The organism is Phaeobacter sp. CECT 5382, from assembly GCF_001457775.1.
In the GTDB taxonomy this organism is placed as follows: Bacteria; Pseudomonadota; Alphaproteobacteria; order Rhodobacterales; family Rhodobacteraceae; genus Pseudophaeobacter.
This window is the reverse complement of record NZ_CYSG01000004.1, coordinates 112,738-226,080: the sequence shown is the minus strand read 5'-3', so window position 1 is coordinate 226,080 and position 113,343 is coordinate 112,738. Positions and strand designations below refer to the sequence as shown.

The 113,343-nt window shown below is 57.4% G+C and carries 112 protein-coding genes, 2 tRNA genes, 1 other RNA gene and 1 pseudogene (2 of these 116 cut by a window edge); 63 read left to right on the top strand and 53 right to left on the bottom strand.

The genetic code is table 11. The annotated features are described in order from the left end of the window. From PH5382_RS06500 to PH5382_RS06470, 7 genes are all read right to left on the bottom strand, one after another. On the bottom strand, positions 1-538 hold the 5' portion of the coding sequence (locus PH5382_RS06500) for an NUDIX domain-containing protein (RefSeq protein ID WP_058333543.1). The gene continues 587 nt to the left of window position 1, outside the view; only the first 538 of its 1,125 coding nucleotides appear in the window; its start codon is at positions 536-538; its stop codon lies beyond the left edge, outside the window. Between the two features lie 27 nt (positions 539-565). Further along, positions 566-1,006 carry a TrgA family protein gene (locus tag PH5382_RS06495; protein WP_058333542.1) on the bottom strand — a complete coding sequence of 147 codons (441 nt, stop codon included), beginning with the start codon at positions 1,004-1,006 and terminating at the stop codon, positions 566-568. A gap of 18 nt (positions 1,007-1,024) precedes the next feature. Beyond that, complete coding sequence (locus PH5382_RS06490) at positions 1,025-2,239, bottom strand: SAM-dependent methyltransferase (protein ID WP_058333541.1); 1,215 nt, start codon at positions 2,237-2,239, stop codon at positions 1,025-1,027. 238 nt (positions 2,240-2,477) lie between these two features. Beyond that, a complete protein-coding gene (locus PH5382_RS06485) occupies positions 2,478-3,701 on the bottom strand; it encodes an aminotransferase class V-fold PLP-dependent enzyme (RefSeq protein WP_058333540.1) in 1,224 nt (407 codons plus the stop codon). A gap of 247 nt (positions 3,702-3,948) precedes the next feature. Beyond that, positions 3,949-5,580, bottom strand: a complete 1,632-nt coding sequence (locus PH5382_RS06480) for a BCCT family transporter (protein WP_058333539.1) — start codon at positions 5,578-5,580, stop codon at positions 3,949-3,951. A gap of 477 nt (positions 5,581-6,057) precedes the next feature. Next, positions 6,058-7,053, bottom strand: coding sequence for an acryloyl-CoA reductase (gene acuI / locus PH5382_RS06475; RefSeq protein ID WP_058333538.1), 996 nt, complete (start codon positions 7,051-7,053; stop codon positions 6,058-6,060). Positions 7,054-7,066: 13 nt separating this feature from the next. After that, positions 7,067-8,170 (bottom strand): dimethylsulfoniopropionate demethylase, encoded by a 1,104-nt coding sequence (locus PH5382_RS06470; RefSeq protein ID WP_058333537.1) that lies wholly within the window; start codon positions 8,168-8,170, stop codon positions 7,067-7,069. A gap of 299 nt (positions 8,171-8,469) precedes the next feature. Between PH5382_RS06470 and PH5382_RS06465 the strand changes: the two genes are divergently transcribed. From PH5382_RS06465 to PH5382_RS06445, 6 genes are all read left to right on the top strand, one after another. Continuing rightward, the gene (locus PH5382_RS06465; protein ID WP_058333536.1) at positions 8,470-9,198 is read left to right on the top strand and encodes a FadR/GntR family transcriptional regulator; all 729 of its coding nucleotides are present in this window, start codon (positions 8,470-8,472) and stop codon (positions 9,196-9,198) included. A 153-nt stretch (positions 9,199-9,351) separates the two neighbouring features. Beyond that, positions 9,352-9,702: a transfer-messenger RNA gene (ssrA, locus tag PH5382_RS19410) on the top strand. A gap of 265 nt (positions 9,703-9,967) precedes the next feature. Continuing rightward, positions 9,968-10,393, top strand: coding sequence for an ester cyclase (locus PH5382_RS06460; protein WP_082645579.1), 426 nt, complete (start codon positions 9,968-9,970; stop codon positions 10,391-10,393). Between the two features lie 179 nt (positions 10,394-10,572). Next, positions 10,573-11,403 carry a chromate resistance protein ChrB domain-containing protein gene (locus tag PH5382_RS06455; RefSeq protein WP_058333534.1) on the top strand — a complete coding sequence of 277 codons (831 nt, stop codon included), beginning with the start codon at positions 10,573-10,575 and terminating at the stop codon, positions 11,401-11,403. Continuing rightward, positions 11,400-12,668: a chromate efflux transporter gene (chrA, locus tag PH5382_RS06450; protein ID WP_058333533.1), complete on the top strand. Its 1,269-nt coding sequence runs from the start codon at positions 11,400-11,402 to the stop codon at positions 12,666-12,668. The genes PH5382_RS06455 and chrA overlap by 4 nt, the downstream gene beginning before the upstream one ends. Before the next feature lie 112 nt (positions 12,669-12,780). Continuing rightward, positions 12,781-13,254 carry an SspB family protein gene (locus tag PH5382_RS06445; RefSeq protein WP_058333532.1) on the top strand — a complete coding sequence of 158 codons (474 nt, stop codon included), beginning with the start codon at positions 12,781-12,783 and terminating at the stop codon, positions 13,252-13,254. A 210-nt stretch (positions 13,255-13,464) separates the two neighbouring features. Here PH5382_RS06445 and PH5382_RS06440 read toward each other — a convergent pair whose 3' ends face one another. After that, on the bottom strand, positions 13,465-13,989 hold the full coding sequence (locus tag PH5382_RS06440; protein WP_231751808.1) for a hypothetical protein: 525 nt from the start codon (positions 13,987-13,989) through the stop codon (positions 13,465-13,467). Positions 13,990-14,309: 320 nt separating this feature from the next. On the opposite strand from PH5382_RS06440, the gene fumC reads away from it, so the two are divergent. The 3 genes from fumC to PH5382_RS06425 are packed head-to-tail and all read left to right on the top strand — an operon-like array spanning position 14,310 to position 16,131. Next, entirely contained in the window at positions 14,310-15,704 is a 1,395-nt protein-coding gene (gene fumC / locus PH5382_RS06435; RefSeq protein WP_058333531.1) for a class II fumarate hydratase, read from the top strand. Then, positions 15,704-15,892 carry a DUF4169 family protein gene (locus PH5382_RS06430; protein ID WP_058333530.1) on the top strand — a complete coding sequence of 63 codons (189 nt, stop codon included), beginning with the start codon at positions 15,704-15,706 and terminating at the stop codon, positions 15,890-15,892. The genes fumC and PH5382_RS06430 overlap by 1 nt, the downstream gene beginning before the upstream one ends. Further along, positions 15,892-16,131 (top strand): ribbon-helix-helix domain-containing protein, encoded by a 240-nt coding sequence (locus PH5382_RS06425; RefSeq protein ID WP_058333529.1) that lies wholly within the window; start codon positions 15,892-15,894, stop codon positions 16,129-16,131. The genes PH5382_RS06430 and PH5382_RS06425 overlap by 1 nt, the downstream gene beginning before the upstream one ends. 6 nt (positions 16,132-16,137) lie before the next feature. On the opposite strand, the gene PH5382_RS06420 is transcribed toward PH5382_RS06425, so the two are convergent. From PH5382_RS06420 to PH5382_RS06410, 3 genes are all read right to left on the bottom strand, one after another. Then, entirely contained in the window at positions 16,138-17,526 is a 1,389-nt protein-coding gene (locus PH5382_RS06420) for a cytochrome P450 (RefSeq protein WP_058333528.1), read from the bottom strand. Beyond that, entirely contained in the window at positions 17,523-18,833 is a 1,311-nt protein-coding gene (locus PH5382_RS06415) for a hypothetical protein (protein ID WP_058333527.1), read from the bottom strand. The genes PH5382_RS06420 and PH5382_RS06415 overlap by 4 nt, the downstream gene beginning before the upstream one ends. A gap of 232 nt (positions 18,834-19,065) precedes the next feature. Then, entirely contained in the window at positions 19,066-19,818 is a 753-nt protein-coding gene (locus PH5382_RS06410; protein ID WP_058333526.1) for a cytochrome c biogenesis CcdA family protein, read from the bottom strand. A gap of 129 nt (positions 19,819-19,947) precedes the next feature. Between PH5382_RS06410 and PH5382_RS06405 the strand changes: the two genes are divergently transcribed. Continuing rightward, complete coding sequence (locus PH5382_RS06405) at positions 19,948-20,205, top strand: sulfurtransferase TusA family protein (protein WP_058333525.1); 258 nt, start codon at positions 19,948-19,950, stop codon at positions 20,203-20,205. A 35-nt stretch (positions 20,206-20,240) separates the two neighbouring features. Here PH5382_RS06405 and PH5382_RS20285 read toward each other — a convergent pair whose 3' ends face one another. The 9 genes and pseudogenes from PH5382_RS20285 to purC all read right to left on the bottom strand — a co-directional run bounded on the left by PH5382_RS20285 (position 20,241) and on the right by purC (position 30,199). Continuing rightward, positions 20,241-20,423, bottom strand: coding sequence for an HAD family hydrolase (locus tag PH5382_RS20285; protein ID WP_197410004.1), 183 nt, complete (start codon positions 20,421-20,423; stop codon positions 20,241-20,243). Continuing rightward, positions 20,396-20,896 (bottom strand): annotated as a pseudogene (locus PH5382_RS19710) (HAD family hydrolase); the annotation flags it as partial. The gene PH5382_RS20285 and the pseudogene PH5382_RS19710, both read right to left, overlap by 28 nt. Continuing rightward, positions 20,893-21,294: a nuclear transport factor 2 family protein gene (locus tag PH5382_RS06395; RefSeq protein ID WP_058333523.1), complete on the bottom strand. Its 402-nt coding sequence runs from the start codon at positions 21,292-21,294 to the stop codon at positions 20,893-20,895. The pseudogene PH5382_RS19710 and the gene PH5382_RS06395, both read right to left, overlap by 4 nt. Positions 21,295-21,382: 88 nt before the next feature. Beyond that, entirely contained in the window at positions 21,383-24,454 is a 3,072-nt protein-coding gene (locus PH5382_RS06390; RefSeq protein WP_058333522.1) for an Rne/Rng family ribonuclease, read from the bottom strand. Between the two features lie 813 nt (positions 24,455-25,267). Continuing rightward, a complete protein-coding gene (locus PH5382_RS06385; RefSeq protein WP_058333521.1) occupies positions 25,268-26,605 on the bottom strand; it encodes a sigma-54-dependent transcriptional regulator in 1,338 nt (445 codons plus the stop codon). A 27-nt stretch (positions 26,606-26,632) separates the two neighbouring features. After that, on the bottom strand, positions 26,633-28,405 hold the full coding sequence (locus PH5382_RS06380; RefSeq protein WP_058333520.1) for a sensor histidine kinase: 1,773 nt from the start codon (positions 28,403-28,405) through the stop codon (positions 26,633-26,635). Positions 28,406-28,441: 36 nt separating this feature from the next. Continuing rightward, positions 28,442-29,110 carry a phosphoribosylformylglycinamidine synthase subunit PurQ gene (gene purQ / locus PH5382_RS06375; protein WP_058333519.1) on the bottom strand — a complete coding sequence of 223 codons (669 nt, stop codon included), beginning with the start codon at positions 29,108-29,110 and terminating at the stop codon, positions 28,442-28,444. Next, complete coding sequence (gene purS / locus PH5382_RS06370) at positions 29,110-29,340, bottom strand: phosphoribosylformylglycinamidine synthase subunit PurS (protein ID WP_058333518.1); 231 nt, start codon at positions 29,338-29,340, stop codon at positions 29,110-29,112. The genes purQ and purS overlap by 1 nt, the downstream gene beginning before the upstream one ends. 97 nt (positions 29,341-29,437) lie before the next feature. After that, on the bottom strand, positions 29,438-30,199 hold the full coding sequence (purC, locus tag PH5382_RS06365; RefSeq protein ID WP_058333517.1) for a phosphoribosylaminoimidazolesuccinocarboxamide synthase: 762 nt from the start codon (positions 30,197-30,199) through the stop codon (positions 29,438-29,440). A gap of 242 nt (positions 30,200-30,441) precedes the next feature. Between purC and PH5382_RS06360 the strand changes: the two genes are divergently transcribed. The 3 genes from PH5382_RS06360 to bmt all read left to right on the top strand — a co-directional run bounded on the left by PH5382_RS06360 (position 30,442) and on the right by bmt (position 34,133). Next, entirely contained in the window at positions 30,442-30,756 is a 315-nt protein-coding gene (locus PH5382_RS06360) for a DUF1476 domain-containing protein (RefSeq protein ID WP_058333516.1), read from the top strand. A 291-nt stretch (positions 30,757-31,047) separates the two neighbouring features. Beyond that, the gene (locus tag PH5382_RS06355) at positions 31,048-33,027 is read left to right on the top strand and encodes a phosphatidylglycerol lysyltransferase domain-containing protein (RefSeq protein WP_082645576.1); all 1,980 of its coding nucleotides are present in this window, start codon (positions 31,048-31,050) and stop codon (positions 33,025-33,027) included. An 83-nt stretch (positions 33,028-33,110) separates the two neighbouring features. After that, positions 33,111-34,133 carry a betaine--homocysteine S-methyltransferase gene (gene bmt, locus PH5382_RS06350; RefSeq protein WP_058333515.1) on the top strand — a complete coding sequence of 341 codons (1,023 nt, stop codon included), beginning with the start codon at positions 33,111-33,113 and terminating at the stop codon, positions 34,131-34,133. A 91-nt stretch (positions 34,134-34,224) separates the two neighbouring features. On the opposite strand, the gene PH5382_RS06345 is transcribed toward bmt, so the two are convergent. Next, positions 34,225-35,304, bottom strand: coding sequence for a PA0069 family radical SAM protein (locus PH5382_RS06345; protein ID WP_058333642.1), 1,080 nt, complete (start codon positions 35,302-35,304; stop codon positions 34,225-34,227). A 222-nt stretch (positions 35,305-35,526) separates the two neighbouring features. Here PH5382_RS06345 and PH5382_RS06340 point away from each other — a divergent pair, with 222 nt between their 5' ends. After that, positions 35,527-36,225 carry a corrinoid protein gene (locus PH5382_RS06340; RefSeq protein WP_058333514.1) on the top strand — a complete coding sequence of 233 codons (699 nt, stop codon included), beginning with the start codon at positions 35,527-35,529 and terminating at the stop codon, positions 36,223-36,225. 1 nt (position 36,226) lies between these two features. Continuing rightward, positions 36,227-36,946 (top strand): DUF1638 domain-containing protein, encoded by a 720-nt coding sequence (locus tag PH5382_RS06335; protein ID WP_058333513.1) that lies wholly within the window; start codon positions 36,227-36,229, stop codon positions 36,944-36,946. Positions 36,947-36,973: 27 nt separating this feature from the next. Here PH5382_RS06335 and PH5382_RS06330 read toward each other — a convergent pair whose 3' ends face one another. Beyond that, on the bottom strand, positions 36,974-37,603 hold the full coding sequence (locus PH5382_RS06330) for a glutathione S-transferase family protein (protein ID WP_058333512.1): 630 nt from the start codon (positions 37,601-37,603) through the stop codon (positions 36,974-36,976). Between the two features lie 96 nt (positions 37,604-37,699). On the opposite strand from PH5382_RS06330, the gene PH5382_RS06325 reads away from it, so the two are divergent. Further along, positions 37,700-38,425 (top strand): helix-turn-helix transcriptional regulator, encoded by a 726-nt coding sequence (locus PH5382_RS06325; RefSeq protein ID WP_058333511.1) that lies wholly within the window; start codon positions 37,700-37,702, stop codon positions 38,423-38,425. Positions 38,426-38,430: 5 nt separating this feature from the next. Here PH5382_RS06325 and PH5382_RS06320 read toward each other — a convergent pair whose 3' ends face one another. Further along, entirely contained in the window at positions 38,431-38,841 is a 411-nt protein-coding gene (locus PH5382_RS06320) for a SufE family protein (protein WP_058333510.1), read from the bottom strand. A 139-nt stretch (positions 38,842-38,980) separates the two neighbouring features. Here PH5382_RS06320 and PH5382_RS06315 point away from each other — a divergent pair, with 139 nt between their 5' ends. Next, positions 38,981-39,496, top strand: coding sequence for a hypothetical protein (locus tag PH5382_RS06315; RefSeq protein WP_058333641.1), 516 nt, complete (start codon positions 38,981-38,983; stop codon positions 39,494-39,496). Between the two features lie 184 nt (positions 39,497-39,680). On the opposite strand, the gene rnd is transcribed toward PH5382_RS06315, so the two are convergent. From rnd to PH5382_RS06295, 4 genes are all read right to left on the bottom strand, one after another. Continuing rightward, on the bottom strand, positions 39,681-40,838 hold the full coding sequence (gene rnd / locus PH5382_RS06310) for a ribonuclease D (protein ID WP_058333509.1): 1,158 nt from the start codon (positions 40,836-40,838) through the stop codon (positions 39,681-39,683). 81 nt (positions 40,839-40,919) lie between these two features. Beyond that, positions 40,920-41,522, bottom strand: a complete 603-nt coding sequence (purN, locus tag PH5382_RS06305; RefSeq protein ID WP_082645575.1) for a phosphoribosylglycinamide formyltransferase — start codon at positions 41,520-41,522, stop codon at positions 40,920-40,922. Next, positions 41,519-42,565, bottom strand: a complete 1,047-nt coding sequence (purM, locus tag PH5382_RS06300; protein ID WP_058333508.1) for a phosphoribosylformylglycinamidine cyclo-ligase — start codon at positions 42,563-42,565, stop codon at positions 41,519-41,521. The genes purN and purM overlap by 4 nt, the downstream gene beginning before the upstream one ends. A 105-nt stretch (positions 42,566-42,670) precedes the next feature. Continuing rightward, entirely contained in the window at positions 42,671-43,639 is a 969-nt protein-coding gene (locus tag PH5382_RS06295) for an MBL fold metallo-hydrolase (protein WP_058333507.1), read from the bottom strand. A 116-nt stretch (positions 43,640-43,755) separates the two neighbouring features. Between PH5382_RS06295 and PH5382_RS06290 the strand changes: the two genes are divergently transcribed. Further along, the gene (locus PH5382_RS06290) at positions 43,756-44,691 is read left to right on the top strand and encodes a LysR family transcriptional regulator (RefSeq protein ID WP_058333506.1); all 936 of its coding nucleotides are present in this window, start codon (positions 43,756-43,758) and stop codon (positions 44,689-44,691) included. Between the two features lie 35 nt (positions 44,692-44,726). Further along, a tRNA-Ile gene (locus PH5382_RS06285) sits at positions 44,727-44,802 on the top strand. Between the two features lie 134 nt (positions 44,803-44,936). Here the strand turns inward: PH5382_RS06285 and PH5382_RS19955 are convergent. The 3 genes from PH5382_RS19955 to PH5382_RS06270 form a co-directional block, all read right to left on the bottom strand. Beyond that, positions 44,937-45,287 carry a hypothetical protein gene (locus PH5382_RS19955; protein ID WP_058333505.1) on the bottom strand — a complete coding sequence of 117 codons (351 nt, stop codon included), beginning with the start codon at positions 45,285-45,287 and terminating at the stop codon, positions 44,937-44,939. Between the two features lie 382 nt (positions 45,288-45,669). Further along, positions 45,670-46,272 carry an acyl-homoserine-lactone synthase gene (locus tag PH5382_RS06275; RefSeq protein WP_058333504.1) on the bottom strand — a complete coding sequence of 201 codons (603 nt, stop codon included), beginning with the start codon at positions 46,270-46,272 and terminating at the stop codon, positions 45,670-45,672. A gap of 327 nt (positions 46,273-46,599) precedes the next feature. Beyond that, on the bottom strand, positions 46,600-48,378 hold the full coding sequence (locus tag PH5382_RS06270) for an ATP-binding protein (protein ID WP_058333503.1): 1,779 nt from the start codon (positions 48,376-48,378) through the stop codon (positions 46,600-46,602). An 874-nt stretch (positions 48,379-49,252) separates the two neighbouring features. Between PH5382_RS06270 and PH5382_RS06260 the strand changes: the two genes are divergently transcribed. The 3 genes from PH5382_RS06260 (at position 49,253) to PH5382_RS06245 (ending at position 54,110) form a co-directional block, all read left to right on the top strand. After that, entirely contained in the window at positions 49,253-52,039 is a 2,787-nt protein-coding gene (locus tag PH5382_RS06260) for a bifunctional aconitate hydratase 2/2-methylisocitrate dehydratase (protein WP_058333501.1), read from the top strand. Positions 52,040-52,877: 838 nt separating this feature from the next. After that, the gene (locus PH5382_RS06250) at positions 52,878-53,186 is read left to right on the top strand and encodes a transcriptional regulator (protein WP_058333499.1); all 309 of its coding nucleotides are present in this window, start codon (positions 52,878-52,880) and stop codon (positions 53,184-53,186) included. A gap of 195 nt (positions 53,187-53,381) precedes the next feature. After that, complete coding sequence (locus PH5382_RS06245) at positions 53,382-54,110, top strand: hypothetical protein (RefSeq protein ID WP_058333498.1); 729 nt, start codon at positions 53,382-53,384, stop codon at positions 54,108-54,110. Here PH5382_RS06245 and PH5382_RS19705 read toward each other — a convergent pair. Then, a complete protein-coding gene (locus PH5382_RS19705) occupies positions 54,048-54,815 on the bottom strand; it encodes a hypothetical protein (RefSeq protein WP_156414846.1) in 768 nt (255 codons plus the stop codon). The two genes, PH5382_RS06245 and PH5382_RS19705, sit on opposite strands and share 63 nt — an antisense overlap. A 179-nt stretch (positions 54,816-54,994) precedes the next feature. On the opposite strand from PH5382_RS19705, the gene PH5382_RS06240 reads away from it, so the two are divergent. The 7 genes from PH5382_RS06240 (at position 54,995) to PH5382_RS06210 (ending at position 57,804) form a co-directional block, all read left to right on the top strand. Beyond that, positions 54,995-55,489 carry a type IV secretory system conjugative DNA transfer family protein gene (locus tag PH5382_RS06240; RefSeq protein ID WP_058333497.1) on the top strand — a complete coding sequence of 165 codons (495 nt, stop codon included), beginning with the start codon at positions 54,995-54,997 and terminating at the stop codon, positions 55,487-55,489. 102 nt (positions 55,490-55,591) lie between these two features. Beyond that, the gene (locus PH5382_RS06235) at positions 55,592-56,098 is read left to right on the top strand and encodes a hypothetical protein (RefSeq protein WP_058333496.1); all 507 of its coding nucleotides are present in this window, start codon (positions 55,592-55,594) and stop codon (positions 56,096-56,098) included. 80 nt (positions 56,099-56,178) lie between these two features. Then, entirely contained in the window at positions 56,179-56,427 is a 249-nt protein-coding gene (locus tag PH5382_RS06230; protein ID WP_058333495.1) for a hypothetical protein, read from the top strand. Between the two features lie 27 nt (positions 56,428-56,454). Beyond that, positions 56,455-56,715: a hypothetical protein gene (locus PH5382_RS06225; RefSeq protein WP_156414845.1), complete on the top strand. Its 261-nt coding sequence runs from the start codon at positions 56,455-56,457 to the stop codon at positions 56,713-56,715. 47 nt (positions 56,716-56,762) lie between these two features. Continuing rightward, a complete protein-coding gene (locus PH5382_RS06220) occupies positions 56,763-57,008 on the top strand; it encodes a hypothetical protein (RefSeq protein ID WP_058333493.1) in 246 nt (81 codons plus the stop codon). Between the two features lie 77 nt (positions 57,009-57,085). After that, positions 57,086-57,535, top strand: coding sequence for a DNA cytosine methyltransferase (locus tag PH5382_RS06215; protein WP_058333492.1), 450 nt, complete (start codon positions 57,086-57,088; stop codon positions 57,533-57,535). Further along, the gene (locus PH5382_RS06210) at positions 57,532-57,804 is read left to right on the top strand and encodes a hypothetical protein (protein WP_058333491.1); all 273 of its coding nucleotides are present in this window, start codon (positions 57,532-57,534) and stop codon (positions 57,802-57,804) included. Before PH5382_RS06215 ends, PH5382_RS06210 begins: the two co-directional genes overlap by 4 nt. A 300-nt stretch (positions 57,805-58,104) precedes the next feature. On the opposite strand, the gene PH5382_RS06205 is transcribed toward PH5382_RS06210, so the two are convergent. Further along, positions 58,105-58,191: transfer RNA gene (locus PH5382_RS06205), tRNA-Leu, on the bottom strand. 170 nt (positions 58,192-58,361) lie between these two features. Further along, positions 58,362-58,919: a tetratricopeptide repeat protein gene (locus PH5382_RS06200; protein ID WP_058333490.1), complete on the bottom strand. Its 558-nt coding sequence runs from the start codon at positions 58,917-58,919 to the stop codon at positions 58,362-58,364. Between PH5382_RS06200 and PH5382_RS19950 the strand changes: the two genes are divergently transcribed. Then, complete coding sequence (locus PH5382_RS19950; protein ID WP_197410014.1) at positions 58,858-59,244, top strand: hypothetical protein; 387 nt, start codon at positions 58,858-58,860, stop codon at positions 59,242-59,244. The two genes, PH5382_RS06200 and PH5382_RS19950, sit on opposite strands and share 62 nt — an antisense overlap. A 59-nt stretch (positions 59,245-59,303) precedes the next feature. On the opposite strand, the gene PH5382_RS06190 is transcribed toward PH5382_RS19950, so the two are convergent. Continuing rightward, positions 59,304-59,774, bottom strand: a complete 471-nt coding sequence (locus PH5382_RS06190; protein WP_058333488.1) for an Lrp/AsnC family transcriptional regulator — start codon at positions 59,772-59,774, stop codon at positions 59,304-59,306. A 126-nt stretch (positions 59,775-59,900) separates the two neighbouring features. On the opposite strand from PH5382_RS06190, the gene putA reads away from it, so the two are divergent. Genes putA through PH5382_RS06175 form a run of 3 tightly spaced genes read left to right on the top strand, consistent with a single transcriptional unit; the run spans position 59,901 to position 64,539 of the window. Then, positions 59,901-63,308, top strand: coding sequence for a bifunctional proline dehydrogenase/L-glutamate gamma-semialdehyde dehydrogenase PutA (gene putA / locus PH5382_RS06185; RefSeq protein ID WP_058333487.1), 3,408 nt, complete (start codon positions 59,901-59,903; stop codon positions 63,306-63,308). A gap of 57 nt (positions 63,309-63,365) precedes the next feature. After that, positions 63,366-64,151, top strand: a complete 786-nt coding sequence (locus PH5382_RS06180) for a rhomboid family intramembrane serine protease (protein WP_058333486.1) — start codon at positions 63,366-63,368, stop codon at positions 64,149-64,151. Positions 64,152-64,161: 10 nt separating this feature from the next. Then, on the top strand, positions 64,162-64,539 hold the full coding sequence (locus PH5382_RS06175) for a GFA family protein (RefSeq protein ID WP_058333485.1): 378 nt from the start codon (positions 64,162-64,164) through the stop codon (positions 64,537-64,539). An 86-nt stretch (positions 64,540-64,625) separates the two neighbouring features. Here PH5382_RS06175 and PH5382_RS06170 read toward each other — a convergent pair whose 3' ends face one another. Then, the gene (locus PH5382_RS06170) at positions 64,626-65,411 is read right to left on the bottom strand and encodes an inositol monophosphatase family protein (RefSeq protein WP_058333484.1); all 786 of its coding nucleotides are present in this window, start codon (positions 65,409-65,411) and stop codon (positions 64,626-64,628) included. A 263-nt stretch (positions 65,412-65,674) separates the two neighbouring features. Between PH5382_RS06170 and PH5382_RS06165 the strand changes: the two genes are divergently transcribed. Next, a complete protein-coding gene (locus PH5382_RS06165) occupies positions 65,675-66,715 on the top strand; it encodes an NADP-dependent oxidoreductase (protein ID WP_058333483.1) in 1,041 nt (346 codons plus the stop codon). Between the two features lie 70 nt (positions 66,716-66,785). On the opposite strand, the gene PH5382_RS06160 is transcribed toward PH5382_RS06165, so the two are convergent. From PH5382_RS06160 to PH5382_RS06145, 4 genes are read right to left on the bottom strand one after another with little or no spacing between them, the layout of a single operon-like run. Beyond that, the gene (locus PH5382_RS06160; RefSeq protein ID WP_058333482.1) at positions 66,786-67,589 is read right to left on the bottom strand and encodes an SDR family NAD(P)-dependent oxidoreductase; all 804 of its coding nucleotides are present in this window, start codon (positions 67,587-67,589) and stop codon (positions 66,786-66,788) included. Further along, entirely contained in the window at positions 67,586-68,515 is a 930-nt protein-coding gene (locus tag PH5382_RS06155; RefSeq protein WP_058333481.1) for an SDR family oxidoreductase, read from the bottom strand. The genes PH5382_RS06160 and PH5382_RS06155 overlap by 4 nt, the downstream gene beginning before the upstream one ends. Beyond that, a complete protein-coding gene (locus PH5382_RS06150) occupies positions 68,512-69,414 on the bottom strand; it encodes a bile acid:sodium symporter family protein (protein ID WP_058333480.1) in 903 nt (300 codons plus the stop codon). Before PH5382_RS06150 ends, PH5382_RS06155 begins: the two co-directional genes overlap by 4 nt. After that, positions 69,411-70,757, bottom strand: coding sequence for a flavin-containing monooxygenase (locus tag PH5382_RS06145; RefSeq protein ID WP_058333479.1), 1,347 nt, complete (start codon positions 70,755-70,757; stop codon positions 69,411-69,413). Before PH5382_RS06145 ends, PH5382_RS06150 begins: the two co-directional genes overlap by 4 nt. A gap of 69 nt (positions 70,758-70,826) precedes the next feature. On the opposite strand from PH5382_RS06145, the gene PH5382_RS06140 reads away from it, so the two are divergent. Together PH5382_RS06140 and PH5382_RS19945 are read left to right on the top strand one after the other, a co-directional pair. Further along, a complete protein-coding gene (locus tag PH5382_RS06140; protein ID WP_058333478.1) occupies positions 70,827-71,513 on the top strand; it encodes a TetR/AcrR family transcriptional regulator in 687 nt (228 codons plus the stop codon). A 140-nt stretch (positions 71,514-71,653) separates the two neighbouring features. Beyond that, complete coding sequence (locus PH5382_RS19945) at positions 71,654-71,830, top strand: hypothetical protein (protein WP_058333477.1); 177 nt, start codon at positions 71,654-71,656, stop codon at positions 71,828-71,830. A 222-nt stretch (positions 71,831-72,052) separates the two neighbouring features. On the opposite strand, the gene PH5382_RS06130 is transcribed toward PH5382_RS19945, so the two are convergent. After that, positions 72,053-72,958, bottom strand: a complete 906-nt coding sequence (locus tag PH5382_RS06130; RefSeq protein ID WP_058333476.1) for a LysR family transcriptional regulator — start codon at positions 72,956-72,958, stop codon at positions 72,053-72,055. A gap of 125 nt (positions 72,959-73,083) precedes the next feature. Between PH5382_RS06130 and metF the strand changes: the two genes are divergently transcribed. After that, positions 73,084-73,950 (top strand): methylenetetrahydrofolate reductase [NAD(P)H], encoded by an 867-nt coding sequence (gene metF, locus PH5382_RS06125; RefSeq protein ID WP_058333475.1) that lies wholly within the window; start codon positions 73,084-73,086, stop codon positions 73,948-73,950. 118 nt (positions 73,951-74,068) lie between these two features. After that, complete coding sequence (locus PH5382_RS06120; RefSeq protein ID WP_058333474.1) at positions 74,069-74,560, top strand: PaaI family thioesterase; 492 nt, start codon at positions 74,069-74,071, stop codon at positions 74,558-74,560. 129 nt (positions 74,561-74,689) lie between these two features. Here PH5382_RS06120 and PH5382_RS06115 read toward each other — a convergent pair whose 3' ends face one another. From PH5382_RS06115 to PH5382_RS06105, 3 genes are read right to left on the bottom strand one after another with little or no spacing between them, the layout of a single operon-like run. Next, entirely contained in the window at positions 74,690-75,772 is a 1,083-nt protein-coding gene (locus PH5382_RS06115; RefSeq protein WP_058333473.1) for a DUF2235 domain-containing protein, read from the bottom strand. Next, positions 75,753-78,047 (bottom strand): xanthine dehydrogenase family protein molybdopterin-binding subunit, encoded by a 2,295-nt coding sequence (locus PH5382_RS06110; RefSeq protein ID WP_058333472.1) that lies wholly within the window; start codon positions 78,045-78,047, stop codon positions 75,753-75,755. Before PH5382_RS06110 ends, PH5382_RS06115 begins: the two co-directional genes overlap by 20 nt. A 49-nt stretch (positions 78,048-78,096) precedes the next feature. Then, complete coding sequence (locus tag PH5382_RS06105) at positions 78,097-79,248, bottom strand: type III PLP-dependent enzyme (protein ID WP_058333471.1); 1,152 nt, start codon at positions 79,246-79,248, stop codon at positions 78,097-78,099. A gap of 107 nt (positions 79,249-79,355) precedes the next feature. Between PH5382_RS06105 and PH5382_RS06100 the strand changes: the two genes are divergently transcribed. The 15 genes from PH5382_RS06100 to PH5382_RS06030 all read left to right on the top strand — a co-directional run bounded on the left by PH5382_RS06100 (position 79,356) and on the right by PH5382_RS06030 (position 95,433). Then, a complete protein-coding gene (locus tag PH5382_RS06100) occupies positions 79,356-79,790 on the top strand; it encodes an Lrp/AsnC family transcriptional regulator (RefSeq protein ID WP_058333470.1) in 435 nt (144 codons plus the stop codon). A 156-nt stretch (positions 79,791-79,946) separates the two neighbouring features. Further along, positions 79,947-83,117: a valine--tRNA ligase gene (locus PH5382_RS06095; protein WP_058333469.1), complete on the top strand. Its 3,171-nt coding sequence runs from the start codon at positions 79,947-79,949 to the stop codon at positions 83,115-83,117. 227 nt (positions 83,118-83,344) lie between these two features. Then, positions 83,345-83,638, top strand: a complete 294-nt coding sequence (locus tag PH5382_RS06090; protein ID WP_058333468.1) for a DUF1330 domain-containing protein — start codon at positions 83,345-83,347, stop codon at positions 83,636-83,638. A 114-nt stretch (positions 83,639-83,752) separates the two neighbouring features. Further along, positions 83,753-84,214 (top strand): tellurite resistance TerB family protein, encoded by a 462-nt coding sequence (locus tag PH5382_RS06085; RefSeq protein ID WP_058333467.1) that lies wholly within the window; start codon positions 83,753-83,755, stop codon positions 84,212-84,214. A gap of 2 nt (positions 84,215-84,216) precedes the next feature. Then, positions 84,217-84,657 carry a tellurite resistance TerB family protein gene (locus tag PH5382_RS06080; protein ID WP_058333466.1) on the top strand — a complete coding sequence of 147 codons (441 nt, stop codon included), beginning with the start codon at positions 84,217-84,219 and terminating at the stop codon, positions 84,655-84,657. Then, complete coding sequence (locus tag PH5382_RS06075) at positions 84,654-85,421, top strand: phosphate/phosphite/phosphonate ABC transporter substrate-binding protein (RefSeq protein WP_058333465.1); 768 nt, start codon at positions 84,654-84,656, stop codon at positions 85,419-85,421. Before PH5382_RS06080 ends, PH5382_RS06075 begins: the two co-directional genes overlap by 4 nt. A gap of 138 nt (positions 85,422-85,559) precedes the next feature. Next, positions 85,560-86,339, top strand: coding sequence for an ABC transporter ATP-binding protein (locus tag PH5382_RS06070; RefSeq protein ID WP_058333464.1), 780 nt, complete (start codon positions 85,560-85,562; stop codon positions 86,337-86,339). A 101-nt stretch (positions 86,340-86,440) separates the two neighbouring features. Further along, entirely contained in the window at positions 86,441-87,151 is a 711-nt protein-coding gene (locus tag PH5382_RS06065) for a transporter substrate-binding domain-containing protein (protein ID WP_058333463.1), read from the top strand. A 114-nt stretch (positions 87,152-87,265) separates the two neighbouring features. Further along, positions 87,266-88,147, top strand: a complete 882-nt coding sequence (locus tag PH5382_RS06060) for an ABC transporter permease (RefSeq protein WP_082645586.1) — start codon at positions 87,266-87,268, stop codon at positions 88,145-88,147. Then, positions 88,144-88,950 carry an ABC transporter permease gene (locus tag PH5382_RS06055; RefSeq protein ID WP_058333461.1) on the top strand — a complete coding sequence of 269 codons (807 nt, stop codon included), beginning with the start codon at positions 88,144-88,146 and terminating at the stop codon, positions 88,948-88,950. The genes PH5382_RS06060 and PH5382_RS06055 overlap by 4 nt, the downstream gene beginning before the upstream one ends. A gap of 157 nt (positions 88,951-89,107) precedes the next feature. Then, positions 89,108-90,427 carry a glutamine synthetase family protein gene (locus PH5382_RS06050; protein ID WP_058333639.1) on the top strand — a complete coding sequence of 440 codons (1,320 nt, stop codon included), beginning with the start codon at positions 89,108-89,110 and terminating at the stop codon, positions 90,425-90,427. Positions 90,428-90,487: 60 nt separating this feature from the next. Next, positions 90,488-91,168, top strand: coding sequence for a type 1 glutamine amidotransferase (locus PH5382_RS06045; protein WP_058333460.1), 681 nt, complete (start codon positions 90,488-90,490; stop codon positions 91,166-91,168). Then, entirely contained in the window at positions 91,168-92,526 is a 1,359-nt protein-coding gene (locus PH5382_RS06040) for a glutamine synthetase family protein (protein WP_058333459.1), read from the top strand. The genes PH5382_RS06045 and PH5382_RS06040 overlap by 1 nt, the downstream gene beginning before the upstream one ends. 117 nt (positions 92,527-92,643) lie before the next feature. After that, positions 92,644-93,954 (top strand): NAD(P)/FAD-dependent oxidoreductase, encoded by a 1,311-nt coding sequence (locus PH5382_RS06035; protein WP_058333458.1) that lies wholly within the window; start codon positions 92,644-92,646, stop codon positions 93,952-93,954. A gap of 240 nt (positions 93,955-94,194) precedes the next feature. Then, on the top strand, positions 94,195-95,433 hold the full coding sequence (locus PH5382_RS06030; protein ID WP_058333457.1) for a DegT/DnrJ/EryC1/StrS family aminotransferase: 1,239 nt from the start codon (positions 94,195-94,197) through the stop codon (positions 95,431-95,433). 313 nt (positions 95,434-95,746) lie between these two features. On the opposite strand, the gene phaR is transcribed toward PH5382_RS06030, so the two are convergent. After that, complete coding sequence (phaR, locus tag PH5382_RS06025) at positions 95,747-96,322, bottom strand: polyhydroxyalkanoate synthesis repressor PhaR (RefSeq protein ID WP_058333456.1); 576 nt, start codon at positions 96,320-96,322, stop codon at positions 95,747-95,749. Positions 96,323-96,517: 195 nt separating this feature from the next. Between phaR and PH5382_RS06020 the strand changes: the two genes are divergently transcribed. Continuing rightward, positions 96,518-97,387, top strand: a complete 870-nt coding sequence (locus PH5382_RS06020) for an NAD-dependent epimerase/dehydratase family protein (protein WP_058333455.1) — start codon at positions 96,518-96,520, stop codon at positions 97,385-97,387. Positions 97,388-97,525: 138 nt separating this feature from the next. Here the strand turns inward: PH5382_RS06020 and PH5382_RS06015 are convergent, their stop codons facing one another. Beyond that, complete coding sequence (locus PH5382_RS06015) at positions 97,526-97,969, bottom strand: phasin, PhaP (protein WP_058333638.1); 444 nt, start codon at positions 97,967-97,969, stop codon at positions 97,526-97,528. A gap of 142 nt (positions 97,970-98,111) precedes the next feature. Next, positions 98,112-99,917 (bottom strand): PHA/PHB synthase family protein, encoded by a 1,806-nt coding sequence (locus PH5382_RS06010; RefSeq protein ID WP_058333454.1) that lies wholly within the window; start codon positions 99,915-99,917, stop codon positions 98,112-98,114. 142 nt (positions 99,918-100,059) lie between these two features. On the opposite strand from PH5382_RS06010, the gene phaZ reads away from it, so the two are divergent. Next, positions 100,060-101,349, top strand: coding sequence for a polyhydroxyalkanoate depolymerase (gene phaZ / locus PH5382_RS06005; RefSeq protein WP_058333453.1), 1,290 nt, complete (start codon positions 100,060-100,062; stop codon positions 101,347-101,349). A gap of 5 nt (positions 101,350-101,354) precedes the next feature. Next, positions 101,355-101,930 carry a DUF6151 family protein gene (locus PH5382_RS06000; protein ID WP_058333452.1) on the top strand — a complete coding sequence of 192 codons (576 nt, stop codon included), beginning with the start codon at positions 101,355-101,357 and terminating at the stop codon, positions 101,928-101,930. A gap of 90 nt (positions 101,931-102,020) precedes the next feature. Here PH5382_RS06000 and PH5382_RS05995 read toward each other — a convergent pair whose 3' ends face one another. The 3 genes from PH5382_RS05995 to PH5382_RS05985 all read right to left on the bottom strand — a co-directional run bounded on the left by PH5382_RS05995 (position 102,021) and on the right by PH5382_RS05985 (position 104,212). Then, positions 102,021-102,761, bottom strand: a complete 741-nt coding sequence (locus PH5382_RS05995; RefSeq protein WP_058333451.1) for an alpha/beta fold hydrolase — start codon at positions 102,759-102,761, stop codon at positions 102,021-102,023. A 239-nt stretch (positions 102,762-103,000) separates the two neighbouring features. Next, positions 103,001-103,426 carry a VOC family protein gene (locus tag PH5382_RS05990; protein ID WP_058333450.1) on the bottom strand — a complete coding sequence of 142 codons (426 nt, stop codon included), beginning with the start codon at positions 103,424-103,426 and terminating at the stop codon, positions 103,001-103,003. 36 nt (positions 103,427-103,462) lie between these two features. After that, a complete protein-coding gene (locus PH5382_RS05985; protein WP_058333637.1) occupies positions 103,463-104,212 on the bottom strand; it encodes an alpha/beta hydrolase in 750 nt (249 codons plus the stop codon). A gap of 299 nt (positions 104,213-104,511) precedes the next feature. On the opposite strand from PH5382_RS05985, the gene PH5382_RS05980 reads away from it, so the two are divergent. From PH5382_RS05980 to PH5382_RS05955, 6 genes are all read left to right on the top strand, one after another. Then, positions 104,512-105,408, top strand: a complete 897-nt coding sequence (locus PH5382_RS05980) for a lipoprotein N-acyltransferase Lnb domain-containing protein (protein WP_231751807.1) — start codon at positions 104,512-104,514, stop codon at positions 105,406-105,408. A 170-nt stretch (positions 105,409-105,578) separates the two neighbouring features. Then, positions 105,579-107,525: a threonine--tRNA ligase gene (gene thrS / locus PH5382_RS05975; RefSeq protein ID WP_058333448.1), complete on the top strand. Its 1,947-nt coding sequence runs from the start codon at positions 105,579-105,581 to the stop codon at positions 107,523-107,525. Positions 107,526-107,745: 220 nt separating this feature from the next. Further along, the gene (locus PH5382_RS05970; RefSeq protein WP_058333447.1) at positions 107,746-108,051 is read left to right on the top strand and encodes a BufA1 family periplasmic bufferin-type metallophore; all 306 of its coding nucleotides are present in this window, start codon (positions 107,746-107,748) and stop codon (positions 108,049-108,051) included. 151 nt (positions 108,052-108,202) lie between these two features. Then, entirely contained in the window at positions 108,203-109,075 is an 873-nt protein-coding gene (locus PH5382_RS05965) for an MNIO family bufferin maturase (RefSeq protein ID WP_058333446.1), read from the top strand. Next, a complete protein-coding gene (locus PH5382_RS05960) occupies positions 109,072-109,872 on the top strand; it encodes an HvfC/BufC N-terminal domain-containing protein (RefSeq protein ID WP_082645574.1) in 801 nt (266 codons plus the stop codon). The genes PH5382_RS05965 and PH5382_RS05960 overlap by 4 nt, the downstream gene beginning before the upstream one ends. Positions 109,873-109,876: 4 nt before the next feature. Next, positions 109,877-110,440 (top strand): DoxX family protein, encoded by a 564-nt coding sequence (locus PH5382_RS05955; protein WP_058333445.1) that lies wholly within the window; start codon positions 109,877-109,879, stop codon positions 110,438-110,440. A 147-nt stretch (positions 110,441-110,587) separates the two neighbouring features. Here the strand turns inward: PH5382_RS05955 and PH5382_RS05950 are convergent, their stop codons facing one another. Continuing rightward, positions 110,588-110,956: a hypothetical protein gene (locus tag PH5382_RS05950; protein ID WP_058333444.1), complete on the bottom strand. Its 369-nt coding sequence runs from the start codon at positions 110,954-110,956 to the stop codon at positions 110,588-110,590. 41 nt (positions 110,957-110,997) lie between these two features. After that, positions 110,998-111,315: an ArsC/Spx/MgsR family protein gene (locus PH5382_RS05945; protein ID WP_058333443.1), complete on the bottom strand. Its 318-nt coding sequence runs from the start codon at positions 111,313-111,315 to the stop codon at positions 110,998-111,000. Between the two features lie 220 nt (positions 111,316-111,535). On the opposite strand from PH5382_RS05945, the gene PH5382_RS05940 reads away from it, so the two are divergent. Then, the gene (locus PH5382_RS05940; RefSeq protein WP_058333442.1) at positions 111,536-111,742 is read left to right on the top strand and encodes a cold-shock protein; all 207 of its coding nucleotides are present in this window, start codon (positions 111,536-111,538) and stop codon (positions 111,740-111,742) included. Between the two features lie 228 nt (positions 111,743-111,970). On the opposite strand, the gene PH5382_RS05935 is transcribed toward PH5382_RS05940, so the two are convergent. Together PH5382_RS05935 and PH5382_RS05930 are read right to left on the bottom strand one after the other, a co-directional pair. Then, complete coding sequence (locus PH5382_RS05935) at positions 111,971-112,462, bottom strand: dihydrofolate reductase (RefSeq protein ID WP_058333441.1); 492 nt, start codon at positions 112,460-112,462, stop codon at positions 111,971-111,973. Positions 112,463-112,546: 84 nt separating this feature from the next. Continuing rightward, positions 112,547-113,343, bottom strand: the 3' portion of a protein-coding gene (locus tag PH5382_RS05930; protein WP_058333440.1) for a thymidylate synthase. It continues 37 nt past the right edge of the window; only the last 797 of its 834 coding nucleotides appear in the window; its start codon lies off the right edge, out of view — the gene reads right to left on this strand; its stop codon occupies positions 112,547-112,549.

Here is a 113,343-nt window from a genome sequence, read left to right as displayed (position 1 = left end):
CATCGCGGCTCAGATCGTGATCGGGGTCCGCCTCATGGGCCTGTGCGGCCAGCCACGACGCCGCGCGTCGGCGCACGGATGGGAAACTGCGCGCCACTTGCGCAGCACTCATTCGCCCCCGATAGGACATGACCTCGGCTGCAGCGCGCAGCGTCAGCGGCCCCCAAGCCGTGATCCAGGCCTGCAGATCCCAGCGGGATTCAAGCGGCCACAGACCGGGTTCGGGAAAATAGACCTCTGCCGCCGCCTGCGAACCATCCTGCAGCTGCACAGTGATTGGCTTTAGCGCGTAGTCAAATCCGCCCTCGTAGAAGTTCAACGCTGCCAGATCATCCTCCGACAGGCCCCGCACCAGAACACCTTGAGCGATAGCGCCCGCCCGAGCTTCGATTGCCGGGAAAGGCTGATCCTTGACCCCAAAGACGCCGTGTTCCGGCAGGCTCGCTTCTTGGACGTCAAGATCATCACCGCCCCGACCCAGCACACGCTCCAACAGCGGCACATAGCGTAGCGTGCCGTAAAAAAAGAGATCAATCACGTGTCTTAACCTATTGTTTAATTTTGATTATGGCCAGCGGCGATGGGCGTTCTCTACCAGCAGTCCGGCCAGAACACCCCCAATGACAAAAGGGATGAGAACAGACGGGACTGCAATCACAAAAAAGAAATCCAGAGAGATTTTGAAGATCGCCAACAGGGCTTCGAACGGGCCATCATAGCGGTGCCGCATCGCCAGACGAAACATCTCCCAGGCGCCCTGAATGAACAAAGCCCACAACACCATGACGGCGGCCCCTGTCAGGCCATTATTGATCGCCGGCACCAGACCGCCCCCCACCCGGCGCCCCATGTAGATCCAACCGGTTGCGGCCCCCAAGGCCATGTTAATGTGGGTAAAATAGCCGAAATCAGTGCCTTCGGGCATCAGCGGCATCACCAGACCGGACAAAACAAAGGCAAGCAATGCCAGGCAGAAAGCAGCAGTCAGACGGGCACCGGTGGGCATTGCGACGGGTTTCCTTGCTCAGGACGCCGAAGACCGCGCCACTGTGATTTGCGTTACATCGCAATTTCCCGTTTTAAAGGCCGCAGCACAAGAGGTGAGATAAAAGTTCCACATTTTCTGGAAACGTTCGTCAAAGCCCAGATCGCTAATCTGCCCCCAGCGACTGTTGAAAGCCTCGTGCCAACGGCGCAGGGTTACGTCATAGCTGTCGCCAAACTCAATCGATCGCACCACCTGAAGCCCCGCCTGTTCGATCTCATTTTGCAATACCTGTGGCGATGGCAGCATACCACCGGGAAAGATGTATTTCTGAATGAAATCAACTCCCTTCTGGTAGACCTCCCATCGTCTGTCAGCAACGGTGATAATCTGCAAGGTTGCCTGGCCGCCCGGGCGCAACCTGTCGCGAACGCAGTTGAAATAGGTCGGCCAGTATTTCTGCCCAACGGCTTCGAACATCTCGATTGAGGCAATGCCGTCGAATTGGCCACCACAATCACGATAGTCCTGAATGCGAAACTCGACCTGCTCTGAAAGCCCTGCTTTTTCAATGCGGTCGCAAGCGTAGTCATATTGTTCTTGGCTCAACGTTAGGCCAGTAACGCGCAACCCGCGTTCGCGGGCCGCATATTCCGCGAAGCCACCCCAGCCACAGCCGATTTCCAGCACGTGATCCCCGGGCTTGGCGCCCATTTGATCCACCATCGAGGCATATTTTGCCCGCTGCGCCTGCTCCAGACTTTCATGTCCGGTTTGGAACAGCGCACTGGAGTAGGTCATGCTGTCGTCCAGCCACAACCCATAGAAATCATTTCCCAAATCATAGTGATAAGAGATGTTCTTTTTGGCCTGTGTTCGGTGATTGCGCTGCATCCAGAACCGGAACCGTTCGTAAGCCCGAGCCAACGCCTGTCCCGGAAAGCCATCATAGACCGTCTCAGCCCCCATATGGATCAGATCCATAAAGGCCTGCAGATCCGACGTGCTCCAATCGCCTTCGAGATAAGCATCGGAAAAGCCCAGATCTCCCTCTCGGATAAGACGCGAAAAACAGTCCGGGTTGTGAATATGCAGGTCAGCAACCGGGCCAGGATTACGCCCGGCCACGCGAAATATACGGCTATCCGGCAGAAAGATATCCAACTGCCCGACCTCCATCGCCCGGAGTTTTTCGAACACCGGTGCAAAGTATCGCGGCAGATCGGCCTGACCGCGGGTTGACGTTAAAACCATCAGCTTCCCCCGTCTTTCTCCGTCTTTCCTGACACCAAACAGGCTAGATGCCCCTCGGCTTTCAGGCAAGAACGCAGTTCAGGGCGGCGATTTCATGGCGAAATTTGCCGCCCCCCAAGGTGGGATTTACTCTTCTGAAAAGCAATTGAAAATTCAGAATAATGACCCGTTAACAGTGTGTTAACGGGTTACTCTAATCCAAACTAGACGGAGAGACCGGCGCTGTTCAGACCTTGGCCTACAGAACCAAATCCAGCGCCTTGATAAGCTGTTCGACTTCTTCTTGAGAGGTGTAATGCGTGAAACTCAGACGCAAAACACCCTCATCCGGTTTGATCCCCAGCGCTGTCAGGGCCCGTACCGCATAGAAATCACCACCGCCGGCCATGATGCCATGCTCTGCCAGTTGCGCCGCCACAGGAGCGGCAGCCCGGTTCAGTGCCAAGGCCACGGTCGGCGCCCGCAAAGCGGCATCACTTGGGCCGATCAGGCGCAGATCATTGCGCGCCTTCATCGCGTCAAGCAGAGGCTGCAACAGCTCCACCTCATGGGCGCGCATCAGATCATGCACAAAAGACGCTTTGGCTGCCGCCCCTTCGCTTGGGCCGCCGTGATGATCCGAAAGCGCCTCGATATAGTCCGCCATACCGGCGCTGGCGGCGACCTGGGCGTGATCGGGTCCGGCCGGGGTAAACCGTTTATACAGGCAGTCTGCATTGAAATAGTGTGCCTGATTGGGCAACAGCTCTCCCAATTCGCGTCGCATCACCATGAGGCCCTGGTGCGGCCCATAGGTTTTATAGGCGGAAAACAAATAGATATCCGGCCCAAGTTCACCCACATTGGGCACCCCATGAGGGGCGTAGGAAACACCGTCCACACAGACAAAGGCCCCGGCGGCATGGGACAGGGCCGTGATCTCCGTGACCGGGTTGATCTCTCCGACCACGTTGGAACAATGCGGAAAACAAACTAGGCGGACTTTCTCGTCCAACAACGACTCAAGCTTAGCCGGATCCAGATGACCAGTCTGTGGATCAATCTGCCATTCGCGCACCTCGATGCCTTCGTCGGCCAGACGACGCCAAGGACCTGTGTTGGCCTCGTGATCCTGGTTGGTGACTACAATCGCCTCGCCAGGTTTCAGAAACTGACGAAAGGCCTGGGCCAGTACATAGGTATTTTGCGTGGTCGACGGCCCGAAGCTCAGCTCGTCCGTCTCGATCCCCATCATCGCCGCAAGGCGCTGCCGGGCCTCGTCCATCTCAGCACCTGCCAGGCGCGAGGCCTCGTAGGGTGCATAGGGCTGCACTTTGCGCTGGGTATAATAGCGCGTCAGTCGATCAATCACCTGGCTGCAAGTATAGGATCCACCAGCATTTTCAAAGAAGGCCTGCCCCTGTAGCGACGGCTCCTGAAAGGCAGGAAACTGCCCGCGTACAAACTCAATATCAAGCGCCATTGCTCTCTCCTGAAATGCTTTTGCAAAATGGATGCCGATCTTGCACCGCAAGGTCAAGCCGGATGGCAAGTAAGATCAAGCCGGATGGCAAGGCTTCGGTCGCGCCGGGAAATCTTCCAACAGGGTTAGATGTAAAAAAACGGCCCCGGACATCTCTGCCCGGGGCCACATTTGTTTCAACAGGTTTCAGCTCTGCACTTCACCTGCTTGGTTCAACAGAGCCAGTCATTTAGCGCAAATAGCTGACCTAATGGACCGCGCCGACCTTTTTGCGGCGTTCCCGCATCAGGCCGATCAGGATCGACAGGCACATCAGCACCAGCACAATCGCAAAAGGGAAACCTGTGGCAATGGCCGCGGCCTGCAATGCCCCGAGACCACCGCCCAGCAACAGTACAATGGCGATGGCCCCTTCCAGAATGCACCAGAACACCCGTTGTGCCGTGGGGGCATCGGTCTTGCCACCGGCGGTAATCGTATCGATCACCAAGGATCCCGAATCCGACGAGGTAACAAAGAAGACCACCACAAGGATGATGCCAATAAAGGATAGGATTCCTGTCATCGGGAAGGCTTCGAACATCTTGAACATCTTGAGTTCAAGTGCTGCATCGGTCAGCGCCTGACCGCTGTCCCCCATGACCATATCAAGGGCAGCACCACCAAAGACACTCATCCACAGGGCGCCAACCACGGTCGGGATCAGCAAAACGCAGGTGACAAATTCACGGATGGTACGACCACGTGAAATCCGTGCAATGAACATGCCAACAAAGGGTGACCAGCTGATCCACCAGGCCCAGTAGAACGTGGTCCAGCCCTGCAGGAAATTGGTATCTTCGCGACCGACCCAGTTGGACAGTTCTGGCAGGTAGATGACATAATCCGCCAGGTTGGTGAAAAACCCGGTCAGGATCGCGAGGGTTGGCCCGACAATGATGACCAGCACCAGCAGGCCGGCAGCCAGGATCATGTTGGCTTCTGACAGGCGTTTCACGCCCTTGTCGAGCCCTGCCACCACAGAGACCAGCGCAAAGGCTGTGATCAGAATGATCAGCAGAACCTTCATGCCATCGGTCACTGGCACGTCAAACAAATAGTTCAATCCGGCCAGAGCCTGTGTTGCGCCCAGACCAAGCGACGTCGCAAGGCCAAAGATCGTCGCAAAGACCGCGATCACATCGATGATATGCCCCAGCGGGCCCCAGGTTGCTTTGCCAAAGAGCGGGTAGAACACCGAACGCATGGTGAGCGGCAAGCCTTGATTGTAGCTAAAGAACGCCAGCGCCAGGCCAACAATTGCATAGATCGCCCAGGGATGCAGACCCCAGTGAAAGATCGTTGCAGCCATGGCCATTTCACGCGCCTTCTCTGCATCTGCGGCAGCAGCCCCCAAGGGTGCCCAGTCGCTGCGCAGCCCGTCTTCACCAAGTGCTGTTCCACCTAGTGACGACCCGTAATGCGAGATCGGCTCTGCGACCCCCCAGAACACCAATCCGATCCCCATTCCTGCTGCAAACAGCATTGAAAACCAGCCAAGGTAGCTATAGTCAGGGCGCGCTTTGTCGCCACCAAGGCGGATGGAGCCGAAAGGCGAAACCACCAGAAACAGCGAGAACAGGACAAAGATATTGCAGGCGATCATGAACACCCAGTCAAACTGACTGGTCAGAGCCGGGCGCAGCCAGCCAAAGAACTCGGCTGCCTGATCCTGAAACACCAGTGAGAAAAAGACAAAAGCAATGATGGTCAGCGCCGAAACGGCAAAGACTGGATTGTGAACGTCGAGCCCCAGGATCTGAACGTTATCCTGTCCTGGCTCATACTCCGTAGCTGCTGGGGTTTCCCCTCCGGCCCGGGCTTGGTCTTCTTGTGACATATTTCCTCTCCGCTAGACACGTATTGGTGCTGATGAAGAAGGAAAAGGCGCGCAGACATCGCAGAAGAGACCAGCAAAGGGACAAAATCGGCATGAAAATCGCCACGGACCCAGTGCGCGCCGCAGGCTTAAATCGAAGCGCCGTATTTTCAATACAACTGAGTCGGCAGGCCACTGCCCTAAAACAAAGGGTTCTGAAATCCATAAACTTATTGATTATACAAACAATTTATTAAATAACCATTCAAGAAAAATGATAACCATCACGACTATCCGCAAACATCTGTAAAAGCTATTCTGCCAGAGTTTCCTGCACAAACTCATGTGCGGGCATCCTTCGCGGATGTCACTTTCGCACGTCAGGAAAAACAAGTCGGGACAAACAAGTCGGGACAAACAAGTCGGGACAAACAAAATGGCCGCCCGAATGGGCGGCCAATTCCAGTTTCGAGACCATGGCCTCGATGATCACGAATTTCAGGCGTTCACATCGACAACAACGCGCCCCTTGACCTGCCCCTGCAAAATCTCGGCTCCCAGTTTGGGCAGATCAGACAACACAGCGGGCTGCACCATGGCCTCCAGTTTTTCCATGGGCAGATCCGTCGCCAGACGCTGCCAGGCGCGCAGGCGATTGTCATAGGGCTGCATCACGGAATCGATCCCCAGCAGGTTCACACCGCGCAGCAAAAACGGGATGACAGTGGCAGGCAAATCCGCTCCACCGGCGAGACCGACAGCCGCGACAGAGGCACCATATTTCATCTGGCCCAGCACCCGCGCCAGCATAGCGCCGCCAACTGCATCAATGCAGCCTGCCCAGTTTTCACTTTCCAGAGGTCGCTTGACGGTCTCGTTCAGCTCTTCACGGGCCACGATCTGTGTCGCGCCAAGACTGCGCAGGTAGTCTTCGGTCTCGGGGCGCCCGGTCACGGCTGCGACCTCATAACCCAGATTGGCGAGAATGGCCGTTGCGACCGATCCCACGCCCCCTGCAGCCCCTGTGACCAGAACAGGCCCGTGGTTCTTCTGCATCCCGTGATCTTCAAGCGCCATCACCGACAGCATCGCCGTCAGCCCCGCCGTGCCCACGGCCATGGCTTGGCGACTGTCGAGCCCCGCAGGCAGCGGCACCAGCCAGTCCGCCTTGACGCGCGCTTTTTGGCTGTAGCCGCCCCAATGGGCCTCGCCAACGCGCCAGCCGGTCAGCACCACTTTGTCACCAGGCTTGTAGCGCGCATCATCGCTGGCCTCGACAGTACCGGCAAAATCAATACCGGGGATATGCGGGTACTTGCGCACCAAGCCGCCGCCTTTGGGGCTCAGGCACAGCCCGTCCTTGTAGTTCACGGTCGAATACTCCACCGCAACGGTGACTTCGGCCTCGGGCAGCCGATCGAGGCTGATCTGCTCTACTGCTGCTGTCGCCAGCCCGCTGTCTTCGTCCTTGTTCACAATCAATGCGTTGAACATTTTCGTCTCTCCTTCAAATCCAAAACTTGTCACGTACAGTCGCCGCACGCATTCCATCGGGGGTTTCAACTTCCAGCTTTGCACCAGAATCCCAGTGGGTCATGCGCACCATGCCAATGGCTACATTTGTCCGGAAATCCGGTGACCAAGCCGCCGAAGACACCCGCCCGACCCGTTTACCTGCTGCGTAGAGCGGCCAGAATTCCGTACAGGCTGGCACCGGATCACCAGCAATCTCGATCGCCCGGATCTGTTGAACCGGCCCCTCTTTGGCCACGCGCAACAAAGCGTCACGCCCAATGCAACCAATCGCGGTATGAGTGTCGCAAAACCGCCCCAACCCACATTCATGCGGGGTGTTATCATCGGTCATGTCATTGCCATAGCTCAGCAATCCACCCTCAATGCGCTCAATCAGGTTGGGGCACCCTGCCCGCACTTCCAGATCCTGACCTGCCTCAAACAACTTGTTCCACAGGGGCATGCCGATTTCACTGTCTTCCACATAGATCTCAAACCCGCCCTGTTTGGAATATCCAGACCGGGCAATCACCAGATCGCGGCCCTGGAACTGGAAAGTTCCAAACTTGAAGAACCGGATAGATCGAATACGATCCCCAAAGACCCGTTCCAAAAGCTCTTCTGACTTTGGCCCCTGTATCGCCAAGGGAGATACATCGGGCTCATCCACCAGCACATCCAGACGCCAACCGTTGGCAATACCTTTGACCCAATACAGCAGGTCGCTATCGGCGATTGAAATCCACCAGCGGTCCTCTGCCAGCTTCACCGCAACAGGGTCATTCAACATCCCACCAGTTTCATCGACGATAGGTACATAATAGCACTGCCCCGGCAACATCCCTCGCAGATCGCGCGGGGTCAGCATCTGCATCAGACGCCCGGCATCCGGCCCCCGCAGTTCCACCTGACGCTCGCAAGAAACATCCCAGACCTGTACGTGTTTCTTAAGGTGAAGATAGTCGGCCTCGACGCTCTCGAAGACCGTCGGCAACAACATGTGATTATAGACGGTATAGGCCTTAACTGCAGCTGTTTCGACCCCCTCAGAGAAAGGGGTTCTGCGCAGACGCCGCGATGGTGAAATCAATGCCATTCTTCATCCTCCTGGCAACGGGGAACTCAATAATTGGGCCAGATTGACATCGCATCCGCCCTGTTAGCTTAGCATAGAGAACGCGAGATCGACCTGTTGGAACTGGGCACAAGGGCTGACAGGCCCAAAGCAATCAGCACTGCCGATTGCCATGCCTCTCTGGCTCTCTCTCCATCCTGCAATGGCTTTCATAGTTTCCTCCGGGTAGACCCATAACCGACTCACCGCTTGCAATTTAAATGTCAGACTTTTAAATGTCAGACAAATAAAAAGTGCAGCTCGCACAGCCAGGACCCAAAATGAAGATTGATCCAAACAGTTCAGCAGATCTCTCAGCGCAGATTGCAAAGGCCATCAAAGACGCCATCATAAATGGCGACCTGATTGTCGATCAGCGCCTGCCCTCGGAATCCGAACTGGCCGATCAGTTCCAGGTGTCGCGCCCCACGGTGCGTGAAGCATTGAAACGCCTGGCAGCACAATCGCTGATCCGCACTCAACGCGGCGCTTCTGGAGGTGCTTTTGTCAACCGGATCAGCTTTGAAGATGCCTATGCTCAGCAGATTACCACCTCGACACTGTTGCTCAGCATGAATGACGTCAGTTTCGAGACAGCCTGCGAAGCGCGCTACGCCCTTGAACGCGCCTGTGCGCCACTTTCAGCACAGCGCCGTACCCCCGATCACCTCGCCACCATGCGGGCCGAGATTTTTAGACAAGGCCAACCGGGCCTCACCGATGAGGCCTTCTGCGCTTCGGATGTTGCCTTTCACCGCGCTTTGGTTGATGGCGCTGAAAACCCGGTACTGTCCTATCAACTGGCCGGCGCGGTAGAAGCCATGCAGCCCCTGATGAACATGATCACCTTTTCGGCCCGTGACCGCGCCCGGATCGTAGAGCTGCACAGCACCATTGCCGATGCCATCGAATCCGGGAACGGAGGCGCAGCCATCGATGGGTTGACCGATCTGGAGATCGAAACCCGGACATTGGCAACAGAGGTCTTTGCCGCTCGTGCCAGTGCCTAAGCTCCTCGTACCAGTGTCTAAGACCAAGGGATGCGAGAGATGGGCCCGCGCAGGTCCGCGCAGGTCAATGGGCTAGCAACCTCCAGAAACACTTTGCCTATTTTCATACGGGTTTCATACGGGAGCAGCGACTTAGCAGAAATTCTGGACTTTTCCCTTTAACTCCCTGCAGCGCGCGCCTATATTGATTTTGTTCCTTCGGGAACTATGGACATAAATGCGCTCGTAATACACGGATCGGACCCGGGGGCGGTACCCGGCGACTCCACCAAAAATGCTTCATTTGGGCATCATGGGGTCGAAACAGGATCGACGGACGTCTAAAGGGGTTAGCTTTGTCTCGGCTGTCTGCCACCGTTATCGGCGAAAACTGTACAATTGCAAATGACAATCGTGCTCCGGTAGCCCTGGCTGCGTAAGCAGTTCGGAAAACCGAAAATTAAGTCCTTGTGCCTAGCAGCGTAAGGCGGGGTTCGCAGGTACCTGGCAACAGAAACCTGCATTTCCCCTCCCTCATTTCCCCTCATTTCACTATGGTCTGTGCAGCTAGGTCAGTGTTGATCAGCTCAGTGTTGATCAGAATGTTCACGTCGCCTGATCATCAGGCGGAAGATTGTCCTTTCAGAACATTTATTTCGAATTCAAAGCTAAAGCCTCACCAATAGACTTGGACAAAACCCGCAGCTTCGCCACGCACTTGGTTCAAGTTAGGGATTTGTTGAGAGGACTCACCTCACACTTCTAAGTGGAAATATGAAGTGGGGACAGAATGTCGAAATCAGAAATATTGCTACACTGGCTTAACGAAGCATTTGGGAATAAAAACCTGCAATCTCTTGAAACGCTTATGACCCCGGACAGCCACTGTTGTGGTGCATTGTCCCGAGGACCGATTGGGAAAGCCGAGCTCGCAGAATTTATCCTTTGCCTGCGTAGCCTAACCGGGCCCTGCCGATTTTCCATTTCGCACAGCATTGAACAGGATGATTGGATCGCCGCCCGCCTCCATGTCCATACCTCTTCCGCTAGAACCGGAGAGGTCTTTGACTTTACCGATCATCTGATGGTCCGGTTCGAGGGAGAAAAATTGGCCGAGATACTCAGCCAATCAGACTATTTCACCTTGTTTGAAAAGCTTGGACAATTGCCCAGCGACGCTCTTGCCGCCTGCATGGGCGGGCAAATTTTGAATTGACCGACTTGCCCAAACCCAGCCCGCCCTGAAATCAACGCCCCTGATCGCTGTTTGATCCCTCGCTTGACAAATTCTGAAGCGAGCCGCATCACTAAAGTCCTGGGGAGCGTCGCGAACGCCCCGTGAGGCGCCAAGCCCAAGGTTCGCATGTTAACCCTTGCGTGCGAGGAGACATGCCCATGGCTGCCCCAAACGAAATCACCCCCGCCCAACTGTTGCGCCTGATCGGCACAGCCAACGCGCCGCGCCTGGTCGATATCTCGATAGATGAAGATTTTGCAGAAGACCCCTATCTGATCCCCGGCTCCTTTCGCCATTCCCATCGAGATATCGATGGGCTCAAGGCCCGTCTCGCGGGCCAAAGCTGTGTGCTGATTTGTCAGCGCGGCATAAAACTGTCTCAGGGCCTCGCCTCTTGGCTGCGCAGCGACGGGATCGAGGCCGAATACCTTAAGGGAGGCATGTATGAGTGGCGTGCGACGAAGGATGCCCCCCGGATCCCCTTTGCCAATTTGCCGCCAACGACTGATGGAAGCAGTCTCTGGGTGACCCGGCACCGTCCAAAGATTGACCGCATTGCCTGCCCCTGGCTGATACGCCGTTTTATTGACCCGCATGCAAGATTTCTGTTTGTTTCGCCAAGCCAAGTCGCCGGTGTTGCAGACAGATATGGCGCCACGCCCTTTGATGTTGCCGAATGCAATTGGTCGCACCGCGGGCCGCTCTGCACCTTTGACACCATGCTAGATGAATTCGCCCTGCGAACCCCGGCCCTAGACCGCTTGTCCACCGTTGTGCGCGCCGCCGATACCAATCGCCATGACCTCTCTCCTGAGGCTGCGGGCCTGCTGGCAATCTCTGTCGGCCTGTCGCGCCAGTTTCGCGACGATCATCAACAGCTTGAGGCTGGACTTGGGCTCTATGATGCTCTTTATCGCTGGGCCAGGGATGGTCAGGGCGAAGCCCATGACTGGCCCACGGGTGGCCGACTAACAGGAAAGACAACATGAAGACGGTATCTTGGCGCGAGATGTGGCGGGTCTTCGGACGGATTGGCCTGCTGAGTTTTGGTGGGCCAGCCGCGCAAATCGCCGTGATGCACCGCGAATTGGTCGAGGAACGCCCCTGGCTCAATGAAGAGGAGTTCCTGCGCGGGCTGTCCTTTTGCATGCTGCTGCCGGGACCAGAGGCGATGCAGCTTTGCACCTACACCGGCTGGCGTCTGCGCGGAACCTGGGGCGGGCTGCTGGCGGGGCTTTTGTTTGTGCTGCCGGGCGCCTTTGTCATTGGGCTTCTCGTCTGGCTTTATGCCGCTTTTGGGGCGCTGCCTGCGGTGCAATCTGCCTTTTTGGGTATCAAGGCCGCCGTCGTTGTCATTGTTTTGCAAGCGCTTTGGCGGCTCAGCAACAAGGCCCTGAAACGCCGACAAGACTGGCTCTTGGCCGGATTTGGCTTCGCGGCGCTGTTTCTTTTGCAGCTGCCCTTTCCTCTGGTCATTCTAGGTGCTGGCGTTATTGGCCTGTTGCGCCCGCCTGTTGCGGATAGCTCTGCTGCTGCCGCCGAAAACCTGACTTCCCACAACACCCTGAAAACCATGGTTCTCTGGGCAGGACTATGGCTCACCCCACTGCTGCTACTCAGTTTCAGCGGAGCAGAGTTTCTGGCCGGTATTGGCTGGTTCTTTGCCAAACTGGCGGTTGTCAGTTTTGGCGGTGCTTACTCAGTTTTGGCCTATATGAGCCAGACCGTGGTGACGCAGCACAACTGGGTCAGTGCCGGGGAGATGATTGATGCGTTGGGACTGGCAGAAACCACACCTGGGCCCCTGATTCTGGTCACGCAGTTCGTTGCCATGCTGGCGGGTCTCAAGGAGGGCGGGCTGCACTTGTTTTTGGCTGCAGGGGCAACGGCTCTCTGGGCAACTTTCACCCCCTGTTTTTTGTGGATTTTTGCCGCCGCCCCCTATGTTGAACGACTGGCCAGCCATCCCCGGCTCGGTGCAGCTCTCAAGGCAATCACCGCAGCGGTGACAGGTGTCATTCTCAACCTGATGATCTGGTTCACCCTGCATGTTGTGTTTCAAAAGGTCACCTCCTACAGCATCGGCCCGATTTCCATGCCCTGGCCCGAAATCCACAGTCTTGATCTGACTGCTCTGGTGCTGACACTGCTCGCACCTGTTGTCGCGATGTCACTGCGGGGAAATTTGCTGGGGCTGCTGGCCGTCATGGCCGGAATGGGCCTATTTGCCCCGTCAGTTCTGGCCGCATTTTAGACTTCACGCGTAGGGCTAGGTGCCTAAAATAGTTGTAAAACATCGGGCTGCACTCTTTAGTTTCCCGTCGAATCCCCTATGCTGGTGCAGCAATTTAAGAGGGGTCTCTTTCATGTCCCGCGAAATCGACTACGGCAATCTGATGCATTCCGCTATGCGCGGCCTTATCCGCACCGTCCTCCAGGAGGTTGCGGACCATGGTCTGCCGGGCAATCATCATTTTTTCATCACCTTCGACACCAACCATCCAGATGCACAGCTGGCGGATTGGTTGCGCGATCGCTATCCCGGTGAGATGACTGTGGTCATGCAGCACTGGTACGACAATCTCGAGGTGGGCGAAGATGGCTTTGGCATCACCCTGAACTTTGGCGACGCGCCAGAGCCGCTGTATATTCCCTATGACGCGATCGAAACCTTTGTTGATCCATCGGTCGAGTTCGGCCTGCGCTTTGAAACCGCCGAAGAAAACGACGAAGACGTTGACGCGGCAGGCCAGCTGGATGAAGACATGCCAGAAACCGAGGAAGATTCGCAAAAATCGACCGAGGGTGATGTTGTCTCGCTGGACAGTTTTCGAAAATAGCCGCCGCATTCTTTGGTCTGCGAAATGCCTGCAAATTGAAAAAGCCTCGCAATCCGCGGGGCTTTTTGACTCCGGTTCAGGAATGCAGGGTCAAGAATTATGGATCAAGGGTTTGAGCCCAGCGGCCAACTTAGACAGGTCTGATTGCTGAACGCCCAAGACGCTTGATCTTCGGCTACCACTGGTAGAATAGACAGCCCTACTGCCAAATTACTCACGTATGAGATCAGTCACCAGCTCGCGTATGGGCTGTCCGTTGCGATGCGCGGTAAAGACCAGATGCAGACCTGTATCTGTCAGACTGCGGTCATACTGCTGCATCTCATAATCGCCATTTTGGTGGATGAACATTGAAAACACGGTCAAGGTTTCGCCAATGATCCGTGCCCAAACATAGGGACGCCCCTTCATCGGGTCGTGCTGGACTGCGTGGCCAAAGACGTTGCGCTGCATTGCTGCGGCAAAGATCCCATCACGACCACTCCCGGTGAATTCGATCTCATAGGTCTTCTCTTTGCGACGCCCATCATCTTTTTCGGTGATTGAGCTCCATTTCACCATAAAACCCTTTCGGGTCTCGGTGATTTCAACGCTCATGTCGCGCGGATCCACATCCCCACCCGCATAGATCACATCGACCGAACCCGTATAGCGACCGTAGAATTCCGAAATCTCATGCGCCATGGCCCCGGGCGCCAGAAAGACAACCGCACAGATCAGCCACAACAGCCGCAAAGCCAAGCCGACAGGTGAGACAACACTTTTGCTCCGGGCGCAGCTGGGCGGCGTACAACGGCTACGGGAGCTGGCTTGAAAACTATGTGACACGGCAGAGGTTCCTGTGCTGCTTTGACGGGGCCTGATACCATAGTCTAACTATCCAGTCCCCACTGGCAATGACATGAGACAAATGGAACGGGTTTCAAACGGAACGCTTCTCTTTCTCCCTATACGCCGACCTGCGATTGGCTATGCTGCGCGCAACTGGCCAATTGCGTCACGAGGACGCTCAGGATAAACGGCATGCAACGGCATACCAGACGGAGAGAGACAAGATGTCCGATACCCGCACAGAAACCGACAGCTTTGGTCCGCTAGAGGTTCCTTCCGACAAATATTGGGGCGCTCAGACCCAGCGTTCGATCATGAATTTCCCGATTGGTTGGGAAAAACAGCCCGTCGCCATCGTGCGCGCGCTCGGCGTGATCAAACAGGCCTGCGCCATGGCGAACAAGGCCAGCGGCAAGATGGAGACCCCCATCGCGGATGCGGTCATCCAGGCCGCCTCTGAGGTGGTCGCAGGCAAGTTCGACGACAATTTCCCACTGGTGGTCTGGCAGACCGGGTCCGGCACCCAGTCCAACATGAACTCCAACGAGGTCATCGCCAACCGCGCGATTGAAATCATGGGCGGCGTGATTGGGTCAAAAGATCCGGTACACCCGAATGATCATTGCAACATGGGTCAGTCGTCCAACGACACCTTCCCCACTGCGATGCATATTGCTGCCGCCATGACCACGCGCGATGTGCTGCTGCCCGGTCTCACCAAACTCGCCGAGGGTCTTGAGGCCAAATCGGAAGAGTTCAAAGACATCATCAAGATCGGCCGCACCCACACCCAGGATGCGACACCGCTGACACTGGGTCAGGAATTTGGCGGCTACGCGCATCAGGTCCGTCAGGGCATTGCACGTATCAACGCAGCTCTGCCTGGTATTTATGAACTCGCACAGGGCGGCACCGCCGTCGGCACTGGCCTGAACACCCAGGTTGGCTGGAGCGAAACAGTGGCAGCCAATATGGCCGAAATCACCGGCCTGCCCTTTGTCACCGCCCCCAACAAATTCGAAGCTCTGGCAGCCCATGATGCCATGGTCTTTATGTCGGGCGCTTTGGCTACCGTTGCCGGCTCCATGTACAAAATCGCCAATGACATCCGGTTCCTGGGCTCTGGCCCGCGGTCGGGTCTGGGTGAGCTGATCCTGCCGGAAAATGAACCGGGATCATCAATCATGCCCGGTAAGGTCAACCCGACCCAGGCCGAGGCCATGACTCAGGTTGCGGCCCATGTGATGGGCAACAATGCCGCTATGACATTCGCCGGCAGCCAGGGCCATTTCGAGCTCAACGTCTATAACCCGATGATGTCCTACAACCTGCTGCAATCCATGCAGTTGCTGGGCGATGTGGCTGACAGCTTCACGACCCGGATGCTCAACGGTATTCAGGCCAATGAGCCGCGCATCGACAAGCTGATGAAGGAAAGCCTGATGCTGGTGACTGCGCTCGCGCCGACAATTGGCTATGACAACGCCACCAAGGTTGCCAAGACCGCGCACAAAAACGGCACCACTTTGAAAGAAGAGGCCATAGCGCTTGGCTTTGTCGACGAGGCGACTTTTGACGCTGTTGTGCGGCCAGAGCAAATGATCGGTCCCAAGGACTAATGGCAGAGCCGGTCAACCTGAACCGGTTTCGAAAAGAAAAGGCGCGGGCCGATAAAAAGGCCCGCGCTGATCAAAACGCTGTGAAATTCGGCCGCACCAAGGCAGAAAAATCGCTCGACAAGTCCCGCAAGGACCAAGAGATCCGTCGCCTGGATGATCACCGGTCTGATCCTGAAAAGCGTCATTGATGAGCAGCCGCCCAAAAAAACACTCCCTGACCCTGCGCGGTCATAGAACCTCGGTCTCGCTCGAGGATCCTTTCTGGAATGCCTTTCGCGCAATTGCTGCCAGAACAGGACGTCCAATCAATGAGTTGGCAGCCGAAATTGATGAAGAACGCGGTGTGGACTCTGGGCTGGCCTCGGCCATTCGCCTGTTTGTTCTTCAGGATCTTCAGGCACAATTGACGGCGCAGAGCGACACCTAAGCACAGCTATTTTGCGCGGCGTGGGGTGATCCGCAACCAGATCCCGCTGTGCGACCGCACTGTCAAATGTGCAACAGGCACGGGCTCGGCGTCCTCAATCGGCTCGACCTTGAAATCACGCAGGATCATCGACAGGATCAAAGGCCCCTCCACCATGGCAAAACCAGCACCGGTACAGACACGGGGACCGGCGGAAAACGGAATATAGGCCTCGCGCTGGCACTGCTTGCCATTTTCTGTCTGCCAGCGGTTGGGGTCAAACCCATCCGGATTGTCCCAAAGCCGTTCGTGGCGATGCAAATGCCAGGGGCTGACCACGATCTGCGCGCCTTTGGGAACCTTTCGATCCCGAAAACTCACCGGGCAGCTCGCCTCGCGCACCATCATCGGAACCGGCGGATAGAGCCGCAGCGCCTCGCGGAACACATCCCGCGACAAACGCAGCTTTGACACTGCGGCAAAGCTGTCATCCTCCAGTGCAACAGATTCCTGCGCCAGGCGCTCCTGCCACTCTGGGTAAAGCGCCATGAGGTAAAGCGTCCAGGCCAGAGCCGAGGCACTGGTCTCATGCCCGGCCAGAAAAAAGATCGCAACCTGATCGACCATTTCTTCGGTCGTAAACTGTTCACCAGTTTCTGGATCACTGGTGGTCATTATCTTAGTCGCCAGATCATCCGGAGCGCCCCCCGATTTGATCGCAACCATACGATCGCGGGTCAGGTCAGTGATCAGTGCCCGAATTCTGGCCGCATTGGCGCGGGTCCCACGCCGAAAAAACCGCGGCATCCAATTCGGCACCGGCAGAAATGCCGCCAGATTGAGCAGCGGCTGGCTGCGCTGGTAGTCACGAAACCGGGAAAACACCTCTGAGGCTACTGAATGTTCGATGGGTATAGAAAACAGGGTGCGAAAGATCACATCCGCTGCAGCGTGGCTGGTGACTTCCTCGATTTCAATGTCAGCGCCCTGCCCGGCCTGCCTTTGCAAACGGGCGACGGCGGCCTCAGCTGCCGCGCGCATCGCTGGAAATGTCTCTTTCAGCCGCCCCCCTTCAAAGGCTGGGTCAATGATACGGCGCTGCCGCTTCCACTCTTCGCCATTGGTCAGAAAAACTGAATTCCCCAGCAGCGGCTTCAACCCTTCGGCGATGCGGTCGGATTTGGGAAAATGTTCTGGCTCGTCTTTCAGAACCCTTTTGATCAGCGCGGGCTGGTTTATCATGAAAGACCGAAAGCTTGGCGCACGAAACTCTGCCATCCAGGCGTGATACAGCTTGGCCGGTTGCGCCGACAGGATGTCCTGGCGAAACAGCTTTACATAGCGCCACAGCGAGACCCGGTCGGGACGTGCTGCGGGCTTCGGGGGCATCGGGCGCAGAGGATCAGAGGCACTCATCCCTTGGCCACCGACGTGTATTTGGAGACTGCAACATCAATTCGTGAGCGCGAAGGCTTGCGACCGTTGTAGCGCGCCCGCAGTGTGCGCGCGCCTGCCGTGATACGAAAATAGTCATAGTCCCCAGGCCGATCAAAAGCGCAGAGATATTGAAAATGCAGCCTGAAAAAGCGCCAGCGCAGGGATTTCCACCGCGCGGGGCTCAATGTCTGGGTAAATGCGGCCGAAATCACTAGCGGCCAGCGCTTATTATCTGGGGCGACACCACTGACTGAAACTGGATCACACAGGGCAAAGGCGCAGCCATCCCCCGGTGCCGAGACATCGACCCAAGTGATTTCGTCGCGCGCCGCGAGATAGCGCAGATCCGCGCGCAGACGCTCGGCACGTGGTAGAAAGGAGACCATTGGCACCACCTGCCCCAAGGTCAGAAATCCAAGCGTGGGAGGCTCGTGCGGCAAGCCCTCCCGGATCAGATCCGCAAGCACCGAAACCCCGACATGTGCGCCCGACGAATGCCCGACAATCAAAACCTCATCCACATCGTTTGCCTCAAGGCACACTTGAATCTGCGCCCGAAACGCTGCAATGCGCGCTTCAAGCGCTACTGAGTTTTCACCTTTAGAATCAGCGGAGTAGGCGTAGTCATGCATCAGATAGTAGGCAAAAAACCTGCCATCCTGTTTTTTGAACCACTGCAAAAGCACACAGGATGCCGCTGCGGCAACCAGCCAGCCCGGAACCACAAACAGCCATGACTGTGTTCCCAGCTGCTGCTGCAATAGGGTCTGCCAGCCTGCTGAGATGCCCCAGAACATCAATACCGCCAACGCGGCCTGCAAAAGAAGCATCCCCACCGGGTAAAGCGCTGCAATCACAGGCCCTTTGCGCAGACGTACCAAACGCGCCAAAGCGCCGGAAGCGACATAGACCCAGACCGTACGTAGCAGTTGCAGATAGGTGCCAACTATTGAAGCGTCCATGCTGTCACGCACAATATCGGACCAAACGAGAACGCTGAAATCGGACCGTACCTCGACGCCTTCGATCCGGGACGAAACCCGCCAGCCATAGGAGCGCCTGGCCCTGCCTGACTTTGCGGTCCCGGATTTATCCGCGCCGTTTTGCGCCTGCAGGGCGATCTCATAGCCAGATATTTCTGCCTGAGCACGCGCCTCTTTGCGGTACAATTCGCGGTAGCGGCGCGGATGAATGGGATCATAACCGGGGATGTAAAACACCCGACGTGTTCTGACCACAGGCTCCTCTGCGCCGTTGTCGATATTCTGTCTCTCGGTCCCGTCCATGTCCTGGCCTCTTATCCGATCGAGACAGCCTAGGCCGGATTTGGTACGAGCGTAAGGCCCATAGAAGACAAGGAGATGCGAATAATTCTCGCCCCTGGTCAAAATGCCTGATCGCGAATTTTCTGGCCAGACAGACTGGACGTTTGCCTCACAAAAAAACGCCTCCCCGGTCGAAACCGGAGAGGCGTGTATGTAAAACGTGTGGGCGGAAAACAATCCGCCCGGCGTTGCCTTAGCCCAGCGTGGCCAGAAACGGAAAGACCTCCAGCAGCCACCAGGAAAAAGTGGAAAACAGACCGGTCACCAGCATGAAGCCAACCAGTAGCAACAGACCGCCCATGATCTTTTCGATCAGCCCCATGTGGCGCTTCATCTTGTTCATCAACACCATGGATCGATTCAGAAAGATCGCCGCCAGCAGGAAGGGCACACCAAGGCCAAGCGCATAGATCCCCAACAGCAGGGTGCCTCGGCTGACCGAAGCTTCGGATGCGGCCAGCGACAGGATCGCCCCCAGTTGCGGCCCGATACAGGGTGTCCAGCCAAAGGCAAAGGCCAGTCCCAGCACGTAGGCGCCAAGAACCGAGCCTCCGGCATCGCCAGTGTCGACCCGCGCTTCACGATCCAGGATCGGGATCCGAAAAACCGACAGAAAATGCAGGCCGAAAATGATAACCACTACCCCGGATGCCTTGGCAAACAGCTCTTGGTTTTGCAGTACAAACGCCCCAAAGGCCGAAGCTGTAAAGCCCAGGAGCAGGAAAACCGTCGAAAGCCCCATCACAAAGAACAGGGCCGACAGGATAACCTTGCGCCGCGCAGCCGCTGTCCCCTGCATCTCGCCAATGGAGACCCCGCTCATATAGGCCAGATAGGGCGGCACAATCGGCAGCACACAGGGCGACAAGAAACTGACAAGCCCACCCAGCAGCGCCACAAACATCGCAGGCAACAGCCCTGCGTCGATGATCTCTATTCCAAACATGTCATTCCTTTAGATCGTTCAGGCCCTTAGATCAGTCAGGCTGACATAAACCACCCAGCCCCAAAGGTCACGAGGTCAGGCAGTCACATCCTTGTGGACAGGACGTGAGTTCCTGCTTATTTCACTGTCATGACCGAACATGATGCACCTATTGATCAACCCTTTGATGCGACCCTTGATGCAATCGGCCTGCTTTGCCCGCTGCCGGTCCTTAAGGCCCGCAAGCGTCTGAAAGCACTCACCGCCGGAGCAGTGTTGCAGGTTCTCGCAGATGATCCGGCAGCCATCATTGATCTGCCGCATTTCTGCAACGAGGCAGGTCATGTTTTTCTGGGGCAGAACCAGGCTGAGGGGCATCAGATCTATCTGATCCGCAAAGGCAACTAAGCCAAAGAACGGCCTACTGCCCGTTGGGTATTCAGCTACAGATCCAGCAAAGCAGGCAGATCCTGCATTTTGCGAAAAGAAACAGCCCCAAACATGCGCCCCTGCGGCAGTGGTCCCTGCGGCTGATAGGCAAAGCAGCGCATCTGAGCGCGATGTGCCGCCTCAAAGCCGCTTTCGGAATCTTCGATCACAACACAATCCTGTGGCTCAATTCCCATCTGACTGGCCGCTTGCAGAAATACATCCGGTGACGGTTTGCTCTGGCCGATATCGTAGCGGAAAACATGGCTCCCTGAAACCGGGCCAGAAACCCAACCCGGGCCAGGGTCACTTCCATCTTTTGCGTCAAGCCATTGGAGGCGACACAGAAAGCCACTTCTTTTTCCGCCAGAGCATCGAGCACGAATTTTGCCCCCTCTATGGCCTGCACCTCGGTCGCCAATGCCGACAGCGCGTTTGTGTAAAACCCATCAGGCCAGTCCTCCGGTAGCTGCCGCCCTAGGTCTCGAAAACAGGCCTCAACAGTGTGGCGACTTTTGCCAGTAAAACGGTTGCAGGTCTCGCTAAAGGAAATTTTGACGCCGCAGTCCTGTAGGTAGTCATGCAGCACGCGATTGAAGATCGGTTCCGAATTCACCAGCACGCCGTCGCAGTCAAAAATTACCAGTTGCAACGGCCTATCTGTTTTCATGCGCCACCATTTTTCGCGTCCGCAGGTGTGTCTTGGCTGAAAATATTGATCCACGCCCCGTTCTGCTGTCGCCAGATAGATGAGACATACATGACTTGTTCAGCCGTTTCGCCTGGGCGGATGAAACTGGCGCGATAGGACAGGCACTGATGGCATTTGCCGAGGTCCAACAGACGGGGTTCACTGATGGTGTAGGACTGAACACTGGGGCCTTTGGTCAATTGCGCCACATGATCGGTCCGCGTAGCAAAGCCACTTGGATACACACCGAGAAAATCTGCATGCAGCGCCTCATTGTCGGTGATCGCATCTCCCGCAACCAGAGCCTGCCAAACCCTATGTTCCTGCTCCAATATCTCAGAGAGTCTCTCTGGCTCATCCCATTTATTTTCGGTCACATAAACCTCTGCTAAGTTTCCCGTATCCGGGGGCGGCAGTCCAACACATTAAAAAGGCGGACCCTGAGGCCCGCCTTTTTTTCGTTATTTAGCCAATTGACCACCAACCTCGGCGTTTCGGTTTTGGTGGTGCGGCAGGTTCGGCCTCTGCCAAGGCCGGTTCAGGCTCCGCAGCGACCACTGCCTCGCTCTCTACCGCTTCAGCTACAGGTTCAGATGCCGCCTCCGCTACTGGCTCGGCTGCAGCCGATGCTGCGACCTCTGCTTCAACCACTGGTGTTGTGGCCAGAGCTTCAACTGAAGCCTCGACAGGTTCGGCAGCCACGTCTTCGGACTTCGGATCTGCTGCCTGCTCTTCTTGCACTGCAGCAACAGGTTCAGGATCCGCTACAGCTGGCTCAGCTGAGGGCGTATCTGCGGAAGTTTCTGTACCTTGATCCGCAGCCTCAGCGGTATCGACCACTGTTTCTGACGTCCCAGTTTCAGCACTTTCCACAGCAGCACTTTCGACAGCGGCTTCGCTGTTTTCAGTATCCTCCACAGTGGTTTCTTTAGCGGTTTCTTTAGCGGTTTCTTCAGCCGCTACTTCCTCAGTTTTCTTGGAGCGCCCACGGCCACCACGGGTCCGAGTCCGACGGGTCCGACTAGGCTTTTTCTCATCCTTGGCATCCTCAGCTGCAGCCTCTGCTGCCTCAGCTTCGGTCTCATCGGGCTTGGCCTCGGCTTCACCTTCCGAAGCGGAAGAATTTGCGCCAGCCTCAGCACCTTCGCCATTGCCCTGGTCGTTGTCATTCGCCTCATCGCCGCCATTTCCGGACTTGCGCCGACGCCGACGCCGCCGCTTACGCTTGGGCTTGTCTTCGCTTTCCGCATCCGCCTCAGGAGCATCTTTCGCCTCCTGGGCGACCTCTTCCTCTACGGCATCCACGTCTTCTTCGGCATCAACCTGATCCATGATCGAGGTATCGACGGAAACCACAGGGGCCGCCGCAACCTGAACCACGCGCGACGCGGTCTTGAACTTCTCAAGTGTGAAGTCCGGGCTCACCAGATGCGGATCCCCTTCGATGCGTACCGAGAGCCCATAGCGGGATTCGATCTGCGCGATATGCTCGCGCTTCTGGTTCATCAGATAGTTGGCAATGCTGACCGGGCAGCGCACCAAAACCTCACGGGAGCGACGGCGAGTGCCTTCCTCCTCGATCTGACGCAGGATCGACAGCGCCAGCGAGTCATCCGAACGGATGAGACCGGTGCCATGGCAATGCGGGCAAGGCGCGGTTGTCGCCTCGATCATGCCTGGGCGCAGACGCTGACGCGACATTTCCATCAAGCCAAAGCCGGAGATGCGGCCAACCTGGATGCGGGCACGATCCGTCTTCAGCTTGTCTTTCATCCGCTTTTCGACGGCGGCATTGTTCTTGCGCTCATCCATGTCGATGAAATCGATCACGATCAGACCGGCAAGGTCACGCAAACGCAGCTGGCGTGCCACCTCTTCGGCGGCCTCCAGGTTGGTGTTAAGCGCAGTCTCTTCGATCGAAGACTGCTTGGTGGCACGACCAGAGTTCACATCGATCGCCACCAGAGCCTCAGTGACACCAATCACGATGTAGCCACCGGATTTCAGCTGCACGGTCGGGTTGAACATGCCGCCAAGGTAGCTTTCGACCTGAAAGCGCGCGAACAGTGGCAGGGTTTCCTGATAGTGCTGCACGTTTTTGGCATGGGACGGCATGATCATCTTCATGAAGTCCTTGGCGATGCGATAGCCGCGTTCACCTTCGACCAGAACCTCGTCGATCTCACGATTATAGAGATCGCGGATCGATCGTTTGATCAGATCGCCTTCTTCATAGATCTTGGCGGGCGCGACACTTTTCAGCGTCAGCTCACGGATCTGTTCCCACAGGCGCTGCAGGTATTCGTAGTCGCGCTTGATCTCGGCCTTGGTGCGTTTGGCACCGGCGGTGCGCACAATGAGGCCCGCGCCGGTTGGCACGTCGAGTTCGGTTGCGATGTCTTTCAGTTTCTTGCGGTCAACGGCATTGGTGATCTTGCGGCTGATGCCGCCACCGCGGGCGGTGTTGGGCATCAAGACGCAGTAGCGACCCGCCAGCGACAGATAAGTGGTCAGGGCGGCCCCTTTGTTGCCGCGCTCTTCTTTTACGACCTGCACCAGAAGAACCTGACGGACTTTGATGACTTCCTGAATTTTGTACCGACGCGCCCGAGGTTTGCGAGGAGGGCGAATGTCTTCGCTGTCATCTTCATCCGCAACGGATTCGATGCTTTCGTCTTTTGCTACCGGATCGACGCGTGCATCGCCTTCATCCCCCTCCGGAGAGGCCTCTTCCTGAGAAGCGTTCCCGGCTGCGGCTTCAGGAGCAGCGGTCTCGACACCTTCGTCTTTGTCTGCGCTTTCGGAAACATCCTGTGACACTGCTTCTTCGGCAGCTGTCTGGGTTTCTGCGGCTTCAGCCTCGGCCGCATTTTCAACAACTGTCTCTTCAGCTGCAGCTTCTGCGACTGTGTTTTCCTCAACCGGAGTCTCTTCAGCAGAAGAGCCCGGCTCTTCAACCGGAGTATCCGAGACCAGCTCCATCGGCGAAGAGCCTTCGGGCACATCGCTCAGCTTGGCCTCGTCCCCTTCGATCTCATCCACAAGATCAATGGTTTCCATTCCGGCAATTTCCGAAACGACTGGTGTTTCTTCAGACGGAACTCCGTCTTCAGGGGACACTTCTTTGGTTTCGACGGCATCGCCGGAGGTTACTTTGGCAGCTTTGCTCCGCCCGCCCTTACGACCGCGCGACCGCGACTTCGAAGGCTTCGCCTCTTCTTCTTCGTCCCGCGCACGCTGCGATTCCGCATAGGCACGCTCTTCTTCCATCAGGGCTTCGCGGTCGGCGACCGGGATCTGATAGTAGTCGGGATGAATTTCCGAAAAGGCGAGAAAGCCGTGGCGATTGCCACCATAATCCACAAAGGCCGCCTGCAACGAAGGCTCGACCCGGGTGACTTTTGCCAGATAAATATTGCCAGCTAGCTGGCGTTTGTTTTCAGATTCAAAGTCGAACTCCTCGACCTTGTTTCCGTCGACCACCACGACGCGGGTTTCTTCCGCGTGGGTGGCATCGATAAGCATCTTCTTTGCCATGTTTCCTTAGTGCACCTGCCCTGCGCAGACGCAAGCCTTCCCAGTCCGGGGGGCCGCGCATGTATTGGGGGGTGTCTTGTCAGGGCGATCTCGGACGGCGCGCAGCAGGAGACGGCCCTGGAACTTACGTCCGGTCCTCGTGCCTGCATGCTCTTCGCTCGCGCGCGTGTCATCGCGTTTCTTCTCCGACAGGTGAGGCGACCCGCTTGGGTATCCTGTCTCCTGCCTTTTTATCCCTCTTCAGAAATCCCAGTCGGGGAGGCCGAAAGAGGCGCTAAACTGCCCCGCGTATTTCGGGGCCAATCGGTCTGCCTTGTCTTTCTCGGATCATGCCGGTCTCGGATCATGCCGGACAAAAGTACAAAACAGCGAATCTCATCTCATTGTGGCGCGCTGATACTCAGACGGCACGCCGCGTCAACACCATAAGGCCAGCGCAGAGGCAATGACAATGGTCATTCGTCAAATGGGCTGCACCGAATGGGAAAACACCAGTAGTAAAACTTAAAATGGTAAATATTGCATGGATATTTCAACGCGGCTCCGGAATCTGTCGCTATGCACCGACCTCAAGACCATGGTTTTTCAAAAGTTTTTACCGCCGAATGCGTTGCTCGTTTCTCATGATCTAAATCACCGGATAAAAACCACAGGCCAAGACCACCCTGCCCCGGTCGCCAAACATTTGAACAAAATCCCGGAAACTCTAGCGGATCAGAGCCTCCGGCGCTGCACTTCTAGATGACTGCCCTGCCGCGTGTATTTGACTGCCCGGCAGGACAAAACAATCTGGACGTCATTCGGGTCAGATGATCAGGCGAGATAGTCTGATCGCTGCAAACCGTATTTTGCCATCTTCTCGTTCAAGGTCCGCCGTGGCAGGCACAGTTCTTCCATGACGCTGGCGATCGAGCCTTTGTGCCGACGCATGGTATTGTCGATCAACATGCGCTCAAATGCTTCGACATATTCCTTCAAAGGCTTGCCTTCGGTGGTCATCACCGGCTGCATTTCCTCGTGATCAGACATCAGGAGCGACGCAATGGTTCCCGACCCGCGGCGCGATTGCAGCACAGCGCGTTCCGCCACATTTATCAGCTGACGTACATTGCCCGGCCAGGGGGCCTGCAACAGTTGCGCCGCCTCCTGCGCAGAGACCTGCGGTGCCTCACAGCCGTATTCTTCGGCAAATTGTTCACAGAGCCGGGTAAACAGCGTCAGGATGTCTTCGCCCCGCTGGCGCAGCGGTGGCACAGTGATCCGCAGCGCGGCGAGCCGGTAAAACAGATCAGACCGCAGCGCATCTTCGCTGGTCTTGCCCGCTTCCTGCAGGTTGGAAATGGCAATGATACGGGTTTCGCCCGGCATCCCCTGCTCATTGATGGCGCTCAGCAGTTTCGCCTGCAAGGTCTCACTCAGCGCCTCGATCCCTTCGAGAACCAGAGTGCCACCACGCGCCTCTTCCAGGGCGGGCAACAGGCTGTCTTCGGGCTGCATCGGGCCAAACAGGCGTTTGGACAGCGCATCTTCTTCAAGAGCCGCACAAGAGATCAGCACGAATTTCTTGCCTGCCCGGCTGCCCACCGCATGCAACGCATGCGCCACCAAGGTTTTGCCAGTGCCGGTTTCACCATCAATCAGCACATGGCCATCGGCCTGCCCAAGATCCAGGATATCTTCGCGCAATCGATCCATCACCGGGCTCATACCGATGAGTTTCTTCATGATCTGGCTGCCATCTGACAGCTCGCGACGCAGGGCGCGATTGTCCAGCGTCAGACGGCGCGCGCCGGTGGCGCGTTTCGCCAATTCTGACATCCGGTCCGGATTGAAGGGTTTTTCAAGAAAATCAAACGCCCCCACGCGCATCGCCTCAACAGCCATCGGCACATCGCCGTGCCCGGTGATCATGATCACCGGCAACCCGCTGTCAGACCCCATGAGTTTCTTCAGAAACTGCATACCGTCCATGCCGGGCATCTTGATGTCCGAGATGACAATGCCGGGGTAGTCGGGCCCCATCACCTTGAGCGCATCTTCGGCGCTGGCAAAGGTTTCGGTGTCATAGCCCGACAAAGCCAGCCACTGACTGATGGACTGGCGCATATCCTGTTCATCGTCGACGATCGCGATTTTCATGGCCTGTGCCATTTCTCAACCTTCCATCTTTCACTCCGCTTATTCAGCGGCTTCGACCCCGTCCACCAGGATCGGCAATTGCATTTCAAACACGGCGCCGCCGTTCTGCCCGTTGCGGGCCGCGAGCCTTCCCCCTAGGTCGTTTACGATCCCAGAGGAGATGGCAAGCCCCAGTCCAACCCCGTCACCGGCCTGCTTGGTGGTGTAAAACGGATCAAACAGGCTGCCGAAATCTTCGATACCGACACCATTGTCGCGTACCGTCAGCGTTGCCGTCTCTCCGGCGGCCAAAAGAATTTCCACCTCTGGGTCTTCCACTGATTTGGTGGCGTCCAGCGCATTTCGCAAGAGGTTGACCATAACCTGTTCAAGACGCATGCGATCTGCCATCACATAGACCGGGTCTTCGGGCAGAATGCGGGCGATCTTGACGTGGCGCTGACGCAGTTGCGGCTCCATCATCGACAGGCTTGAGGCCAGCGCATCGCCAAGGTTTACAGGGCTAAAGCTATCGCCCCCCTTCCGGGCATAGGATTTCAGCTGGCGGGTAATAGCCCCCATGCGTTCGATCAGATCGTCAATCCGCCCAAAGGAGGCCAAGGCCTCGTCGGGGCGGTTGCGATTGAGCAAAAGCCGCGCCCCGGCAAGATAGGTTTTCATTGCCGCCAGCGGCTGGTTCAACTCGTGGCTAACAGCGGCTGACATCTCGCCCAGGGCCGCAAGTTTGGAGCTTTGAGCTAGGCTTTGTTCGGCCACCGCCAGGGTCTTTTGCATCCGTTCGCGTTCGGCAATTTCCCGCTGCAAGCGCGCATTCAATACGCGAAGCTCCGCCGACTCGCGCTGAAACAGCGCCATCCGCAGCGCCGTCTTACGGCTGAGCGCATAGAAGGCCAGCGCCAGCAAGATGGCGAATCCCATGATTTCCAGTGCCAGAACCGCGTTTACCTTTTCGCGGATCGACGCGTAGGTGGTGAAAGATGTCATACGCCAGCCCTGAAACGGTACCCGGGTTTCCAGCCGCATCACCGCCTCGCCCTGCAGATAGGCATCGGGGGGCAGCGTGCTCCAATCGGCAGTGGCGCGAATGGCGCGCTGGATAGCCCCTTCGGGGGTTTGCAGCTTTACCGCGTCACTTTCCAGCAAACCGCGCCAGCGGGCTTCGGTCGCAAGCACGATATTGCCCTTACTGTCGGTGACCAGAACCGCGTCGGAAATCCCGGCCCAGGCCCGCTCGAATTTACGTAGGTCGACCTCAATGACAATGACCCCCAGCAGCCCCGAGGTGTCGATCATGCGCCGCGAATAGGTAAAGCGGTAGCCGCCAACCTCGCGTTTTATTACCGAAAATACCGTTGACTTCGCCCGGGCCGCATCAACAAAATAGGCCGCATTGCGGTGGTTTTCACCCAATCGATTACGGTTCGTCGCCGCCACCGTGCGCCCGTCGCTGGCCACCAGCATGATAGAGGCCGCGCCGATTTCATCGACAAAAGAAATCAGCCGCTGGGTCGAAAGCGAAAAGTCCTGGCTCTGCAGCGCCGCAATCAGCGCCTGATCGCGTGCCAGAAGCTGCGGGACAATGGCATGGCGGCGTAGTTCGCTAACCAGATTGCCGGAATAGAGCGCCAGCCGTAGTTCACCGCGATTGCGGGTGCTGTCAGTAAAACGATGTGTCAGTTGCTGATTGGTGATCCAAATCGTTGCGGCCGCAACCGCCATGAACAGAACCAGCGCCAGCCGCGCCTGCCAGGGAATAGTCCCCGAGCGCGACTGCTTGATAGTGGGCTGGTTGGAATCCTGCGGGGCGTTCATCGGGAAATTCTATTCCCCTCCCCGCAGGAGCTCAAGTCACGCAGTGGCGACAATACCTGCCAATGCGCGGAACATAGCCGTTCCGTCGGTGCCGCCATGACCTTCGTCGGCTGCCCGTTCAGGATGTGGCATCATACCCAGAACCCGCCGGTTTTCCGACAAGATACCGGCAATGTCCTCAAGAGATCCATTTGGGTTCTGCACATAGGTAAAGGCAACCCGGTCCTGATCTTTCAGGGCGGCTAGCGTTCCGGCATCGGCAAAGTAGTTGCCATCGTGATGCGCAATCGGAATTCCAAGGACATCGCCTTTGGTATAGCCTTGGGTAAAGACGCTGTCTTCGGTCGCGACCTGAAGATCAACGGTGCGGCAGATATACTTCAGTCCGGCATTGCGCAGCAGTGCTCCAGGAAGAATGCCGGTCTCTGTCAGGATCTGAAACCCGTTGCAGACGCCCAGAGCATAGCCGCCCCGGTTGGCATGTTCGACCACGGCCTGACAAATTGGCGACTGGGCGGCGATGGCACCACAGCGCAGATAATCCCCATAGGAGAACCCACCGGGAACGCCTACGATATCAACACCTTCGGGCAGCACGCTATCTTTGTGCCAGACCATGGAAACATCAAAACCGGCCTGTTCAAAGGCGACCGCCAGATCGCGGTCACAGTTGGATCCGGGAAATACGACGACGGCTGCTTTCATCACTTCATCTCGATGCTGTAGGATTCGATCACGGTATTGGCGAGCAGCTTTTCGCACATCTCGGTCACGTCCGCCTCGGTGGCGTCGGCTGCCAGATCCAGATCAATGACCTTGCCCTGACGCACGCCTTCGACCTTGTCGAACCCCATGGCGCCCAAAGCATGGCGCACGGCCTCGCCTTGCGGATCCAGAACCCCGTTCTTCAGCATTACATGCACCCGTGCCTTCATCGTATTTTCCCTCAGGTTCGTGTCCGGGTGCCGACCAGTGCCGCACCCTTTGCAGTAAAAGTAAAACCCGCCCCGAATGGTTCAGGGCGGGTGAAAATCAGTTCACCAGCGTCGGTTTGCTCGGCGCGGGTGGATTGTTTGGCATCACGCCAAGGCGCCGCGCTACTTCGCTATAGGCATCCGTCAGGCTACCAAGATCGCGACGGAACACATCCTTGTCGAGCTTCTGCCCGGTCTCAATGTCCCACAGGCGGCAGCTATCAGGGCTGATCTCATCGGCGACCACCAGGCGCTGGAAATCGCCATCATAGACGCGGCCGATCTCGATTTTGAAATCCACCAAACGAATGCCAACGGCCAGCATGACGCCAGACATAAAGTCATTCACCCGCAGCGCCAGGCTGAGGATATCGTCCATGTCCTGCTGGCTGGCCCATCCAAAGGCGGCGATATGTTCTTCGGTGACCAGCGGATCCCCAAGCGCATCGTCCTTGTAGCAATATTCCACAATCGGGCGTGGCAGCTGCGTGCCCTCATCAATGCCCAGACGTTTGGACATTGAGCCGGCAGCATAGTTTCGCACGATCACTTCCAGAGGCACGATCTCGCAGGACCGTACCAGCTGCTCACGCATATTGAGCCGTTTCAGGAAATGCGTTGGCACACCAATCTGGCCAAGGCCAAGCATGAAATACTCGCTCAACAGGTTGTTGAGCACGCCTTTGCCTTCGATCACGTCGCGCTTTTCCGCATTGAATGCAGTGGCATCATCCTTGAAATACTGCACGATGGTGCCCGGCTCCGGACCTTCATACAGTGTCTTGGCTTTGCCTTCGTAGATCTTTTTGCGACGTGCCATGTGGGGCCCTTCCAGGTAAAGGCCAGGAATCCCGGCCCGGTTTTCTTGCCGCTCTCATAGTGCAAGGGGTCAATTGCTGCAAGCTTGCTTGGCCAACCCGCCCGTCAGGTGACCTTTGGCCACAGCCTTATGCGACATCCCCAAGGACATAAAGGCTGAGTTTTCCCGGGCCAAACCTTTCCTCGCAGCCTCATCGCCCCCATATTGGTTAACACCAGACTGTTTATAGGAAGGAGAATGACATGACGACATTTGATGACCGAGAGCAGGCCTTTGAGGCAAAATTCGCCCATGATGAAGAGATGCGCTTTCGCGTTCAGGCTCGCCGCAACAAATTGCTAGGCCTGTGGGCTGCGGATCTTTTGGGACATAGCGACGCGGCTGCAGAAGCCTATGCGTCAACCATCGTGACAACCGATCTCCAAGAACCCGGTGAAGAAGACGTGCTACGTAAAGTCTCGGCTGATCTGGCCGGGAAGGTCGACGAAAGCGACGTCCGCAAGAAAATGGCTGAGCTTTTATCGCAGGCTATGGAGCAGATGCTGGCAGAAGCCTGAGCGTTTTGCCCCAAGTGTGTTTTGCTGATGCTCGGCTTTAATCCGTCAGGTTTGACCCGGCTGAATTGATCCAACTGGGGTGATCCGGCGCGCGTTCTGCCCGTCTCAAGCCTTGTTTGCCTCAAGCCTTGATTGCCGACATTCCGGCGGACAGGCACTTTTCGCGCGGTTATCGACGCGGGGTTAACCTGCCGAAAACCCGTCTCTGGTATCATTGAAGCAAGGCCCAAACCGGGCGCGCACTCCGGCCAGCCTTTCTGGTCGGCACTTCGGGCCAGGACAAGGAACGCAATGCTCAGTCTGAAAACCATGACGGCGGGACCGATGCTTCACACCCTCCGCTTCGCGGCGCCCTTTGCCATGGCCGCCTTGTGCCTTTGGGCCCTTTCGGCACGTGTTGAGCTCCCGACTCTGGCTGATCTTGGCGCGCTACTCGGCAGGTTGCAGCTGTGGCAATGGGTGGCTGCCTGTACAGCGACGGCCGTCAGTTTTTGGGCCTTGGGACGCTATGACTCTGTGGCTCACCGTCATTTGCAAACCGGCCTCGATGGTCCGCAAGCCCGCCGTGCCGGCATGGCAGCCATTGCCTTTTCGCAGATGGTTGGGTTCGGTCTCTTTACCGGGGCCTATGCGCGTTGGCGCCTGCTGCCAGGATTGACAGCCATGCAGTCAGCGCAACTGACAGGGATGGTCGGGCTGACCTTCATGGCTGCCCTTGCCACAATCAGCGGCGTGACCATGGTTCTGTTTGCCCCAGCACCTTGGTTCTCTTGGGTTGGAGCCCTGATATTGGTGACCACCGCCTGTGCCACCGTGGTCAGTTTTCTGGCCCCTGCCCTGCCCCTGGGGAAACTCCATCTGCGCTGGCCGTCCCTGACGGCCATGATGGCGCTTGCCACCTGGGCCCTGCTAGATGTGGCCGCTGCGGGCACCGCGCTTTGGCTGCTTTTGCCTGCCGGGGTCGAAATCGCCTGGACCACCCTTCTCGTCGTCTATTTCATAGCCCTAGGGGCCGCGATCCTGTCTTCTGCACCCGGTGGAACCGGCCCGTTGGAGCTGATGGTCCTCTCCCTGCTTCCTGGCGAAAGCAGCACCGGGCTGCTGGCTGCCCTTCTGGCCTTTCGCCTAGTTTACTACGCCCTGCCAGCAGCTTTGGCCTGTGCGGTCATGCTGATGCCACGACAGGCACAGGACATGCGCGCGCCCTTGAGCGACCCGGACTTGCTGGGGGCCCTGCGCAAACCGGCCAGCGCTCTGCCAGAAAAACGCCCCCGGGCCGAAACCGGCATTATCCGCCAGAATGGAGGCCATGTTCAGGCATTTGGCTTCACTCAGGTGGCGATGCTCGACAGCCCACAAATTTCTGTAGCTTTCTTTGATCCACTCTCCGGGGATCCAAGTGAGATTTTTGCGCCCTTGCGGCACTATGCCCGGCAACGCAACACTGTCCCCTGCCTCTACAAATGCAGTCGGCGCACAGCACGGGCCGCCCGCAGGGCAGGCTGGTCAGTCTGGCGCATTGCTGCCGAAGCCGTCGTGTTTCCCACCAGTTTCAGCGACAGCGGATCGAGCCATCGCCAGTTGCGCCGCAAATTGCGCCATGCCGAAAAGGCTGGTCTCACAGTCCATACCGCCCCGCCGACGCTGCCGCTTTATCAGATGCAGGCCCTTGATCAGCTCTGGCAAGCCCGCCATGGCGGCGCCCATGGCACCACCATGGGCCGCTTTGAGGCCAATTATCTGGCTGGACAGCGCGTGTTTCTGGCCTGGCAGGCTGGGAAAATTATCGGATTTGTCAGTCTGCATACAGCCGCCGACGAATGGTGCCTTGATCTGATCCGCATCTGTCCCGACGCACCGGATGGCACTGGCCATATTCTAGTCCGCACCGCCATTGCCGCTGCCGCTGACGAAAGCATCGCCCGTCTGTCGCTAGCAGCAGTGCCGGATCACCGATGGGCTGGCCGTATGGATCCTGGCCTGCGGCGTTTCAAATCCTGTTTTGCGCCGCAGTGGGAGGGCCGTTACATGGCCTGCCCAAGCTGGAGCGAGATGGCACTGGCGCTGGCAGAGCTGGTCAGACTTGTACACCGCCCCGGGCCCGTCACACCTGCCGATCCCCCTTACCGGGTCGAAGGCAATTCGGCGGATCAGGAAAACCTAGCGGATGACGCCTGGACCAATGCCGAGGATATTGCCGCTCATGCCAATGAGCACAGCTTTCATAATGAAGTTGAGGATTATGCAATTGCCCTGAAGCGCCTGCCGTGACACAGCACCCTCAAACCCCCAAGGGGAAGGCATGCCCGTTGAAAACGGCCCCCTGCCCGCTCCTGTCTTGACCGGATATACCTATGACCAATTTCTTTGCCGAGTTCCTTGCGGAAAAAGACGTCCTTCTGGCCGATGGGGCCACGGGCACCAATCTCTTTAACATGGGCTTGCAGTCTGGCGACGCGCCCGAGTTGTGGAACACGGACGAGCCCAAAAAGATCATGGCGCTTTATCAAGGATCAGTAGATGCGGGCAGTGACCTGTTTCTGACCAACAGTTTCGGTGGCACAGCTGCGCGTCTGAAACTGCATGATGCCCAGGGTCGCGTGCGCGAACTGAACCGGACCGCCGCTGAACTTGGCCGCGAAGTCGCGGATAAATGCGAACGCAAGATTGCCGTAGCAGGCTCTGTCGGACCTACCGGTGAGATCATGCAGCCCGTCGGCGAACTGAGCCATGCGCTGGCGGTGGAAATGTTCCACGAACAGGCAGAGGCCCTGAAAGAAGGCGGCGTTGATGTTCTTTGGGTCGAGACAATTTCGGCCCCCGAAGAGTTTCGCGCCGCAGCCGAGGCTTTTGCCCTGGCAGATATGCCTTGGTGTGGCACCATGAGTTTTGACACTGCTGGTCGCACCATGATGGGCGTCACCTCCGCCGATATGGCGCAGCTGGTCGAAGATCTGCCCAACGCACCGCTGGCCTTTGGCGCCAATTGCGGCACCGGGTCTTCGGACATTCTGCGCACCGTGCTTGGCTTTGCCGCACAGGGCACCGAACGCCCGATCATTTCCAAGGGCAATGCCGGCATTCCCAAATATGTTGATGGTCACATCCACTATGATGGCACACCTGAACTGATGGGTGAATATGCGATTCTGGCACGCGATTCCGGCGCCAAAATCATTGGCGGCTGCTGTGGCACCATGCCCGACCATCTGCGCCACATGCGCGAAGCGCTCGACACCCGTCCCCGTGGCGACCGCCCGACGCTGGAACGAATTGTAGACGTTCTTGGCCCCTTCAGCTCTGCCAGTGACGGCACCGGAGAAGATGCCAAAGACGCCAGCGAGCGCCGCTCGCGTCGTGGGCGTCGCCGCAGCTAACAAGCTGAATAGTAAAGTCATTCAAAAGGGCTGCGTTTTAACGCCGCCCTTTTTCATGCGCGTTTGAACCTTTGGGACAGATCATCCAACGTCAAAACAAGGCCATTTGGTCCCCAGGTTGTGGCGGGCGCTGAAACAGGTCCACTCGCAGATCTGGTGCTTTTTCTTCAAGCCCCAACCGCTTACAGGCCGCTTTGAAGCGGCGTCCGATCATACTGGCATATTCGCCTTCACCGCGCATACGCTGGCCCCAGCGTGGGTCATAATCGCGCCCGCCATGCATTTCACGCAGCCGTGCCATAACCTTGGCCGCGCGCCCTGGTTCATGTTCAGCCAGCCAGTCCTGCCACAGCTCTGACACCTCGCGTGGCAGGCGCAGCATGATCCAGCTGGCTGTGTCAGCTCCCGCCGCAGCCCCGGCTGCCAAAAGCGCCTCCAGCTCGTGATCTGTGAGGCCTGGCACCACGGGCGAGGTCATTATCCGCACCGGAACGCCTGCTTGTGAGAGGCGATTGATAACCGCCAACCTGCGGGCGGGTGCCGGAGCGCGTGGCTCCATCCGGCGCGACAGATCCGGGTCCAGAGTGGTGACCGAGATCCCGACCCGCACCAGACCTTTGGCCGCCATCTCGGACAGGATATCGATGTCGCGCTCGATCAACGTCCCCTTGGTGACAATCGCAATCGGGTGGTTGAACGCCTGCAGCACCTCAAGACAGGCACGGGTGATGCCATAGTCGCGCTCACAGGGCTGATAGGGGTCGGTATTGGTACCCATGGCCAGCGTCGCCACCCTGTAGCGGCTGGCAGAGAGCTCTCTTTGCAAAACCTCCGCCGCGTTGGGGCGCGCAATCAGTCGGGTTTCAAAATCCAGCCCCGGCGACAGGCCAAGATAGGCATGACTGGGCCGTGCAAAACAGTAGATGCAGCCATGTTCGCAGCCACGATAGGGATTGACCGAGCGGTCAAAAGGCAGGTCCGGCGAGCGGTTGTAGGAGATCACGCTGCCAGCGATCTCGCACCGAACATCGGTCGAAATTGCCTCCGCTGGCGCCTCCTGTGCCCATCCGTCATCGATATCCTCGCGTGCCAGATCGAACCGACCTGACGCATTACTGAGACTGGCACGCGCTTTGCGACGCGCAGTTGAGTTGTGAATCATCTGTTCCATTTCGCTTTTCTCGCACCGCAAATGGAACAAATAAAGAACAAACCCGAAAAATCGAAGATTTCCTTGCGAAATCTTCATTATCAATCTGCATTTTTTGCCCCTATAGGTCGGTTCGGACGAAGGCAATGTCGCAAATAATGCAGTCTCAGCGCGGCAAATTGGCCCAATAGTCGTAAAACAAGGCCACGCCGGGGAATCCCCGCCCAGTCAAGGAATAGGCGCATGTCAGAAGAAGAAGATATCATCCTGGCGGAACTGGACGACGAAGAACTTGTCCAACAGATGTTTGATGACCTGTATGATGGTCTTAAGGAAGAGATCGAAGAAGGGGTAAACATCCTTTTGTCGCGCGAATGGGCCCCCTACAAGGTTCTGACCGAAGCGCTGGTGGGTGGCATGACCATCGTTGGCGCCGACTTCCGTGATGGCATCCTGTTTGTCCCCGAAGTGCTGCTGGCCGCCAACGCGATGAAGGGTGGTATGTCCATCCTGAAACCACTGCTGGCTGCAACCGGTGCTCCACGCATGGGCTCGATGGTCATTGGCACCGTCAAAGGCGACATCCACGACATCGGCAAGAACCTGGTTTCCATGATGATGGAAGGCGCCGGCTTTGAAGTTGTTGATCTGGGCATCAACAACCCGGTCGAAAACTATCTGGAAGCACTCGAAGAGCACCAGCCAGACATCTTGGGCATGTCCGCCCTGCTGACCACCACAATGCCCTATATGAAGGTCGTCATCGACACGATGATCGAGCAAGGCAAACGCGACGACTATGTTGTGCTGGTTGGCGGCGCGCCGCTGAACGAAGAATTCGGCAAGGCTATCGGTGCTGACGGCTACTGCCGTGATGCTGCCGTGGCTGTGGAAATGGCCAAGGACTTTGTTGCGCGCAAGCACAACCAGATGAGCGCCTGATTTGGCACGCAAAGGACGTGCAGCCCGCTTGACAGAGCGGGCTGCATTTCGCCGCCCTACCGGGCGCAGCCTCGAGGAAAGCTCCCTCACCGAACAGGGCCTGGCTGCCCCTGAGAAAAAGACTGGCCGTATCCTGCTGATTGCCTGTGGCGCGCTGGCGCGTGAAATTCTTGCCATCAAGCAGATCAACGGGCTGGATCACATTGACCTCACCTGTCTGCCCGCGAAGCTACATCTCTATCCCGATCAAATCACTGTCGCCGTCGAGGGCGCCGTGCTGAAGCACCGTGCGTCCTACGATCAGATCTGCGTGGTCTATGCCGATTGCGGCACCGGCGGGGAGCTAGAGCAGAAATGCACGGAGCTGGGCGGGGAGATGGTGCCCGGCCCGCATTGCTATTCCTTTTTTGAAGGCAATGAGATTTTTGCAGAGCACACCGAAGCAGGCGAGATCACTGCCTTTTACCTCACTGATTTCCTGGTGAAACAATTTGATGCCTTCATCTGGAAACCTATGGGACTCGACAAGAATCCAGAGCTGCGCGAGATGATCTTTGGCAACTACACCAAGATGGTCTATCAATCGCAGCTCACCGACCCGGCTTTGGTCGAAAAGGCCCGCGACTGCGCCAGCCGCATGGGGTTGGAGTTCGAGCACCGCCACACAGGATATGGCGAGCTCCAGGACGCGCTGCTGAAATGGGGAAAGTCCGAAGCCTGAGCCCCCCCAAGCTCCGGCCCCAATGGATCAGGCGGTTTCGCGAACCTTCAAGCTTTGCAGAGCCTGGGCCTCAAAATCCTCCAGCGATTTCATGTCCAGCGCTTCTGATACCCTGGCGACCCAATCCTTTATCGTAGCGACCTCGGGCATGAAATTTGGCGCCCAGTGAAAGGGTGACGCCATGATGAGATCCGCCACAGACAGCTCCTCACCCAGCAAGAACGGGGTCTGCGTCAAAGCGGCTTCCAGCTGCGCATAGACCTCTTCCATGGTGCGAAACGTACTGACGAGGGCCGGATGGTCGAGGTTGGAAAATTTTGCCACCAAGGCAGGCTCCAAGACACCGCCATAGTAAGACATCCAAGACAGGTAGCTGCCGCGCCCCGCGGCGCCGGGTTTGGGGCTCAATGGCTGGCCGAACAGTTCATCCAGATACATCATGATGGCGCCGCTCTCGCGGATCTCTTCGCCCGCGTCGGTGACCAAATAGGGCACCTTGCCTTCGGGATGAGCATTCTTTGGATCCTTGCGGCCGCTGCCGTCGCCTTTGATGACATCAACGCAGATCACCTCGACCGCGTCGAGCTTCTCCATCAGCATGAGCTGGGAGACAACACGGGAGGAACGGCTGTGGGGAGAGTGAAAAAGCTTGGGCATTGATTTGAAACCTTTCGGGTTTGTGGTTGTCGATACCCGCTATATGCCGCTACCCTCCTGCCAAATTCTGTCAGGATGTATTGCCTAGGGTATCTTATGGCCAAATCAGATCGTCTCTTCCGTCTGCTGCATCTCATCCGGGGGCTGACACCTCCGGTGACCGCCGCACGGCTCTCTGCTGCGATGGAGGTGTCGGAACGTACCATCTACCGCGATATCGACAGTCTGAGGGCGGCCGGTGCGCGGATCGAAGGAGAGGCAGGCCTGGGCTATACCATGATCGAGGACCCGGCCCTACCACCGCAGACCTTTACCCAGCTCGAAATCGAAGCCCTGACACTGGGCCTCTCCGATGTCGGCCAGCGTGGCGACCGAGATCTGGCACAGGCGGCCAGTGACGCTCTGGTAAAAATCCTGGCCACCCTTCCGGAACGACAGCAACGCCAGGCCATGCATGCGGTCAATCTGGTGAATCGCTTTGCGGCACCACAAATGCCGACCATTGACATGACGCTCCTCCGCGAGGCGATGTGGGCCGAGGAAGCTTTGGAAATCCACTATACAGACCTGCGGGAGAACCAAACGCGCAGACGCCTATATCCGCTGGCTCTCTCCTATCATGAACGCGCCGTCATGCTGCTGGGCTGGTGTTGCAAACGCGAGGATTTTCGCATGTTCCACGTCACCCGCATCCAGGCCTATAAAAAAACCGGCGAGAGCTTTCGCCCCCGCCGTGTGCCCCTGCTACGGGACTATGTGGCCTATCTGAAAGATCCAGACAGGATCAACCAGCACCAATCAGGTGCGGCCTGCAGCAGCTAAGCCTCTCAAAGCTGTGCTGCGGCTGTCTCGCGGATGCGTTCGATCATCGCCCGCAGCCCGTTAGAGCGCTGCGCCGACAGATGTTCATTGAGCCCCAGACGCTCCAGCTCGGCCCGGGCGTCTACCGCCAGAACCTCAGGCAGGGTGAGACCGTTGTAAAGACTGCGCAGTACCGAGATGAGCCCGCGCACGATCAGCGCATCACTTTCACCATCAAAATGGAACGTCCCGTCCTGGATCACCGGGTGCAGCCAGACCTGACTGGCGCAACCATCGACCTTGGTGGCAGGCACTTTGAGCGCGTCCGCAAGGGGCTCCATTGCTTTGCCCTGTTCGATCACATGGCGATAGCGATCCTCCCAGTCCTCCAGGAATTCGAAGTCTTCGACAATTTCTTCAAATGCGGCGCTGGCCATGACCGGGCGTCCCCCTCGTTTGTGACGGAAATCAGCAGACCAGCACCTATGCCGCCTGCCTATGTTTTTCAACAGCTTTTCAAGCGCCGCACAATCGGGTAACCACAATCAACCAGACTTCAAAGACGGGCGGGACGACATGCGCATTTCCTTGGCACTCTTCTTGGCGGGCACACTTGTGCTGGCAGGCTGCGGCGGCTGGCGTGATTCACGGGTGAACCCGGGCAACTGGTTTGGCAAATCCAAATCCGTGCCAGTTGCGACCGAGGTCGCCGAAGAGACCAATCCGCTGATCCCCGAACGCCAGGGCAAGAGCATCTTTGCACGCAAAGAAGCAGAAGATCTGAGTGTTCTTGTTGCAGAGATCAGCGCCCTGCGGGTCGAGCCGACCCCGACTGGTGCGATTATTTATGCCACCGGAGTGGCAGAACGTCAGGGCGCTCATGAGTTGCAATTGCGCCGCCTGGACGACAGCCCCGCAGGCACATTGGAATACAGTTTCAACGTGCTTTACCCAGAAGCGCAGACCGCTACTGGCAGCATCCACAGCCGGACGGTCCATGCCGCCGTGACCCTGTCTGAACAGGATATGGCAGGTATCCGTTTGATCCGCGTCAATGGAGCCACAAACGCGCGCGATACCCGCCGCAAATAGGCACAAAATGCTGGCGAAGCCAGACTGACCGTCGCCCCCCAGACTGGCCTTCTCCAGACTGGCCTTCTCCAAAATGGTTCAACAACAAACGCCCGCGGCCAATGGCCACCGGGCGTTTTTTTAGTTCTGTCTTAACGGAGGCAAATAACCCCCAAAAAGCATGTAAGAAAAGGTTTTCTGTCGATTAGAGCTCGACCACCTTGACCATCTGTCCTTTGGCCGCCAGGGCGATTTCGCCATTGCAAAGGCGCAGCGCATCCTCCCCAAAGACTTCATGCCGCCAGCCTGTCAGGGCAGCAACATCTCTTTCGCCACCCGCAATTGCATCCAGGTCGGCACTGGGCGCAATCAGTTTGGCGGCAACACCCGCAGATTCGGTTTTGGCTTTCAACAGCACACGCAACAAATCCGACAGCGCCGGGTTCACTTGCAGTTTCTCGCGGCTGCGATCGGGTTTCGGCATTTTGTCCGCCGGGCAGTTCAGCCCTTTGGTAACCGCCTGCAGGATGCCTTCGGCAATGGCGCCCTTGCGCGCCTCGCGCAACAACAGGCGCGAACCGCCAAGGTCCGAACCCGTGCGCGGCTTGGTCGAGGCCAGCTCGACAAGGGCATCGTCCTTAAAAACCCGGTTGCGCGGCACGTTGTTGGTCTGGGCGTAGTCTTCGCGAAAGGCTGCAAGTTCACGCACCACAGCCAGGAATTTCCCTGACGAGGTCCGGGTCTTCACCCGGCGCCAAGCATCTTGTGGCTGGATATTGTAGGTGGCGGGGTCAGTCAGCACTTTTAGCTCTTCAGCGACCCAATGGGCGCGACCGCTGCGGTCCAGATCTGCCGCCAGAAACTCGTAAACCCGGCGCAGGTGGGTCACATCCGCCAGCGCATAGGTTTGCTGTGCCTCGGTCAGGGGGCGCCGGGACCAGTCGGTAAAGCGAGAGCTTTTGTCGACACCCTCCTTGGCGATTTTACGCACCAAGGTTTCATAGCCGACCTGTTCGCCAAAGCCACAGACCATCGCTGCCACCTGCGTGTCAAACAGCGGCACCGGAAAAACACCGGCATCGACCCAGAAGATTTCGAGATCCTGACGGGCTGCATGGAAGACTTTGACCACGGCTTCGTTTCGAAACAGGGTATAGAGCGGCTCAAGTGACAGACCATCAGACAGCGGGTCGACCAGAACCGCATCATTCTCACCATCGCCAGAGAATGCCAGCTGGATCAGGCAGAGTTTGGAATAGTAGGTGCGTTCGCGCAGAAACTCGGTATCGACCGTCACATAGGGATAGTTTGCAGCCTCTTCACAAAAGGCCTGCAGCTCGTCGGTGGTGGTCAGAGTTTTCATTTATCACGACTTTTCTGGTGTTCTACACGAATGGGCTGCGACGGTGATACGCCTTTGACGCCCGCAATGCAAACCGCCAGATCAGCCCTGCAGCAAGACCGGTGTGCGATCCCCCAGCGCAAACCGGCGCAGCACTTCTGGATAGAGCCGATGCTCCTGTACCAGCACCCGCGCCGCCAGTGTTTCAGGCGTATCCCCGGCTAGAACAGGAAGTCTGGCTTGCCCCAGAATGGGTCCGTCATCCAGCGCAGCTGTCACCTCATGCACGGTGCAGCCATGTTCCGCATCCCCGGCCGCAAGCGCGCGAGCATGGGTATGGAGGCCTTTGTATTTTGGCAGCAAAGAGGGGTGAATATTCAGCATGCGCCCCTGAAAATGCGACACGAAGCTTTCGGTCAGAACCCGCATGAACCCGGCAAGGCAAACGATATCTGCACCAGAGGCCAGAATGGGCTTGACCAGCTCGGCCTCAAAGGCCGCGCGGTCGCCCTTAAAGGGGCGGTGATCCACGGCAGCCGTTGCAATGCCTGCGGCGGCGGCCTTTTTCAGACCGCCCGCCTCGGCATCATTGGACAGCACCAGACAGGGGCGGGCCGGATGGTCGCCGGTCATGCTTTCAACCAGCGCCACCATATTGGAGCCACCGCCGGAAACCAGAATGGCGACCTTCTTCTTTTCGCTCACAGCAGCTTGCCTGTGTAACGCATGCCAGCACCGGCCGTGACCGTCCCCAGGCGTGTCACGGTCTCGCCTTCATCCTTGAGCACGGCGACCAGTTCATCGGCGCGTTCACCAGAAACCGACAGGATCATGCCCATGCCGCAGTTGAAGGTCTTGAGCATCTCAGCTTCGGCAATGCCGCCAACCTCGGCCATCCATTTGAACACGCCGGGCAGCTCCCAGGCATCCAGATCGATATCCGCGCCGAGATCTTCGGGCAGAACCCGTGGCAGGTTTTCAGTAAGACCACCGCCCGTGATATGCGCCAGCGCATGCACGCCCCCTGCCCGCACAGCGGCGAGGCTTTGTTTCACATAGAGACGCGTCGGGGTCAGCAGCGCTTCGCCCAGGGTGCCCTCGCTGAAGGGACAATCCGCATCCCAGCCAAGGCCAGAGAGTTCGACAATCTTGCGCACCAAGGAATAGCCATTGGAATGCACCCCATCCGAGGCCAGCCCCAGCAGCACGTCACCCTCGACCACGCCTGCAGGCAGGGCAGTTCCGCGTTCCATTGCACCGACAGAGAAACCGGCGAGATCAAAGTCACCTTCAGGATACATTCCGGGCATTTCTGCTGTCTCGCCACCGATCAGAGCGCAGCCAGACCGCACGCAGCCCTCGGCAATACCTTCGATGATCCGGGCAGCGGTCTCGGTCTCGAGCTTGCCAGTGGCAAAATAGTCGAGAAAGAACAGAGGCTCAGCCCCCTGACAGACCAGATCGTTGACACACATGGCGACCAGATCAATGCCAACCCCGTCAACCAGGCCAGTGTCGATTGCAATGCGCAGCTTGGTGCCAACCCCATCGGTAGCGCCAACAAGGATCGGGTCGCTATAGCCTGCATCTTTCAGGTCAAACAGCGCGCCAAAGCCGCCCAGACCGCTCATCACGCCGGACCGGTTGGTCCGCTTGGCGGCTGGCTTGATGCGATCCACCAGGGCATTGCCCGCGTCAATGTCCACACCCGCATCCGCATAGGTCAAACCGTTCTTGCCGCTGGTCATCTCTTGGCTCCTTCAAACATGTTGCGCAGCCTTTAACGCAAGGCGCTGCAGAAAGAAACAAGGGAATCTGCCGCACGTCTCATGTCGTGCGGCAGAGGCGGAAAATCAGAGCCCGAATTGCCAGGGAGCGGGCTGGTAGGCAAAGCTTTCCCCCTGACGCAACACGCGCCCCAGCCCCGGAAAGTCGATATGACTACCGGTCAGCAACAGGTTGTCGGCCACTGCGCGCTCAAACATCTTTCGGCGGGTTGCCGCAGTTTGGGCAGGATCCGTGTCAAAAGCGATGGTCCAGTCAGGATAGGCAAATTGCAGCGCGGTGCTGTGCACCACATCCCCCCAGAACAACAGCTGTTGATCCCCACCATCCAACATGAACCCAGTGTGACCCGGCGTGTGGCCCGGCAAAGGCACTGCGGCAAACCCGGCGGCGACAGCAGCCTCGCCCTCAAATATTTTCAGCCGATCCGCATAGGGCGCAACCGTGCCGCGCGCCATCTGAAAAAAGCCGCGACTGCCTTCGGGAACGGAGGCCATGATGGCGTCATCATGCCAGAAGTCCCATTCCTGCCGTGCAACCACCAGCTCTGCGTTGGGAAAGACGGCGGCGCCTTGAGCGGTGACCAGGCCACCGGAATGATCGGGGTGCATATGGGTCAGCAAGACGGTGCTGATTTCAGCTGGTTCGACGCCAGCAGCTGCCAGACCGGCCCCCAGCCCACCAAGGTTCGGCCCCAGCAGATCCGCCGTGCCTGTATCAATCAGAGTCTTGCGGGCGCCCTGCTCAACCAGATAGCCATTTACGGGAATATTGAGTCCTTCTAGGGTCATACGATGCAGCCCACGGGCTAAGGCCACGCGTGCCTTTTCCTCTTCGTAGTCTGCAAAAAGCTGAGGTCCCAGAGGCAGATGCCCGTCTAAAAGCACCGTGATTTTTGCATCCCCAAATGAGAAACGATGCAGCACCGGCTGCAAATCCGCTGAAGGCTGCGAACTTGCGGTGGCTTGACCTGAGACCAAGGTGGCAGCAGGCACGGCTGCAAGGCCTGCGAGAACGGTTCTACGATTGATCGTCATAAAGAACTCCAATATGGTTTTGACCAATATCTGATCACACCCTTGAATTAGGACGGCTGTTTCCACCAATGTAGAGGGGAAACGCCTATGTCTTATATAAGCAGGAGTTATACCCCTTGGACCGATTGGGATTGCTCGAAAGTTTTGTCATTGCCCTGGACGAAGGAAGCCTGAACCGAGCCGCACAGCGGCGGGGCATCAGTCAGCCAGCGATGAGCCTGCAAATCAAACAACTCGAGGCGCTGCTGGGGCATCAACTGCTGCTGCGCACCTCGTCGGGGGTGAAGCCAACCCGCCCGGGTCAGCTGGTCTATGCACAGGCGCAGGGGCTGCTTTCCGGCTATGATTTGATGTGTGCTGAGCTAAGCAGTCTCGACGCGCGGGTCGAGGGAACCTTCCGGGTCAGCACCAGCACCTTTTTTGGCCGGATCGTGCTTGGGCCTGTACTGCTCGACATAAATCAGGCCTATCCCGATCTTGATATTGTCATGAAGCTCGAAGATCGTCTGGTGGATGTGGTGCGCGAAAACATTGACCTAGCGATCCGTTCCGGCACTCTGGGTGAGACCGACGGCGCCGCCCGCAAGATCACCGAGATGGAGAATGTACTGTTTGCCGCCCCTGGCTACCTTGATCAGCAGGGACGCCCGGAGGTTCCGGAAGACCTGAAACGGCTCAAATTCATCCAGCACCACGAAGATCAAACGGGTGGCTACTTTCCGCTCACACGCGATGGGGTGGAATATCAGGCCCCGGTGCGCGTGGGGTTCACGGCCGATGACCCCGATCTGATCGTTCGGGCGGTTACAAACGAGACAGGCTATGCCCGTGCACCACGTTTGTTTCTCGAGGAAGCTTTGGCGAATGGCACCTTTGAACAGGTGCTGCCCGACTACCAGATCCCCGGAAAGCCGATTTTTGCAGTCTACCCGTCACGCCACAGCTTTGACAGGCGCCACGAAGTCATCATCACCGGCCTATTGCAAAGGTTAAAAGATCTCAACGCTGCCTCAGAGCACCAAGCCTGCCCAACCTGTGCAATCTTGGCTTGACCTCGGCGCTACCATTTTCTAACCACGTCACAGGCGGGCCTGTAGCTCAACGGTTAGAGCAGAGCGCTCATAACGCTTTGGTTGCGGGTTCAAATCCTGCCGGGCCTACCACCACCGCCAAAAAAACAATGTTTTCAAGGCAATGGGTGCACCGCACAACGAAAATGCCGTCCTATATGTTTCAATGGGTTCTGAGCAAGGTGTACCGCAGTTTGCCAACTAGATTCACCATCTCGACCTAAGGGTCAGCCCCCCAACCCAGAACTGCCGCACGCTTTGGTGTAAACCTGTAGGTGGCGGTATCCGGCACGTGCCGACCAGCGGTCATTGATCTCATAGGTAAACCCAATCAAGGCCTGCCAGGTAAGATCTGACCCTAGGCCAAAACCACCAACATCAAAGAAGCCAGTCACTTTCCAGGTATCGGATAATCGTCGGGCAAAGCGAAACGCCAGTACGGGATCCGCCCAAATATCATCTACAAGGAGTTCGATAAATTCAGTTGAGTGCGTGCAAAGAACAATGATCTTCTTGTTGCTGCCAGCTACCGGCCAACCGGAGACTGATATGATTTCTTGAAGCAAGAACGCCTGCAATTGTGGGTGCAATGAAACTTCGGGTTCATCCGTAGAAGAGCTCCGACCTCATCATCATAGATCATCGCCAAAAGGCCAACTAGGTGTAAGAGCCCAGATGCCTCTCTCCCGGACGAATAGGCCGCGCTATCGCCGTGCAAAAAGTAGACCTTTATGTTTCCAGCATCCCATCGAATTTCGATGTCCCGTTTAAAGAGCTTTCGCAAACGTTCTTTAACTTTTATCAAAATGTCAGGAAGGGCGGCGAGTGTTTGAAATGCACCATTCAAAGTTTCTGTTTGGTGACGCCGGTTCACCTGCAAGCGCTCTCGACCGCCCGCAGGCGCAACGGTCGACCAGTGTAAACACCTGGCTCTGTTTGCGCTGGTCAGATGCCACCGCATCATGCAGCGTAGCTGCGTACGTTTTTTGCATCCACTTTAAGATGATAAGCTTGGCAAAGCTCCCCTCCGGTTTCAAATCGGGGTCCGGCCGGGGCGATTGTCAATCCGGTCCGGCGCATCAGCAGCCCGGCAGAAACAGTGGTCAGGCAAATGTAGGCTTTGATATTCCAGAGCTGTGCCAGCCGGGCGAGATTCAGCCCGATTTCGCCCCTGACCCGCATACGTTCGCGGCTACTCAAAGTATCTGCAACAAAGACCCGGCTGACCTCCCAGACCCCCGGATCCTGGGGGGCGGACTCATCAAGAATGCTAGAGGGCAGTTCAGGCAGCAGGCCAAGCTGCGCATCTCGCAGCATGTAGCTTGCATTGAAATTATGCGCGGTCGTCGGCGTCACCCGGAGCCCACCGTGGACAGTCATCCCATCATGAATACTGCAATAGATGCTTTCTGGTGTGTCGTATTGGTCGAATTCGAGCCCGCGGGTATTTGGCAGCTTCCAGCCGCGTGTTTCAATGAAATGATGATACCTGGCGCGCAAAAGCGCCGTGAACAAAGCTCCGGTCTCATCAAAGTTATCGAAGGTTATATCTGTGGATTGCATCGGCGTGCCTGATTACTTGTTTCAGTGTTCTCAGACCAAAGCCCACAGCGAAGCCCGCAGGATTTTCTGAAAATTTGAAACAACTTTTGCAGGTAATCGTAAATTTTGCATTAATTCTCCTGATCCCACTGCAGACGTCAGCCCGAACACAACTTTGCTGTTACTTTGTCGAGGCTTGCGGCGATGTCTCCGCATGGTATGGGAGCAATCCCCCAGAGAAAAACGGATTAACTGTCGCGATGTGGGACTGGGGATTTTACGCTTGAAGGTCGCTCTGCCACTCGCTGACGTTGAGTAATGCGCTTGCGGCAAGCACAGATGGCAGGATCAGGCCACCCCGGCAAACCGGCCCGTTGAGACCTTGCGGATTTCAGACAGCAACACTGATTTCTTTACCGGCTTTGCAATATAGCCCGCAGCGCCAAGCGCCAGATAGCGCTTGCGATCTTCTGGCGCTGCATTCGCCGTCAGCATGATCACCGGAGTGGCGCCAATCCGTCCGCCACGCCGAGCCATTTCCATCAATGTCTCCCGGCCATCCATAACCGGCATTTTCATGTCCAGCAGAACCAGATCTATTGGATGGCGCTCGAGACAGGCCATGGCCTCGGCTCCGTTGCAGGCTTCAATGATCTCGAAATCACCGTTCTTAAGAAACGCCCGCACCACCACCCGGTTCGATCGGGTATCATCTACCAGCAGAATTGACCGCACACCAAGATCGCGTACGCCACCTTCGGAGGCCTGAACCACTGAACGGGACACAACCGAGGCTTCCTCCTCAGACCGAGACTCTTCAGAGGGCACGTCAGAAGCCTCCAGAACCCTGACCTGGCAGGTGAAAGTAAAACAACTTCCCTGCGTGGGGCTGGACCAAACAGTGATATCACCACCCATCATCCGTGCAAAGCGACGCGCGATGGACAGCCCTAGACCGGTGCCCGGAACACTCGGGGCGTTTTTGTCCTCGACCCGATAGAACTCGGTGAACAAATTGGAGACTTGATCGGCTGTCATGCCCCGCCCGGTGTCGGATACTTCGATGGTGAGAATGGAGTGGCTGCCACTCTCCTCGCCGCGGGCCGTCACGTGCACCTGCCCGGTTTCGGTGTATTTGACCGCATTGGAGACCAGGTTCCCAATCACCTGTCGCATCCGCAGGGCGTCAAACTCGGCATAGGTCGGCACGCCCTCGCCGATACTGATGTCAAGCTGCAGCGCCTTTTCATCGGCTGAGGTTCGAAACATTTCGACAGCACTTGCGATCTCGAGTCCCGGAGCAGCCGCCGCGAGGCTGAGGTCGACATGTCCGGATTCAACTTTGGCGTGGTCCAGAACATCATCCAGGATACTGGTCAGCGCCTGAGCAGATTTACGCAGCAACATGGTGCGCTCTCTCAAGGTTTCGGGATCCGCATTTTCTTCTTCGATAAGCTCGGACATGCCGCAAATCGCATTCAAAGGCGTCCGGATTTCGTGGCTCATGGCGGCCAGAAACCGGCTCTTGGCGCGGCTTCCGGCTTCAGCGGCTCTCAGGGCTTCGCGCAAGCGGCTGGTCAGCTGATTAAGAGCCCACATGCTGTTTGCCACATAGCCTGCCCCCAGAATCATGATAACAACAGCGATGATGTTTTCCGTCGGGCTTGCAAAGGCATGGAGAAAGCTGATGATCATGTAGCCGACCGAACAAATGATCGGAATCGCCGTCAGAAGGCCAAAGAACATCCAGGCGGACCGCGCCACCACGGAATGGTTGAGCGCGATGATCAGCAACATCGTTCCCGTTAGTTTTGGAAAGGGTTCCGGCTGTAAAAACAGCAATAGCGGGATCGAATTGAAGATCCAGATCCCGATAAAGGCCGAGAGTGTAAAGAGAAGGATCCCTCCCGGCGTCACCTCACGGTCCAGCTTTTTAAAGACCATGATGCCCACGATCTCGACCAGCGCATAGGCACAGTAGACCATCCCTACAGTCTGCATCGGCAGATAGTAGAGCGACAGGATCGAGACCAGCGTGATTGAGGCGAACCGATAAGGGAGATCCGCGCGGACCAATTTATTCTGGGCTGCCACAGATTTTTTTAGGTCTGGCGATAATTTAAACATTCGCATCTTCCTTGCGGCGTCCGTCACATCTTTCCATATCTTGGTGAACGGAAGCCTAAGGAAGCCGCTCACCGCCTCCACATTCCAGCAGGGCACAGGCCAAGCAAAGGCCGGGCACAGGCGGCTCATCATTTTCTCTTGAAAATACGGCCAAAAGATGGCCGCTGGCAAAACGCAATACGATCCTAACCCGAAACAGTCGTGAGCCTCCCCGACCGAGTGAACCTGCACTGAGTAATCAGACACTGAGTAACCCAAGTTGAACGCTAGTGCATGCTTGGCTTTTGGTCCATCGTGTTCATCTGCTGTGCCAAGAGATTGGTTTCAGGCATGAAAGGCCGCCGCCGCCGCCCCCACACCTCCTTACCTGACCTACCTAACGCGTCTCCTCACTGCCCGGCGCGAGAAACTGCGCCACAATTTGTCCAAGGGTTTGCCTGCAGGTTTGCCTGTGAGCTTGCCTTCCATCTATTCTCTTCATTCCGGAATGACTTTATCGCGACCGAAGCAGTCTTCTTCTGGTGTGACATTGTTGAGGATCGCGTGGTGGCCCTGATGGGTGTAGAGGTCGACAAAGGCGTCAATCTGGGGTCTGCGATCTCTGGAGGGGAACCAGTTTATTAGCAAGGTTCAGTTTTTTGGATTTCGTCCCAACGCTCAATTCCGTCCTGTGGTTACGATGGTAAAAGAAACTGCGAAGCGGTTCTGTAACCAACGGAGAGGGGAGATGGGCAATCAGCAGGCCGGCGAGGCATCTTGCAACTCAGACCCATAAGGTATACTTCGGCATACAACGCATTTGAGTGCCGGTGAGACAGAGGTGTCTGAGACCCGGCGCTTGAACTAACTCTAGCACCAAACCGTTGGATTCGTCATGAGCTTGTACACAGATTACCTAAATGAGATCGCCACGCGTAAAGAGCAAGGACTGCACCCAAAGCCCATTGATGATGGCGCGCTCGTAAGCGAGCTTATCGCGCAGATCAAAGATGCCGGAAACGCGCACCGGGAAGACTCTCTCAAGTTCTTTATCTACAATACCCTGCCTGGCACCACGAGCGCAGCTGGCGCGAAGGCCAAATTCCTGAAAGAGATCATTCTTGGCACCTCCGTTGTCGAAGAAATCTCTCCGACCTTTGCCTTCGAGTTGCTGTCGCACATGAAAGGCGGCCCCTCGGTCGACGTGCTTCTTGATCTCGCTCTGGGCGATGACGCTGCCACTGCCGATCAGGCTGCAGAGGTTCTGAAAACGCAGGTTTTCCTGTATGAAGCCGACACCGATCGCCTTGCTGCGGCCTATGCCGCTGGCAACGCAGTCGCCAAAGCCATTCTGGAAAGCTATGCTAGGGCTGAGTTTTTCACCAAACTTTCCGACATCGACGAAGAGATCAAGGTCGTCACCTATATCGCTGGCGAAGGCGATATTTCCACCGACCTGCTGTCGCCTGGCAATCAGGCGCACTCCCGCGCCGACCGTGAGCTGCACGGCAAATGCTTGATCACACCACAAGCCCAGGACGAAATTCAAGCATTGCAAAAGGCCCATCCTGATGCACGGGTCATGCTCATCGCAGAAAAAGGCACCATGGGTGTTGGCTCTTCGCGGATGTCCGGCGTAAACAACGTCGCCCTGTGGACTGGCAAACAGGCCAGCCCCTATGTGCCCTTTGTGAATTTCGCCCCAGTTGTCGCAGGTACCAACGGTATCTCGCCGATCTTTCTGACCACCGTTGGTGTGACCGGCGGAATAGGTCTTGATCTTAAAAACTGGGTCAAAAAGACCGATGCCGATGGCAATACCCTTCTGGACGGAAACGGTGATCCGGTGCTGGAGCAGACCTATTCGGTCGAGACGGGCAAGGTGCTGACCATCAACACAAAGACCAAAAAGCTCTATGATGGTGACATCGAGCTGGTGGATGTTTCATCCTCCTTTACGCCGCAAAAGGCTGAATTCATGAAGGCCGGCGGCTCCTATGCTGTGGTCTTTGGTAAAAAGCTGCAGACATTTGCCGCCGAGGCGCTGGGACAGCCGCTCGAATCTGCCTATGCACCCTCCAAAGAGGTGTCGGTTGACGGACAGGGCCTGACGGCTGTTGAAAAGATCTTCAACCGCAATGCCCGCGGCACCACCCCGGGCGAGACCTTACACGCCGGATCGGACATGCGCGTAAAGGTGAATGTTGTAGGCTCGCAAGATACCACCGGACCGATGACCGCGCAGGAGCTGGAAGCCATGGCCGCCACGGTGATTTCACCGTCGCTGGACGTTGGCTACCAGTCGGGCTGTCACACCGCATCCGTGTGGGATCTCAAAGCCCAGGCCAACATCCCGAAACTGATGGCCTTCATGAACAAGTTCGGCCTGATCACCGCGCGCGATCCCAAGGACGCGTACCCGGCGATGACAGACGTGATCCACAAGGTTCTGAACGACCTCACCGTGGATGACTGGGACATCATCATTGGCGGCGACAGCCACACCCGCATGTCCAAAGGCGTGGCCTTTGGTGCCGACTCCGGCACTGTTGCGCTGGCGCTGGCCACTGGCGAAGCCACCATGCCGATCCCTGAATCCGTCAAGGTGACCTTCAAAGGCTCCATGAAAGACTACATGGATTTCCGCGATGTGGTGCATGCGACCCAGTCGCAGATGCTCAAGCAATTTGGCGACAACGTGTTCCAGGGCCGCATCATCGAAGTGCACATTGGCACGTTGTTGGCGGATCAAGCCTTCACCTTCACCGACTGGACCGCCGAGATGAAGGCCAAGGCCTCCATCTGTATTTCCAATGATGAGACCCTGATCGGCTCGCTGGAACTGGCCAAAGGCCGCATCCAGATCATGATCGACAAGGGGATGGACAACGAAGCACAGACACTTCAGGGCCTGATCGACAAGGCAGACAAGCGTATCGCCGAGATCAGATCGGGTGAGAACCCTGCCCTGACACCGGATGAGAACGCCAAGTATTTCGCTGAGGTCGTTGTCGATCTCGACGAAATCATTGAGCCAATGATCGCTGACCCCGACGTCAACAACGCCGATGTATCAAAGCGTTACACCCACGACACTATCCGCCCCATTTCCTACTATGGCGGCGACAAAAAGGTCGATCTGGGCTTTGTCGGATCCTGCATGGTCCACAAGGGAGACATGAAGATCGTCGCCCAAATGCTCAAAAACATCGAAAAGACCGAAGGTAAAGTGACGTTTAAGGCACCTCTGGTTGTTGCTGCACCTACTTACAACATCATTGACGAGTTGAAGGCAGAAGGCGACTGGGAAATCCTGCAGAAGTATTCCGGCTTTGAGTTCGACGACTTCGCCCCCAAAAGTGCGGCGCGTACAGAATACGAAAACATCCTGTATCTCGAACGCCCTGGCTGTAATCTCTGCATGGGTAACCAGGAAAAAGCCGCCAAAGGCGACACAGTTCTGGCCACATCCACACGCCTGTTCCAGGGCCGTGTTGTGGAAGATTCGACCGAGAAAAAAGGCGAATCCCTGCTGGCCTCGACGCCTGTCGTTGTTCTTTCGGCCATTCTGGGCAGAACGCCCAGCATGGAAGAATACAAAGCTGCCGTTGAGGGCATTGATCTGACCAAGTTTGCCCCGCCGGTCGAAAAACCAGCTGGCGCGCGTTCGGTTCATTTCTAAGAGTGACAGCCGGGCCGAACCTATCTGAACCTGGTTGATTGCCTAAACATGGTGTATTCCCCTGCCAGACAGGGGGATACACAGCCCACCCGCAATGGCGGCACGCGCTTAGGATTGACCTGCAGAATCGCGGAATCACCTGTTAGGAGAGGGTTTTCAAATGCTCTGGTCACAGTCCCAAAACGGGCACATGCCCCGGCCTCTCCAATCCAGATCATGTCCCAAGCCTGTCCTGCGCACTTGTCCCGGCAGAGCTGGGAAAGTTGAGGCCGGGATCGAGATCGGCCAGCCAATGGGTTCCTTTATGAATCATGACTTTACCTTAAATCCACAACAGAAATCGTGGGCGGCTCGCGCTACCGACGAAGCCCGAATGCTTGCACGTGCAATCCTGCAGAAATGGCTATGAGGAGCGTCTCATTCGCTGTCGCACACATTTTGTCGGGCTATTTTTTGCAAGGGCTTGAAGAAATTGAGGCGGTCTCATTGACCAACCTCTTTGACCTCTTCAATGCCCCCTTCAAGTTGGTCCGGGTACTCTTCAATTCGTAGAAGCCAGCGAGCCTGCACCTTTCCAGTCGCGGCCAAGCGGTTTGAAATCATGCCGTCGCCCGCTACAAGCTTCCCCAAATACCCTTGAGACCAGTTCTCGGCGTGACAGAAGGCTTCTGCACGCCTGATCAGGCCAAGGATCTCCCCCCAAAGGAACCACAGGGTCTATCAAGTCATATTGTTTTTGCGTGTTTCATCGCCTGAAGTTGCATCTATTATTTTAGATAAGTAAAGTTTCCAAAATAAAGGACGTGCACACCCTTCCATTATATTGGACAATCCCGGAATGACAGCTACCTACGACACCATCGCCATGCGCGAGCGCCTTCAAGCCCTGCTAGAGGAGCACGGCGTATCCATGCGGGTTGCCTCGATCAAAGGGGAGAGCACCCCTGGCTATCTGCACTCGGTGATCAAAGGTGGCGCAGAGCCAACTGTACAAAAGTTGGCACAGATCTGTAGTGCCAACGGCTTCAGTCTCGCTTACGTTCTGTTTGGGTTTGAGGTCTCTCCAGAGACAGAGCGTTTAATGGCTCTGATGGAGAAAGAGCCTCAGGCTCGTGATGGGATTTTGTCTCTCCTTGACAAAAAGTGAAGCTCTCACCGTAGAAGCGTAAAGCCTTTCTTTCCCGCTCCGTCATTGCGAGAATCTCTATACAGAACTCAGTCGCGTTCAATTCCACCCCCTAGCGGGTCCATGCAAATTTCTCTCAACCTATGGGTTGTTCTAGCTTGATCTATGTGGTCAAATCAAGGCAACTTAATTCCATAATTTTGGAAAGGTAATTTCATGAAGGGTTTTAGGGGTCGACTTCAAGGGGCGATTGATTCATCCCAATACAGAAAGGACATCTGGAAATTGTCCATAGACGCAGGCTTAAGCAAGAAAACCGTTTGGAGCATTGTTAACGATAAGAGGCTTGATATCTCCCAGACCGGGCCAGGCTTCTTCGGAATGGCCCGAGTGGCAGGATTGCTCGGCACTTCCCTTGACTACCTTGCCGGGATGGCACCTCCGATACCGACAATTTCAAGCGCTAGCTCGAAGCTCCTAGACCATGCTGGCGACTCCATTACAGGACAGTATCTACTCAATGGCAAGACACCCACCGCAGACGGCCTCATCAGAGTTTTCGCGAAGTCTGGCGGCATGTTCGAAGCATTTAGAGACCACCTTGATCACTGTGATCAGTACAAACCAACTCAGCCTGAAGACTCCACACTCAAGGTTCTTAAAGTAGGTGCAAAAAGCCTCTCATCCATAACAATGAACCAACCCAGCAGGGAAATTCTGCAACGTGCCTTAGACACAGTTCCAGATCAAGAACTCAAGGCCCGCTGGGTTGCTGATTACTCTAGTACATTGACGAGCGGCCCAAGAGTATCCCTAGAATCTCTGGACGTCCAAATGCCCAATCAACCCATTCGGGTCAAAATGGAATTCATCCGCGTGCTGCTACCCGTCAAATGTAGCGATGGGGCGAGCCTCATCTTGAACTTTTCTCTTCTGGTGATTTGACTTCAAACCTTCTTGAGATCCAGTGCCACCCCTCGCAGCACTCAAAGCGGCCTCGGCACAGTACCAAACTTCCGATCTCGGCAGGGCTGCCAACCACTCAGAGTTATCACGTGGAAATGGTGGCTCCACCCAATGAAAGGGGTTGGGAAAGAGTGTGGTAAAGCCGTACAAGATGGCTGCACCGCGCAGAATATCCGCCTCCCTCACAAAACAATAAATCCAATCCGGATTCCATTTCAACGAAACGGCCAAGTGACCAATTGCGACAAATGATCTCAAGGCCCTCCTTGAACCTCGCCCCTTCAGCTTAACAAAGAGATCCCCAAAGTAGACAATCCTTCCACCCAGCGCCTTATCGACCTCTGGACGGACATTCTCGATTACACTCTCCCTCCCTCCTTCGGAGTATGCGCGACTAAGAACTCGCGACCAATATCGGCTAACGCTTTCACTCCCCAAGTCTTCAAGCCTGGCGCACCCTAGGTAGACTGGCTCCCCGTCTTTTTCTGCCACCAACCAAATTGAATTCCCCTCAGTAAAGTCATTGTGCAGCGGGTTGGATATTGGGGTTAGATACGGCTTTCCAATTCTCTCGATCAAACTAGGGATGGTTGAAACATCACCGACCTCCCTGATGGTGAAGCCGTCCTCCATCATGTTCGCCCGCAGGGCGCCAAGTGCCCCGGCAACTTCAACAGTTCGCATGCTACTTTTCCTCTCTCCTATTCGAAACAGCCAACAAGGCTGTGCCTTAACACTCAGACACCCCAACAAGGAATTGCGTTGGGAGCAGAGATTTCTATGGCTAAAATTTTGGACACAAATACTGAATAGCCATTTTATTGGACATAACTTCACTTCACCACGCAGCGTTAGGAGCTAAAATGGACAGGGACGGACAAAGCTCTCACCTGACCACTGACCACCTTACGCCCGCCTGCGCCAAGCGTGTTTTGGGCAAGATCTCAGCAAAGCAACTGGCAATTCCCTCCATTCCCGCACCCGAAACCATCAAAGGTGGACACGACCACAATCCGCCCATTTTGGTTGCCCGCTCAGCAGCTGGCATCCTCGAGTGGCTACTTTGTCTCGTAGTTTTGGGGGGGGCAGTTCCAACCACCTTTGGGTCTAGCCGTTGGGCAAATGCTGAAGATCTGCAAGAAGCCAATGTCATTGGTGCAGATGGTATTCGGCTTGGGTCAACCTTCGTGCGCGAAGACCACAGGGCTATCTCTTACAAAGGTGATCGACATCTTCTGACCGTCGCCCCGACGCGTTCGGGCAAAGGCACAACGCAGATCATTCCTGTGCCGTTTCGCTCCTCATGGTACAAAAAACAAGCATTATCAGTACTATCCGTGTCAAACCAAGACATGTAGCAGCTACGGTAAATCCATCCCCGTGACAAATTAGAAGACACCTTTGGCGAAGTCGTCAAAACTCTTGAACCCAGTTCGGCAATGATTGCTTTGGCGAGAACCATGTTCCACGCAGCGTGGGATAGCAGATCAGAACAGATCAAAGACGCAGAGGCGTCCGTCAAACAGCAAATCACTGCGGCTGAAAAGCAGATCGATTCATTGCTGGCGCGGATCATCAACGCGACCAATGGCTCAGTGATCGGTGCCTATGAGAAAAAGGCTGCCACATTGGAGTATATTATGCCCCCTCACACACTGGCCGCAGCCGCAGCGGAAATCACCGGCCAGCAGGGCCTTTGCAAAATCCTGAAATTCCATGACCTCGGCGGCACCCTCACACCGCCCAGCGATGATCCTACCGATTGGTGGGAGCCAGAAACACTGACCCACCGCGCAGCGCTTCACGGCATCCAAGGCTCAGGCGCAGACAGTCTTGAGGCCATCGATAACTGGATCACCAAAGCGCGGGCCGGGAAATCACAGAGGCGCGCCACGGATGGCCGCCCAGACTGCCCCTACGACGGCGCAGGCCCTGCCCCGGCATCTACAGCCACACCCGCAGTGTGAGCGCTGCACAGGGGGCGCGGCGTCAAAGCCCACCACTCACAGACAACAGCCGCGCCCCTACCAGACGACAGGAGGCAACTATGCAGCAGATCACCCAGGACAAAGCCCCAATGCGCGCCGCCATGCTTTCCAATGACGTGGCCTTTCGGCGTTACGCAGCCACCCGCAACGGCTTCCCCGGCCACCAGTTCAGCCCGACCGCCGCCACCGAGCACCTGCGCACCGTCTGCGGCGTCTTCAGCCGCCGCAATCTGGCAACTGACAACGACGCCTTTCAGCCGTTTGAAGAAATGCACACTGATTTTCTGATCTGGGCGGGCCGCAGCTAAGCCCCCAGAAAGTTTGGGTAAATGACCATGAAGCACACCTCAGAAACTGAAATTCGTGCACTGGCTGCTGCTGTACTGGAGCAATCCCCCGCCGCCGAAAAGGAAGAGCCATTCGGCCTGGGCGCGCCATGGACACACCACACCAACCCGGAAGAGTTTGAACGACTGGCGAGGCTGCACAACCGGATCCAGCGCAAGGAAATGGCGCTCGCGACCATGCGTGAAGAACGCGCCAGCATCATGCGCCGAAGCATCCGCCGCATGCGCCGCGCCGAAGGTAAAAACTGACCCACCCACCCCAAGAACGCGCGCATAGATGAAACTCAGGAGAAACCATGTCCAACGCTGAACTAGACCGCCTCCGCGCCGAACTTGACCGCGTTCAGAACCTGCTGGACGCCAAACCTCCCGTCCCCCCAAGCCAAGTCGAGAGGATCGCAACCGCAGCTATGAAAGGCATGCTTGCGCACCCGAACCGCTACAAATGGCGCCCCGGCGATCCCGAGAACTGGCACGACGCCCTTGCCAAGGAAGCCAAGGAAATTGCCGCCGCGATGATCCGCGCCGGAATTTCCACCTAGCACCGAAACCGCATCGACAGCCAGACCGGCTGTTACTGCAGTAACACCTCAAACCGCACCCCTTTGATGGAGCCGCCATGACCTCCCTTTTCAACCCAGAAGACCTAGCGCAACCGGCTCCGGTTTCGCAGCCCATCATAGCGGATTTATTTGCCGGTGGTGGCGGTGCCTCGACCGGAATAGCCACAGCACTCGGAATTGAGCCGCATTTCGCGATCAACCACTGCGAAACCGCCCTCTCCCTACATGCCGCCAACCACCCAAAGACCGAACACCGGATTACATCAGTGCATGCTGTAGATCCGCGCGACCTGGTGAAGACTGGCCAGCGGGTCGGGCTGCTCTGGGCCAGTCCAGATTGGACGGATTTTAGCCGCGCCAAGGGCGGCAAGCCTGTCTGCCGCAACCGCCACTCTCTGGCTTGGATCGTACCCCATTGGATCAAGCTTGTTCGCCCCGAGGTGATCCTGCTGGAGAACGTGGTGGAGTTTCAGGAAACCGCACCCGTTAAATGGAGCCTCACATGACAGCAAAAACCACCACTGATCCCACCTTCATCCACATCATTGATCACCGGACGCCAGCGCTCTGGAAGGCGCGGCTCTATTTCACGCTGATCCCTCTAATCCTGATTGGGACAGGCGCAGTCCTGGAGAGTAGCGCGATGCAATGGACCGGCTTCATTTTCACTTGCTTCCTTGCATTGGGCGTTCTCGTCAAACGCAAATCTGATCAAATCACTATCGACCAAGCCCGTACGCGTCTGGATGAACTGGAACGCGCGGCCTCCCGCTAAAACGATCAAACAGTCACTAAGCAGCAACCGGAGGCCCTATGACTTCAGCTTACGTTCCAGAAGAAGCCAAGTTTGTAACTGGCATCCAGGCAATCCGCTCTCCACGCTGGCCCTTTGGTCGGGACACGTTTTACAAGATGGTTAGAAACGGTCTGATTCACAAACATCATCCATACCCAGGGTCTCGGCCTGTGTTTTCCGTTGCCCAAATTGACGGGATCTATACCCCGGAAAGCGCCACAGTGAGTGGGGGCCAAAACACATAAAGTCACACTTTATTCAATGTTTTCAACGGCAATTTGGTGCGGGCGGTGGGACTCGAACCCACACGGGCACAAGGCCCAACAGATTTTAAGTCTGGTATGTCTACCATTCCATCACGCCCGCACAACGTGTGAGGCGCAACTGGCACCCTGCGCCCAGATTTAGCGAGCTCGGCAGCGGTGTACAATCGGTTTTATACAGCGGTAAGTCATTTGCACGACATGTGGCCGCTCTCAGTACAAACAGCACTACAGTTTGCGTCGCTTATCTGTCGCTCTCCAAAGGCCTTGCCCTTATAGGTCCTCTCCAGACGGCGGAGCCGGTTGTACTGGCTCCTGCGACAAAGCTCCACCGGGGATTGCAAGGCTGCGTTCGGGTAGCCAAGGGTTCAGGATTAGTGCCGCGCCCAGAGCTGCACGCGCCTCGGAAATGCGTTGCAGGCCAAAGAGCGATAGCGCTCTGCCGCTCAGGGCCGCAACATGGCGCGGCGACAGGGCAATGGCGCGATCCAGATCTGGCAGAGCGGTCGCATAATCCTGACGCAGGTAATGTACAAAAGCCCGTTGATTGTAGCCTTCGGCATAGTCCGGACAATAGGCAATCAGCAGATCAAAATCCGCTAATGCGCCAAGAAAATCAAACGCCGCCCGCCGGGTCATCCCACGATCCAAAATGGCCTGCGCGCGTGCATCCGGGGCCTGGGCCCAAAAGGCCCACATCTGATTTGAAATCCTCCGCGCATCCGCCTCGGAACTTGCACGCTGAACGTCGCGGATTAAGCGGTCTAAAGTGGCACTATGGTCCGGTGCGGCCGGGCAGAGATCATCTCGGCCCTTTTGGGCAGAGATCATCTCGGCCCTTTTGGGCAGAGCTTTCGGCAAACGCCGGGCCCGCAGGCACGAGAAGAGTCGCGAACAAACCCAGTCCGACAATCAGAGCCAGGAACACACCAGTGGGGGGCTGGCTGTCGGTACGGGATGGCGGGATTTTCTGGGCAAAAAAAAGCATATGATGATGCTGCAAAAATCCGCCCCCAGCTGGCAAATCAATTTTTCGCGTCCGCAATTTGATGCGCCCAGCAGGGGGCTCCCTATGGAGAGTGCCAATCGGATCAATCCTGCTCAGTCGGTGCTGCGTCAACCTGGCGCCATTGTTGCTCTTGTTTTTCGTCGATGATTGCCCAAAGCGATGCATCGCCCAAGGCGGAACCGGGACCAACTCAAACCGGGGCCGACTCAAACCGGGGCCAGGCCGCCGTCCTCTTTGACGGCCTGCATCGCAACGTAGGTCGATGTCGACGAGACGTAGGGCAAGGAGGAGATTTTTTCGCCCAGAACCTGGCGATAGGCCGACATAGACCGGGTGCGCACCTTTAGCAGGTAGTCGAAATGTGACGCCATCATATGGGCCTGTTCGATCTCAGGGATCCGCGATACCGCGGCATTGAATTTTGACAGGGCAGCTTCCCGCGTATCCTCGAGCTTGACCTCGACAAAGGCGACATGATCCAGCCCGAGCCGGATCGGATCTATCAAAGCCCGATAACCGGTGATGATACCTTCCTTTTCCAACCGTCTGAGCCGGGCCTGCGTCGGCGATTTGGACAATCCAATGCGCCGGGCAAGATCAGCAATGGAAATTCGACCATCCGCCCCCAGGACATTCAGAATCTCCCGGTCGAAACGATCCAGATCAGAAAAACCCATTTGAACTGCCCCTTCATGAAAAACACACCATTTGGATCAATATTCTCACATGATAAGTGATTTGTCCCGCCAAAAACCCCCTATCCTGAGCAAAATGCCCTCCGCATATGAATTGGAGTTTCTCAGATGAGCAATGATATTAAACTGCGCCACCGAATTGACGCCGGGACCTATGTCGACCAACAGGACATGTTTGGTCACTTGTGCAGCACCGCCGCGCTAAGCGAGGCAGACCGGGCCCTGATCTGCTCCAATGCCGCCGCTCTGGTGCGTGATATTCGCGGTCACTCCTCTCCTGGATTGATGGAGGTTTTTCTGGCCGAATATGGTCTCTCTACCGATGAAGGTGTCGCACTGATGTGTCTGGCCGAGGCGCTGTTGCGGGTGCCCGACGCCGATACCATCGACGCACTGATTGAAGACAAGATCGCGCCCTCTGATTGGGGCAAACATCTTGGCAGATCTTCGTCGTCGCTGGTCAATGCCTCGACCTGGGCGCTGATGCTCACCGGCCGAGTGCTGGACGAGGATCGCAGCCCGGTGGGTGCGCTGCGCGGTGCCGTCAAACGGCTTGGCGAGCCGGTCATTCGCACCGCCGTGGGGCGCGCCATGAAAGAAATGGGCCGTCAGTTCGTTTTGGGAGAAAGCATCGAGTCTGCCATGAAACGCGCTGCCGGGATGGAAGCCAAGGGCTATACCTATTCCTATGACATGCTTGGCGAAGCCGCGCGTACCGAGGCAGATGCTGCCCGCTACCACCTCGCCTACTCCAAAGCGATTTCGGCGATTGCAGCAGGCTGCAACAGCAGTGACATCCGCAAAAACCCTGGCATCTCGATCAAGCTGTCGGCGCTGCATCCGCGCTATGAGCTGGCCCAGGAAGAGCGCGTCATGGAACAGTTGGTGCCGCGCATCAAGGCGCTGGCTTTGCTGGCCAAATCCGCCAAGATGGGGCTCAACATTGATGCCGAAGAGGCCGACCGGCTGTCGCTGTCACTGGAGATCATCGAGGCGGTTGTGTCTGATCCTTCTTTGGCGGGTTGGGAAGGCTTTGGCGTAGTAGTGCAGGCCTATGGTCCACGCACGGGCCTCGCAATTGATGCGCTGTTTGAGATGGCCGAAAAATACGACCGTCGTTTCATGGTGCGCCTGGTCAAAGGCGCCTACTGGGACACAGAGGTCAAACTGGCCCAGGTCGAAGGCGTCGATGGCTTCCCGGTCTATACCAACAAGGCGCTGACCGATGTCTCTTACATCGCCAATGCGCGCAAATTGCTGGGCATGACCGATCGGATTTATCCGCAGTTTGCCACCCATAATGCCCACACTGTTAGCGCCATTCTGCATATGGCGGGGGATGCCGAAACCTATGAATTTCAGCGTCTGCACGGTATGGGCGAAACCCTGCACAATATGGTGCTGGACCAGAACCAAACCCGCTGTCGCATCTATGCGCCGGTTGGGGCGCATCGTGATCTTCTGGCCTATCTGGTACGCCGCCTTTTGGAAAACGGCGCCAACAGCTCCTTTGTGAACCAGATCGTCGATGAAGACGTCTCACCTGAAATCGTTGCAGCAGACCCCTTTATTGCGGCATCGGACTGTGCCAACCAGATCCCAACTGGCCCCGAACTTTATGCCCCTGAGCGGCCCAATTCCAAGGGCTTCGACCTCGGCCATGCGCCAACGTTGAGCCGCATCGAAAAGGCGCGTGCCCCCTGGCGCAAGCACAGCTGGCAAGTCGCCCCCTTGATCGACGGTGAAGCCAGGCCCGAGGTGGCCGAGGATGTTATCAACCCATCAGACCTGACAACCGTCGGCAAGGTCTCCCCCTCCAGTGCCGAGGATGTCGAACTGGCGCTGGCTTCGGCCCAACCTTGGGACGCCCCCGCATATGAACGCGCCGCAGCACTGAACAAGGCAGCCGATCTCTATGAAGAGAACTTTGGCGAGCTATTTGCCATTCTGGCGCGCGAAGCCGGCAAGAGCATTCCCGATGCGGTGGCGGAACTGCGCGAAGCGGTGGACTTTTTGCGCTACTACGCCGCCCATATCCCCGATGCAGCCCGGGCCGGAGTGTTCACCTGCATCTCGCCCTGGAACTTCCCGCTGGCCATTTTCTCTGGCCAGATTGCCGCCGCGCTGGCCTGTGGCAATGCGGTGCTGGCAAAACCGGCGGAACAGACGCCGCTGATTGCCCATCGTGCGATATCGCTGATGCACGAGGCAGGTGTTCCACGCGCCGCCCTGCAACTGCTGCCGGGACGTGGCTCCAAAATCGGTGCGGCCTTGACGGGCGATGCGCGCGTGAATGGCGTGGCCTTTACCGGCTCTACCGCCACCGCGATGCGGATCCGTGCAACCATGGCCGACGCCCTACAGCCCGGCGCGCCGCTGATTGCCGAAACCGGCGGGCTGAACGCGATGATCGTTGACAGTACCGCCCTGCCCGAGCAGGCCGTGCAATCGGTGATCGAAAGCGCGTTTCAATCAGCTGGCCAGCGGTGTTCGGCGCTGCGCTGCCTTTATCTGCAGGAAGACATCGCCGATGACGTGCTGACCATGCTGAAAGGCGCGATGGATGTTTTGCACCTGGGCGATCCCTGGAACCTCAACATCGACAGCGGCCCAGTGATTGATTCAGGCGCGCGCGCCGGGATCCTCGCCCATATCGACGAGGCCCGTGCCCAGGGCCGGGTGCTGAAAGAGATGACCACACCGCAAAGCGGCACCTTTGTGGCCCCCACCCTGATCGAGGTTTCCGGCATTGGTGACCTGCAAGAGGAGATCTTTGGCCCGGTGCTGCATGTGGCCCGGTTCAAATCACAGGATCTCGACAAGGTGATCGGCGATATCAATGCGACGGGCTATGGGCTGACCTTTGGTCTGCACACCCGCATCGATGACAGGGTCCAGCATGTCTGCGACCGCATTCACGCAGGCAACATCTACGTGAACCGCAACCAGATTGGTGCCATTGTCGGAAGCCAACCCTTTGGCGGCGAGGGCCTGTCTGGCACCGGCCCCAAAGCGGGTGGCCCCAACTATCTAGCGCGGTTCTGCGCCCCGGACCGCCAGCAGGCAACAACACAATGGAAAAGCAATCTGGCGGAACTGCCTGCTGAAACTGGAGTGCCTGGCCGCCCGATCACCACCACCCTGCCCGGCCCGACCGGGGAATCCAACCGGCTGACCACCTCGGCCCGCGCACCTTTGTTGTGCATGGGACCCGGGCCAGAGGCGGCAGCGGCACAGGCCAAAAAGGTCATCGGCATGGGCGGCACCGCGATAGAGGCCCATGGCATGTTCGATCTGCACAGACTGGAATTCATTCAGGGCATTGCCGGCGTGTTGTGGTGGGGTGACGCTGAGATCGGCCGCGAGATCGAGCGTACTCTGGCCAAACGCAAAGGCCCCATCCTGCCGCTGATCCCCGGCCTGCCCGACCGCGCCCGCGTTCTGGCAGAGCGTCACGTTTGCGTCGACACAACCGCAGCTGGCGGCAATGCCGCCCTTCTGGGGGGCGAAGGCTAGGTCAGAACCTGCAGGTAAGCTCTTGACGCTGGGCTGAAACCGGCCCAGCGTCACTGCATGTTTCCCCTGCGCGATCATAATCCTTCAGAGTGCACGCCCTATGTTGTCTACGGGTTGATGGCCGTCAATGTGCTGGCCTATCTGCTCTATTTTGGCATCCATTCTAATCCGCGCGCATTGATGCAGTTCTATCAAAGCTATGCGATCATCCCGGCGGAGATCACGCGTGGCGAAGGTTCTGCGAGCTTGCTGACCTCAGTCTTTATCCATGGCGGGCTGATGCATTTGGGCGGCAATATGCTCTTCTTGTGGATCTTTGGCGACAACCTGGAAGATGAGATGGGGCATCTTCCCTTTCTCGCCTTCTATCTCGCCTGCGGTATTGGCGCCGGTATCATCCATGTCTGGGTCGCGCCTTACTCTCAGGTGCCCACCATCGGCGCCTCCGGTGCTATCGCCGGGGTCATGGGCGGCTATCTGCTACTCTACCCAAAGGCGCGCGTTGATATCCTGCTGATCCTGATCGTGTTTTTCCGGGTGATCACGGTGCCGGCTGCGCTGATGCTGGGATTATGGTTCGGCTTGCAGTTTCTCGGCGGTCTAGGCGCCAACCCTGATGAGGGCGGCGTAGCCTATTGGGCCCATGCAGGGGGATTTGTGGTCGGGCTGGTGCTGACCCTCCCTCTCTGGCTGCTGCGCGGTGGCACATCGTTCTGGACGAAAGGCCAAGGCAGGCCCGCTAATCCCAGAACCCAATACACCTATAGCGCCACCCGCATTCCGCGCTTGCCGCGCAAACAAAAGAAACCCGGATACAACAGATCTGGACCCTGGGGGAAATGAGGAACATCATATGGTTGCACTGACAGCAAGCTGCCACTGTGGCGCAGTCGAGCTTTCGGCAGACTTCCCTGACGGGCTGTGCTCGGCTGCACGCTGTGACTGTTCCTTCTGCCTGCGCCGGGGCGCGGCTGCGGTAACAGCCCTCACAGCCTCATTGCAAATAAACAAGGGCCGCGACAACCTGAGCTGCTATTCTTGGGGAACGCACACGGCCCGGCATTATTTCTGCAAAACCTGCGGCATCTACACCCATCATCAACGTCGGTCAGATCCTACGCAAAGCGGTGTCAATCTTGGCTGTATCACGGGCGGAAATCCGCGTCATCACAGTGAAACCTATGGCGAGATTCCCTGGAACGATGGCGTCAATCACCCCTCAGATCAGTAAGTAAAACAGCAAGCGGTTAGACAAAAAAAACGCGGCCTTGGAGCCGCGTTTTATCATTCGAAATGTCAGAGATGATCTGCTGCGGATCAGCAACGGATCACTTTGGCAAAGGTCTCGTAGATCGCTTCATTGGCGCAGATGACTTCGCCACTTTCCACAATGCTCTTTTCAGGATCCAAAGCCTCAACCAGACCACCGGCCTCTTTGACGATGATGATACCTGCTGCCAGATCCCAAGCGTTGAGACGACGCTCCCAATAGCCCTCGTAGCGGCCGGCGGCCACATAAGCCATATCCAGCGCAGCAGAGCCAAAGCGCCGCACACCGGCGGTCGCAGGCAGCAGGCGCGCCAGGTCCTGCAGAGTTTCGGGCAGATCAGCGCGGCCGGCAAAAGGCAGCCCAGTGGCAAAAATGGATTCGATCATGCGATGGCGGCCCGAAGCGCGGATCCGGCTCTCGTTCATCCAGGCCCCTGCGCCTTTTTCGGCAAAGAACAGCTCGTCTTTGGAGGGATCATAGATCACACCGGCTGTGACCTTGCCCTTGTGCTCCAGTGCGATGGAGACGGACCAATGTGGCAGACCATGCAGGAAATTGGTGGTGCCATCCAATGGGTCCACGATCCAGCGGCGGGTAGGATCCTCGCCAGTAATTTCGCCGCCCTCTTCGGCCAACCAGCCATATGTGGGGCGCGCGCCCATCAGCTCTTCTTTCAGGATTGCCTCAGCGGCAATATCAGCCTTGGAGACAAAGTCACCGGGGCCTTTGCGCGAGACCTGAAGGTTTTCCACCTCGCCGAAGTCTTTCACCAAAGAGCGGCCAGCCTTGCGGGCGGCTTTGATCATCACGTTGAGGTTTGCGCTGCCAATCATGTCTGCTGGATCCTGTTGCGGTCGGGGAGATGTCGGTCAAACCGTGCCTATACGCCGCAAGCCCGGTTTTGCCAAGGGTCAATCAGGACCTGATGGTGATCGATTTTCACCCCCTTGTCTCAAGCTCCTATCAAAGTCCCCAGGCCGTTTTCCGCAGGGTCACGCGACAACGGCAGTTGCCAAAGCAGAAAGTGAACTACACAGTTCAGAAAAACGGTCCTTGCAGGTCACCCCCTGCAGTCAATTCACAAAGGGAGATACAGATGTCCGACCAGATGCAAAAGATCGTGCTGGCCAGCCGCCCCGATGGTGCGCCTACAGCCGAGAATTTCCGCCTTGAGAGCAGCGCACTGCCCATACCCGGTGCAGGTGAAGTGCTTGTAAAAGTGCATTATATGTCACTGGACCCCTACATGCGCGGTCGGATGGATGATGCCAAATCCTATGCCGCCCCGGTGCCAATCGGTGGCTGCATGGAGGCCGGTGGCGTTGGCGAGGTTGTCGCCTCCAACAGTCCGCATTTTCAGGTTGGTGACTTTGCCTTTGGCATGTTTGGCTGGGCGAGCCATGGCTGTCTGCCCGCGAAAGAGTTGCGAAAGCTCGACCCGAAACAGGGGCCGATCACGGCTGCCCTAGGTGTTTTGGGCATGCCAGGGTTTACAGGATGGCATGGCTTGTCCGCTTACGGCCGCCCACAGGCAGGCGAAACTCTGGTGGTGGCGGCAGCCACAGGCCCCGTGGGCTCCATGGTGGGCCAGTTGGCGAAACAGGCTGGATTGCGTGTAGTCGGCATCGCCGGAGGTGCAGAGAAATGCAAACTCGCTGTCGACACATTCGGCTTTGACGCCTGCCTGGATCACCGCGCCTATGTAGACGCCAAATCCCTGCGCAAGGATCTGAAAGAGGCCTGCCCCAAAGGCATCGACATCTACTTTGAAAACGTCGCAGGCAAGGTGCTGGAGGCGGTTCTCCCGCTGATGAACCCCCATGGGCGGATCCCGATCTGCGGCATGATCTCTTGGTATAATGCCGGCGGACTTGGCGAAGGCGCCAGCGACACGGCCCTGACCGGCCCCAATATCTGGCGCAATATTCTGGTCAAGTTCCTTTCGGTGAACGGTTTCATCATCTCCAATCACTTTGATCGCTACCCGGAGTTTTTGAAGGAAGTCGCGCCCCTGGTGGCCAAGGGCGAAATTCGCTTCTTAGAAGACACAGCAGAGGGGCTGGAGAACGCGCCTGCAGCCTTTATGGCGATGCTGACCGGCGGCAATACCGGCAAACAGATCGTCAAGCTGGTCTGAACGACAGACACCTGATCCAAAGATCGGCTTTTGCTCCGCCTCCCCCGCACCCACGGGGGAGGCGTTTTTTTCAGTCTCGCCCGATGTTGCGCTCCATCAAGCGGGCAAACAGGCGCGGTGACAGCCGGTTCACAAGCGCTGACAGTCGCGCAATGCGTCCCACTGGAATGAAATCGCGCCCACGTTCGACCCCGGTCAGGATCACCTCGGCTGCACTTTGCGGTGTCATGTAGTCGACGCCGTCAGTTGCCGATCCCGGCCGGGCCACGCCATCGGTGCCGGTTTCGGGATTGCCAATATTGGTGGCGACGAAACTGGGAGCGGCGATAACACAGCGCACGCCATAGGGCTTTTCCTCAGAGCGTAGCGATTTGAAAGCCCCCTCCAGCGCGTGTTTGCTGGCAGCATATGCGGTGCGACGCAACAAGGGGCTGAACCCGGCAACTGAAGAGATCGCCAGATGTACCCCCCGCGATTGGCGCAAATCCTGCTGTAGTGCCTGCGCCATCTGCACAGCCGCAAAATAGTTGATGTCAAAGACTTTGCGATGGGCAGCGTCGCCCAGATCGGCAAAGTCACCAATCCAGGTTATGCCTGCATTGTAGATCACCATATCGATTGAGGCGCGCTGGCTGCGGATCTCATCACACAACACCTGCATGGCAGCGCTGTCAGTCAGATCACAGGCGCAGGTCATGCGGTCCGGCAGCGTCTCCAGCGCCGCCAGGGTTGGCCCGGGAAGATCAACCAGCACCGTGAACCAGCCGCGCCTGCGCAAAGCCGCCTCCAGCGCCAGCCCGAGCCCGCCTGCCCCGCCTGTGATGATGGCGGTCTTCGCTGAGATCGTGTTTTGAACCTCTGATCGTTCTGTCATAGCCCGGCCGCCTTTCGCCACAGATCAAAAACTTCGGCGCTGGTCAATTCTGGTACATAGCCAAATGTGGTTTTCAAAGCCGTGTTGTCCAGCACAGGCCGGAACTGCAAAAACCGCACCTGCGCCGGACCGTAGCGCGACAGTTTTAGTGGATGCGCAATCGCCAGCGCCGCCTTCAACAGCCAGGGTGGCAGGCGCAAAACCGGTTTGTGCAGTGCCTTTGCCAGATCTGAAACGCCAAGGACACCATCGCCTGCGACGTTGAAGATACCGGCAGGCCCCGCATCAATGGCGCGGTGCAAAATGCGCGCCAGATCCTGCGTCCAGATGAACACAAACGGGCTTTCACAGCCCGTCAGGGCCAACAGCCGTGGCTTGTGAAACAGGGCCGTGATCTGGTTCTCCAACCCCGCCCCCAATACGGTGCCGACGCGCAGCACCACCTGTTCTAACGCGGGCACTGTGTTGCGGGTCTCGGCCAGCATTTCCTCGACCTGGCGTTTGTGATCGGAATAGGCAAATTCCGGATTGCCGCGCAGACGGTCTGTCTCCACCAGCGGCACAGGATTATCCGCGTGATAACCATATGCCGCCCCCGAGGATGTCGTGACCAGGCGGCGCACCCCATGGCGCAGACAGGCCGACAGCACATTGCGCGACCCAGTGACATCAACCGAATAGGCAAAATCCCGCGTCGTCGGCGACACGATCGAGGCAAGATGCAAAACCACATCGGGTCTCTCGCGTCCAATCACCTCGTCCGGGTCCGAAGCGCGCACATCCAAGGCGACAAAGCGGATCCCTTCGGGCAGGGTCGCTGGCGGTCGCAGATCGGTTGCCACCACCTCATAGGAACTTTGCGCCAGCTCCTGCAAAAGAGCCGATCCAACAGCGCCAGCGGCACCAGTAATCAAGACCTTTGTCATCGCTGAGCCTCCACACGGGACATGACCCTGGCCAGCGCAATTCCCGAGATCGCATGCCAAATACCCCAGAACGCCGCCACCACGGCCATACCGCCAAGGCCGCCGAAAAAGCCAAAGATCAGAACCAGGCCAAGGCCGGAATTCTGGATGCCCGTCTCAATCGTCACCGCCCGCCTGTCATATGCTGACAGTCGCGCAACTGTCGCAGTGGCATAGCCGCCCGCCAGCGCTACTGTGTTGTGCAACACTACCAGCAAGGCCACGTAATGCGCATAGCCGAGGAAGAAGTCCCAGTTGGCCGCAAGTGCGAGCACGATGAAGGCAAGGAAAATCACCATCGACAGATTTTGCAGCGGGCGCCGGATCCTGCCCGCCAGCTGTGGCCGCATGCTGTTCAGGGCCATGCCAAGGATCAGCGGCAGGATCAGCATCAGTGTCACGGTCACCGCGATGTCGCGCGGGGCGATCTGGATCGCAGTGAGAATCGCGCGAGTTGGCTCGTAAAGGCCTCCCCAGAAAGCGATATTGAGCGGTGTGAACAGAATGGCGCCAATGGTGGCAAAGGCGGTCATCGACACCGACAGGGCCGCATTTCCTCCAGCCCGCTGAGTGATGAAGTTCGAGATATTGCCACCCGGACAGGCCGCAACCAAGATCAGACCCAGCGCAATCGAGGCGCGCGGCTGCATGACCGACACCAGCAGAAATGTCAGCGCTGGCAGGATCACAAATTGCGACACAAGCCCTGTCAGAACAGGTTTTGGTGCGCGCATCAGCCGGGCAAAATCGCTTGTTTTCAAGTCGAGTGCCACGGAAAACATCACGATGGCCAGAACCGCGTTCAAGACCACAAGACTGGTAGGACTGAAGTTCAGAAAGATATCATCAATATCACTCATGCTGCGCGCCCTCCCAATGCCTTGATCCAGCCAGTGACAGCTTTGCGATAGGTGGCCTTATCAACGTAGTAGGCCATACGGGCGAGTTTCAGATACTGCATGCCGCCGGTGGCACGTTCAAATCCCGCTGATTTTTCTTCCTTCAATCGCTGTGCTCCAGCCGATCCGGACTGCAACCCCTTCAGGTATCGCGCCACCATTTCGGCCTGCTCATGTCGCCCCTGCCAGCCCAGCCCGGAGGCCTCGACCATGCCGAGCACAAAGAGATCATCCCGGTCGGGATGCATGCAGTTGAGATAAAGATGCGGTGCGGACCCTTGCCAGTTCAGCAGTTCCTTGTCGATGAAAGGATAGTGCAACAGATAGCCTGTTGCGGTCAGGATCATATCGTAGTCGGCACTGCTGCCATCCGAGAAATGCACCGTCTTGCCGTCGAGCCGGTCAATGTCGGGCCTCACGTTCAGATCGCCATGCCCGGCGTGAAACAGGATCAGGGAATTGACCACCGGATGGCTTTCATAAAGCGCATAGTCCGGTTTTGGAAAACCGTATTTTTGCGGATCCCCCACGAACCATTTCAGGATCATGCCGTCGAGCCGGCGCTTGAGCCACATCGGCAGCTGGATCAGCCCGCCCATTGTATCGGCCGGTTTGCCGAAAACATATTTTGGCACAAAGTAATATCCCCGTCGCATCGAGATATCGCAGCTCGCCCCGTGATGGATTGCATCTACAGCAATGTCGCAGCCGGAATTGCCGGCGCCCACGATCAGCACCCGCTTGTCGGCGAACTGGCGCGGGTCGCGGTACTGGGCGGAATGGATCATCTCACCGCTGAAATCCCCCTTGAAGCTTGGAATATTTGGCTCTGCCAGGGTGCCGTTGGCGATCAAAACACCAGCAAAGACATCGCTGTGCTCGGCCCCGTCACCGTCACGCCAGCGCAGCTGCCATCCGGCGCCCGCCTCCCCGACAGGCTCACAAGACAGAACTTCGCTGTTAAAAGAATAGTCCCGGTAAAGATCATAATGCCGTGCAAAATCGCGAAAATAGCTGCGCATTTCGCGATGCGACGGGTATTCGGCAACATCCGCGCGCATTGGAAAATCGGAAAATTCCGTCATCGACTTAGACGAGATCAGATGCGCAGTTTCATACATTGTTGATTGTGGCGCATCGATATCCCAAAGCCCGCCGACATCTGAATTCAGCTCAAACCCCCGAAAAGCAATTCCCTGCTCACGCAGGACCTTGGCCATGGCCAGGCCCATCGGCCCGGCACCGATCAAGGCGTATTTCTCCGTCGCGGCACCCCTTGGCACCGCGTCCCTTTGTTCTGACATTCGTATTCCTCCCATTCGCCCTCGTTTTAGATTGAACGACTGTTAAAAATAAGGCAAGATATTCCTACCATGACGAAAGAACCTGTTAAAAAACAAAGACAAAGGGCCCCTAGCCAGAGATCTTTGGAGACGCGAAAGCGAATCCTGGACGCGGCAGAGCAGGTCTTTGCTGATCGCGGCTATGAGGGCGCATCAATCCGCGACATCGCGCGGGCGGCTTCGCAACTGGGGCCACCGGTACAAGGTGCACTGGTGAACCATCATGGTGGCAGTAAGGAGGAATTGTTCGTAACGGTGGTTTCGCGACGCGCGGACGAACTTGCCCAGGCGCGGTTTGAAGCGCTGACCCACAAGAAAGCTACCGCCGCCCCTAGCCTGCGCGACGTTCTGGCCTGCTTCATCCAGCCCTTTACCGACCGCTTTTTGCAAGGTGGACCCGAATGGGCAGCCTATGGCAGATTAATCGCCTATGTCTCATCCGACGCACGTTGGCGTCACATCTCAGAGACCTGTTTCGACCCTACGGCAAAGATCTTCATCGATGAAATCAGCCGTGTTCTGCCAGATGTCTGCGCACAGAGAATCAGCGCTCATTTCGTTTTCATGGTTTCATCAATGTTGTCTATCTGCACCTCGCGCTGGAGGATCGACGCACTTTCCGCATCCGAAAATGGATTGGATCTCACCGAAGCACTGTTGGATTTCTGCGAAGCGGGATTTAAGTCGCCTCCCGCGCACTTTAATATCTCAGGTTAACTCTTTGCAATATATGATGCTTTTGGAAGTTTTACGAGTTGTCACTGCGCCATCGAACACACACTGAAAACCCGCCGCAGACAGCGGCTGTTACAATAGCTTTGATTGCCTGTCTGTCGCAGACAGGCTAGGCTTTCCTCATGAAACATGTCCCCAAAGAAACAACCGATGACGCGCTTATTCAGGAATTTCTGAACAAGGGCGGCAAAGTCAGCGTTGGCAAGACCAAACCCGCACCAGCCGAGCTTGGGCTGAGCAACAATGTTTGGAACAACAAGCTGACCAAAGAAGAAAAAAACGCGCGCGACAAGAAATAGCAGAACCAGTTGCGCCCGGCTAACTGCCTCCTGCTCAGCAGGAAGCGACCACGAGGTTCTACCCCGTGGTGTGGTCCCCGTTTTTCTGAGATCCGACCCAGGCTGGAATTAAGGGTACAATTGCCGAACGCATTTTGAGAGCCCCTCATGTTTCGAGACCGTAAGGGGCTCCAAGGTTGTTTTGAAATCAGAGCGCACCAACTGCGCTCCTCAAGCATGCCCTCATTGCTGTTGCAGCTTGCGGGCCTCTACTTTGGCCAAACGGATCAATTCCTGCATGTAAGGTTTTTCGCGATCGTCGCTACGGATCGCCGCATACAAACGCCGAGTTATGCCGGTCTTGGTCAGCGGGCGGGTCACATAGTCGGATGAATACTTCACCTCACGCACCACCCAGTCCGGCAACACCGAAATTCCCCGGTTCGAAGCCACAAGCAACAGGATCACCGCAGTCAGCTCCACCTGACGAATGCTCTCAGGTTCGACCCGGGCCGGAATCAACAGCTGGCTGAACACATCCAACCGGCTTTTTTCCACCGGATAGGTTATCAGCGTCTGATCGGCAAAATCCTCAGCCTCGATATAGGCTTTCTGCGCCAGCGGATGATGCGAAGAGGCCACAAAAACTGCTTTGTAGTCAAACAGCTCGATGAAATCGACGCCCGGAATATCCTCGGGATCTGACGAGACCACCAAATCCACCTCTTCCTTTTGCAGCGCGGGAAGCGCGTCAAAAGCGAGGCCAGGACGGATATCCACATCCACATCCGACCAGCTTTTGCGAAACCCTTCGAGCACCGGAAACAGCCATTCGAAACAGGCGTGGCATTCGATGGCGATATGCATCCGCCCAGCATGACCATCGCGCAGGGATGAAAACTCTGCCTGCGCCGCTTCGAGCTGCGGCAAGACCTGATCTGCCAGCCGCAACAGTCGCAGGCCCGCCGCCGACAGCTTCATCGGCTTTGACCGGCGCAGGAACAACTCGACCCCGGCCTGATCCTCCAGCCCCTTAATCTGATGGCTCAGCGCGCTCTGGGTGATGTTGAGCTGCTCTGCTGCGCGCGCCAGCCCGCCGGCCTCGTGGATGGCCTTGATAGTACGAAGATGGCGAAATTCGATATGCATTTTGCAGGTCAACTCATGTTGTTCTTGAGAATTATGAAATTGTCTCACAATGCTGCCTGTGCAACAAGTGCTGAAATCCTAAGAAACGCCCGCAAGATATGACAGCGAAACGAGAGAGCAGAGACATGACGCCCAAGATTTCCTTTGAATTCTTCCCGCCGCAAAATCTCGAAGCCTCCTTCCGGCTTTGGGATACAATTCAGGTCCTGGCGCCAATGGATCCCCGTTTTGTTTCCGTCACTTACGGCGCGGGCGGCACCACCCGTGATCTGACCCGTGACGCGGTCAAAACATTGCATTCTTCTTCTGGTCTGAATGTCGCGGCCCATCTCACCTGCGTGAATGCCAGCAAGGCGGAAACGCTTGAGATTGCAGAAAACTTTGCAGCGGCAGGCGTTAGCGAAATTGTTGCCCTGCGAGGAGATCCTCCAAAAGGCGAAGGCAGCTTTACGCCACACCCCGAAGGCTTTGCCAATTCGGTCGAGCTGGTCGAGGCACTGGCGCAGACCGGAAAGTTCACCCTGCGTGTTGGCGCCTACCCCGATCAACACCCCGAAGCAGCCACCACCCAAGCAGATGTCGACTGGCTGAAACGCAAGCTCGACGCCGGGGCTGACGAGGCCCTGACGCAGTTTTTCTTTGAATCCGAAACATTCTTCCGCTTTCGCGATGCCTGCGCAGCTGCTGGCATTGATGGCGACACTCTGGTTCCGGGCATCTTGCCAATCGAAAATTGGAAGGGTGTGCGCAAGTTTGCTCAGCGTTGCGGCACCCAGGTTCCCACGTGGCTGGATGATGCCTTTGACAAGGCTATCCGCGATGATCGCGAAGACCTGCTGGCAACAGCACTTTGCACTGAACTGTGCTCTGAACTTCTGGACGAGGGCGTCAACAAGCTGCATTTCTACACCCTCAACCGGCCTGAGCTGACCCGCGATGTCTGCTTCGCGCTTGGCATCACACCAAAGGCTGCTCTTGAGAACGTAGCGTAAGGCTTGTTGCTACCGCAGCCCGGCTTTTAAGGTCATTCCAAAAAGGAACGCACCCTGCAGCGCCCAGATATGCTTCAGGCTCTGCTTTCTGATCGGAAAGACGACAAAGGGCCAAGCCATGTTTATCGCAAAATCACCCGTAGACCTTCTGCCGATGGAAAAAATCACCCAGCTGTCAGGGTTGGAGTTCATGCAGGGCATTCTTGAAGGGCGCCTGCCCGGCCCGCCTATCGGCGCCCAGCTGGGATACAGGCTGCATGAGGTGCGCGAGGGCCATGTGGTGTTTCGCGGAACGCCCGAATTCGAGGTCACCAATCCGATGGGCACCGTGCATGGGGGGTGGTACGGAACCCTGCTCGACAGTGCGATGGCCTGTGCGGTGATGACAGCCGTACCCAAGGGCTCTGCCTATACGACGCTGGAATACAAAATCAACATTCTGCGCTCTATCCCACTGGGCACTACCGTGGACTGCACCGGCGATATCGACCATGTCGGTCGCTCCACCGGGATCGCCCATGGTCAAATTCGCGGGGTTGAGGATGGCAAGCTTTATGCTACCGGATCAACCACCTGTATCGTGATGAATGTCTTTGGCAAAAAGGCCTAGAGCGCCTATCCGAGCAGCGCAGATCAGCATGATCAGTCAGGTCTGCACGTGCTTCACACACTTACTGGCGGCACACAAAGGCTTGCAGAGAGATGAGAAAGTCATCCCTCTGCACACGCGCGATCCCTGCTAGCGCGCAGTACCGGTCAGGCTGGCCAACCATCCGCTAGCGGCTTTTTTTTTCAATTCTACCCCCTGCACGCTGTTGTGCAGGCGCTCGCTCGGATCCAGCCCGATCTGTCGCTTACTGCGAAGCAGAAATATTTTACCCCAGCCCTGCCAGGTACCAATCGAGGGCGCATGTGGATTGACCGGAAAGCGCATGCGCCAGTCCCTTGGCAAGGGCAGTCCACAGTCTTCGGCCTTTTCCAGCATCCAGACCATTGGTACATTGGCCAGGGGACGCGCTTCCTCATGGCCTGCCAATTGGCCGCCGATATCGCCGTGGGCGCCATGAAACCAGACCTGTTCAACACGTCCATTCCAGCCCTTGGGACAGGCCCAAAGCACAGGCTGGAAGACATCGCGTGTCTCGTCCAATGCCAAGGCATGATAGCCATGTTTCACATGGTGGCCCAATTCGTGGTTGTGAAAGGAGTGACGGCTTTCCGCCCAGCGCCACAATAACGGCAGGCGCAGGCCCAGTGCCTTGACCGTGTCCCAGGCGCCGATCATCTCGACCTCGGTTTCCGGATGGCAGTGGGCTCTGTGAAAGGCCTGCGCCACCTCGGGTGATCCGGCCTGCTGATAGTGGCGATAGGCGGTACGGATATTGCGCACGGTGGCGTGTTCCGCCTTGAGCAGACCAACCTCGCCAATGACGCCCGCAAGCGAGCGCACCGCATAGCCTCCCCGTGAATAACCCATCAGATAGATCCGGTCACCGGGCCTGTATCTTGAAGCCAGATAGCCATAGGCACGTCGGATCTGGCGATTGATACCGCGCCCCATCATCACATCCGGCGCGCTGGTCCAACCGGTCCATTGCACGCCCGCCTCGTAGAACACCGAAACTCCGGCGCCCATCTCCAGACACATCTGATATAGCCGCCCGGCATGGGTTTCATGCCCAGGCTCCAGCGTCGACATGGTGCCATCCAGAATGATCACATGGGCCTGCGGCCCGCGCAGCTTGGCCTCACCGGAATGTTCCGAGCGCAAAGGGCGCCCGAGCCATCCGAAAAACCGTTTGCTAAGCTGCTTCAGTGCCATTCCTCAGTGCTTCCCATAGTTTCAACGGTGTGAACGGCATGTCCACTTGCCGCAGGCCCCTCTCCCAGGTGGCATCCTGCACCGCATTTGCCAATGCGGCCAGCGCACCAACCGTTCCAGCCTCGCCGCAGCCCTTCATTCCCATCGGGTTCTGGATAGAGGGCACTGGCTCGGAGGTGAATCCAATCATGGGTACGTCATCGGCCCGCGGCAAGGCGTAGTCCATGAACGATGCCGTGAGTAATTGTCCGTCCTGGTCATAGACCACGTGTTCCAACATCGCCTGCCCCAGGCCCTGAACCACGCCACCATGCACCTGACCTTCGGCCAGCATCGGGTTGATCAGATTGCCAAAATCATCAACCACCGTATAGCGATCAACTGCTGTGACACCGGTTTCCGGATCGATCACGACTTCGGCAATATGGGCCCCGTTTGGAAACGAGCGCCCAGGCAATTGCGCCCGCGCGGCGTGACGCAGCAAATCAACGCGCCCCTGCGCGCGGGCCATCTCTGCCGCCTCGAGCATCGATGGCGTCAAATTGGACCCCGGCGCGCGGAAAGTTTCCCCATCAAAGCTGAGTGCCTCTTCCTCGACCCCCATTTCCTCGGCCAGAAACGGGGTAAAGGCCGCAACCATGACATCCACCGTGGCCAATGTTGCGTTGGCCTGTGTTGTGACCGAGCGCGAACCGCCTGTACCACCGCCCTTGGCGATCAGGTCACTGTCGCCCTGAATGGTGGTGATCATCGAAGCCGGAATACCGGTTTGGTCGGCCAGAAACTGGGCATAGACAGTTTCATGCCCCTGCCCGTTGCTTTGCGTGCCGACATAGATATTCACCCAGCCATCCTCCAGAAATTCCACTTCCGCGCCTTCTGAAGGGTCACCCAAAATACTTTCGATATAGTAACACAGGCCCGCGCCGCGCAGCTTGCCCTCGGCCGCATCCGCCGCACGGCGCGCCGCAAACCCCGCCATGTCTGACTTTTGGATGGCTTCGGTCAGGATCATGTCAAAATCTCCCACGTCATAGCTTTCGCCGGTGACCGTGGCATAGGGGAAGTTGGCAGGCGCAATAAAATTGCGGCGGCGCAACTCAAATGGGTCCACGCCCAGCTCGCGCGCAGCACGGTCCATCACCCGCTCCAAGACATAGATCGCCTCAGGGCGGCCCGCGCCGCGATAGGCGTCTACCTGTGTGGTATTGGTATAGATGCCTTCGACCTGCAGCCAGGCGGTTTTAATATCATAGACCCCCGCCAGAACCCGACTGAACAGCTGTGTCTGAATGGGTTGGCCGAATTGCGAGTTATAGGCCCCAAGGTTACAACGGGTCTGCACCCGGTAGGCCGTGATCTTGAGATCCTCGTCAAAGGCCAGCTCTGCCAGCGAGGTCAGATCCCGCCCGCCATTGTCGCTCAGCATCGCCTCAGTGCGGTCCGACATCCAAAAGACAGCCTTGCCAAGGGCACGCGCCGCATGGGCGACGACAAAATACTCAGGGTAAGTCATTGCCTTCATGCCAAAGCCACCGCCCACATCGGGTGTCACCACATGCACGGCAGTCTCGTCCAACCCAAGTTTGGCCGAGAGCTGCCCCTTGGCTCCCCAGACACCCTGGCCACCATAGGTGAAATGCAGACGATCATCCTCCCAGGTGGCAAAGCAACCCCGTGGCTCCATCGCGTTGACGATGATCCGGTTGTCGTCAATCTGCAGGGAGACGGTATGGTCGGCCGCGTCAAACGCCGCCTGCGTGGCCGCCTCGTCCCCCATGCCCCAGTCAAAAGCACTGTTGTCGGGCGCCTCCGCGTGAATCGTCTCTCCGCCAGCGTGAAGGTCCAACTTCACTGGCAAATCATCGAAATCGAGCACAATCATCTCACCAGCGTCGCGTGCCTGATCCAGTGTATCGGCAATCACGACCGCAATGGGTTCCCCTACAAAGCGCACCCGGCCGTCCGCAAGCATATGGCGGGCCGGGGCAGCCCCGTCGCTTTCGTCGCGGTTTTTCACCACAGTTGCATCCATGGTGGTGGTCATGCCAGCAGCCTGTAGATCCGCCAGCGTCAACACCATATGCACGCCATCGGCTTCGCGGGCCTCCTCCAGATCAATTTCGCTGATCACCCCATGGGCCACAGGGCTGCGCAGCACCCAGGCACGCAGCGCGCCCTCTGGGGCGCAGTCTTCGATATAGCGCCCATGACCGGTGAGAAACCGGACATCCTCGACCCGTTTGACTGGCTGGCTTTTTCCGAACTTTTCCATGCTCGCCCCCTATTTACGCTTGCTGGTGCTTTCGGGGGGGACAGTAGTGTTAGCGCGGGCGTTGTCCAGAGAGCTCGATCACCGTCGCCACGTCAGAAAGCCCGTAGCCGTTAAATTGCGTACTCATGGCCGAAGAATAGGCACCCAGTCCGGGAAACAGAACATAGTCCCCCATCTGGGTGTCTTCGGGCAGTGGGAGACCGTCAGGCAAACGGTCCAGGCTGTCACAAGTGGGGCCAAACACCACGCGCGGGTGTCGCGCGCCCTCACGGTGAAGCCCCTCGCTGCTGACCACCTCGACCCGGCCCGGCAGGCCCATGTCGCGTATATCGACCAGGCCGCCATAAATACCATCGTTCAGGAACACCACTTCGCCGCCTTTGCGCATCCCCTTGATCCGTGCCGCCAAGGTGAAGCTTTCCGAGACCATCGCCCGGCCCGGCTCACAAATCAGCGGCGGGTGGTCCTGCCCAAAGGCCGCAACTGCGGCGGTACTGATCGCAGCAAAGACTTTTTCCAGATCTGGCGCCACGCCGTCACGATTGGCCGCAAAACCTCCGCCGACATTCAACCGCGCGATCTGCACACCCGCAGCATCGACAATGCGCTTGGCGGCATGGATGTATTCGACCCAGGCGCTTTCATCCTCACATTGGGTGCCAGGATGAAAACACAGTGCTGGCGTCCAGCCCTCGGCGGCGACGCGTTTCAGCAGCGCCACAGCCTCCTCCGGGGCGGCGCCGAACTTGCTGCCAAAGTCATAGGCAGCACCGGCCACGGGCAGCGCAAACCGCACCGCGATTTCCTTGTCGCGCGGCACCGCATGCAGTTTTTCCAACTCAGAGAGTTCATCGACCGACCAGCTCTCAACATCATGGGCAATGCCTGCGTCAACTTCAGCGCGTGAGCGCATCGGGTTGTTGTAATGCATGGCGGCATCCGAGCTGGCAGCGCGCACAGCTTCCATTTCTGCAGGCGACGCCACATCAAAGGCCGAAATCCCTGCTGCTACCAGATTAGACAGCACCGCCTGATGCGGATTGGCCTTGACCGCATAGGTCACCAACCCGTTGAAACCTGCCTGAAACCGCTCAGCCACGTGATGTAGCACCCGCGGCGAGAAATACAGGATCGGATGATCCGGCGTGCGCCGCGCCAAGTGGGTTTCAGGGTCGAGCCAAAGCGGTGGGATTTGCTGCATCGGGATAAAGCCTCATGTGTTTTACCCATTTTCCGACGTTTCTGCGTCGATTTCCTCCGGCATTTCGACCATAGTGACGAAAATTTACGGCATTATGCAGGTATTTCATGAAAAATGACGACACCGATCAACAGCTTTTAGCCCTTTTGCGTGAAAACGCCCGCCGCCCGGTGGCCGATTTAGCCCGGGCGCTCGGCCTCGCAAGGACCACTGTTCAGGCGCGGATAGAACGCCTGGAAAACACAGGCGCTATCGCAGGCTACACCCTGCGCGCCACGGCGGCGGCGCGCCCGCCACTGCAGGCCACCGTGCTGATCTCGATCGAACCACGGTCTGGCCCCGAAGTCCTGTCGCGCCTGCGCAGCCTTTCTGGGGTTGAGGTGGTGCATACGACATCAGGGCGTTTTGATCTGCTGGCCCAAGTGGTTGCGCAAACCACGGCGGATCTGGACGAGACGATTGATCGCATCGGCGAGGCGCGCGGCGTCAGGTCTTCTGAAAGTCTGATCCACCTGGCGACCAAATTGGATCGTACCGCATAGGCCTTAGCGGCAAGCAAAGCCTGCAGGGGGAGGGTTTTTGGCAGCCATGTTAACTGGCAATTCTGTCTGCCAAGATGGCACCATCCCTTCCCCTTTGCGCGCCCATTCGCTATTGGAGGCAGCAACTCTGAATTCAACCGACGCAGGACGACCCTCATGGCACTGGACAAGACATTCGACGCGGCCGAAGCAGAAAGCCGCCTTTATAAAGCTTGGGAAAAGGCCGGCTGTTTCAAGGCTGGCGCCAATGCCAAGCCGGAAGCTTCGACCTATTGCATCATGATCCCGCCGCCAAACGTCACCGGCGTTCTGCATATGGGCCACGCCTTTAACAACACCCTGCAGGATATTCTGATCCGCTGGAAACGTATGCAGGGGTTCGATACTCTCTGGCAACCAGGCACCGACCATGCGGGCATCGCCACGCAAATGGTGGTGGAGCGTGAGCTGGCCAAGACCCAGCAGCCCAGCCGCGCCGAGTTGGGTCGCGAAAAGTTCCTGGAAAAGGTCTGGGAATGGAAAGAACAGTCCGGCGGCACCATTATCGAGCAGCTGAAACGCCTCGGGGCATCCTGTGATTTTGATCGCACCGCCTTCACAATGGCGGGCGCCCATGGTGACACCCGGGTGGGCCATGAGAACTCGCCCAATTTCCACGACGCCGTGATCAAGGTCTTTGTGGAGATGTACAACAAGGGTCTGATCTATCGCGGCAAGCGACTGGTCAACTGGGACCCACATTTCGAGACCGCAATTTCCGACCTTGAAGTCGAGAACATCGAAGTTGCAGGCCACATGTGGCACTTCAAATACCCGCTGGCGGGTGGGGCCACCTATACCTACGTGGAGAAAGACGAGGACGGCAACGTCACGCTTGAAGAAGAGCGCGACTATATCTCCATCGCTACAACGCGTCCCGAAACCATGCTGGGCGATGGCGCGGTTGCAGTGCATCCTTCTGATGAACGCTACGCACCGATCGTTGGCATGCTTTGTGAAATCCCCGTTGGTCCCAAGGCGCAGCGCCGCCTGATCCCGATCATAACGGATGAATACCCCGACAAGGATTTTGGCTCTGGTGCGGTGAAGATCACCGGCGCGCATGATTTCAACGACTATCAGGTCGCCAAACGCGGCGGCATTCCAATGTATAACCTGATGGACAGTAAGGCGAATATGCGTGCCGATGGGGCGCCTTACGTCGAGGAGGCTGCCACTGCGCAATCCATCGCCAATGGCGAGGCGGAGTTCACCGAGGCCAGCATTGCCGCGATGAACCTGGTGCCCGAGGAATACCGCGGTCTGGACCGGTTCGAGGCGCGTGAGCGCGTGGTAGCAGATATCACCGCCGAGGGTCTGGCTGTGATGATCACCGAGACCAATAAGATCAAAGACGAAGACGGCAACGAGACTGAAGTGACCACCAACGTGCCCTACGTCGAAGCCAAGCCGATCATGCAGCCCTTTGGCGACCGCTCCAAGGTCGTCATTGAGCCGATGTTGACCGACCAATGGTTCGTGGATGCCGAAAAGATCGTCGGCCCTGCGCTGGAAGCCGTGAAAGACGGCACCGTCAAGATCCTGCCTGAAAGCGGCGAGAAGACCTATTACCACTGGCTGGAAAACATCGAGCCCTGGTGCATCTCGCGCCAGCTGTGGTGGGGCCATCAGATCCCGGTTTGGTATGGCTTTGACCTGTCTGCCGAAGGTTTTGTCGATGACGAAGGCGATGGCGCGCTGGATCTCGTCGAAACCCTGCGCCTTTTGTGGGAGCAAAAGCTGCTGATCGGCGAAGAGCCCAACCGCTGTGCACCGGACTTTGGCAGCGTAAAGTCACATTTCGACGATATCCTGGTCGGGCTGCCGACTCCGCTTAGCCACGCCAATGTGGTCGAGGTCGATACCCGTGCCGACGCGATCAAACTTTTCGCGGCTGCACTGGCTGAGTATGAAACAACCCAAGACCCAACAAAACTAGTCTACCCCATCTGGCGCGACCCCGACGTGCTGGACACCTGGTTCTCCTCCGGACTCTGGCCGATTGGCACCCTGGGCTGGCCCGAATGGACCGATGAGACCTCGAAATACTTCCCGACCTCGACCCTGGTCACCGGTCAAGATATCCTGTTCTTCTGGGTTGCGAGGATGATGATGATGCAGCTGGCGGTTCTGGATCAGGATCTGCCGGTTGAACAGCGTATCCCGTTTGACACCGTCTACCTGCATGGCCTTGTGCGCGACGCCAAAGGCAAGAAAATGTCGAAGTCCACCGGAAACGTCGTCGATCCGCTGGCAATCATTGACGAATACGGCGCCGACGCGCTGCGCTTCACCAATGCGGCCATGGCCTCCCTCGGTGGCGTGCTGAAGCTCGACATGCAGCGTATCGCGGGCTATCGCAACTTTGGCACCAAACTGTGGAACGCGGTTAATTTCGCCAACTACAACGAGGTCTATGACGAGACCAAACCGGGCTATACCTGCCCCGATGCCAAAGCAGCCGTAAACCAGTGGATCATTGGCGAGACCGCCAAAGTCCGGGTAGAGGTCGATGCCGCACTTGAGGCTTATCGCTTCAACGATGCCGCCCTCAACCTCTATGCCTTTGTCTGGGGCAAGGTCTGCGATTGGTACATTGAGCTCAGCAAACCGCTGTTTGGCTCGGAAGACGAAGCCGTGATTGCCGAGACCCGCCAGACGCTGGGCTGGGTGCTGGATCAATGCATGGTGCTGCTGCATCCCATCATGCCCTTCATCACCGAAGAGCTCTGGGGCAAGACTGCCAAGCGCGAAAACATGCTGGTGCATGAAGACTGGCCCTCCTACGGATTGGAGTTGGTCAACGAGGCAGCCGACGCCGAGATGACCTGGGTCATCACCTGCATCGAAAACATCCGGTCTGCCCGCGCCCAGATGAATGTCCCCGCCGGGGCCAAAATTCCGATGTTGGTGACGCAGTTTGACGACACCGCCCGCGCCGCCTGGGAGGCCAATGAGGGCATGATCAAGAAACTCGCCCGCGTGGTGAGCCTGGATCAGGTCGAAAGCTTCCCCAAAGGCTGCGCATCCGTGGCAGCCCCCGGAGCCAGCTTTGGTCTGCCGCTGGCAGAAATCATTGATGTGGACGCCGAAAAAGCCCGCCTGGAAAAGAACCTTGGCAAACTAGCCAAGGAGTTGGGTGGTCTGCGCGGCAGGTTGAAAAACCCCAAATTCGTGGCTTCCGCCCCGGATGAGGTGGTTGCAGAGGCGCGCGAAAACCTCGCTCTGCGCGAAGAGGAAGAGGCCAAGATCAAGGACGCGCTTGGCCGCCTGCAAGAGCTCGACTGATCCCTGCCCTTTGAAAAATGAAAACGCCCGCCGTCGTGCGGGCGTTTTTGTGCATGGACACCCTTGCAGCCGGGTCTAAGCGCAGGTTTTACACAGTATTTTAGGAATGACTTGCGGGAAATTACCGGTAGCTTTGCTCGTTAGGGGGAAAATGGCTGCGTCGGCACCATTGTCATTGGTGCAAATCTGTATCAGCTTGTCGCCAACAGATTGAGGGAGTTGCCGGAATGCCAAAAGGCTATTGGGTCGCCCATGTCGATGTGCAGGACATGGACCGCTACAAGGAATATGTGTCTGCGAATGCGGCACCTTTTGCCGAATACGGCGCCCGTTTCCTGGTCCGCGGAGGTCCAAAGGAGGTGCGCGAAGGAAAGATGCGCGCCCGTACGGTGGTGATTGAATTCAAGGATTTCGAAACCGCTAAATCCTGCTATGATTCTGTTGCCTATCAGGATGCCAAGGCCCTGCGCGACCCTGTCTCGACCGGCGACATGGAAATCATCGAAGGCTACGACGGGTAAGACCTGTCAGCCGTTTGTTCAAAGAGGGTCTTGCAGCCTAGACCTGCCCCTGTCAAAGCTCAAACCAGCCCGTTTTGCGGGTCGGCCCAAATCTACGCGGAGTATCCTGTCAGCATGCTCAAGAAATTCTTTCAAGCCTTTCGCCCCACGGAAACACCTGCCCTGCCCGACCCGGATGCGGAACTGGCACTGGGCGCACTTTTGGTACGGGTGGCGCAATCTGACCGGGACTATCAGCTGGAAGAGATCAGCCTGATCGACCGCATTTTGGCGCGTCTGTATCAACACGATGCGATCGAGGCGGCCAAGGTGCGGGCCACCTGCGAAAAACTACATTCCGCCGCACCTGAAACCGATACCTTTGGCCGTCTGATCCGCGAAACCACCGGGCTGGACGAACGCCTCGCGGCGCTGGATGCGCTGTGGGAAGTGGTGCTGGCTGATCAGAACGAACATGAAGGTGAAATTCGTATTGTCGAGGAAGCCCGTAAATCCATGGGGCTGTCCTATGCCGACAACGAGGCCGCGCGCGACAAGGCCCGTGCCAAACTGGCGGCAACCGCGAAGGATAAGTAGAGATGTTTAAAGAGTTGTTGAACCGTTTGCTGGCTCCCGCGCCGGAACCTTTGAGCGACGAGGGTGCTCGACTTGCGCTGACCGCCCTTCTGGTGCGGATTGCCCGCTCTGATCACAACTATTCGGAAGACGAAAAAGATCGCATCGACCGCATCATCCGGCACCGTTTTGGTCAGGATATCGGCGGTGCTATCATTCTGCGCGAACAGGCCGAAGCGATGGAAGCAGAGGCTCCTGATACCGTACGTTTCACCCGCGCCATTAAGGACGCCGTGGCCTTTGAAGATCGCATTGGCGTCGTTGAAGCCCTTTGGCAAGTGGCTCTGGCCGACGGTCACCGCGACGCCAGCGAAGATGCACTGTTGCGGCTATCAAGCAATCTTCTGGGCGTGAGCGACGTCGAAAGTGCCAAGGCGCGGCAACGGGCGGAGGCCGCGCAGTGATCGCATATCTTGGCATGTATGACCGCCCCGAAACTGCTTCAGCAAATGATCTGTTTTGGCAGGGAATCCGCAGCGCATTGGGACGCGGGCCTGAGACACTGCACCGCGATGTTGACCCCTGGGTTGCCTGGACCTCGGCGGAATTGCTGCTGGCACAGACCTGCGGCTGCCCCTTTCGCACACGCTTGTATGGCGAGGTCGAACTGGTCGGCACACCGGACTACGGCCTGCCGGACTGCCCGCCGGGCTACTATCGCAGCGTTTTTGTCGCCCGGAAAACAGATGCTGATAAACCGCTCGCGGGGTTTGACCGCACCCGGTTTGCCTATAACGACGGGCTGTCGCAATCGGGCTGGGCTGCGCCACTGATCCATATGCAGGACCGCGATATTCTACCCGGAGAGCTGGTCGAAACCGGCAGCCATCGCAACTCTGCGCTGGCGGTGATCGAGGGGCGCGCCGACTTTGCATCGCTTGATCTGCTGAGCTGGCAGATGATGCTGGAACATGATGATTTCGCGGCCGACCTATGTGAAATCGAACGCACCGTTCCGACGCCGGGGCTGCCCTTTATCACCGCGCTGAAAACCGATCCCGCCGAGGTATTTCTGGCCCTGAAATCAGCCATTGAAACACTGGATGAGACCAGCCGGAAAGCCCTGCATCTGAATGGGCTTGTCCATGTCCCGATCAGTGACTATCTGGCGGTTCCGACCCCGCCTGGCCCGGTGCTGACGCAGATGAAGATCAAGGCGCGCACCTAGAGCGCGGATGCCTCCGTTTCGGATTGTTTTTTGACCGTTTTGTGAATTTGCACTGTAAAGCATCCGGTTTTGACATTGCATTCGGCCATTTTTTCAGTCCAATAAGAGCCAGTTTTTTCATAACTGGGCGTATCCGCTTTGACTAATCCGGCACCTGTACTCGAAATCCGCGGCCTGCATAAATCCTATGGCGAGCTGGAAGTGATCAAAGGTGTCGATATCACCGCAAAGCGGGGCGACGTGGTCTCGCTGATCGGATCCTCCGGGTCGGGAAAATCGACCCTCCTGCGCTGCTGTAATCTGCTCGAGGACAGTCAGGAAGGCGAGATCCTGTTCAAAGGTGAGCCGATCACCTGGACCGGTACCGGGCTGTCCCGCCGCCCTTCTGACGCAAAACAGGTGCTGCGCATCCGCACCAACCTGTCGATGGTGTTTCAGCAGTTCAATCTCTGGGCTCATATGACTATCCTGCAAAACGTGATGGAGGCACCGGTGACAGTGCTGGGCCGCGATCGGGAGCAAGTTGAGCAGGACGCCCGCAAATACCTTGCCAAGGTCGGCATCGGCGACAAATGCGATGTCTACCCAGCGCAACTGTCAGGGGGCCAGCAACAGCGCGCCGCCATTGCCCGTGCCCTGTGCATGGAACCCGAAGCACTGTTGTTTGATGAGCCCACCTCGGCGCTGGATCCTGAGCTGGAACAGGAAGTCATCAAGGTGATCAAGGATCTCGCCGCCGAAGGCCGCACCATGATGATCGTCACCCATGACATGAATTTGGCTGCCGATGTGTCTGATACTGTTGTCTTTCTGCACAAGGGACTGGTCGAAGAACAGGGCTCTCCGGATGAGGTGTTTGGCAACACCCGCTCTGAACGTCTGCGCGGATTTCTGTCCTCGACCCGACACGGCGGCTGATCAAACAGTTGATCAAACGCCCGGCTGGATCCATGATCCGGTCATGCTGACAAGAGCCGAATAAGAAACTTCAATAACCAACCATAAACGGGAGAACATCAATGAAATCACTAATCCTCACCACCGCCGCTCTGGCGCTGACCGCTGGTATGGGTCTGGCCGACACTGTCCGTCTGGGCACCGAAGGCGCCTACCCTCCCTACAACTTCCTCAACGACAATGGCGAAGTTGACGGTTTTGAGCGCGAGCTGGGTGATGAGCTTTGCAAACGCGCCGAGCTGACTTGCGAATGGGTCACCAATGACTGGGATTCGATCATCCCCAACCTGGTGTCCGGCAACTACGACGCCATCATCGCCGGCATGTCGATCACCGACGAGCGCGAAGAAGTTGTTGACTTCACCCAGGGCTACACACCGCCGTCGCCCTCTGCCTATGCTGCAATGTCCGCCGATGTGGATCTGAAAGGCGGCGTGATCGCAGCTCAGACCGCCACCATCCAGGCCAACCACGTTGTCGACACTGGCGCCACCCTGGTGGAATATCCCACCCCGGATGAGACCATCGCGGCCGTCAAAGCCGGCGAAGCCGACGCCGTTATCGCCGATAAAGACTACCTCGAGCCCGAAGTCGAAGCCTCGGACATGATCTTCGTTGGTGACGATGTGCCACTGGGCGGTGGTATCGGCATGGCCTTCCGCGAAAGCGACGATGACATGCGTGCCAAATTCGACGCGGCCATCACCTCGATGAAGGAAGATGGCAGCCTGAACACGCTGATCGAAAAATGGGAAGTCGGCGGCACCTGGTAAGCCAGAGGTCTAACTGACACGCTCTTGATAAAGGGGGGCATCTGCCTCCCTTTTCTCATTCCCGGCGCTTTGCAGTCTGACTGTGCCGCGCCGATCTAGACGATGAGGTCTGCCATTTTCTCCTACTGCTCTGACCCGGCCACCCTGGAGACTTTCCAGTGGATGAGCTGCTATCTCACCACCGGAAAGCACATGGCTTTCTATGTTTCTTTCGGAACAGTGCTTTTGCTGCTGGCGATAACCGCGCCAACGGCCCTGATGTTTGGATTTGGCGGCGCCATGTCAGCACGGGCGCGTTTTGCGCCACTCAGCTGGCTGGGGCGCGGCTATATCGCCATCGTGCGCGGCGTGCCCGACATCGCCTTTTTCCTGTTCTTTGTGATCGCGCTGGATCAGGGCATCGAATATCTGCGCCATAAGGTGAAATGCCCCGACTGGGATCAACCCATTCGCCAAGGCAGCGATTTCATCGTCTGTGACATCGCCAAGATGCCGCTGGGGGATTCACCACAATGGATCCACGAGACCTATGGGTTTGCCCTTGCCGTGCTGACCTTTGCCATCGTTTTTGGCGCGTTTGCCGCCAACGTCCTGTTCGGCGCCATGCAGGCGGTGCCGCGCGCTCAGATTGAAACCGCCGAGGCCTATGGTATGACCCATCGCCAGGCATTCTGGCGTATTCTGGTTCCACAGATGTGGACCTATGCCCTGCCCGGCCTTGCCAATCTGTGGATGGTTTTGATCAAGGCGACACCACTTCTGTTTCTGCTGGGTGTTGAAGACATCGTCTATTGGGCACGTGAACTGGGTGGCTCCAAAACCGCGAAATTCACCGCCTATCCGCACCCGGACTGGCGTATGTGGTACTTCTTCGGGCTCTTGGTATTCTACCTCGCCTTCACCCGTGTTTCTGAACTGGTTCTCGCCCGGATCACTACCCGTTTGTCCCACGGACAGGCCACCTTGGGTGGCGAAGCGCAAAGGAAAGCGTCATGAGCTGCTATCAGACGGTCCAGGACTATGCCTTTCGCGCCTTTGGCTATGGCGAACGCCTGTTGCCACGCAGTGATTTCACCCTCTGTGAGCAGTTCACCCTGATCGGCTCTGGCATGATGTGGAACATCTATTATGGCACCGTGGCCGTGATTACCGGGTTCTTGTTTGCCAATCTGCTGGCCGTCGGCAAGAACGCAAAATCCCCTTGGGCGCGCAAGCCCGCAGAATGGTTCATCTTCCTGTTTCGTGGATCGCCACTGTTTATCCAGTTCTTCTTTGCCTACTTCTTGTTTTTGAACCTCAAAAGCGTGTCCAGCATCTTTGATCCGCTTTCCTCTGCCTGGCTGGGCGCGCTGATCGTGCTATTCCTGAACACCGCCGCCTATTCCGCCGAGATTTTTTATGGCGCCCTTCGTTCGATCCCAAAGGGTGATATCGAGGCTGCAGATGCCTATGGGCTGACCGGCTGGTCACGGTTTCGCAAAGTGATGTGGCCGACCATGATGCGTCTGGCCTGGCCTGCCTACACCAACGAGGCGATCTTTCTGTTTCACGCCACCACGCTGGTGTTCTTCTCTGGCTTTCCGGCCTGGCGGCAAAAAGGCGATGCGCTCTATTATGCGAATTACTTCGCTGACAAGACCTTCAACCCCTTTGTCCCCTACCCGATCCTGGCGTTCTATTTCATCTTGTTGACCCTGGTGATCATCTCGCTCTTTGGGGTGATCAACAAGCGGCTGAACCGGCATCTGCCGCAAGAGAGACGCCGAAAACTGCGCCTCAGACCTAATCTGATCCGCTAAAAGATCAAAAAACAGACACTCAGATGACCCCTTCGGGGGCCATTTTTTATGGGGATTTCGCAGTCCCCTGCGGCAGAGAGTCAACTTTTGATCAAATTCTCTTGGCTCATCAAAGATCCTGCAGTACAACTGCTGCAACACTACAATGGAGCCGACCATGGACCTGTCCAATCTGAAAACCATCCGCATTGCCGCTTGTGATGTGAACGGACAGATGCGCGGCAAACGCATGCCCGCCTCGATGGCCGCCAAACTGGGGGATGGCTCTGCCCGGATGCCACTGTCGACCTTGAACGTCGATATCTGGGGCCGTGACGTCGAAGACAGCCCACTGGTGTTTGAAACCGGTGACGCCGACGGCATCCTGAAACCCTCAAACCGCGGGCCTGTCCCTATGCCCTGGCTCAGCAGCCCCTCGGCGCTGGTGCCCATGGTGATGGAGACCGAAAGTGGCGCGCCGTTTATGGGCGATCCCCGTCAGGTTCTGTCGCAGGTGTTGGATCGCTACAAGGCGCGCGGCTGGCAGGTCATGGCCGCCACCGAGATGGAATTCAATCTGGTTGATGACAGCGATGGCACCTTGGGTCACCCTGCCAACCCGATCACCGGCCGCACCCTGGATCAGCAATCTGTGCTGTCGGTTGCTGAGTTAGACGCCTTTGACGCCTTTTTCACCGACCTCTATGACGGCGCCGAGGCAATGGGCATTCCGGCCCAGTCGGCGATCTCTGAAGCCGGCCTTGCGCAATTTGAAATCAATCTTGATCACCAGAACGCCCTGCGTGCCGCCGATGATGCCTGGCTGTTTAAGGCCTTGGTTAAAGGGCTTGCGCGCAAACACGGGCTGGCGGCGACCTTCATGGCCAAACCCTATGAGGATGAGGCCGGCAATGGCATGCATGTGCATTTCTCGGTTGTCGATGACGCGGGCAATAACGTCTTCGATAACGGCAGCGAGACAGGCTCTGAACTGTTGTTGCAAGCTGTGGCAGGCTGTCTTGCGGCAATGCCCGCCAGCACGCTGGTCTTTGCCCCGCACGGCAATTCCTATGACCGACTGATACCCGGGGCCCATGCGCCGACCACGGCCGCCTGGGCCTATGAAAACCGAACAGCTGCAATTCGTATCCCCGGTGGCAGCCCCAAGGCGCGCCGGATCGAACACCGCACGGCAGGGGGCGATATCAACCCCTATTTGATGCTGTCTGTGGTGCTGGGGGCAGCCATGGTTGGGATCGAAGATACGATGACCCCGCCCCCCGCCTCCACAGGTAACATCTACGACATCCCCGACCTGCCGCAGTTAGCCCCTAGCTGGGCGGACGCCATCGACCTGTTTGAACAAGACCCGCTGATGGCCCGGATCCTGCCACCGATGATGATCCGCAATCTGGTCATGACCAAACGCCAAGAGCTGGCAGGCTTTGCCGACATCCCGCAAGAGAAGCATTGGCTCAGCTGGCTCGAAGACGTATGAACACGGCTTGCCTGAGGTCTTTGCCTCGGCTAGTCTGAATTTGATCAAATTTGGTGACTTATGAAAATCGGCATCTTGCAAACTGGCCACGCCCCTGAAGACCTCATCGAGGCCTCGGGTGATTACGACCAGATGTTTCGTGACCTCCTGGGCGGCAACGGCTTTGACTTTGAAACCTTCGCCGTGGTGGACGGTATTTTTCCCAAAAGCGCCGCCGCAGCTGATGGCTGGCTCATTACTGGCTCGCGCCATGGTGCCTATGAAGACCACGACTGGATTCCACCGCTGGAAGATCTGATCCGCGAGATCGACGCTGCGCGGCAGCCCCTGGCAGGGATCTGTTTTGGCCACCAGATCATCGCTCAGGCATTGGGTGGCAAAGTCGCCAAATATGACGGCGGTTGGGCCGTGGGCCATGTCACCTATCAACAAGACGGCGCCCCCCTGACCCTGAATGCCTGGCACCAGGACCAAGTGGTCGAGCGCCCCGCAGCGGCCCGTGTTCTGGCTGGCAATGATTTTTGTGAAAATGGCATCCTCGCCTATGGCGACCACATTTGGACGGTGCAGCCACACCCGGAGTTCAGCAATACCTTCACCGGTGGGCTGATCGACAAACGTGGCCGCGGCGTGGTGCCAGATAATGTTTTGGATCAGGCCAGCAAAGGCCTTGATACCCCCGTAGACGCTCCAACTATCGCAACCTTCCTCGCAAATTTTATGAAGAAAGAGAGGACTTGATGTCAGCTTGGCTCGACGATCTTCCTGACGCGGCAAAAACCTATCTGGAGGGCCGTCGTCTCGACGAAGTAGAATGCATCATCTCGGACCTTCCCGGTATTGCCCGTGGGAAGGCAGTACCGGCATCAAAGTTCGCCAAACAGGACTACTTCCACCTGCCTGACAGCATCTTTTATCAGACCATCACCGGCGACTGGGCCGAGGCCGCGGATGAAGACGGCTGGATCGAAAAAGACATGACCCTGCATCCGGACATGTCCACGGCCACGGCTGCGCCCTGGACCGGTGACTGGACACTTCAGGTGATCCATGACGCCTTTAATCGCAACGGCGACCCGATCCCCTATAGCCCGCGAAATGTGCTCAAACGCGTGGTGCAGCTCTATCATGACAAAGGCTGGCAGCCGGTTGTGGCACCAGAGATGGAGTTCTTCCTGGTCGCGCGCAACATTGATCCTGCCAAAAAGATCGAACCGATGATGGGCCGGTCTGGCCGCCCTGCGGCTGCACGTCAGGCCTATTCCATGACAGCAGTGGATGAATTCGGACCAGTGATCGACGACATCTATGACTTCGCCGAAGCACAGGGCTTTGAGATTGACGGCATCACCCAGGAAGGCGGCGCCGGTCAGCTGGAAATCAACCTACTGCACGGCGATCCGGTCAAACTGGCGGATGAGGTCTTTTATTTCAAGCGGCTGATCCGCGAAGCGGCCCTGCGGCACGACTGTTTTGCCACTTTCATGGCGAAACCGATCGAGAATGAGCCCGGATCAGCGATGCATATCCATCATTCGATCCTGGATATGAAAACCGGCGAGAATATTTTCTCGGATGCCGATGGTGGCGAAACCGACGCGTTTTTCCACTTTATCGCCGGGCTGCAGACCCACCTGCCCGCCGGGATCGCGGTGATGGCTCCCTATGTAAATTCATACCGGCGCTACGTCAAAGACCACGCTGCCCCGATCAATCTGGAATGGGCGCGCGACAATCGCACAACTGGCATTCGCGTCCCACTGTCAGGCCCTTCGGCCCGGCGGGTGGAAAACCGGATCGCCGGGATGGATTGCAACCCCTACCTTGGCATCGCGGTCTCGCTGGCCTGTGGATACCTTGGCCTGATCGAAAAACAGCAGCCGCGCGAGCAGTTCAAAGGCGATGCCTACGAGGGCGAAGGCGATATTCCCCAGGTCATGGGCAGCGCACTGGAACTGTTTGACGAAGCCACCAAGCTGCATGAGATCCTGGGCCCCGACTTTGCTCGTGTCTACAGCATCGTCAAACGTGAAGAGTACGACGAGTTTCTGCAGGTTATCTCCCCCTGGGAGCGCGAACACCTGTTGATGAACGTCTGACCTGCGGGCAAGAAACTCTGGCGTTGCGCCAACGCGCGACGTCAGAGCAATCGAATGATTTCCGAAAGATAAAACGCTGGGAGCTGCTGTAGCGCCAGCCTTCGAAAGAGGTGGGTTATGGGCCTGAATCTGCTCCATTCCAATGATCACACGGGCGCATACCCCAAGAGCTGGTATGCGGCAACGGCCACGTCCCTTGCTCCTTTTCCGGCGCTCTCCGGCACACGGCGCGCCGATGTCTGCATCATTGGCGGCGGCTATACCGGCCTGTCGGCGGCGCTGCATCTTGCCGAAGCCGGGCTTGAGGTTGTGCTGCTTGATGCGCACCGCGTCGGGTTTGGCGCATCAGGGCGCAATGGCGGCCAGCTCGGCAGCGGGCAGCGCCTTGATCAGGAAGGGCTGGAAAGCCTGATGGGTGAGCCCGAGGCGCAAAAACTTTGGCAATTGGGCGAAGACGCCAAGGATCTGGTGAAATCCCTGGTGGCCAAACATAAGATTGACTGCCACCTGAAGCCCGGTGTGGCCTGGACAGCCTCCAGCAAGAAGGACGTGGCACATCTGCATGACTATGGCCGCCACCTGCAGGATCGCTACGGCTATGATCAGATCGAAATCCTGTCGCCCGAGGCCAGCCAGAAAATGTGTCCGTCACCGGATTACAAAGGCGGCATTCTGGATCATGGTGCCGGGCATTTGCACCCGTTGAACCTGGCCCTGGGTCTGGCCCGCGCCGCCGCTGCAGCCGGTGCCACCCTGCATGAGCAAAGCGAGGTTCTCGAGATCAGCGAAGGTGCCGAAGTCTGTGTCAAAACAGCGGGTGGCGAAGTGCGCGCCAACCATCTGATCCTCGCCTGCAACGGCTACCTTGGCGGGCTGAACCGACAAGTGGCGTCCAAGGTAATGCCGATTAACAATTTCGTCGTCGCAACAGAGCCTTTGGGGGACGCGGTCGAACAGGTGCTTGGCCGTGATGTCGCTGTGGCAGATAGCAAGTTCGTCGTGAACTATTTCCGGCTCAGCCATGATAAACGCCTGCTGTTTGGCGGCGGTGAAAGCTATGGTTATCGCTTCCCTACTGATATCGAAGCCGTGGTGCGCAAACCGATGACGCAGATCTTTCCGCATCTGCGGGATGTCAAAGTCGACTACGCTTGGGGTGGCACGCTTGGGATCACCATGAAACGCATGCCTTATCTGGCCCGTCTGGCCCCCAATGTCCTGTCGGCTTCGGGCTATTCCGGCCATGGTGTCGGCACGGCCATCCACGCAGGCCAGCTGATGGCCCACGCCATTCAGGGCGAAGCCGAAGGCTTTAATACCCTGTCCCGGGTCCCTGCCCCGACCTTTCCGGGAGGGCCTTCCATGCGCTCACCTCTGCTGGTTCTCGCCATGACCTGGTTTGCCCTGCGTGATCGGCTCGGCTTTTAGCACCACCAAACAAAACCAGATTTCGCATACGGCCCGCAGAGAAGACCTCTCTGCGGGCCGTTTTCTGTCTGGCGGCCAAAGCAGGTCCAAATGCAGCAGTGATCAGTTCAGCCTGTCGTCAGCCAAAGGCAACAGATCTGTGAAATCTCGCCGATGACGGCTGTCATTTGCCGCACACCTCTTGGCAGTCCAGTCCAGTTGTTTTATATTTATCAAATCCATAATTCAGGAATTTGAAATATGACTCAGGCTTCAAGTGTTCAGGCCACAGCTGTGAAAGCCCCAAATGTGCATGATGCGGAACCCATCCCTGAAGCGGCCCGTCAGGCGATTGATGATCTGATGCAATCCGGCGACCTGTTTCGTTACACAGCACCGGAAAACGCCCCGGTTGCCCTGCTCGAACAAGAGTTCGCAGCACTTCTGGGCAGCAAATACGCTTTGGCAGTTTCCTCCTGTTCGGCTGCACTGTTCCTGTCGCTGAAAGCGCTGGATCTGCCACGTGATGCACGCGTGTTAATCCCCGGCTTCACCTTTGCGGCGGTGCCTTCTGCGGTGGTCCATGCGGACTGCATTCCGGTCCTGTGCGAAGTCGGCGACAACTACCGCATTGATATGGCAGACTTTGAAGCCCGCCTTGACGATGACATTCAGGCCGTAATCATCAGCCATATGCGCGGTCACACCTCTGACATGGATGCGATCCTAGCGCTTTGCGACGCCCGCAATATTCCTGTGATCGAAGATGCTGCCCACTCGCTTGGCACCACCTGGCACGGCAGAAACATCGGCACATTGGGCAAGATCGGATGCTTTTCCTTCCAATCCTACAAGATGATCAATGCCGGCGAAGGCGGCATTTTGATCACCGACGATGCCGATCTCGTCGCCCGCGCCGTGATCATGTCCGGCGCCTATGAGCACAACTGGCAGAAACACAAAGGCCCCAGAGGCGACAACAGTGCCGATCTGGCCCAGGCCTTTGCCAAGTGGCAAAATCAGCTGCCGCTCTATAACCTACGCATGAGCAATCTCTCAGCAGTGGTGATCCGCCCTCAACTGCCGGAACTGGCGCGCCGGGTGCGTGACGGGCTCAAGAACCACGACTATGTCGCCGGTCGCCTGAACCAGAGCCCCAACTTCCACGTTCCCGCACCGCTGGCACCAGAGCAGCGCGCGCCGGACTCCATCCAGTTCAACCTGGTTGACCTGACCGACGCGCAAATCACCGCCTTCGCCGAAGCGACTGCCGCCGCCGGGGTCAAGGTACAGATTTTTGGCCGCTCCGCCGACAATGCCCGCGCCTTCTGGAACTGGCAGTTCATCAAGGACCTGCCAGAGCTTCCACAAACCCGCGCCATGCTGATGCAGGCCTGTGACGTGCGCCTGCCGGTGCGACTGTCTCAGGCAGAGCTGGATATAATCGCCGATATCCTTCTGAACGCAGTCAATGACGCCGCCGCGCGGGCTGCTGCCTAGCATCGCCGCCAACGCGTCTCAGGGGGACAACCTTCCCTGAGACGCCTGTCGCACCAATGCCATATCCCGGTTACGCGCCGCGCGTCAGCGGGGCGCCTGGCCCAACGGGAATGGTTTATCTCACAGATCAACCCTTCCGGGCGGGAGATCTCCGGCTCGGATCGTGCCCGCAGTTCTCATTCTGACAGTGCTGGCAGCCCTCAATTTTGAGACTTCGCAAGCCCAACCACAGAAAAAGGCCCCGAAAAATCAGGGCCTTTTATTCTCTTAGTTCTGGTGAGCACCTCTTTTAGGTCGGCTCTCCAAAGACCCGTTATTTCAGTTTTGAAAGCTTTTCCTGCAATTCGGCCAGCTGGCGTTTAATCGCATCCAGATCTTCGCCACTTTCTTCAGCTGGCGCGCCGCCTTCGGTTGGCGATCCTGCACCGCTCCAACCGCTGGCCAAACCACCGGACAGCCCGCCGGTCATGGCTTTCAGGAACGCCTCCTGCTGCGTGCGCATCGCTTCAAACCCCGGGATCTGCGCCATCGGGTTCATCGCCGACATATTCTCGACCATCTGTGACTGGCTGTCGCGCAACATATCGAACGACGCCTGCAGAAACTGAGGCATCACGCCCCCACCTGGCTGCATGTAGCTGCGCACCAGGTCGTTCAAAACATTCACCGGCAGCACGTTTTCACCGCGGCTTTCATGCTCGGCGATGATTTGCAGCAGGTATTGACGCGTCAGGTCATCGCCAGATTTCAGATCGACGATCTGGACCTCACGGCCTTCCCGGATGAACCCCGCGATATCCTCCAGCGTGACGTAATCGCTGGTTTCGGTATTATACAGGCGCCGACTGGCGTAGCGCTTGATCAGCAGGGGTTTTTCCTGTTCCGCCATACCGTCCCTCCCCGGACATGATGCATTGCAGAAAAAAGACTATGCGAGCGCAGAACAAAAGAAAAGCCTGCTGCGGCCTCCGACTGCGTGACAGTTCAATGGTGCAGGACAATATGGCAGTAGAAATTTGTACTTGAGCTAAACTGGACTTGAGGTTTTATAGCTTACCCCATTGCACGAAAGGAAAAGACACAGATGAATATTCTGATCTTGGGGGGCACCGGCTCTATTGGCAGCGCTGTCACCACAGAGCTGGTCGCTGGTGGGCATGCGGTGACAGGCCTTTGCCGATCTGCGGAATCCGCCACAAAACTGCGCCAGTTCGGGGCCACGCCTGTGATGGGGGATCTGCGCCAACCTGAAACCTGGCGCGCAGCCCTTGCCAAGGCCGAAGCTGTCATCCAGCTTGCCAGCACCTTTGACGATGACATGGGAGCAGTGGATGCCCGCGCCCTGCAGGCTATCCGCGCCGAAGCCAAAAACCGCGCCCAGCCGCTGCGCCTGATATACACCGGTGGCTGCTGGCTATATGGGGAAACCGGCAACTTGATTGCCCATGAAAATCGTCCTCTACGCCCAATCCCGGCCTTTGCCTGGATGCAAGAACATGCGGCGGAATTGTTATCAGATTCAGCCCTGTGTACCGCCGTGGTACACCCGGCGATGGTCTACCACGAAGAGGGCGGTGTCTTTGGCCGCCTGTTGCAGCAGGCCAATGAGAGGCAGCCATTGGAGGTTTGGGGCAGTCTTCGCACCCGCTGGCCGCTGGTGCACCGTCGTGATCTGGCCCGGGCCTACCGGATGCTAGTTGACGACGCCACATTAGTAGGATCCTTCAATGTCGCTGCCCAACAGGGAGTTTCAATGCAACGCATTGTCGATGAAATTGTCAGGCGGCGTGGCCATGATGGTGCCTATGTCATTCGCAGCCGGAAGCATGTGATGTTCAAACACGGCGCCTGGGCTGAAGGGCCAACCCTGGATCAGCAGATGAGCGCAGAAAAGCTGCGCAACACCTGCGGCTGGGTCCCTGAAGTTCACGATTTCACCCAGGCTGATTTCTGAACTTTGCACCTGATCTCAGCACCAGTGACCAGCACAAAAAAGGACAGGTCAAAATGACCTGTCCTTTCAACACGCGGCTGCGAATTCTTTGCAGGGAGGAGCGATGATCCGCCTCCGCGCTCAGCCAGAATGGCTGGTTTACTTGGCGGTTGCCTTCTTGGCAGCCGTGGTCACTTCATCAGTGGCCTTTTTGACAGCGGCGGTTGCTTCTTCGCCCATGTCCTTGCCGACTGCCATCAGCAGCTCAACTGTGTCCATCTGGACTTTTTTGGCGACTTCAGCAAAAGCGGCCATGTTTTCGGCTGCAACTTCAGCAGAGGCGCTGGCGAAATCGGTTGCCGATTTGGCGTAGTCAGCCGGATCGGTTTTCGCTTTGGAGATGTCTGCCATTTTGGTCAGTGCATCTTTGGTCCATTTGGTCGAGATTTCCGAGGACTGCTCAGCAGCACCCAGAACAACAGCGCTCAGCTTTTCGTTCAGCGCGGCAGTGTTTTTGAACGCTTCTTCCATGGCGGAAGTATCCACCGGAAATGCGCCCATCATGTCTTTCATCAATGCGGTAAAATCTTGGGTCTTAGCCATCAAACTGGTTCCTTTGGTTGCCATCTCGGGACCACCCCGCGTTTCAGCATGACTAAACTATAATTTCTGCACCGCAGCATTTCAACATATTTTTGCTGCAATGCAGAAAAATCATCGTAAAACCCGAAAATTCAAGACCTTGTCAGGATCTTGCCCGGGCACGCACATAGCTTCCAGGTGCCTGCTCCAGGGCAGGATACCCCGAATCACCCGGCTCACGCGCTGGAACTTGCTTACCGGACCGCTTCTTCAGCCAGCTTTCCCAGCGTGGCCACCAGGAGCCCTCGTTGAATGTGGCTCCCGCCATCCAGTCCGGCGCATCCAGCTTGAGATCAGCATTTGTGTAGTGACCGTATTTGTCGCGGCTTGGCGGGTTCACGATCCCGGCGATATGGCCCGATTGCGAGACGATGAAGGTCTTGCTGCGTCCACCCATCTGTTGCACACCACGGTAGCAGTCACTCCAACGGGCGATATGGTCCGTCTCGCAGGTCACCGCCATCACCGGGATGTCGACATCTCTCAGGTGCAGGGTTTCACCGAACACCTCAAAGCCGCCGTCAGCAAAGGCATTGCCCTGACACAGGCCCCGCAGATATTGCACCGCCATCTTGCCCGGCAGATTAGCCCCATCGCCATTCCAGTAGAGCAGATCAAAGGCCGGTGGCGTTTGCCCCATCATGTAGCTGCGGATAGCCGGCCCATAGACCAGATCATTGGAGCGCAGATAGGAAAAGGTCCGCGCCATGATATAGGAGGGAAGGATACCATCCTCGCCGATCTCGGCCTCGATGGCGTCGACAAAATCATTCTGCAAAAACGGGGTGAAATCCCCCTGATCGGAAAAATCGGTCAGAGCGGTGAACAGCGTGGCCGATTTCACCGATTTGTCGCCCCGCTTTTTCATCAGCGCCAGCGTCAGGCTGAGCGTCGTGCCCGCAATGCAGTAGCCAATGGCATTGACCTGTTTGACGCCGCAGATTTCCTTGGCCTTTTCAAAGGCGGTCAGGAAACCCTCTTCGATGTATTCCTCCATGCCGACGTCGGCGTAGTCACCATTCGGGTTGATCCAGGACACGACAAACAGTGTATAGCCCTGCTCTGTCACCCATTTGATCAAACTGTTCTGTGCCTTTAGGTCAAGAATGTAGAACTTGTTGATCCAGGGCGGGAACAGCACGATCGGGGTTTCATGTACCGTTTCCGTGGTGGGGCGATATTGGATCAGCTCCATCATCCGGTTTCGATAGACGACTTCGCCGGGCGTCGTGGCAATATTGCGACCAATCTCAAAGGCGCTCTCATCCGCCAGCCGCACCACCAGTTCACCATTGTTGGCTTCGAGATCCGCAACCAGGTTCTGCAAGCCATCAATCAGCGACTGCCCCTCGGTTTCCAACGCCTTTTCCAAAGCATCCGGGTTGGTCGGCAGGAAATTGGTCGGCGCCATCATATGGATGATCTGGTCGGAAAAATAAGACAGTCGCTGGCGGTCAAGCGGCTCCAGGTCTGCAACTTCTTCAACGGCCATGCGAATGATCTCAGAATTGGTCAGATATTGCTGTTTGATATAGTTGAAATAGGGGTTTTTTTCCCACATCGGATTGGTGAAACGCCGATCCGAAGGACTCGTCTCCAACGCTTCCTTGCCCTCTTGCGCCGCCAGAATTTTCTGCGCTTCGGCAAAGTTCAGGACGGATTTCCCCCAAAATTCAACCTGTTGTTCCATCATTTTTGCGGGATTTTGCAGCATTTCGGCCCAGTATGACGTTGCTGCACGTGCAAAAAGTTCGTGATTCGGAGCATCCAATCCAGGATGATGTTGCTTCTTGGTCGACATGATTTCGACCAGTTTCCTGGAAAGGCTGTCCACCTTTTCCATATTTTCCTTAAGTCGTTCAATATGTTCCGGAGAAGTGCTTAGGTCCAATGTCTCACTTGTTGTCATCTTAAGGAATCCCTCATACTCTTTCTGCTGTGCAGAATACTGGTCTGGCCATATTACGCCAAAGCGACGAAAGGTCCGAGGCCCTGCATTATTTTCCGTCCGCACCTGCGGGAACTGGGACGGGCAGCCAAAGGAGAGCCATATGCGCTATATGTTGTCGTACGACTTGATGGAAACCGCCCGGAACATGAACCAATGGCTGGGTGCAAGCGCCCTGTCGATGGCGTCCTATCCCGGTCTTGCCGCCCTGCCCAACCCGGCGCTCAGCTGGATGGCCGCCTGGGGCGAAGTGACCGAGCGCACGTTTCAGCGCATGACCGTCAAACCCGACTGGGGCATCCGCACCTTCACCTGCGAAGATGGCAAGGACCATCTGGTTGAGGTCAATACCGTGGTGGAACGCCCCTTTGGCGATCTGATCCATTTCCATGTTGCGGGCCGCAAGGAACAACCTCGCAAAGTTCTGGTCGTCGCGCCGATGTCCGGCCACTATGCGACCCTGCTGCGCTCCACCGTGAAAAGCCTGCTGGTCAACTGCGAAGTCTATATCACTGACTGGCACAATGCCCGCGACATCCCAGTCTCCGCCGGCAAATTCGACATCGAAGACTACACCCTTTACCTCGTTGATTTCATGCGTGAACTCGGCCCTGACACCCATGTGGTTGCTGTCTGTCAGCCCGCACCACTGACGCTGGCGGCAACCGCCTATCTCGCCGAACAGGATCCAGAGGCTCAGCCTTCATCTTTGACCTTGATTGGTGGCCCGGTTGACCCGGATGCAACCCCAACCGAAGTCACCGATTTTGGCCGCCGCGTCACCATGGGCCAACTGGAAGAAACCATGATCCAGCGCGTCGGTTTCAAGTATCCCGGCGTCGGGCGCAAAGTCTATCCCGGCCTGCTGCAGCTGTCCTCCTTCATGTCGATGAACATGGACCGCCATTCCAAGGCCTTTACCGACCAGATTCAGCGTGCCAGCCGCGGCGAAGCCTCGGATCACGATGCACACAACCGCTTTTATGACGAATATCTGGCGGTGATGGACATGACGGCGGAATTCTACCTTTCCACCGTGGAACGCGTGTTCAAATCGCGGGAAATCGCCCGCAATGAGTTCATCGTCGATGGCCACAAGGTCGACATCGGCGCCATCACCGATGTCGCGGTCAAAACCGTCGAAGGCGCCAATGATGACATCTCTGCCCCCGGACAGTGTATCGCCGCGCTAGACCTGTGCACTGGCCTGCCCGACAGCAAGAAAGCCAGCCATGTCGAACCCGGTGCTGGCCACTACGGTATTTTTGCAGGGCGCAGCTGGCGCGACAATATCCGCCCCTTGGTGATCGACTTCATGGACGCCAACTCCCGCAAGCCTAAGCCAAAGGCGGCGAACCGCAACACAGCCAAGCCCAAGACGAAAGAGGCCTGAAGGCAATGAGCAAAGCCTGCCTTGGGTTTTCCTGCTCCTGTGGTCAGCTGGCCGGACATATATCACCTGAGGCCCGGAAATCCGGGCTTCGGCTGATGTGCTTTTGCCCGGACTGTCGCGCAAACGAGCTCTACCACAAGCAACCGGACCCGACAGCAGGCGTCGATTTGTTCCAGCTGGCCCCGCATGGGATCACCTTGACGCAGGGCGCTGACCAGTTGCGCCTGATGCGCTTGGGTCCCAAGGGGCTGTTTCGCTGGTATGCGGGATGCTGTGGCACGCCCGTCGCCAATACCCTGGCCAAACCGCAGCTGGCCTTTGTTGGACTGCGGTCGGACCTATTTGACGACACGGCTGCCCTGGGCAGAATTCGCGCCAAATCACATGTGATCAAACCGGGAAAGCCGCCGCAGAACCAAGGCATGATGCGCATGGTCATTGGGATTTTTTCCCGCATGACTACTGCCCGTCTGTCCGGGCTGTGGCGCGAGACCCCCTTTTTCGACGCACAAAGCGGCGCACCTGTCGCCCCGCCTGAAGTCCTGAGCAAAGAAGCTCGGGCGACGCTTTACCCCCAGTAGGCGGTACTGCGGTTCGTTCACATCTGGCAATGATCTTGGCAATGACGTTGCTCAATCGGCAAATTCTTGGCGGCGCCGCGCGGATGAACTTCACGCCGGGGCTGCAACTCCTGCAGGTGCCGCGAGCCATCCCAAAAGCGCTTGATTGACCGCTTCGGGCTGTTCTAGTCCCGGCAGATGCCCCGCACCCGCGATGATCTCCAGCCCGGCATGTGGAATAAGTTCAGCGAGAAACTCGTGTCGCTTGACCGGCGTAAGACGATCGTATTCCCCACAGAGGATCAGGGTCGGCACCTGACAGCGTCGCGCTGTGGCCTGCTGATCAGAACGCCGCTGCAATGCCCGGCTTTGATCGACGTAGAGCTCTGCTCCCAAATCCAGCCCCATCTCCCGCACCAGGTTGAGCACCTCCAGTCGACGCCCACCAGGTGCCAGAACCTCGGGTGGCAGCGTCTGTTGCAGGGCCTTGTCCAGCCCGCCCGTACGCGCTGCAATGATCAGTGGCTCACGCATGGCTGCCTGATCCGGGGTTTCCGACAACGGTGTGGTCGCCATCAGGCACAACCGCGTGATGCGTGACGGCGCGCGGCGTAGGATCTCCAGCGCCACGATACCGCCCATCGAAAGCCCGGCCAGTGCAAAGCGTTCCGGCAGCATCGACAGGATGTGGGTAGCAATATCTTCGACACGATCACCGCCAACAAGAGGCGCTACCATCACGGGGGCCTGCGCAGACAAGGCATTGATCTGAGGCGTAAAGATACGAGCGTCACACATCATGCCCGGCAACAGAACCACCGGTTCCTGCCCCCAATTCCCCGATTGTTCCATCACCAGTGCCCTCTGCCTGTTCGGGTGCATTCACTGCGGCACCCGTTGTCACGCCCGCCCTGACTGAAGGCCGGAACGCGATCTCGCAGCCAGTCTTGCGGCCTGATGGCCGACAGGGCAAGCGGTCATTCGGATTTTGTCACAGCGTCAGTCGGCACTCTGCACCGTAAAGCCGGGTGTTCGCAGGCTTTCACGGTGATGAAGACGGTGGAAACATCAGAGGTCGCAGAGACGCGCGCTCAGAACCCATTCCACCGGAACGCGCCCTCTTCGGAAAGCGGTGAAAACGGATTATGGGCTATTTCCCAGATATGCCCGTCCGGGGCACGAAAATAGCCGATATAGCCGCCCCAGAAAACCTCCCCGGCGGGGCGCAGAACCTCTGCTCCGGCGGCTTTTGCGGCCTGCATCAGCTGATCCACCTCCTGCGCAGAACGGGTATTATGGCTCAGCGTCATCGCCCCAGCTCCCAAGGCGGACAGGGGCAGCCCCATGTCCTCGGCCAGTTTTTCCAAAGGGTACAGCCCCAGCGTCTGCGAAATCAGATCATAGGCAATCACCCCATCCGGGCTTTCGGCTCGTGTCCAGCCAAGAGCGTCATAAAACGCAGCAGCCTTGTCCATATCCGGCACCCCGAGAGTGATCAGACTGACCCGTTGTTCCATTGTCTTTCCTCCTTCTGTCGCAGCGGGTTGTGCATATCAGACGCGATCAGCCAGTTCCTGCACAGCGGCCTCGATCAGTCCCAGACAGGGACCATCAGAAAACCGGTGGTCGGCATCCTTGACTAGGGTCAGGCGCATATCCTCGCAGGTCACGTGATCCAGCAGGCGCAATGCCGTTTCAGTCGAAACCGCCGTGTCCGCCGTGCCCTGAAGGCTACGCACCGGGAAAGGCAACGCCAGAGGGCCGCGCAACACCAGGTGATCACGCCCATCCTCGATCAGACGTTTGCTGATGCGGTAAGGCTCCATATAGTCGCTGGGAAGTTCAACATAGCCACGGGTCTCTAGCTCCGCCTTTTGGGCTTCAGTGAAACTCTCCCAATAGCCATCTTCGGTAAAATCCGGCGCGGCAGCAATCGTCGCCATGCCACAGATGCGTTCCGGCATGGCCTTGGCCAACAATAGCGCCTGCCAGCCCCCCATGGAGGAGCCAACCGGCAGGATTGGCCCCTCGATCAGGGTCGAGATCGCCGCAACGCTATCCTGATGCCAATCTCCAATACAGCCTTCTTCAAAGGTGCCGGAACTTTCGCCATGGCCAGAGTAGTCAAAGCGCAAAAATGCCTGCCCACGCGCCTTGGCCCAGGCTTCGAGGTGGATCGCCTTGGTGCCCTCCATATCGGATTTCAGCCCGCCCAGAAAAATCACCGTCGGTCCGCTGCCGGGATGGTGGTGATAAGCAATGCGGCGCCCCTGCTCTGTCTCAAGAAAACGCGTCTCAGCCATCATCAGTTTCTCCATTTTGGGCTTCACTCCAAGATGTGCCATGCAATCTTGACAGCTGCAATTGCCAATCCCCCGCCCCGGCAGGCAGTGCGAAGCCGGGCTTGCTCCATTTCTGCTCTGCCCCTAGGGTGCGCCAAAAAAGGGTGCGCCAAAAAATTCGCGATCCCCAGTGACCCTAAGGCAGGCCGATGACACAAGCATTTCACCGCACTTTTCTCATTCTTTTGTGCCTGTTGATCGCGATTGCCAGCCTCTGGGCAGCTCTGGCGCTGTGGTACCGCCTCCCCTTCGGAGAGATAATGAGGGCCGTATTCGCGCTATGCTTTGTACTGCTGGGGCTTGCTGTCATCCTGGGCCAGTTCCGCCCCCGTCGCTTGCGTGCACTCGCAACCTTTTGCCTGGCACTGGCAACTGTGCTGACCTGGTGGGTCTCGCTGACGCCTCCGACCGACCGTCCCTGGGCCCCGGATGTGGCGCGACAGGTGACGGGATCGCTCGACGGATCCGTCCTGAGGTTGGAGGATGTGCGTAACTTCACCTGGCGCAGTCCGCAGGATTTTGACGTCCAGTGGGAACAGCGCAGCTATGATCTGGACCAGCTGCAAACGGTAGATCTGTTTATGTCTTATTGGTCCGGTAAAGCCATCGCGCATATGATTGTCAGCTTTGGCTTTGCAGGCGGCGACCATATTGCCTGGTCAGTGGAAGTGCGGCGCCAGATCGGCGGCGGCTTCTCTCCGGTGGCGGATATGTTCAAGACCAATACCCTGGCCATTGTCGCCGCCGATGAACGCGACGTGGTCGGCACCCGTACCAATGCCCGCGGCGAAGACGTGCAGCTTTACCGGATCAGGGTCACCCCTGAAAAGGCCCGCGCGTTGTTGTTGCAATATGTTGACGCGGCCAATCGTCTGGCGCAGCGCCCACAATGGTACAACTCGCTGTTCACCAATTGCACAACCGTGGTTTTTCAGATGATCCGCACCATTGTTGACGAGGTCCCGCTGGACTGGCGCGTCATGGCCAACGGCTATCTGCCGGAATACTCCTTTGATGCCGGGGTGCTAGACAGCCGCCTGTCTCTATCGGAGCTGATTGAAAAGGGTCAGATCAGCCCTCGGGCGCAGGCCTATGGGCTTGGCCCTGATTTTTCCGCCGTGATCCGCGACGGGGTTCCCGCACCGCTGCAAGATTAGAAAACCCCGATTTGCGGCAAGACCGGTCTACACCTGACTAAATTGGGTGTTTTGCTATGATGTCGCAGCGATATTGACAGCACCCGATCAAGCTGCCAAATCATTCACGAAACACATAACCCGCAACCGGGCGTTCAGTGGGCGCCAAACCGACGAGGAGCAGCCAGACCATGGCCCAAATCTCTCTCACCCTTCCCGATGGCAATGCACGCAGCTATGAGGCTGGCGTCACCGCAGCCGAAGTCGCGGCCGATATTTCGACCTCGCTGGCGAAAAAAGCCATCTCTGCCACCGTCAACGACCAGCACTGGGATCTGCAATGGCCGATCATGGCCGATGCCTCGATCGCCCTGCACACCATGAAGGACGAAGAACAGGCCAATGAGCTGATCCGTCACGATCTCGCCCATGTCATGGCACGCGCCGTGCAGGAACTGTGGCCCGACACCAAGGTCACTATCGGACCCGTCATTGAAAACGGCTGGTACTACGATTTTGACCGCGCCGAGCCCTTCACCCCCGAAGATCTGGGCGTGATCGAAAAGAAGATGAAAGAAATCATCAACAAGCGCGAGCCCGTGACCACCGAGGTCTGGGAGCGCGAACGTGCAGTGAAATTCTATGAGGCCAACAACGAGCCCTATAAGGTGGAGCTGATCGACGCCATTCCTGGTGACGAGCCTTTGCGCATGTATTGGCATGGCCACTGGCAGGATCTCTGCCGCGGACCACACCTGCAGCACACTGGCCAGCTGCCGGGTGACTCCTTCAAACTGATGTCCATCGCCGGGGCCTATTGGCGCGGCGACAGTGATCGCGCCATGTTGCAGCGGATCTACGGCGTCGCCTTCACCGGCAAGGAAAAGCTCAAAGCCCATCTTAACATGCTGGAAGAGGCCGCCAAACGCGACCACCGCAAGCTGGGCCGCGAAATGAACCTCTACCACATGCAGGAAGAGGCTCCCGGTCAGGTCTTCTGGCATCCTAACGGCTGGAAAATCTACACCACCCTGCAGGACTACATGCGCCGGATGCAGGAACGCGACGGCTATGTCGAGGTGAACACTCCGCAGGTGGTCGATCGCAAACTCTGGGAGGCCTCGGGTCACTGGGACAAATACCAGGAAAACATGTTCATCGTTGAAGTCGACGAAGAGCATGCCCGCGAGAAAGCCGTCAACGCGCTGAAACCAATGAACTGCCCCTGCCACGTGCAGGTGTTCAATCAGGGCCTCAAAAGCTACCGCGATCTGCCGCTGCGCATGGCCGAATTCGGCTCTTGCGCACGTTATGAGCCCTCCGGTGCGCTGCATGGCATCATGCGGGTGCGCGGCTTTACTCAGGATGATGGCCACATTTTCTGCGCCGAGGATCAGATCGAGGCCGAGACCGCCAAATTCATCGCCTTCCTGTCCAAGGTCTATGCCGATCTTGGCTTCCACAACTGGACCATCAAACTGTCGACCCGCCCTGAAAAGCGCATCGGCTCGGATGAGAGCTGGGATCTGGTGGAAAAAGCCCTGGGCGATGCCTGCAAGGCGGCGGGTTATGAATACGAGCTGCTGGAAGGCGAAGGCGCGTTCTACGGCCCCAAGCTGGAGTTCACCCTGACCGATGCCATCGGCCGGAACTGGCAGTGCGGCACTCTGCAGGTGGATCCCAACCTGCCGGAACGTCTGGAGGCCAACTTTATTGGTGCGGACGGCAACAAGCATCGCCCCTTTATGCTGCACCGCGCCACCCTGGGGTCTTTTGAGCGGTTCATCGGCATTTTGATCGAAGAACACGCAGGCAAGCTGCCGTTCTGGCTGGCACCGCGTCAGGTGGTTGTTGCCTCGATCACCTCGGATGCAGATGACTACGTGCAAGAGGTTGTGGCCGCGCTACAAAAGGTCGGCGTGCGCGCCGAGGCTGACATTCGCAACGAAAAGATCAACTACAAGGTCCGCGAGCACTCGCTGGGCAAAGTTCCCGTGATCCTGGCCATTGGTCACCGCGAGGTCGAAGAACGCACCGTGTCGATCCGCCGTCTCGGCGAAAAGCAGACCCGTGTGGACAGCCTCGAAATTGTTACAAAGGCGCTAGGCCTGGAAGCGACCCCACCAGATTTGTTGTAACATTTGCGCTCAAAAGAATAGTTTGCGGCCCCCTTTTGGGGCCGTTTTGTTTCAATTCCAGAAAATTCTCTTTTGTATCAGGTAGGTGCACCAACATCTTTAGTCACACTGGCTGACGCCGCCGTGAGACACGCGCTCGTGACTTAAACTCCTAAACATCGCAGGTTAGGTTTTACGTGTCATCACGACAGCGCAAGCTAAACCAAAAGGAATTCATGAGATGTCGAAAACAGCCAAATCTCTCGCCGTTGCCGGTGCCGTCGCCGCCGCTTTGACTGCTGCGTCCACCATGCCCGCCGCTGCCGGCACCAAGGAAAAATGCTACGGCGTTTCGCTGGCCGGTCAGAACGACTGTGCTGCAGGCCCCGGCACCACCTGTGCTGGCACCTCCACTGTTGACTATCAGGGCAACGCCTGGACCCTTGTTGACGCAGGTACCTGTGCTGACATCGATCTGCCAGATCTGGCAGATGGCGGTCACCGCAATGGTTCGCTTGAGCCAATCGAGCGCGACCTGCCCGCATAAGGCTCAGAGCCGGGTGCAAACAGGCCTCCGGCACATACAGACCCTTTAGATACTTCGGAGGGCGGTGGCACAGCTCCGCCCTCCTTGCTCTCTCTGTACCTTCCTCTGAGGCGTTCTATTTCTGATCGCTTTTGCCGAAACGAGATCCGCCATGCTTGACACCGCCGCGTTCAAATCTCTGCCCAATGCCCCCGGCGTCGGCTACAAAGCTCAGCATTTTGCCCAGATCATGGAGCACCCCGACCCGGTTCAGTGGCTTGAGGTGCATGCGGAAAACTATATGGGTGATGGTGGACGCCCCCTGGCACAGCTACGCCACCTGGCAGAACGCTTTGCCATGTCAGTCCATGGCGTTGGCCTGTCGATCGGCGGCGAAGGCCCACTGGATCTGGAGCATCTTGCCCGGCTCAAACATTTGGTTAGCTGGCTGAACCCGGCGAGTTTTTCCGAACATCTGGCCTGGTCTACCCATGACAGCCATTTCTACAACGATCTGCTGCCGCTGCCTTATACCAAGGCGACACTTGGCCGGATCAGCGACCACATTGACCAGCTGCAGGAGGCCATCGGCCGTCCCATACTGCTAGAAAACCCGTCGAGCTATCTCGCCTTTGCCGAAAGCACCTGGTCAGAGCCGGAGTTTCTCGCCGAGATCAGTAATCGCACCGGCTGCGGATTGCTGCTGGATGTGAACAACGTTTTTGTGTCAGCCACCAACCTCGATTTTTCTCCACAGGGCTATATCGATGCCTTTGCGCTGGAAAAAGTCGGAGAGATCCATCTGGGTGGCCATGACGAAGATCAGGATGAACAGGGCCGACCTTTGCTAATCGACAGCCATGGTCACGAGGTGGTGGATCCTGTCTGGGCCCTGTTGGATTACACGCTGGAACGGTCAGGCCCCAAACCCGTGCTGATCGAATGGGACAATGATGTCCCGGAGTGGCCCGTTTTGGCCGCCGAGGCCGAGCGCGCCGCCTTTGCCCTGGACAATCTGCCGCAAACCGTTGCGGTGCCCGCATGACCCAAAGCCTGCTTGAAAAGGCCCAGGACGATGGTCTCGCGACACACGTAGTTCAGGCCGACTTCACCCGTGCACTGATGGACGCCGGACAGCAGGTTCCCGCCGGGCTCGTCGATCAGAACGGTGTCGCAGCCGGTCGGCGGTTTGATGTCTATCGCAACAATGTGGCGGTCTCCTTGACCGAGGCCATGCACAGCGCCTTTCCAGTCGTGGCCAAACTGCTGGGCAAGGAAAACATGGACGGTCTTGCCGGTCTGTTTTTGCGCGCGCATCCACCGACAACGCCCCTCATGATGTTTTATGGTGCTGAATTCCCCGCCTTTCTTAAAGGCATCGCACAGCTGAACCATCTTGGGTATCTGGGCGATGTCGCCCGGCTCGAGCTGGCGTTGCGCCACGCCTATCATGCTGCCGATGCCACCCCGATCGCGGCCGAAGCACTGGGCGCATTGCCTACTGACGCGCTTTTGGCCGCCACCGTGACCCTGGCTCCGGCCGTGCAGCTGCTGCGTTCCTCCTGGCCGGTGCATGCCATCTGGCGTTTCAATACCGACGACGGGGCTGCGAAACCACTTGGCGAAGCTCAGGCCGTCCTGATCACCCGTCCCGAATTCGACCCAATTCCCCAGGTCCTTTCCCCCGCCGAAGCGGAATGGATACAGGCCTTGATCGAGGGCCTCAGCATTGGAGAGGCTCTGGAGCGCGCAGGCGCAATCGAGGCTGATTTTGACCTGGGCAATCCGCTGACCCTGCTTTTGCAGGGCGGCGCACTCACTGGACTGAACCAAAAAGGGTAAAGACATGCACGCACTTGTCTCGCTTCACAACACAATCTTCGGCCTGGTCGAACGGGTTGGCGACTGGCTGATGCCGCTCGGCGCACGCTTCGTCTTTGCGGCAACCTTGCTGATCTACTACTGGAATTCCGGCATGACAAAACTGGGCGATGGCCTCTTTGGCATCTTCCTGCCGTCCGATGGCGCCTATATCCAGATCTTCCCCAAAGCCTTTGAGGAAGTCGGCTATGACGTCAGCCAGTTTGGCATTTTTCACTGGCTGGTAGTTCTGGCCGGGACCTGGGCGGAGTTCATCCTACCACTGCTGATCCTTGTCGGGTTGTTCACCCGCCTAGCTTCGCTCGGGATGATCGGATTTGTGGTCATGCAGTCGCTGACCGATATCTACGGCCATGGTCAGACCGACGTCAAAACCCTTGGGGCCCTGTTTGACCGGTTCCCCGACAGCCTGATCCTTGACCAACGCCTGTTCTGGGTCTTTGTTCTTAGCGTGCTGGTTGTCAAAGGGGCCGGCGCCCTTTCGGTGGACGCCCTGCTGCGCCGCCGGGCTGAACCTGTGATGGCCTGACCCACCAGTACCGCCGACTTTTCCCGTCAGCTATTCATGACAAAGGGCGCCCTGCATGTGCAGCGGCGCCCTTTCTTTTGGCGGGGTCAACGGTCAGGGTGAGTTTTACGTCCAACGTCGCGTCAAGACGCAGGGCCGGTGTTCCCCCTAGAAATGCGCCTTTGCCTCATCCGGTTTGCCTGCAGCCAGGGCCAAAACCCCGGCGACACCGGCAAAGGCGATGGGAAAGACGGTAAAGACATTGAAGCCAAAGCCCCAGTACATGCCAAAGGCCGAGGCCAGCAGCAATAGCCCACCCCAAAGTGCCCGCATCCGCGCCATGGCCCCGCCAGTGATCGCCAAAAGCGGTGAGAGCACCGCGAGGACCCGCAACCGGTCGACGTTCTCCACCTGCTCTGCCAGGCCTTCAACAGCGCCAAAATGTTCAACCGCAGCGGTATATCCATAGCTGAAAAAGCCAACGATCAGCCCCAAAAGGCCGGCGATTATCCCCAGAACCAGAGCAGCATTGCGCATCTTATGTCTCCTATTGCGTCACGTGTCAGATGGGGGCGAATTTAGGCGACACCAAGGGCCGCCTGGGTGCTTTTATCCCAGCCCAAATACAGTGCATCCTCTGTTTTGATCAAAGGCCGTTTCATCAATGCCGGGTGTTCCCCAATAAGCTCCAACGGTGGGCGGTCACGATCTTCGGCAGACAAACCTCGCCACGTGGTGGAGCGGGTATTGAGCAGACGGTCGCCAAATTGCGCAAATGCATCGGTAAGGACAGTTTCTGGCACACCCTCGGCGCGAACATCCGAAAGTTGACAATCGGGAAGTTTTTTCAGTGCCTTGCGGCATGTGTCACAGTTTTTCAGTCCATATAAGATCATGACCTTTTCCTTCCTCAGTGCCAGAGCGACACAATTTATGGGAGAATGAATCCCACCCACTTGATTTTTTTCCAGCCCATGCAACAGTCATGCATGGTTCGACTGGCTCAGCTGTTCCTTGGTCGCGCGCCTCACCGCGTCACCACTATGACGAGTCCCTCGCACCTTTATTATCTGGGCTGCCCCAGGACAACGTGCAAGTTAGAAGGAGACACGGGAGATGCCAAGCGGCACCGTGAAATGGTTCAACACCACCAAAGGCTTTGGTTTCATCGAGCCCGATGGGGGCGGCAATGATGTTTTCGTACATATCTCTCAGGTTGAGAGATCCGGGCTGACCGGCCTCGCTGACAATATGAAAGTCGACTACGAATTGACCGAAGGTCGCGATGGTCGACAAATGGCCGGCGAAATCAAGCCGCTTTAAGGCGGCGAAACTCCAGCCGCCTCCGCCAACCTGTGCTGCGCCTCAGTTCCTGAGAAACACACGCAGTTGACCGGGTGCGGCTCCTTTCCCCTGACACTCCCCCGTGACGACCACACTCGTCGATCGCCCGCCATTGGCCGGGGTATGTCAGCGCTACGTCATTATTCTGCAAAACTACGAAGGCCGGTTCGGAAAGCCAGCAAAAACGGTCCTACAATGCAAACCTGTCTAGCGCTGCGCTGAAACGATGCGCAGATATTCAACCATGACGCAGCGCGGATCCCTCTCGCGCAACAGCACGTCACCGCTCCGTTGCCACTGGGCCTCGTCAACCTGCGGAAAATATGTATCCGCAGCCTCAACCTCGGTTTCCACCTCGGTGATTAGCAAACGGTCTGCCAGCGGCAGCATTTCGCGGTAAATACCCGCTCCCCCAATGCCGTAGATCCGCCGATAGCCCTGCGCAGTGGCTACTTGGATTGCATCTACAACAGATTTACAGACGATTTCCGCCGCATCCGCACGAGAGGATACCACCAAGTTCAGGCGATTTTTTAATGGCTTAAACGGCAGGCTATCCCAGGTATTGCGCCCCATTATAATGGCGCCGCCCAGTGTTTCGCGCTGAAACGCCTTGAGATCCTCCGGGGCATGCCAGGGAATAGTGTTGTCTTTGCCAATGGCACTATTGCGGTCACGGGCAACAATCAAAGTGATCATGGGTCGTCTGCCTTCAAGCGCCGGAAAAGACATCCCTCCGGCAAAAAGAGAAAATTACTGGTTTATCCGGATTTGACCCGGGACTTAAACCGCCACTGGTGCCTTGATACCTGGATCAGGCTCATAGCCGGTGATCTCGAAATCATCAAAGGTGAAATCAAAGATCGAACTGACCTGGCGTTTGATCTGCAGCTGCGGCAGCGGTTTGGGGCTGCGCGACAATTGAAGATCAACCTGTTCACGGTGGTTGGAGTAGATATGCGCGTCTCCCATGGTGTGAATGAAGTCGCCGGGTTCATAGCCGGTGACATGCGCCAGCATCACCTGCAACAGCGCATAGGAGGCAATGTTGAAAGGCACCCCCAAAAACATATCCGCCGACCGTTGATAGAGCTGGAGATGCAGTTTGCCACCCAGGATCCGCACCTGCCAAAGGGTATGACAAGGCGGCAGCGCCATGTCTGGCACATCTGCCGGATTCCAGGCGGAAACGATCAAGCGACGACTGTCGGGCGATTTTTTGATCATCTCGACCAGATCGGCAATCTGGTCGACGGATCCAGCATGATATATTGCCTCATCACCAGAGGTGCCGGGGATCCGCTCCAGCTTGGGGAAATGCCGCCACTGGTGGCCATAGACCGGCCCCAGATCACCGTTTTCATCGGCCCATTCATCCCAGATCGAGACCCCGTTGTCCTTGAGGTATTTGATATTGGTATCGCCAGAGAGAAACCATAGCAGCTCGTGAATAATTGAACGCAGATGCAGTTTCTTCGTCGTGACAAGGGGAAAGCCATCGCTCAAAGGATAGCGCGCCTGCAGTCCAAAGCAGGAGATCGTCCCGGTGCCGGTTCTGTCGCTGCTCTGCACGCCCGTAT

Bases quoted from the DNA above. Each gene is read 5' to 3' on its own strand.
- PH5382_RS06245 (WP_058333498.1), top strand. From the start codon at position 53,382: ATGAAGGGTTTTAGGGGTCGACTTCAAGGGGCGATTGATTCATCCCAA.
- PH5382_RS06050 (WP_058333639.1), top strand. From the start codon at position 89,108: ATGGACCTGTCCAATCTGAAAACCATCCGCATTGCCGCTTGTGATGTG.
- PH5382_RS06415 (WP_058333527.1), bottom strand. From the start codon at position 18,833: ATGGACGGGACCGAGAGACAGAATATCGACAACGGCGCAGAGGAGCCT.
- PH5382_RS06250 (WP_058333499.1), top strand. From the start codon at position 52,878: ATGACAGCTACCTACGACACCATCGCCATGCGCGAGCGCCTTCAAGCC.
- PH5382_RS06040 (WP_058333459.1), top strand. From the start codon at position 91,168: ATGTCAGCTTGGCTCGACGATCTTCCTGACGCGGCAAAAACCTATCTG.
- PH5382_RS06295 (WP_058333507.1), bottom strand. From the start codon at position 43,639: ATGACGATCAATCGTAGAACCGTTCTCGCAGGCCTTGCAGCCGTGCCT.
- PH5382_RS06340 (WP_058333514.1), top strand. From the start codon at position 35,527: ATGTCAGAAGAAGAAGATATCATCCTGGCGGAACTGGACGACGAAGAA.
- rnd (WP_058333509.1), bottom strand. From the start codon at position 40,838: ATGAAAACTCTGACCACCACCGACGAGCTGCAGGCCTTTTGTGAAGAG.
- PH5382_RS06460 (WP_082645579.1), top strand. From the start codon at position 9,968: ATGTCGAAATCAGAAATATTGCTACACTGGCTTAACGAAGCATTTGGG.
- PH5382_RS06035 (WP_058333458.1), top strand. From the start codon at position 92,644: ATGGGCCTGAATCTGCTCCATTCCAATGATCACACGGGCGCATACCCC.
- PH5382_RS06420 (WP_058333528.1), bottom strand. From the start codon at position 17,526: ATGAGTGCCTCTGATCCTCTGCGCCCGATGCCCCCGAAGCCCGCAGCA.
- PH5382_RS06485 (WP_058333540.1), bottom strand. From the start codon at position 3,701: ATGGCGCTTGATATTGAGTTTGTACGCGGGCAGTTTCCTGCCTTTCAG.
- PH5382_RS06155 (WP_058333481.1), bottom strand. From the start codon at position 68,515: ATGACAAAGGTCTTGATTACTGGTGCCGCTGGCGCTGTTGGATCGGCT.
- PH5382_RS19945 (WP_058333477.1), top strand. From the start codon at position 71,654: ATGAAACATGTCCCCAAAGAAACAACCGATGACGCGCTTATTCAGGAA.
- PH5382_RS05970 (WP_058333447.1), top strand. From the start codon at position 107,746: ATGTCGAAAACAGCCAAATCTCTCGCCGTTGCCGGTGCCGTCGCCGCC.
- PH5382_RS06020 (WP_058333455.1), top strand. From the start codon at position 96,518: ATGAATATTCTGATCTTGGGGGGCACCGGCTCTATTGGCAGCGCTGTC.
- PH5382_RS06215 (WP_058333492.1), top strand. From the start codon at position 57,086: ATGACCTCCCTTTTCAACCCAGAAGACCTAGCGCAACCGGCTCCGGTT.
- PH5382_RS06465 (WP_058333536.1), top strand. From the start codon at position 8,470: ATGAAGATTGATCCAAACAGTTCAGCAGATCTCTCAGCGCAGATTGCA.
- phaR (WP_058333456.1), bottom strand. From the start codon at position 96,322: ATGGCGGAACAGGAAAAACCCCTGCTGATCAAGCGCTACGCCAGTCGG.
- PH5382_RS05960 (WP_082645574.1), top strand. From the start codon at position 109,072: ATGACCCAAAGCCTGCTTGAAAAGGCCCAGGACGATGGTCTCGCGACA.
- purQ (WP_058333519.1), bottom strand. From the start codon at position 29,110: ATGAAAGCAGCCGTCGTCGTATTTCCCGGATCCAACTGTGACCGCGAT.
- PH5382_RS06065 (WP_058333463.1), top strand. From the start codon at position 86,441: ATGAAATCACTAATCCTCACCACCGCCGCTCTGGCGCTGACCGCTGGT.
- bmt (WP_058333515.1), top strand. From the start codon at position 33,111: ATGACCAATTTCTTTGCCGAGTTCCTTGCGGAAAAAGACGTCCTTCTG.
- PH5382_RS06000 (WP_058333452.1), top strand. From the start codon at position 101,355: ATGAGCAAAGCCTGCCTTGGGTTTTCCTGCTCCTGTGGTCAGCTGGCC.
- PH5382_RS06200 (WP_058333490.1), bottom strand. From the start codon at position 58,919: ATGATCTCTGCCCAAAAGGGCCGAGATGATCTCTGCCCGGCCGCACCG.
- PH5382_RS06140 (WP_058333478.1), top strand. From the start codon at position 70,827: ATGACGAAAGAACCTGTTAAAAAACAAAGACAAAGGGCCCCTAGCCAG.
- PH5382_RS05965 (WP_058333446.1), top strand. From the start codon at position 108,203: ATGCTTGACACCGCCGCGTTCAAATCTCTGCCCAATGCCCCCGGCGTC.
- PH5382_RS06085 (WP_058333467.1), top strand. From the start codon at position 83,753: ATGCTCAAGAAATTCTTTCAAGCCTTTCGCCCCACGGAAACACCTGCC.
- PH5382_RS06345 (WP_058333642.1), bottom strand. From the start codon at position 35,304: ATGGAACAGATGATTCACAACTCAACTGCGCGTCGCAAAGCGCGTGCC.
- PH5382_RS06470 (WP_058333537.1), bottom strand. From the start codon at position 8,170: ATGGCATTGATTTCACCATCGCGGCGTCTGCGCAGAACCCCTTTCTCT.
- PH5382_RS06170 (WP_058333484.1), bottom strand. From the start codon at position 65,411: ATGATTGGCAGCGCAAACCTCAACGTGATGATCAAAGCCGCCCGCAAG.
- PH5382_RS06015 (WP_058333638.1), bottom strand. From the start codon at position 97,969: ATGGCTAAGACCCAAGATTTTACCGCATTGATGAAAGACATGATGGGC.
- PH5382_RS06235 (WP_058333496.1), top strand. From the start codon at position 55,592: ATGTTCCACGCAGCGTGGGATAGCAGATCAGAACAGATCAAAGACGCA.
- purS (WP_058333518.1), bottom strand. From the start codon at position 29,340: ATGAAGGCACGGGTGCATGTAATGCTGAAGAACGGGGTTCTGGATCCG.
- putA (WP_058333487.1), top strand. From the start codon at position 59,901: ATGAGCAATGATATTAAACTGCGCCACCGAATTGACGCCGGGACCTAT.
- PH5382_RS06455 (WP_058333534.1), top strand. From the start codon at position 10,573: ATGGCTGCCCCAAACGAAATCACCCCCGCCCAACTGTTGCGCCTGATC.
- PH5382_RS05950 (WP_058333444.1), bottom strand. From the start codon at position 110,956: ATGCGCAATGCTGCTCTGGTTCTGGGGATAATCGCCGGCCTTTTGGGG.
- PH5382_RS06360 (WP_058333516.1), top strand. From the start codon at position 30,442: ATGACGACATTTGATGACCGAGAGCAGGCCTTTGAGGCAAAATTCGCC.
- PH5382_RS06445 (WP_058333532.1), top strand. From the start codon at position 12,781: ATGTCCCGCGAAATCGACTACGGCAATCTGATGCATTCCGCTATGCGC.
- PH5382_RS06495 (WP_058333542.1), bottom strand. From the start codon at position 1,006: ATGCCCACCGGTGCCCGTCTGACTGCTGCTTTCTGCCTGGCATTGCTT.
- PH5382_RS06175 (WP_058333485.1), top strand. From the start codon at position 64,162: ATGGTTGCACTGACAGCAAGCTGCCACTGTGGCGCAGTCGAGCTTTCG.
- acuI (WP_058333538.1), bottom strand. From the start codon at position 7,053: ATGTTCAACGCATTGATTGTGAACAAGGACGAAGACAGCGGGCTGGCG.
- PH5382_RS06055 (WP_058333461.1), top strand. From the start codon at position 88,144: ATGAGCTGCTATCAGACGGTCCAGGACTATGCCTTTCGCGCCTTTGGC.
- PH5382_RS05985 (WP_058333637.1), bottom strand. From the start codon at position 104,212: ATGGCTGAGACGCGTTTTCTTGAGACAGAGCAGGGGCGCCGCATTGCT.
- PH5382_RS06330 (WP_058333512.1), bottom strand. From the start codon at position 37,603: ATGCCCAAGCTTTTTCACTCTCCCCACAGCCGTTCCTCCCGTGTTGTC.
- fumC (WP_058333531.1), top strand. From the start codon at position 14,310: ATGTCCGATACCCGCACAGAAACCGACAGCTTTGGTCCGCTAGAGGTT.
- PH5382_RS06130 (WP_058333476.1), bottom strand. From the start codon at position 72,958: ATGCATATCGAATTTCGCCATCTTCGTACTATCAAGGCCATCCACGAG.
- PH5382_RS06405 (WP_058333525.1), top strand. From the start codon at position 19,948: ATGACCGAACATGATGCACCTATTGATCAACCCTTTGATGCGACCCTT.
- metF (WP_058333475.1), top strand. From the start codon at position 73,084: ATGACGCCCAAGATTTCCTTTGAATTCTTCCCGCCGCAAAATCTCGAA.
- PH5382_RS06010 (WP_058333454.1), bottom strand. From the start codon at position 99,917: ATGACAACAAGTGAGACATTGGACCTAAGCACTTCTCCGGAACATATT.
- PH5382_RS06260 (WP_058333501.1), top strand. From the start codon at position 49,253: ATGAGCTTGTACACAGATTACCTAAATGAGATCGCCACGCGTAAAGAG.
- chrA (WP_058333533.1), top strand. From the start codon at position 11,400: ATGAAGACGGTATCTTGGCGCGAGATGTGGCGGGTCTTCGGACGGATT.
- PH5382_RS05955 (WP_058333445.1), top strand. From the start codon at position 109,877: ATGCACGCACTTGTCTCGCTTCACAACACAATCTTCGGCCTGGTCGAA.
- PH5382_RS06120 (WP_058333474.1), top strand. From the start codon at position 74,069: ATGTTTATCGCAAAATCACCCGTAGACCTTCTGCCGATGGAAAAAATC.
- PH5382_RS06275 (WP_058333504.1), bottom strand. From the start codon at position 46,272: ATGCAATCCACAGATATAACCTTCGATAACTTTGATGAGACCGGAGCT.
- PH5382_RS06115 (WP_058333473.1), bottom strand. From the start codon at position 75,772: ATGGCACTGAAGCAGCTTAGCAAACGGTTTTTCGGATGGCTCGGGCGC.
- PH5382_RS06210 (WP_058333491.1), top strand. From the start codon at position 57,532: ATGACAGCAAAAACCACCACTGATCCCACCTTCATCCACATCATTGAT.
- PH5382_RS06030 (WP_058333457.1), top strand. From the start codon at position 94,195: ATGACTCAGGCTTCAAGTGTTCAGGCCACAGCTGTGAAAGCCCCAAAT.
- PH5382_RS06045 (WP_058333460.1), top strand. From the start codon at position 90,488: ATGAAAATCGGCATCTTGCAAACTGGCCACGCCCCTGAAGACCTCATC.
- thrS (WP_058333448.1), top strand. From the start codon at position 105,579: ATGGCCCAAATCTCTCTCACCCTTCCCGATGGCAATGCACGCAGCTAT.
- PH5382_RS19705 (WP_156414846.1), bottom strand. From the start codon at position 54,815: ATGCGAACTGTTGAAGTTGCCGGGGCACTTGGCGCCCTGCGGGCGAAC.
- PH5382_RS06090 (WP_058333468.1), top strand. From the start codon at position 83,345: ATGCCAAAAGGCTATTGGGTCGCCCATGTCGATGTGCAGGACATGGAC.
- PH5382_RS05990 (WP_058333450.1), bottom strand. From the start codon at position 103,426: ATGGAACAACGGGTCAGTCTGATCACTCTCGGGGTGCCGGATATGGAC.
- PH5382_RS06270 (WP_058333503.1), bottom strand. From the start codon at position 48,378: ATGTTTAAATTATCGCCAGACCTAAAAAAATCTGTGGCAGCCCAGAAT.
- PH5382_RS05935 (WP_058333441.1), bottom strand. From the start codon at position 112,462: ATGATCACTTTGATTGTTGCCCGTGACCGCAATAGTGCCATTGGCAAA.
- PH5382_RS06425 (WP_058333529.1), top strand. From the start codon at position 15,892: ATGAGCAGCCGCCCAAAAAAACACTCCCTGACCCTGCGCGGTCATAGA.
- PH5382_RS06110 (WP_058333472.1), bottom strand. From the start codon at position 78,047: ATGGAAAAGTTCGGAAAAAGCCAGCCAGTCAAACGGGTCGAGGATGTC.
- PH5382_RS06385 (WP_058333521.1), bottom strand. From the start codon at position 26,605: ATGGCACAGGCCATGAAAATCGCGATCGTCGACGATGAACAGGATATG.
- PH5382_RS06080 (WP_058333466.1), top strand. From the start codon at position 84,217: ATGTTTAAAGAGTTGTTGAACCGTTTGCTGGCTCCCGCGCCGGAACCT.
- PH5382_RS06380 (WP_058333520.1), bottom strand. From the start codon at position 28,405: ATGAACGCCCCGCAGGATTCCAACCAGCCCACTATCAAGCAGTCGCGC.
- PH5382_RS06315 (WP_058333641.1), top strand. From the start codon at position 38,981: ATGCGCATTTCCTTGGCACTCTTCTTGGCGGGCACACTTGTGCTGGCA.
- PH5382_RS05945 (WP_058333443.1), bottom strand. From the start codon at position 111,315: ATGATCTTATATGGACTGAAAAACTGTGACACATGCCGCAAGGCACTG.
- PH5382_RS06490 (WP_058333541.1), bottom strand. From the start codon at position 2,239: ATGGTTTTAACGTCAACCCGCGGTCAGGCCGATCTGCCGCGATACTTT.
- PH5382_RS06095 (WP_058333469.1), top strand. From the start codon at position 79,947: ATGGCACTGGACAAGACATTCGACGCGGCCGAAGCAGAAAGCCGCCTT.
- phaZ (WP_058333453.1), top strand. From the start codon at position 100,060: ATGCGCTATATGTTGTCGTACGACTTGATGGAAACCGCCCGGAACATG.
- PH5382_RS06165 (WP_058333483.1), top strand. From the start codon at position 65,675: ATGTCCGACCAGATGCAAAAGATCGTGCTGGCCAGCCGCCCCGATGGT.
- PH5382_RS06145 (WP_058333479.1), bottom strand. From the start codon at position 70,757: ATGTCAGAACAAAGGGACGCGGTGCCAAGGGGTGCCGCGACGGAGAAA.
- purC (WP_058333517.1), bottom strand. From the start codon at position 30,199: ATGGCACGTCGCAAAAAGATCTACGAAGGCAAAGCCAAGACACTGTAT.
- PH5382_RS06480 (WP_058333539.1), bottom strand. From the start codon at position 5,580: ATGTCACAAGAAGACCAAGCCCGGGCCGGAGGGGAAACCCCAGCAGCT.
- PH5382_RS06390 (WP_058333522.1), bottom strand. From the start codon at position 24,454: ATGGCAAAGAAGATGCTTATCGATGCCACCCACGCGGAAGAAACCCGC.
- PH5382_RS06225 (WP_156414845.1), top strand. From the start codon at position 56,455: ATGAAGCACACCTCAGAAACTGAAATTCGTGCACTGGCTGCTGCTGTA.
- PH5382_RS06150 (WP_058333480.1), bottom strand. From the start codon at position 69,414: ATGAGTGATATTGATGATATCTTTCTGAACTTCAGTCCTACCAGTCTT.
- PH5382_RS06240 (WP_058333497.1), top strand. From the start codon at position 54,995: ATGGACAGGGACGGACAAAGCTCTCACCTGACCACTGACCACCTTACG.
- PH5382_RS06230 (WP_058333495.1), top strand. From the start codon at position 56,179: ATGCAGCAGATCACCCAGGACAAAGCCCCAATGCGCGCCGCCATGCTT.
- PH5382_RS06355 (WP_082645576.1), top strand. From the start codon at position 31,048: ATGCTCAGTCTGAAAACCATGACGGCGGGACCGATGCTTCACACCCTC.
- PH5382_RS20285 (WP_197410004.1), bottom strand. From the start codon at position 20,423: ATGGGAATTGAGCCACAGGATTGTGTTGTGATCGAAGATTCCGAAAGC.
- PH5382_RS06100 (WP_058333470.1), top strand. From the start codon at position 79,356: ATGAAAAATGACGACACCGATCAACAGCTTTTAGCCCTTTTGCGTGAA.
- PH5382_RS06410 (WP_058333526.1), bottom strand. From the start codon at position 19,818: ATGTTTGGAATAGAGATCATCGACGCAGGGCTGTTGCCTGCGATGTTT.
- PH5382_RS06320 (WP_058333510.1), bottom strand. From the start codon at position 38,841: ATGGCCAGCGCCGCATTTGAAGAAATTGTCGAAGACTTCGAATTCCTG.
- PH5382_RS06220 (WP_058333493.1), top strand. From the start codon at position 56,763: ATGTCCAACGCTGAACTAGACCGCCTCCGCGCCGAACTTGACCGCGTT.
- PH5382_RS06190 (WP_058333488.1), bottom strand. From the start codon at position 59,774: ATGGGTTTTTCTGATCTGGATCGTTTCGACCGGGAGATTCTGAATGTC.
- PH5382_RS06160 (WP_058333482.1), bottom strand. From the start codon at position 67,589: ATGACAGAACGATCAGAGGTTCAAAACACGATCTCAGCGAAGACCGCC.
- PH5382_RS06325 (WP_058333511.1), top strand. From the start codon at position 37,700: ATGGCCAAATCAGATCGTCTCTTCCGTCTGCTGCATCTCATCCGGGGG.
- PH5382_RS06430 (WP_058333530.1), top strand. From the start codon at position 15,704: ATGGCAGAGCCGGTCAACCTGAACCGGTTTCGAAAAGAAAAGGCGCGG.
- PH5382_RS06105 (WP_058333471.1), bottom strand. From the start codon at position 79,248: ATGCAGCAAATCCCACCGCTTTGGCTCGACCCTGAAACCCACTTGGCG.
- PH5382_RS05980 (WP_231751807.1), top strand. From the start codon at position 104,512: ATGAGGGCCGTATTCGCGCTATGCTTTGTACTGCTGGGGCTTGCTGTC.
- PH5382_RS06180 (WP_058333486.1), top strand. From the start codon at position 63,366: ATGTTTCCCCTGCGCGATCATAATCCTTCAGAGTGCACGCCCTATGTT.
- PH5382_RS05940 (WP_058333442.1), top strand. From the start codon at position 111,536: ATGCCAAGCGGCACCGTGAAATGGTTCAACACCACCAAAGGCTTTGGT.
- purM (WP_058333508.1), bottom strand. From the start codon at position 42,565: ATGACCAGCGGCAAGAACGGTTTGACCTATGCGGATGCGGGTGTGGAC.
- PH5382_RS05995 (WP_058333451.1), bottom strand. From the start codon at position 102,761: ATGGAACAATCGGGGAATTGGGGGCAGGAACCGGTGGTTCTGTTGCCG.